At 59.4% G+C, this 115343-nt stretch carries 104 protein-coding genes and 1 tRNA gene (1 of these 105 running past the window's edge); 70 read left to right on the forward strand and 35 right to left on the reverse strand.

Annotation, left to right across the window (positions count from 1 at the left end):
• From dnaA to gyrB, 5 genes are all read left to right on the forward strand, one after another.
• A complete protein-coding gene (dnaA, locus tag FXO11_RS00005; RefSeq protein ID WP_148860971.1) occupies positions 1-1467 on the forward strand; it encodes a chromosomal replication initiator protein DnaA in 1467 nt (488 codons plus the stop codon).
• Between the two features lie 78 nt (positions 1468-1545).
• A complete protein-coding gene (dnaN, locus tag FXO11_RS00010; RefSeq protein ID WP_148860972.1) occupies positions 1546-2649 on the forward strand; it encodes a DNA polymerase III subunit beta in 1104 nt (367 codons plus the stop codon).
• 110 nt (positions 2650-2759) lie between these two features.
• Positions 2760-4022 (forward strand): ABC1 kinase family protein, encoded by a 1263-nt coding sequence (locus FXO11_RS00015; protein WP_148860973.1) that lies wholly within the window; start codon positions 2760-2762, stop codon positions 4020-4022.
• A 412-nt stretch (positions 4023-4434) separates the two neighbouring features.
• Positions 4435-5550, forward strand: coding sequence for a DNA replication/repair protein RecF (recF, locus tag FXO11_RS00020; protein ID WP_148860974.1), 1116 nt, complete (start codon positions 4435-4437; stop codon positions 5548-5550).
• A 102-nt stretch (positions 5551-5652) separates the two neighbouring features.
• Positions 5653-8070, forward strand: a complete 2418-nt coding sequence (gene gyrB, locus FXO11_RS00025; protein ID WP_148860975.1) for a DNA topoisomerase (ATP-hydrolyzing) subunit B — start codon at positions 5653-5655, stop codon at positions 8068-8070.
• A gap of 109 nt (positions 8071-8179) precedes the next feature.
• Here the strand turns inward: gyrB and FXO11_RS00030 are convergent, their stop codons facing one another.
• From FXO11_RS00030 to def, 10 genes are all read right to left on the reverse strand, one after another.
• Positions 8180-8932, reverse strand: coding sequence for a VC0807 family protein (locus FXO11_RS00030; RefSeq protein WP_148860976.1), 753 nt, complete (start codon positions 8930-8932; stop codon positions 8180-8182).
• A 187-nt stretch (positions 8933-9119) separates the two neighbouring features.
• Positions 9120-9196: transfer RNA gene (locus FXO11_RS00035), tRNA-Pro, on the reverse strand.
• 67 nt (positions 9197-9263) lie between these two features.
• Complete coding sequence (gmhB, locus tag FXO11_RS00040; protein ID WP_148860977.1) at positions 9264-9809, reverse strand: D-glycero-beta-D-manno-heptose 1,7-bisphosphate 7-phosphatase; 546 nt, start codon at positions 9807-9809, stop codon at positions 9264-9266.
• 4 nt (positions 9810-9813) lie between these two features.
• Positions 9814-11892: a glycine--tRNA ligase subunit beta gene (gene glyS, locus FXO11_RS00045; RefSeq protein WP_148860978.1), complete on the reverse strand. Its 2079-nt coding sequence runs from the start codon at positions 11890-11892 to the stop codon at positions 9814-9816.
• Positions 11893-11894: 2 nt separating this feature from the next.
• Positions 11895-12839, reverse strand: coding sequence for a glycine--tRNA ligase subunit alpha (gene glyQ / locus FXO11_RS00050; RefSeq protein WP_148864730.1), 945 nt, complete (start codon positions 12837-12839; stop codon positions 11895-11897).
• Between the two features lie 213 nt (positions 12840-13052).
• Positions 13053-14501: a TrkH family potassium uptake protein gene (locus FXO11_RS00055; protein ID WP_148860979.1), complete on the reverse strand. Its 1449-nt coding sequence runs from the start codon at positions 14499-14501 to the stop codon at positions 13053-13055.
• Positions 14502-14528: 27 nt separating this feature from the next.
• Entirely contained in the window at positions 14529-15902 is a 1374-nt protein-coding gene (trkA, locus tag FXO11_RS00060) for a Trk system potassium transporter TrkA (RefSeq protein ID WP_148860980.1), read from the reverse strand.
• Positions 15899-17224, reverse strand: coding sequence for a 16S rRNA (cytosine(967)-C(5))-methyltransferase RsmB (rsmB, locus tag FXO11_RS00065; RefSeq protein ID WP_148860981.1), 1326 nt, complete (start codon positions 17222-17224; stop codon positions 15899-15901). Before rsmB ends, trkA begins: the two co-directional genes overlap by 4 nt.
• Entirely contained in the window at positions 17225-18160 is a 936-nt protein-coding gene (gene fmt, locus FXO11_RS00070; RefSeq protein ID WP_148860982.1) for a methionyl-tRNA formyltransferase, read from the reverse strand.
• 219 nt (positions 18161-18379) lie between these two features.
• Complete coding sequence (gene def, locus FXO11_RS00075; RefSeq protein ID WP_148860983.1) at positions 18380-18883, reverse strand: peptide deformylase; 504 nt, start codon at positions 18881-18883, stop codon at positions 18380-18382.
• A 412-nt stretch (positions 18884-19295) separates the two neighbouring features.
• On the opposite strand from def, the gene FXO11_RS00080 reads away from it, so the two are divergent.
• From FXO11_RS00080 to FXO11_RS00115, 8 genes are all read left to right on the forward strand, one after another.
• Complete coding sequence (locus FXO11_RS00080; protein ID WP_148860984.1) at positions 19296-20321, forward strand: LysM peptidoglycan-binding domain-containing protein; 1026 nt, start codon at positions 19296-19298, stop codon at positions 20319-20321.
• Between the two features lie 135 nt (positions 20322-20456).
• Positions 20457-21641: a DNA-processing protein DprA gene (gene dprA / locus FXO11_RS00085; RefSeq protein WP_148860985.1), complete on the forward strand. Its 1185-nt coding sequence runs from the start codon at positions 20457-20459 to the stop codon at positions 21639-21641.
• Positions 21642-21715: 74 nt separating this feature from the next.
• Complete coding sequence (locus FXO11_RS00090) at positions 21716-22303, forward strand: L-threonylcarbamoyladenylate synthase (protein ID WP_148860986.1); 588 nt, start codon at positions 21716-21718, stop codon at positions 22301-22303.
• A 51-nt stretch (positions 22304-22354) separates the two neighbouring features.
• On the forward strand, positions 22355-23284 hold the full coding sequence (gene hemF, locus FXO11_RS00095) for an oxygen-dependent coproporphyrinogen oxidase (protein ID WP_148860987.1): 930 nt from the start codon (positions 22355-22357) through the stop codon (positions 23282-23284).
• Positions 23285-23363: 79 nt separating this feature from the next.
• Entirely contained in the window at positions 23364-24188 is an 825-nt protein-coding gene (gene aroE, locus FXO11_RS00100; protein ID WP_148860988.1) for a shikimate dehydrogenase, read from the forward strand.
• 197 nt (positions 24189-24385) lie between these two features.
• The gene (locus FXO11_RS00105; protein ID WP_148860989.1) at positions 24386-25159 is read left to right on the forward strand and encodes a motility protein A; all 774 of its coding nucleotides are present in this window, start codon (positions 24386-24388) and stop codon (positions 25157-25159) included.
• A gap of 5 nt (positions 25160-25164) precedes the next feature.
• On the forward strand, positions 25165-25995 hold the full coding sequence (locus FXO11_RS00110; protein ID WP_148860990.1) for a flagellar motor protein MotB: 831 nt from the start codon (positions 25165-25167) through the stop codon (positions 25993-25995).
• A 201-nt stretch (positions 25996-26196) separates the two neighbouring features.
• Entirely contained in the window at positions 26197-26508 is a 312-nt protein-coding gene (locus FXO11_RS00115) for a PA4642 family protein (RefSeq protein ID WP_148860991.1), read from the forward strand.
• A gap of 52 nt (positions 26509-26560) precedes the next feature.
• Here FXO11_RS00115 and FXO11_RS00120 read toward each other — a convergent pair whose 3' ends face one another.
• Positions 26561-27112 carry a gamma carbonic anhydrase family protein gene (locus FXO11_RS00120; RefSeq protein WP_148860992.1) on the reverse strand — a complete coding sequence of 184 codons (552 nt, stop codon included), beginning with the start codon at positions 27110-27112 and terminating at the stop codon, positions 26561-26563.
• 188 nt (positions 27113-27300) lie between these two features.
• Between FXO11_RS00120 and prlC the strand changes: the two genes are divergently transcribed.
• Both prlC and FXO11_RS00130 read left to right on the forward strand, forming a co-directional pair.
• Positions 27301-29346, forward strand: a complete 2046-nt coding sequence (gene prlC, locus FXO11_RS00125) for an oligopeptidase A (protein WP_148860993.1) — start codon at positions 27301-27303, stop codon at positions 29344-29346.
• Positions 29347-29410: 64 nt separating this feature from the next.
• A complete protein-coding gene (locus tag FXO11_RS00130) occupies positions 29411-29662 on the forward strand; it encodes a YheV family putative zinc ribbon protein (RefSeq protein WP_148860994.1) in 252 nt (83 codons plus the stop codon).
• Between the two features lie 282 nt (positions 29663-29944).
• Here FXO11_RS00130 and FXO11_RS00140 read toward each other — a convergent pair whose 3' ends face one another.
• Complete coding sequence (locus tag FXO11_RS00140; RefSeq protein ID WP_148860996.1) at positions 29945-31270, reverse strand: Na+/H+ antiporter family protein; 1326 nt, start codon at positions 31268-31270, stop codon at positions 29945-29947.
• 129 nt (positions 31271-31399) lie between these two features.
• Complete coding sequence (locus FXO11_RS00145; RefSeq protein ID WP_148860997.1) at positions 31400-31615, reverse strand: DUF1653 domain-containing protein; 216 nt, start codon at positions 31613-31615, stop codon at positions 31400-31402.
• A gap of 218 nt (positions 31616-31833) precedes the next feature.
• Between FXO11_RS00145 and FXO11_RS00150 the strand changes: the two genes are divergently transcribed.
• Positions 31834-33672 (forward strand): sensor domain-containing diguanylate cyclase, encoded by a 1839-nt coding sequence (locus FXO11_RS00150; protein ID WP_227545988.1) that lies wholly within the window; start codon positions 31834-31836, stop codon positions 33670-33672.
• A 33-nt stretch (positions 33673-33705) separates the two neighbouring features.
• On the opposite strand, the gene FXO11_RS00155 is transcribed toward FXO11_RS00150, so the two are convergent.
• The 7 genes from FXO11_RS00155 to FXO11_RS00185 form a co-directional block, all read right to left on the reverse strand.
• Positions 33706-34092 carry a DoxX family protein gene (locus tag FXO11_RS00155; RefSeq protein WP_148860998.1) on the reverse strand — a complete coding sequence of 129 codons (387 nt, stop codon included), beginning with the start codon at positions 34090-34092 and terminating at the stop codon, positions 33706-33708.
• Positions 34093-34163: 71 nt separating this feature from the next.
• The gene (locus FXO11_RS00160; protein WP_148860999.1) at positions 34164-34634 is read right to left on the reverse strand and encodes a group I truncated hemoglobin; all 471 of its coding nucleotides are present in this window, start codon (positions 34632-34634) and stop codon (positions 34164-34166) included.
• A 15-nt stretch (positions 34635-34649) separates the two neighbouring features.
• Positions 34650-35501 (reverse strand): DUF3034 family protein, encoded by an 852-nt coding sequence (locus tag FXO11_RS00165; RefSeq protein ID WP_148861000.1) that lies wholly within the window; start codon positions 35499-35501, stop codon positions 34650-34652.
• On the reverse strand, positions 35498-37897 hold the full coding sequence (locus FXO11_RS00170) for a putative bifunctional diguanylate cyclase/phosphodiesterase (RefSeq protein ID WP_148861001.1): 2400 nt from the start codon (positions 37895-37897) through the stop codon (positions 35498-35500). The genes FXO11_RS00165 and FXO11_RS00170 overlap by 4 nt, the downstream gene beginning before the upstream one ends.
• Positions 37894-38550, reverse strand: a complete 657-nt coding sequence (locus FXO11_RS00175) for a methylamine utilization protein (protein WP_148861002.1) — start codon at positions 38548-38550, stop codon at positions 37894-37896. Before FXO11_RS00175 ends, FXO11_RS00170 begins: the two co-directional genes overlap by 4 nt.
• 191 nt (positions 38551-38741) lie before the next feature.
• Positions 38742-39407 (reverse strand): hypothetical protein, encoded by a 666-nt coding sequence (locus FXO11_RS00180; protein WP_148861003.1) that lies wholly within the window; start codon positions 39405-39407, stop codon positions 38742-38744.
• 251 nt (positions 39408-39658) lie between these two features.
• On the reverse strand, positions 39659-40954 hold the full coding sequence (locus FXO11_RS00185; protein WP_148864732.1) for an MATE family efflux transporter: 1296 nt from the start codon (positions 40952-40954) through the stop codon (positions 39659-39661).
• A 544-nt stretch (positions 40955-41498) separates the two neighbouring features.
• Between FXO11_RS00185 and coxB the strand changes: the two genes are divergently transcribed.
• The 4 genes from coxB to FXO11_RS00205 all read left to right on the forward strand — a co-directional run bounded on the left by coxB (position 41499) and on the right by FXO11_RS00205 (position 45842).
• Positions 41499-42623 carry a cytochrome c oxidase subunit II gene (gene coxB / locus FXO11_RS00190; protein WP_148861004.1) on the forward strand — a complete coding sequence of 375 codons (1125 nt, stop codon included), beginning with the start codon at positions 41499-41501 and terminating at the stop codon, positions 42621-42623.
• An 87-nt stretch (positions 42624-42710) separates the two neighbouring features.
• Complete coding sequence (gene ctaD, locus FXO11_RS00195) at positions 42711-44300, forward strand: cytochrome c oxidase subunit I (RefSeq protein ID WP_148861005.1); 1590 nt, start codon at positions 42711-42713, stop codon at positions 44298-44300.
• 31 nt (positions 44301-44331) lie between these two features.
• A complete protein-coding gene (locus FXO11_RS00200) occupies positions 44332-44937 on the forward strand; it encodes a cytochrome c oxidase assembly protein (RefSeq protein WP_148861006.1) in 606 nt (201 codons plus the stop codon).
• A 17-nt stretch (positions 44938-44954) separates the two neighbouring features.
• Positions 44955-45842: a cytochrome c oxidase subunit 3 gene (locus FXO11_RS00205; protein ID WP_148861007.1), complete on the forward strand. Its 888-nt coding sequence runs from the start codon at positions 44955-44957 to the stop codon at positions 45840-45842.
• Positions 45843-45848: 6 nt separating this feature from the next.
• On the opposite strand, the gene FXO11_RS00210 is transcribed toward FXO11_RS00205, so the two are convergent.
• On the reverse strand, positions 45849-46052 hold the full coding sequence (locus FXO11_RS00210; RefSeq protein WP_148861008.1) for a twin transmembrane helix small protein: 204 nt from the start codon (positions 46050-46052) through the stop codon (positions 45849-45851).
• Positions 46053-46102: 50 nt separating this feature from the next.
• Between FXO11_RS00210 and FXO11_RS00215 the strand changes: the two genes are divergently transcribed.
• The 6 genes from FXO11_RS00215 to FXO11_RS00240 all read left to right on the forward strand — a co-directional run bounded on the left by FXO11_RS00215 (position 46103) and on the right by FXO11_RS00240 (position 51493).
• A complete protein-coding gene (locus FXO11_RS00215) occupies positions 46103-46840 on the forward strand; it encodes an SURF1 family protein (RefSeq protein WP_148861009.1) in 738 nt (245 codons plus the stop codon).
• Entirely contained in the window at positions 46833-47450 is a 618-nt protein-coding gene (locus FXO11_RS00220) for a hypothetical protein (protein ID WP_227545990.1), read from the forward strand. The genes FXO11_RS00215 and FXO11_RS00220 overlap by 8 nt, the downstream gene beginning before the upstream one ends.
• Before the next feature lie 37 nt (positions 47451-47487).
• Entirely contained in the window at positions 47488-48573 is a 1086-nt protein-coding gene (locus tag FXO11_RS00225) for a COX15/CtaA family protein (protein WP_168203209.1), read from the forward strand.
• Positions 48570-49472 carry a heme o synthase gene (gene cyoE / locus FXO11_RS00230; protein ID WP_148861011.1) on the forward strand — a complete coding sequence of 301 codons (903 nt, stop codon included), beginning with the start codon at positions 48570-48572 and terminating at the stop codon, positions 49470-49472. Before FXO11_RS00225 ends, cyoE (FXO11_RS00230) begins: the two co-directional genes overlap by 4 nt.
• Before the next feature lie 32 nt (positions 49473-49504).
• Complete coding sequence (locus FXO11_RS00235; RefSeq protein ID WP_148861012.1) at positions 49505-50191, forward strand: SCO family protein; 687 nt, start codon at positions 49505-49507, stop codon at positions 50189-50191.
• Between the two features lie 81 nt (positions 50192-50272).
• Positions 50273-51493 carry a YbfB/YjiJ family MFS transporter gene (locus FXO11_RS00240; protein WP_148861013.1) on the forward strand — a complete coding sequence of 407 codons (1221 nt, stop codon included), beginning with the start codon at positions 50273-50275 and terminating at the stop codon, positions 51491-51493.
• Here FXO11_RS00240 and FXO11_RS00245 read toward each other — a convergent pair.
• Complete coding sequence (locus FXO11_RS00245) at positions 51484-52125, reverse strand: TetR family transcriptional regulator (RefSeq protein ID WP_148861014.1); 642 nt, start codon at positions 52123-52125, stop codon at positions 51484-51486. The two genes, FXO11_RS00240 and FXO11_RS00245, sit on opposite strands and share 10 nt — an antisense overlap.
• A 161-nt stretch (positions 52126-52286) precedes the next feature.
• Here FXO11_RS00245 and FXO11_RS00250 point away from each other — a divergent pair, with 161 nt between their 5' ends.
• From FXO11_RS00250 to FXO11_RS00270, 5 genes are all read left to right on the forward strand, one after another.
• Positions 52287-53513, forward strand: a complete 1227-nt coding sequence (locus FXO11_RS00250; RefSeq protein WP_148861015.1) for an efflux RND transporter periplasmic adaptor subunit — start codon at positions 52287-52289, stop codon at positions 53511-53513.
• A 4-nt stretch (positions 53514-53517) separates the two neighbouring features.
• Complete coding sequence (locus FXO11_RS00255) at positions 53518-56685, forward strand: efflux RND transporter permease subunit (RefSeq protein WP_148861016.1); 3168 nt, start codon at positions 53518-53520, stop codon at positions 56683-56685.
• Positions 56682-58118 (forward strand): efflux transporter outer membrane subunit, encoded by a 1437-nt coding sequence (locus tag FXO11_RS00260; protein ID WP_148861017.1) that lies wholly within the window; start codon positions 56682-56684, stop codon positions 58116-58118. The genes FXO11_RS00255 and FXO11_RS00260 overlap by 4 nt, the downstream gene beginning before the upstream one ends.
• A gap of 117 nt (positions 58119-58235) precedes the next feature.
• Positions 58236-60719 carry an ATP-dependent helicase HrpB gene (gene hrpB / locus FXO11_RS00265; RefSeq protein ID WP_148861018.1) on the forward strand — a complete coding sequence of 828 codons (2484 nt, stop codon included), beginning with the start codon at positions 58236-58238 and terminating at the stop codon, positions 60717-60719.
• Positions 60720-60910: 191 nt separating this feature from the next.
• Positions 60911-62110 carry a Fic family protein gene (locus tag FXO11_RS00270; RefSeq protein ID WP_148861019.1) on the forward strand — a complete coding sequence of 400 codons (1200 nt, stop codon included), beginning with the start codon at positions 60911-60913 and terminating at the stop codon, positions 62108-62110.
• A 152-nt stretch (positions 62111-62262) separates the two neighbouring features.
• Here FXO11_RS00270 and FXO11_RS00275 read toward each other — a convergent pair whose 3' ends face one another.
• Positions 62263-63888, reverse strand: coding sequence for an acyl-CoA synthetase (locus tag FXO11_RS00275; protein WP_148861020.1), 1626 nt, complete (start codon positions 63886-63888; stop codon positions 62263-62265).
• Positions 63889-64195: 307 nt separating this feature from the next.
• On the opposite strand from FXO11_RS00275, the gene FXO11_RS00280 reads away from it, so the two are divergent.
• The 4 genes from FXO11_RS00280 to FXO11_RS00295 all read left to right on the forward strand — a co-directional run bounded on the left by FXO11_RS00280 (position 64196) and on the right by FXO11_RS00295 (position 67613).
• Complete coding sequence (locus FXO11_RS00280) at positions 64196-64816, forward strand: LysE family translocator (protein WP_148861021.1); 621 nt, start codon at positions 64196-64198, stop codon at positions 64814-64816.
• Positions 64817-65073: 257 nt separating this feature from the next.
• On the forward strand, positions 65074-65703 hold the full coding sequence (locus tag FXO11_RS00285; protein ID WP_148861022.1) for a PEP-CTERM sorting domain-containing protein: 630 nt from the start codon (positions 65074-65076) through the stop codon (positions 65701-65703).
• A gap of 293 nt (positions 65704-65996) precedes the next feature.
• Entirely contained in the window at positions 65997-66179 is a 183-nt protein-coding gene (locus FXO11_RS00290; RefSeq protein WP_148861023.1) for a hypothetical protein, read from the forward strand.
• A 306-nt stretch (positions 66180-66485) separates the two neighbouring features.
• A complete protein-coding gene (locus FXO11_RS00295; RefSeq protein WP_148864734.1) occupies positions 66486-67613 on the forward strand; it encodes a glutathione S-transferase family protein in 1128 nt (375 codons plus the stop codon).
• Positions 67614-67618: 5 nt separating this feature from the next.
• On the opposite strand, the gene FXO11_RS00300 is transcribed toward FXO11_RS00295, so the two are convergent.
• Positions 67619-68260, reverse strand: a complete 642-nt coding sequence (locus FXO11_RS00300; RefSeq protein ID WP_148861024.1) for a TetR/AcrR family transcriptional regulator — start codon at positions 68258-68260, stop codon at positions 67619-67621.
• A gap of 81 nt (positions 68261-68341) precedes the next feature.
• Between FXO11_RS00300 and FXO11_RS00305 the strand changes: the two genes are divergently transcribed.
• Positions 68342-69451 carry a DUF2855 family protein gene (locus FXO11_RS00305; RefSeq protein WP_148861025.1) on the forward strand — a complete coding sequence of 370 codons (1110 nt, stop codon included), beginning with the start codon at positions 68342-68344 and terminating at the stop codon, positions 69449-69451.
• A 19-nt stretch (positions 69452-69470) separates the two neighbouring features.
• On the opposite strand, the gene FXO11_RS00310 is transcribed toward FXO11_RS00305, so the two are convergent.
• Positions 69471-70079, reverse strand: a complete 609-nt coding sequence (locus FXO11_RS00310) for a phosphoribosyltransferase (protein WP_148861026.1) — start codon at positions 70077-70079, stop codon at positions 69471-69473.
• Positions 70080-70166: 87 nt separating this feature from the next.
• Here FXO11_RS00310 and FXO11_RS00315 point away from each other — a divergent pair, with 87 nt between their 5' ends.
• Complete coding sequence (locus FXO11_RS00315; RefSeq protein WP_148861027.1) at positions 70167-70739, forward strand: phosphoribosyltransferase; 573 nt, start codon at positions 70167-70169, stop codon at positions 70737-70739.
• A 91-nt stretch (positions 70740-70830) separates the two neighbouring features.
• On the opposite strand, the gene FXO11_RS00320 is transcribed toward FXO11_RS00315, so the two are convergent.
• Both FXO11_RS00320 and FXO11_RS00325 read right to left on the reverse strand, forming a co-directional pair.
• Positions 70831-71037, reverse strand: coding sequence for a cold-shock protein (locus tag FXO11_RS00320; protein ID WP_148861028.1), 207 nt, complete (start codon positions 71035-71037; stop codon positions 70831-70833).
• Positions 71038-71412: 375 nt separating this feature from the next.
• Positions 71413-71601: a hypothetical protein gene (locus tag FXO11_RS00325; protein ID WP_148861029.1), complete on the reverse strand. Its 189-nt coding sequence runs from the start codon at positions 71599-71601 to the stop codon at positions 71413-71415.
• 311 nt (positions 71602-71912) lie between these two features.
• Here FXO11_RS00325 and FXO11_RS00330 point away from each other — a divergent pair, with 311 nt between their 5' ends.
• Positions 71913-73022 (forward strand): sensor domain-containing diguanylate cyclase, encoded by a 1110-nt coding sequence (locus FXO11_RS00330; protein WP_148861030.1) that lies wholly within the window; start codon positions 71913-71915, stop codon positions 73020-73022.
• 13 nt (positions 73023-73035) lie between these two features.
• Here FXO11_RS00330 and FXO11_RS00335 read toward each other — a convergent pair whose 3' ends face one another.
• Entirely contained in the window at positions 73036-73599 is a 564-nt protein-coding gene (locus FXO11_RS00335; RefSeq protein WP_148861031.1) for a DUF2459 domain-containing protein, read from the reverse strand.
• Positions 73600-73724: 125 nt separating this feature from the next.
• Between FXO11_RS00335 and FXO11_RS20215 the strand changes: the two genes are divergently transcribed.
• Positions 73725-73901 (forward strand): hypothetical protein, encoded by a 177-nt coding sequence (locus tag FXO11_RS20215; RefSeq protein WP_168203100.1) that lies wholly within the window; start codon positions 73725-73727, stop codon positions 73899-73901.
• 288 nt (positions 73902-74189) lie between these two features.
• Positions 74190-75233: a M23 family metallopeptidase gene (locus FXO11_RS00340; RefSeq protein WP_227545991.1), complete on the forward strand. Its 1044-nt coding sequence runs from the start codon at positions 74190-74192 to the stop codon at positions 75231-75233.
• A 58-nt stretch (positions 75234-75291) separates the two neighbouring features.
• On the opposite strand, the gene FXO11_RS00345 is transcribed toward FXO11_RS00340, so the two are convergent.
• Positions 75292-78120 carry an AMP-binding protein gene (locus FXO11_RS00345; RefSeq protein WP_148861032.1) on the reverse strand — a complete coding sequence of 943 codons (2829 nt, stop codon included), beginning with the start codon at positions 78118-78120 and terminating at the stop codon, positions 75292-75294.
• Positions 78121-78492: 372 nt separating this feature from the next.
• Here FXO11_RS00345 and cyoA point away from each other — a divergent pair, with 372 nt between their 5' ends.
• From cyoA to FXO11_RS00445, 20 genes are all read left to right on the forward strand, one after another.
• The gene (cyoA, locus tag FXO11_RS00350) at positions 78493-79422 is read left to right on the forward strand and encodes a ubiquinol oxidase subunit II (protein WP_148861033.1); all 930 of its coding nucleotides are present in this window, start codon (positions 78493-78495) and stop codon (positions 79420-79422) included.
• Positions 79423-79426: 4 nt separating this feature from the next.
• Entirely contained in the window at positions 79427-81424 is a 1998-nt protein-coding gene (gene cyoB / locus FXO11_RS00355) for a cytochrome o ubiquinol oxidase subunit I (protein WP_148861034.1), read from the forward strand.
• A complete protein-coding gene (locus FXO11_RS00360) occupies positions 81424-82047 on the forward strand; it encodes a cytochrome o ubiquinol oxidase subunit III (RefSeq protein ID WP_148861035.1) in 624 nt (207 codons plus the stop codon). Before cyoB ends, FXO11_RS00360 begins: the two co-directional genes overlap by 1 nt.
• The gene (cyoD, locus tag FXO11_RS00365; RefSeq protein WP_148861036.1) at positions 82048-82374 is read left to right on the forward strand and encodes a cytochrome o ubiquinol oxidase subunit IV; all 327 of its coding nucleotides are present in this window, start codon (positions 82048-82050) and stop codon (positions 82372-82374) included.
• 23 nt (positions 82375-82397) lie between these two features.
• Positions 82398-83267, forward strand: coding sequence for a heme o synthase (gene cyoE / locus FXO11_RS00370; protein ID WP_148864736.1), 870 nt, complete (start codon positions 82398-82400; stop codon positions 83265-83267).
• Positions 83268-83495: 228 nt separating this feature from the next.
• Positions 83496-84107: a Yip1 family protein gene (locus tag FXO11_RS00375; RefSeq protein ID WP_148861037.1), complete on the forward strand. Its 612-nt coding sequence runs from the start codon at positions 83496-83498 to the stop codon at positions 84105-84107.
• A 407-nt stretch (positions 84108-84514) separates the two neighbouring features.
• Positions 84515-87859 carry a sensor domain-containing protein gene (locus FXO11_RS00380; protein WP_148861038.1) on the forward strand — a complete coding sequence of 1115 codons (3345 nt, stop codon included), beginning with the start codon at positions 84515-84517 and terminating at the stop codon, positions 87857-87859.
• Between the two features lie 56 nt (positions 87860-87915).
• Positions 87916-89484 (forward strand): bifunctional GNAT family N-acetyltransferase/carbon-nitrogen hydrolase family protein, encoded by a 1569-nt coding sequence (locus tag FXO11_RS00385; RefSeq protein ID WP_148861039.1) that lies wholly within the window; start codon positions 87916-87918, stop codon positions 89482-89484.
• 194 nt (positions 89485-89678) lie between these two features.
• Positions 89679-90839 (forward strand): methyl-accepting chemotaxis protein, encoded by a 1161-nt coding sequence (locus FXO11_RS00390; RefSeq protein ID WP_148861040.1) that lies wholly within the window; start codon positions 89679-89681, stop codon positions 90837-90839.
• Between the two features lie 76 nt (positions 90840-90915).
• The gene (locus tag FXO11_RS00395; RefSeq protein WP_148861041.1) at positions 90916-91284 is read left to right on the forward strand and encodes a response regulator; all 369 of its coding nucleotides are present in this window, start codon (positions 90916-90918) and stop codon (positions 91282-91284) included.
• A complete protein-coding gene (locus tag FXO11_RS00400) occupies positions 91281-91604 on the forward strand; it encodes an STAS domain-containing protein (protein ID WP_148861042.1) in 324 nt (107 codons plus the stop codon). Before FXO11_RS00395 ends, FXO11_RS00400 begins: the two co-directional genes overlap by 4 nt.
• Positions 91601-93814, forward strand: coding sequence for a chemotaxis protein CheA (locus FXO11_RS00405; RefSeq protein ID WP_148861043.1), 2214 nt, complete (start codon positions 91601-91603; stop codon positions 93812-93814). Before FXO11_RS00400 ends, FXO11_RS00405 begins: the two co-directional genes overlap by 4 nt.
• A gap of 70 nt (positions 93815-93884) precedes the next feature.
• The gene (locus FXO11_RS00410; RefSeq protein WP_148861044.1) at positions 93885-95516 is read left to right on the forward strand and encodes a methyl-accepting chemotaxis protein; all 1632 of its coding nucleotides are present in this window, start codon (positions 93885-93887) and stop codon (positions 95514-95516) included.
• 9 nt (positions 95517-95525) lie between these two features.
• Positions 95526-96080, forward strand: a complete 555-nt coding sequence (locus tag FXO11_RS00415) for a chemotaxis protein CheW (RefSeq protein ID WP_148861045.1) — start codon at positions 95526-95528, stop codon at positions 96078-96080.
• Positions 96070-96906, forward strand: coding sequence for a CheR family methyltransferase (locus tag FXO11_RS00420; RefSeq protein ID WP_148861046.1), 837 nt, complete (start codon positions 96070-96072; stop codon positions 96904-96906). The genes FXO11_RS00415 and FXO11_RS00420 overlap by 11 nt, the downstream gene beginning before the upstream one ends.
• Positions 96903-97472: a chemotaxis protein CheD gene (locus FXO11_RS00425; protein ID WP_148861047.1), complete on the forward strand. Its 570-nt coding sequence runs from the start codon at positions 96903-96905 to the stop codon at positions 97470-97472. The genes FXO11_RS00420 and FXO11_RS00425 overlap by 4 nt, the downstream gene beginning before the upstream one ends.
• Complete coding sequence (locus tag FXO11_RS00430) at positions 97469-98533, forward strand: protein-glutamate methylesterase/protein-glutamine glutaminase (protein WP_148861048.1); 1065 nt, start codon at positions 97469-97471, stop codon at positions 98531-98533. The genes FXO11_RS00425 and FXO11_RS00430 overlap by 4 nt, the downstream gene beginning before the upstream one ends.
• Before the next feature lie 94 nt (positions 98534-98627).
• On the forward strand, positions 98628-100004 hold the full coding sequence (locus FXO11_RS00435; RefSeq protein WP_168203101.1) for a PAS domain-containing sensor histidine kinase: 1377 nt from the start codon (positions 98628-98630) through the stop codon (positions 100002-100004).
• Positions 99997-100632 carry a response regulator gene (locus FXO11_RS00440; protein ID WP_148861050.1) on the forward strand — a complete coding sequence of 212 codons (636 nt, stop codon included), beginning with the start codon at positions 99997-99999 and terminating at the stop codon, positions 100630-100632. Before FXO11_RS00435 ends, FXO11_RS00440 begins: the two co-directional genes overlap by 8 nt.
• Before the next feature lie 126 nt (positions 100633-100758).
• The gene (locus FXO11_RS00445) at positions 100759-101145 is read left to right on the forward strand and encodes a response regulator (protein WP_148861051.1); all 387 of its coding nucleotides are present in this window, start codon (positions 100759-100761) and stop codon (positions 101143-101145) included.
• A 27-nt stretch (positions 101146-101172) separates the two neighbouring features.
• Here the strand turns inward: FXO11_RS00445 and FXO11_RS00450 are convergent, their stop codons facing one another.
• Positions 101173-101613 (reverse strand): hemerythrin domain-containing protein, encoded by a 441-nt coding sequence (locus FXO11_RS00450; protein WP_148861052.1) that lies wholly within the window; start codon positions 101611-101613, stop codon positions 101173-101175.
• A 366-nt stretch (positions 101614-101979) separates the two neighbouring features.
• Between FXO11_RS00450 and FXO11_RS00455 the strand changes: the two genes are divergently transcribed.
• The 4 genes from FXO11_RS00455 to FXO11_RS00470 all read left to right on the forward strand — a co-directional run bounded on the left by FXO11_RS00455 (position 101980) and on the right by FXO11_RS00470 (position 105428).
• Positions 101980-102240 (forward strand): hypothetical protein, encoded by a 261-nt coding sequence (locus tag FXO11_RS00455; protein WP_148861053.1) that lies wholly within the window; start codon positions 101980-101982, stop codon positions 102238-102240.
• 322 nt (positions 102241-102562) lie between these two features.
• On the forward strand, positions 102563-103111 hold the full coding sequence (locus FXO11_RS00460) for a C40 family peptidase (protein ID WP_227545992.1): 549 nt from the start codon (positions 102563-102565) through the stop codon (positions 103109-103111).
• A 71-nt stretch (positions 103112-103182) separates the two neighbouring features.
• Complete coding sequence (locus FXO11_RS00465) at positions 103183-104295, forward strand: diguanylate cyclase (protein WP_148861054.1); 1113 nt, start codon at positions 103183-103185, stop codon at positions 104293-104295.
• Positions 104296-104402: 107 nt separating this feature from the next.
• Positions 104403-105428, forward strand: coding sequence for a branched-chain amino acid aminotransferase (locus FXO11_RS00470; protein ID WP_148861055.1), 1026 nt, complete (start codon positions 104403-104405; stop codon positions 105426-105428).
• A 108-nt stretch (positions 105429-105536) separates the two neighbouring features.
• On the opposite strand, the gene FXO11_RS00475 is transcribed toward FXO11_RS00470, so the two are convergent.
• The 4 genes from FXO11_RS00475 to FXO11_RS00490 form a co-directional block, all read right to left on the reverse strand.
• Complete coding sequence (locus FXO11_RS00475; protein ID WP_148861056.1) at positions 105537-107789, reverse strand: xanthine dehydrogenase family protein molybdopterin-binding subunit; 2253 nt, start codon at positions 107787-107789, stop codon at positions 105537-105539.
• A 27-nt stretch (positions 107790-107816) separates the two neighbouring features.
• Positions 107817-108797 carry an FAD binding domain-containing protein gene (locus FXO11_RS00480; RefSeq protein ID WP_148861057.1) on the reverse strand — a complete coding sequence of 327 codons (981 nt, stop codon included), beginning with the start codon at positions 108795-108797 and terminating at the stop codon, positions 107817-107819.
• Positions 108797-109480, reverse strand: coding sequence for a (2Fe-2S)-binding protein (locus FXO11_RS00485; protein ID WP_148861058.1), 684 nt, complete (start codon positions 109478-109480; stop codon positions 108797-108799). Before FXO11_RS00485 ends, FXO11_RS00480 begins: the two co-directional genes overlap by 1 nt.
• 184 nt (positions 109481-109664) lie before the next feature.
• On the reverse strand, positions 109665-110459 hold the full coding sequence (locus tag FXO11_RS00490; RefSeq protein ID WP_148861059.1) for a DUF1206 domain-containing protein: 795 nt from the start codon (positions 110457-110459) through the stop codon (positions 109665-109667).
• 275 nt (positions 110460-110734) lie between these two features.
• Between FXO11_RS00490 and FXO11_RS00495 the strand changes: the two genes are divergently transcribed.
• Positions 110735-111424: an SDR family oxidoreductase gene (locus FXO11_RS00495; protein ID WP_148861060.1), complete on the forward strand. Its 690-nt coding sequence runs from the start codon at positions 110735-110737 to the stop codon at positions 111422-111424.
• Between the two features lie 56 nt (positions 111425-111480).
• On the opposite strand, the gene FXO11_RS00500 is transcribed toward FXO11_RS00495, so the two are convergent.
• A complete protein-coding gene (locus FXO11_RS00500) occupies positions 111481-112377 on the reverse strand; it encodes a complex I NDUFA9 subunit family protein (protein ID WP_148861061.1) in 897 nt (298 codons plus the stop codon).
• Between the two features lie 218 nt (positions 112378-112595).
• On the opposite strand from FXO11_RS00500, the gene FXO11_RS00505 reads away from it, so the two are divergent.
• From FXO11_RS00505 to gltB, 5 genes are all read left to right on the forward strand, one after another.
• Positions 112596-113090: a hypothetical protein gene (locus tag FXO11_RS00505; RefSeq protein WP_148861062.1), complete on the forward strand. Its 495-nt coding sequence runs from the start codon at positions 112596-112598 to the stop codon at positions 113088-113090.
• 39 nt (positions 113091-113129) lie between these two features.
• Entirely contained in the window at positions 113130-113528 is a 399-nt protein-coding gene (locus tag FXO11_RS00510) for a GFA family protein (RefSeq protein ID WP_148861063.1), read from the forward strand.
• A 139-nt stretch (positions 113529-113667) separates the two neighbouring features.
• The gene (locus FXO11_RS00515; protein WP_148861064.1) at positions 113668-114045 is read left to right on the forward strand and encodes a SpoIIAA family protein; all 378 of its coding nucleotides are present in this window, start codon (positions 113668-113670) and stop codon (positions 114043-114045) included.
• Positions 114046-114062: 17 nt separating this feature from the next.
• Positions 114063-114773, forward strand: coding sequence for a DUF4336 domain-containing protein (locus FXO11_RS00520; protein WP_227545993.1), 711 nt, complete (start codon positions 114063-114065; stop codon positions 114771-114773).
• Between the two features lie 246 nt (positions 114774-115019).
• Positions 115020-115343: the start of a glutamate synthase large subunit gene (gene gltB / locus FXO11_RS00525; protein ID WP_148861065.1), read on the forward strand. The gene runs 4251 nt beyond the window's last position; only the first 324 of its 4575 coding nucleotides appear in the window; the start codon lies at positions 115020-115022; its stop codon lies off the right edge, out of view.

Consider the following 115343-nt stretch of genomic DNA (forward strand, 5'->3'; position numbering starts at 1 on the left):
GTGCCGCACACCATTTGGCATCAATGTCTTGAAGTACTTCGGGATGAATTTCCCGCTCAACAGTTCAACACCTGGCTTCGTCCGCTACAGTCCGATCACCGGGACGACCAGTTGATGCTGTTCGCTCCGAACCGGTTCGTTATGGACTGGGTCAACGAGAAGTATTTGCGGCGAATCGAAGAAGTCCTCAAGGATCTCCACGGCGGGCAGGCGCCGCGGATTAATATGCGGGTCGGCTCAGCACCGCAAGAAGCGGCACCGGTTCGTCGGTCGTCTGTTGCCCCAGCGGCCAATACCCGTCAAGAAGACAGCGCTGAAACGGTCAACGACGAAGAGAGAGGCGTGGCCGCGACTCTGGTGGACCGGTCCAGACCGACGGCGGCCCCTGCCGCCCGGAGTTCGGCGCCGGAACGACGCAGTGTCCAGGTAGAAGGCGATATCAAGCATCAAAGCTTTCTCAACGAAAGCTTTACCTTCGAGACGTTCGTGGAAGGCAAATCCAACCAGCTGGCTCGCGCAGCGTCGATGCAGGTGGCTGAAAATCCCGGCGGCGCCTATAACCCACTGTTTCTTTATGGCGGTGTGGGTTTAGGTAAGACGCACCTGATGCATGCAGTGGGCAACGAGATTGTGCGCCGCAACCCCCGCGCCAAAGTGGCTTACCTGCGTTCGGAGCGTTTTGTAGCCGATATGGTCAAGGCGCTGCAGCTCAATGCGATTAATGAGTTCAAGCGCTATTACCGCTCAGTGGATGCGCTGCTGATCGACGATATTCAGTTTTTTGCCCGCAAAGAACGCTCCCAAGAAGAGTTTTTCCACACCTTCAACGCCCTGCTTGAGGGTGGCCAGCAAGTGATCGTCACCTGTGACCGTTTCCCCAAGGAAATCTCGGACATGGAGGAGCGCCTCAAATCCCGTTTTGGTTGGGGTCTGACGGTGATGGTCGAACCACCGGAGCTGGAAACCCGCGTGGCAATTCTGATGAAGAAGGCGGAACAGGCGGGTGTCCGGCTTAGCAGCGAAGCAGCCTTCTTTATTGCTCAGAAAATTCGTTCTAACGTGCGTGAGCTCGAGGGTGCACTGCGTCTGGTGATAGCGAATGCTCACTTCACAGGACAGGAAATTACGCCTCCTTTTATTCGCGAGAGTCTCAAGGATCTGTTGGCGCTACACGAAAAGCAGGTGAGCATCGACAATATTCAGCGGACCGTGGCAGAGTACTACAAGATTAAAGTGGCGGATCTTCTTTCCAAGCGCCGGACTCGCACCGTCACACGGCCACGGCAGATGGCCATGTCCCTCGCGAAGGAACTGACCAATCACAGCTTGCCGGAAATCGGCGACGCCTTCGGCGGTCGTGACCACACCACGGTTCTCCATGCCTGTAAAAAAATCATCGAGCTGCAGGAGCTGGATAGCAACATCCGTGAGGATCACCAGAATTTTATGCGTTTGCTGACCACGTAGTCCCCGAAGCGGGAGTCCACAAACCAAGGAAGCGGCCTTACAGATTCCCAAACAACCCACGAGCAGAATTCGAGTGCCATGAAACTGACGATCAGCCGAGAATCCCTCCTGACCCCACTGCAGTCGATTGCCGGTGTAGTGGAACGTAAACAAACGATGCCGGTGCTGTCTAACGTCCTTTTAGTGGCGGAAGACAATACGTTGACGCTGACCGGTACCAATATGGAAGTTGAACTGGTGGGCCGGATTACCCCGGTACATGTGGATCAGCCGGGAAGGATCACCGTTCCGGCCCGAAAGCTATCCGACATCTGCCGTGCCTTGGGTGGCGAGGCGCCGATCGAGCTGAACCTGGAAGGCGACCGCCTTCATCTGCGTTGCGGAGCGAGTCATTTTACGCTGTCAACGCTGCCGGCCGAGCACTTTCCTAATGTCGAAGACGATGCAGAGAGCTTTCGTCTCGAACTGCCTCAGGCAGATCTGCGCAACATGCTCGATGCCACCGCCTTCGCTATGGCTCAACAGGATGTTCGTTATTACTTGAACGGGCTACTATTTGAAGTGGATACCGAGCACCTGCGCGCGGTCGCGACTGACGGCCACCGGCTGGCGATGTCCCATCTGGGGCTGGCAACCGGCATCAGCGACTCACGTCAGGTGATCGTACCGCGCAAAGGCGTGCTGGAACTGGCGCGGCTGCTCGACGACGTGCAGACGCCGCTCACGCTGGTATTCGGGGACAACCACCTACGGGCAACCGTCGGTGCGTACACCTTTACCTCGAAGCTGATCGAGGGCAAGTTCCCGGACTACAACCGGGTCATTCCGCGGGGCGGCGATAAAACCATGCTGGCGGATCGTTCGACCCTTAAGAATACGCTACAGCGGGCGGGGATCCTGTCCCACGAAAACATCCGCGGTGTGCGCCTGAATCTGGTACCGGGTGAGCTGCAGATCTTCGCCAATAATCCCGATCAGGAACAGGCGGAAGACGCCTTGCCAGTGGATTATCAGGGCGAGTCCCTGCAGATCGGCTTTAACGTGGGCTACTTGGTGGATGTGTTGAATGCGCTGGACGACGACCAGGTCAAAATCACTCTATCCAACCCGAACAGCAGTGCGCTGATCGAGGCCCAAAATGACGCCAGCTGTTTGTATGTCGTCATGCCGATGAGACTGTAAAGTAAAAAGGAAGTCGCCAGGGCGACCGACGTTAATGTCGTCCTGGAGAGGCCTCGCATGGCGGTGATAGCGCGTTGGGCTTTAAACTTCGGTTACAGGGAGAGACGGTAATGATAGTGAATGGCATCAAGGGTGCCTTCAGGGTCGGGCAGACTTTGAGCGTACTCGGCAAAACGGGTGTTAACTGGTTACGCGGCGACCGGCCGCCTACGCCGCGGCTGTTACGTCGAACTTTTGAGGATCTGGGCGCTACCTATATTAAGCTGGGACAATTCATCGCCAGTTCACCTACCTTTTTTCCGCCCAGCTATGTGGAAGAATTTCAAAACTGTCTCGATCGCACGCCTGCCCTTCCCTTCAGTGTGATGCGCCGTATCCTGCGTGAGGAATTGCGCCAACCGTTGGATAAAATCTACTCGGAGATCGATCCGGTTCCGCTCGCTTCGGCATCCATTGCACAGGTACACGCCGCGAAGTTGGTCACCGGTGAGGAGGTCGTGCTTAAGATCCAGAAACCGGGTGTGGAAAACATTCTGCTCACGGATCTGAATTTTCTCTACGCCTCCGCCCGTATTCTTGAAACCATCGCGCCCAAGCTCTCCTGGACCTCCTTGTCCGGCATAGTCGAGGAGATACAGAGCACAATGATGGAAGAGTGCGACTTCATTAAGGAAGCCAATAACCTGAAAACGTTCAGGCAGTTCTTGATGGACTCGCATAACGAGGACGCAACGGTTCCGGTCGTGTACGAGAAGTGGAGTACCCGCCGCGTGCTAACGATGGAACGGTTCTATGGCGTACCGTTAACGGACCTGGAGAGCATTCGAGCGGTCACCAACGATCCCGAGCGGACGTTGATTACAGCAATGAATACCTGGTTTTCCAGTTTGACCCAATGCCAGTTTTTCCATGCAGATGTTCACGCCGGTAATCTGATGGTATTGCGTGACGGGCGGGTTGGATTTATCGATTTCGGCATTGTTGGTCGCATCAAGCCGGATACCTGGCAAGCTGTATCTGATTTCATTTCTGCGGTGATGGTCGGTAATTTCGAAGGTATGGCGGCCGCCATGGTTCGAATTGGCGTCACCCATGAAACCATAGACGTTAAACAACTGGCCGATGATCTACGCCGTCTCTACAACCAGATGGACAGGATGGTGCCGGATACGCCTTATGGAGCCGAAGAAGCTGAAGATGAAGTGAACGGTATGCTGATGGATATGGTCAAAATCGGCGAGCAGCACGGCCTGCATTTCCCGCGAGAGTTTGCCCTGTTGATCAAGCAATTTCTTTACTTCGATCGATACGTTCACATCCTGGCACCGGAAATGGATATGTTTATGGATGAACGTCTGACGCTGTTGCATTAGGCGAGCTTTGGAGCCCTACGACGTCTAAGCGTTGAAATACTCCTGACGGACATTCGAGGCGGCCTGAGAGGGCCGCTTTTTATTTGTTGGATTGAACCTTAAGCGCTTGTCGGAAACCCAGCCCCACGATCTACGTTGTTTGCCTGTCCTTCTTACGCTGCACGCGAAGAGAAAGAAGTGATTTCACTTCCGTTACAGATACGAGGGGTATGTTCGACCCCGCCCGCTGCATCCCATACGTTGATCTCGACAAGGCGCAGTAAACCGATCGATAAGACCAACCTGTTTGCCCGGGTTACCCTATGACTAAGCCGCTGTTTAATCGCGACTGAGGAGCCTTAAACCTGCACCCAGCGCGCGCTAACCTGTAGACTAGGACTTCGCCTTTTCCCCAAACGGATCCCATTGGTGCATGGCACTTCTTAGACTTCAGACCCAGCATTTCCGAAATCTCGCGCCCACCGATCTCACTTTTTCGCCCTCCGTCAATCTGATCTACGGCGAGAACGGTAGTGGCAAAAGCAGTTTACTCGAAGCCATAGGTTATCTGGGGTTGGGGCGGTCATTTCGTGTTAACCGGCATGAAGCCGTGGTTTGTCATGGTACGCAGCGTCTTACGGTGTTTGGCGAGATCGGTAATGACGACGGTGCGCATAAAGGGTCTGGCCATCGCATTGGATTGTCCCGAGACCTGAGCTTGGGTGAAACCCGGCTTAAGGTTGACGGAGAACGGGTGCGCAGCTTGTCCGCGGTCGCGCGGCACTTGCCTGTTTCCGTGATCGATCCGGGTACCTTCGATATCGTGGCTGGTGGCCCAGGCAAGCGCCGTCAGTTTTTAGATTGGTCTGTGTTCCACGTGGAACATGGCTTCTCGGCGCTCTGGCAGCAGTTCCAGAGAAGTGTTTCTCAGCGGAATAAAATTCTCAGAAATGGTAGAATTGACGAGTCGTTACGCCGGATATGGGACCGGCAGTACGTCGCGTTAGCGGAACAGGTCACCGAAGCGCGCCGTGCGGTTTTCGAACGGTTCCATCCCCTACTCGTCGCCGTGTTGGAGGATGTCGGGGTGGTATGGAGTAACGACCTCAAAATTGAGTTTTTTCCCGGTTGGGATCGTAAGCTAGGCTTGGCCGATGTGCTCGAGAGTCATCGAGATCAGGAAGCCAAGATGGGGCATACCCTCTACGGTCCGAACCGGGCAGATATGCGAGTGAAGTATCAGGGGCGTCCGGTTGCGGAAACCTTGTCGCGAGGTCAGCAGAAAACCCTGGTTATCTTGATGAAGATTGCGCAGGGCCAGCTTCTCAAAGCGAGTGGCCGGCAATGTACATTTTTGTTAGATGATATAAATGCGGAGCTTGATGAGCCTCATCGTGAGATGTTGGCAGGCAAGCTTCGCGATCTCGGTAGTCAGGTGTTCATCACCTCCATTGAGCCGCCTCGTCCTGAAAAGCTGTGGCGGGAATCCATGCCCGATTTCAAAGTGTTCCACGTGGAACATGGCGAGTTTACGTTGAGGAACCTCTAATTGGGTCCATTGGCGATTCTGGGCCGGCCCTGAAAGCCGGAATCGCCAATGGACTCAATTAGAGGTTCTTGAGAACAAGATCTTCGCTTTAGGAGCGTCCGAATGACTACGTCGAATTCTTATAATTCCTCCAGCATCAAGGTCCTGAAAGGTCTGGATGCTGTTCGCAAGCGTCCCGGGATGTACATCGGGGACACCGACGATGGTACCGGTCTGCACCACATGGTGTTTGAAATTGTCGATAACTCTATCGATGAGGCCTTGGCCGGTTTCTGCTCCGAGATCGGTATCGTTATCCACCCTGACGAATCTGTGACCGTGCGGGACAACGGTCGTGGTATCCCGGTAGACCTGCATGAAGAGGAAGGGGTTTCCGCTGCTGAAGTCATCATGACGGTGCTTCACGCAGGCGGTAAATTCGACGACAACACCTACAAGGTCTCCGGCGGTCTGCACGGGGTTGGCGTTTCGGTGGTAAACGCTCTCTCGTCGCAATTACGGCTGACGATTCGTCGCGACGGCAGAGTCTGGGAACAGATCTACCGTGACGGTGTCCCGGATGCGCCTCTTGAGGCCAAGGGCGAGACGGACAAGAGCGGAACGGAAGTGCACTTTGTGCCCTCTCCCGAGACTTTCACCAACATCGCTTTTCACTTCGACATCCTGGCTAAGCGGTTGCGGGAGCTGGCGTTCCTAAATAGCGGGGTGCGTATCCGCCTGCAGGACGAGCGTACCGGCAAGGAAGACTACTTCCAGTATAACGGTGGTCTGCGTGCGTTCGTCGAGCATCTCAACAACAATAAGACACCGATCAATCGGGTATTCCACTTCAACCGTGAGCGTGAAGACGGCATCGCTGTGGAAGTCGCCATGCAGTGGAACGACGCATTCCAAGAGAATATTTTCTGCTTCACCAACAATATCCCCCAGCGTGACGGCGGCACCCACTTGGCCGGTTTCCGTGCTGCGCTGACCCGCTCGTTGAACAGCTATATCGAGCATGAAGGTCTGGGCAAGAAATCCAAGGTGGCGACGTCTGGCGACGATGCCCGTGAAGGCCTCACCGCCATCATCAGTGTCAAGGTACCGGACCCCAAATTCTCGTCTCAGACCAAGGACAAGCTGGTCTCATCGGAAGTTAAAACAGCGGTTGAACAAGAGCTGTACCAGAGCTTCTCCGATTACCTGCGAGAGCAGCCCAACGAAGCCAAACTGATCGTGAACAAGATGATCGAAGCGGCGCGAGCCCGGGAAGCAGCGCGTAAAGCGCGGGAAATGACCCGTCGCAAGGGGGCGCTGGATATCGCGGGCCTGCCAGGCAAACTGGCGGACTGCCAGGAAAAGGACCCCGCCCTTTCCGAAATCTACATTGTGGAGGGTGATTCCGCGGGAGGAAGCGCCAAACAGGGTCGAGATCGTAAGACGCAGGCCATTCTGCCGTTGAAGGGCAAGATCCTCAATGTGGAAAAGGCGCGGTTCGATAAAATGCTGTCCTCTGCCGAAGTCGGCACGTTGATTACCGCACTGGGGTGCGGTATCGGTCGCGAGGAATTCGATCCGGACAAGCTGCGCTACCACTCTATTATCATCATGACTGACGCCGACGTGGACGGCTCTCACATTCGGACGCTGCTCCTAACGTTCCTGTTCCGTCAGATGCGCGAAATTATAGAGCGGGGCCACGTCTTCATCGCGATGCCGCCGCTGTATAAGGTCAAGCGTGGTAAGCAGGAGCAGTACCTGAAGGACGAGAAAGCCAAAGAAGCCTACTTGACCCAGACCGCGCTGGAAGGCGCACAGTTTTACGTTAACCCGTCTGCGCCGCCCATAGCCGATTCTGCGCTCGAGTCTTTGGTTAAGGAGTACCAATCCGTACAAACCATGATCGAGCGTTTGTCCCGCGCCTACCCGGCAAAAGTGCTGGAGCAGATGTTGCACAACACGACACTAAAGGCCGAAGACCTAGTCACTCAGGAGGCGGTAACCCAGTGGGTCTCCCGCTTGGGTGCGCGTCTTGACGTGGACACGCGTACCGGCACCAAGTACGTCTTTTCAGTGCATGAGGACACGGAGCGAAACCTGTTCTTGCCCAAGGTGGATATCTACGTACACGGCATTCCCCATACCCATGTTTTCAATCACGAGTTCTTTGAGTCTGGCTCCTATACGGCTATATCCCGTCTGGGTGAAAAGCTCGATGGGCTGGTTGAGGACGGTGCCTACATTCAGCGCGGCGAACGTAAGCAGGCGGTGCTGAGTTTTGAGGGAGGCCTGGCCTGGCTGATGAAAGAAGCTCAGCGTGGTTTGAACATTTCCCGATACAAGGGGCTGGGCGAGATGAACCCGGAGCAGTTATGGGAAACCACAATGGATCCGGAAACCCGTCGCATGATGAAGGTTACCATCGAAGATGCTATTGCGGCCGACCAGATCTTCACCACGCTTATGGGCGATGAAGTGGAGCCGCGTCGAGACTTTATCCAGACCAACGCGTTGAACGTCACCAATCTGGATGTCTAGTTGTCCGTCCTGCTTTTGGAGTGACAACGAAAAATAGAGCAACAAAGAAAAAGCCCGGTCCTGAAAAGGTGCCGGGCTTTTTCTTTGTATGGGAGAACTGAGAGAGCGACTAGTTCGACGAGTTATTTTTTGACTCGTTTTGTTCATGAAGCGCTGGGGAAAGCACCTCCTCGAACTTAAAACCGGTGAGCGTGCGGATCGCTCGCCAGAGGTAATAGAAGATGGCGAACATCATCAGCATGGAGGGAATCGCGATCACCGGATAGCTCACCAATGTCATCTGGCCTAGCTCTTCGTTAAACGCCGCGGTGCCCGAGGGGCTGGTCACGATCCATTTGGCCAGCACGTAATTCATCACCGAACTGAACAGGAATGTGGCGGCGAAGTAGTAGCTGGCGCGCATAAGGCGGGCTTCGAAAATTCCTTCGTTGCCATTGGCGACCAGCGTATCGTGGATCTTGTCCACGTCCAGCACCGTGCGATTGTAGAGCAACGTACGCACCAACGGATATTTGGTACGGGTAGACACCAGCACCGCCAGTCCGATCACCAGAGGCACTGCAGCCTCTTTAATGGCCAGCCATTCGGCATCCAGTTCGAGTAGACCGATACCGCCGGTGAGCAGAATACTGATCAGGCCGAGCATCGCAATAAAGTTGCGCTTACCGAAGCGAACCAGCTCGTACAGGCCCCAGCCTAACGGGAAGGCAAGCGCAACGATTAGGGCCTTCGCCGAGCCCAGATCCTGTTCGCCACTGAATTTCATCAGGATGACTGAAGGAATAATGATACTGATCAGCAAATCGACCCAGGGGCGTTGTTGCTGGGTGTTAGCCGTTACTGTGTTGTTGCCAGAAGTCATAGAATCCAACCCGAACGGAGAAAATAGACACGCTGGTTGTAAGCACCGAAGTGTAAGAAACTAGAGTGTGTAAGAAAAACCAGAAGCAGTATACCGAAGAATGGCGTTGGAAATCCGGCTTTCATGCCGAAATGCCACCCACGAGAGTGTGGGCTATAAAAGGTAAGTGTTTGAAAAGGCGGGAAAATGGTCGGCGTGGCAGGACTTGAACCTGCGACCCCTTCGTCCCGAACGAAGTGCGCTACCAGACTGCGCCACACGCCGAATTTGCGCCGTATTATACTGATCATTCTATGGATTGCCAGCCCTATCGGCGCGGTTTTCCAGGGACTTATTGGCTGAGCAAATGATCTACAAACGCCGCCAGATTATTCCAGACAGAGACCCGGGCCAGCGGGTGCTGTCGCAGGTAGCGTTCGGTTTCCTTGCCATTACCGGTGCGGACCAGCGCTGCCGATTTGCAGCCGGCCGCCAGGCCTGCTTCGAGGTCTTTCAGGCTGTCCCCCACCATCACTGCTTCGCTAAGGTCCTTTAGACCCAGCTGTTGGCGTATATCCTCCAACAGACCGGTACGCGGCTTGCGGCACTGACAGTCCTCATCGGGGTGATGCGGGCAATAGGCGATACAATCGACCTTGCCCCCGAGAGCCTGCACCAGGCGATGCAGCTGAGCGTGCATCTGCTCGAGGATCAGATGGTCGTAGTAGCCTCGGGCGATGCCGGACTGATTGGTGGCCACCGCCACGGTATGCCCGGCCTGGGTCAGTCTGGCTATGGCCTCGATGCTGCTGGCTATGGGTAGCCATTCCTCGACCGAACAGATGTACTCACCGCTGTAGCGGTTGATAACTCCGTCACGGTCGAGGATAACCAGCATGACGCTAACCTGCAGGCAATAGCGAGATGTCTGCCACCTGGAGGAACAGGTTGCGCAGACGATTAAGTAAGGCGAGCCGGTTGGCGCGAATAGCGGCATCGTCAGCCATCACCATCACTTCATCGAAGAAACGGTCTACGGGCTCGCGCAGGTCGGCCAGGGAGGCCAGGGCCGACGCGTAATCGCCGCTCTGGAACAGCGGCGTCACTTTGCCGCTCTGGGCCTCCACGGCCTCGGCCAGCGCGATTTCCGCGTCATCCTTGAGCAGGCTGCGATCCACTTTGTCGCTTAAGCTATCGCCCCCCTGCTTGACCAGAATATTGGAGACGCGCTTGTTGGCCGCCGCCAGCGCTTCGGCCGCAGGGAGACGCCGGAATGCCTCAACGGCCCGGATACGCTGTTCGAAGTCGAGCGGCCGGGTCGGACGGCGCGCGTGTACCGCGAGATAGATTTCAGCGCTAATCCCCTGCTCTTCGTAATGGGCACGAAAGCGCTCAAGCATATAATCCACCACCGGCGTCGCCGGATCGTCCAGCTCGAGTCCGCTGAAGTTTGCCGATGCCCAGTCGCAGCAGGTTTGCAGGTCCAGCGGCAACTCACGTTCAAGGATAATACGCAGCACACCCAGAGCCGAGCGCCGCAGGCCAAACGGATCCCGCGTACCGGACGGTGGCTGGTTAATACCGAACAGACCCACCAGAGAGTCCAGTCGATCGGCCAAAGCAACGGCGCAGCCGGTCAGATGCCGGGGCAGATCGTCGCCGGCGAAACGAGGCATGTATTGCTCGTTTAAAGCCTGGGCCACGTCATCCGGCTCGTTGTCGTTGCGGGCGTAATATTCGCCCATAATGCCCTGCAGGTCGGTGAACTCGAGTACCATCTCACTGACCAGGTCGGTCTTGGCCAGCATCGCGGCGCGCTCGGCATGCTGCGGCTTGCCACCGATAGCTTCGGCGATCTTCTTCGCCAGCGCAGCGACACGGACCGACTTATCGTAAAGGCTGCCTAACTTCTCTTGGAACACAATGGGCTTGAGTGCGTCGATCCGGCTTTCCAGTGTGTGCTTGCGGTCGGTGTCGTAGAAAAAAGCCGCGTCCGCCAAGCGGGGCCGAATCACCTTCTCGTTGCCCGACACCACCTGGGCCGGGTCCTTGCTCTCAAGGTTAGCCACGGTAATGAACAGAGGCAGCATCGTTCCGTCGTCGTCGACAACATGGAAATACTTCTGGTGTTCCTTCATGGAGGAGATCAGCGCTTCGGCGGGCACATCCAGGAAGCGGGGCTCAAAGCGCCCCAGCAGCGGCACAGGCCACTCGTTCAAGGCCGTAACCTCATCCAGCAATGCGTCGTCGATCACCGCATGACCCTGGCCCTGCGACTTGGCGATTGCGGTGACCCCGGAGCGAATGGTTTCCCGCCGCTCCTCGAAGTCCGCCAGCACGTGGCCTTCCTCCCGCAGGACAACCTCGTAGGCATCCGGCGTGGGAATGATAAGTTCCTTGGGGCAGTGGAAGCGATGGCCGCGGGTCTCGTTGCCGGCCACCAGCCCCATAATGGACGCATCGATAATCTTGTTGCCGAATAACAGTACGATCCAGTGTACCGGGCGTACGAATTCGGTCCTGTGGGCGCCCCAGCGCATGCGTTTGGGGATAGGTAGGGCGTCCAGGGACTGCTCCACCAGCTCCGGTATCAGATCGGTCGTTGCGCGGCCCTGCTCGACGGTGCGATAAACCACCCAGGCACCCTTGTCGGTTTCCATGGTATCCAACTGGTCAGGCGTGACGCCCAGGGAAGTGGCGAAGCCGGTCAGCGCGCGGGTCGGGTTACCGGCATCGTCGAAGGCCGCCTTGACCGCCGGGCCGCGCTTTTCCACGGCCTTGTCTGGCTGGGCATTGGCGAGATTACGGATACGCAGCGCGAGGCGACGTGGTGCGGCGAACGGCTCGCAGGCACCGTAATTGATACCCGCAGCGTCCAGGCCCTTGCACAGGCCCGCGGTAAAGGCATCGGAAAGTGTCTTGAGAGCCTTGGGCGGCAATTCTTCGGTGCCGATCTCGACCAGAAAATCCTGTGTTGCCATGATCATGCGTCCCCTTTATCCGCGTCAGCCAGCATCTCTTCCCGCAGGGCCTCGGGCGCCATGGGGAAACCCAGGGCCCTGCGGCTGTCGAAGTAGGCCTTGGCCACGGCACGGGCCAGGGTTCTGACACGGAGGATATAGCGCTGCCGTTCCGTCACTGAAATCGCGTGACGGGCATCCAGCAGGTTAAACGTGTGAGAGGCCTTGAGTACCTGCTCATAGGCCGGCAGGGCAAGTCCCACTTCGATCAGGCGCTGGCTTTCGCGCTCGTGGACATCGAAGCAATGAAAGAGGAAGGTGGTGTCGGCCTGTTCGAAGTTGTAGGCCGACATTTCCACTTCGTTCTGGTGGAAGACGTCGCCGTAGGTGACGACCCCATCGGGGCCTTCCGTCCAGATCAGGTCGTAGACGCTGTCCACGCCCTGCAGGTACATGGCGATACGCTCCAGCCCGTAGGTCAGTTCGCCGGTGACCGGATAGCATTCCAGGCCGCCCACCTGCTGGAAATAGGTGAACTGGGTGACTTCCATGCCGTTAAGCCAGATCTCCCAGCCCAAACCCCAGGCCCCGAGTGTGGGCGATTCCCAGTTGTCCTCGACGAAACGAATGTCATGCACCAGCGGGTCCAGGCCAAGGGCCCGTAAAGAATCCAGATAGAGTTCCTGAATGTTGTCCGGCGAAGGTTTGAGCACGACCTGAAACTGGTAGTAATGCTGCAGACGGTTGGGGTTCTCACCGTAGCGGCCGTCCGTCGGGCGGCGGCTGGGCTGCACGTAGGCGGCATTCCAGGTTTCCGGGCCGATGGCACGCAGGAACGTGGAGGGGTGGAAGGTACCGGCCCCGACTTCCATATCCAGCGGTTGCTGGATGACACAGCCGCGCCGTGCCCAGAATTGCTGCAGGGCCAGGATCAGGCCCTGGAAAGTTTTACTGTCCGTGTTTGCCATCTCAGTCACGACGATTGCCTGTTGATCTCAATAAGTGTGGCGCCGGGCCGGTTTTAGCCTCGAATCGCGCTGGACCACCGGTTGGCGGAGCACCCTGCGGCGCGGAAATTCGGCATTATACGCTTCTCCGGACGCTATTTCGAAACCTGATCCCTTTATAAAGTCTGCCGCCCGGCGCGCCTAGGCCAAAAGCCCGACCAGCATGCAAGTGCACTAGCGCCGCCAGAACGCCGGTGTCAGCAGCAGTAATAGGGTGAAGACTTCAAGCCGGCCCAGCAGCATGGAGAAGCAGAGCACCCACTTCGCCACGTCGTTGATGGTGCCGTAGTGGTAGGTCACCTCGCCCAGACCAGGGCCCAGGTTGTTGATGGTCGCGCCTACGGCCGTCCAAGCGGTGATCTGGTCCAGCCCGGTGGCCTGCAGAATCACCAGCATCACCAGGAACATGAACATGTAGACCGAAAAGAACCCCCAGACGGCCTGAAGCACCCGGTCCGAGACCGGCCGATTGCCCAGCTTGACCGGCATCACGGCGTTGGGATGCAACAGACGTTTCATTTCCCGGGAGCCCTGGCGGAAGATCAGGAGGATACGCACCACCTTGATGCCACCACCCGTGGAGGCTGCACACCCCCCCATGAACGACATTACGAACAGCAGAAACGGCAGCATCATGGGCCACACCGAGAAATCGGCCGTGGCGAAGCCGGTGGTGGTCGCAAGAGATACCACCTGAAAGATACCCTCGGTGACCGCCTCGAACGGACTCAGCGTGTTGGTCAGGATCAGCACCAGAATGGTGATCAGGCTGACCCCGCCGAGGGCGCCGATATACAGCTTGAACTCTGAATCTGTCCAGTAGAGCAGTGGATTGCGCGAGCGCCAGGCCATGAAATGCAGGGCGAAATTGGCCCCGCTCAGGACCATGAACACCACGGCGATCATTTCTATAACGGGACTGTTGAAGTAGCCGATGCTGGCATCGTGGGTGGAAAAACCACCAATGGCGATCGTGGAAAAACTGTGACCGATGGCGTCGAACCAACTCATGCCGGCGATCCAGTAGGCAATAGCGCAGGCTGCGGTAAGCGATACGTAGATATACCAGAGGGCCTTGGCGGTCTCGGCAATCCGCGGCGTCAGCTTGTTGTCCTTGACTGGACCCGGGACTTCGGCGCGATAGAGCTGCATCCCCCCGATACCCAGCATGGGCAGAATGGCCACCGCCAGTACGATGATCCCCATCCCACCGAGCCATTGCAGCTGTTGGCGGTACCAGAGGATGGATTCGGGCAATTGATCGATCCCGGTAATGACGGTGGCGCCGGTGGTGGTCAAACCGGAAACGGCTTCAAACAGGGAATCGACGTAGGTATAGGGCTGATTATCGCTAAGGTAAAAGGGGATGGAGCCGGCCACGCTCAGCACCACCCAGAACAGAGTCGTCACCAGGAAGCCGTCCCGTACCCGTAGATCGCCGGACACCGAGTGGAACGGCGCCCAAACCAGCAAACCGCCAATAAAGACAATGGCGAGCGCATCGGCGAACCGCATCCATTGGCCGTCGTCGTATAGCAGCGAAACGCCGAGCGGCGGCAGCATGGTGAAGCTGAACAGCATCATCAGGATGCCGAGGATCTTGAATATAACCGATAGTCGCATTGGTTCGGCTAGGTTCCCACGTCCGAATCAGAAGAATGTCAGACCAACCTGGAACAGACGCTCCACTTCCCGAATACGGGTTTTATCCACAAGGAACAGGATAACGTGGTCGTCCGGCTGGACGCGCAGGTGGTCGTGAGCGATCAGCACTTCATTGTGGCGCACGATGGCTCCGATGGTTGTGCCTTGTGGCAGAGTGATTTCATCGAGCCGCTTACCCACCACCTTGGACGAACGATGATCGCCATGGGCAATGGCTTCGATGGCCTCCGCGGCGCCCCGGCGCAGTGAGTGAACGTTGACGACGTCCCCTCGTCTTACGTGTGTCAGCAGGCTGCCGATCGTCGTTTGTTGGGGCGAAATAGCCACATCGATCTCGCCTCCCTGGATCAGGTCCACGTAGTCGGGATTGTTGATCAGCGTCAGCACCTTGCGCACCCCCAGCCGCTTGGCCAGCAGCGAAGCCATAATGTTGGCCTCGTCGTCGTTGGTGACGGCACAGAACACATCGGTGTTCTCGATATTCTCTTCCAGCAGCAGGTCTTTGTTAGCGGCGTTACCCTGCAGCACGATGGTCTTGCGCAGGTTTTCCGACAGCATTATGCAGCGGTCCCGGTTGCGCTCGATCAGCTTGACCTGATAGCGGTTTTCCAGATTGTGAGCCAGACGCTGGCCAATGTTGCCGCCGCCGCAGATGAAGATGCGCTTGTATGGCTTTTCCAGCGGCTGGAGTTCGCTCATCACCGAGCGGATATGATCGGTGCCGGCGATGAAGAAGACCTCGTCGCCTTCCTCAATGATCGTATCCCCCTGGGGGATAATCGGCCGGTCCTTACGGAAGATGGCGGCGACCCGGGTATCGATCTTGGGCATGTGGGTGCGCAGGTAGGATAGCTCGTGGCCGACGAGTGGCCCGCCTTTTGTCGCCTGGATGGCTACCAGCCGGGCCAGCCCTTTGGAGAACTCCAGAACCTGAAGCGCGCCCGGGTATTCGATCAGCCGGGTAATGTGGCGTGTGACCACCTGCTCCGGACTGATCAGCACGTCCACCGGAAAACCATCGGCACCGAACAGCTCTTTGCGGGCAAGATAGGCATTGGCGCGCACACGGCTGATTTTGGTGGGCGTTTTGAATAGCGTGTAGGCGACCTGGCAGGCCACCATATTGGTTTCATCGCTGTTGGTGACGGCGATCAGCATGTCAGCATCTTCGGCCCCCGCCTGACGCAGTACGCTGGGATAGGAGCCGCGGCCCTGCACCGTGCGGATATCCAGTCGATCCTGAAGTTCCCGGAGCCGTGTACCATCGCTGTCGATAATCGTAATGTCGTTGGCTTCGTTGGCCAGATTTTCGGCGAGGGTTCCACCGACCTGGCCGGCACCCAGGATGATGATCTTCATGGCAATGTGGCCTGATTCGCTGACGGGTGTTCGTTTCGGGACAAGCACGCGTAGAAGAAGCCATCGTGGGACCCGGGTTCGGGGAATAACTGCCGTCCGGCGCCGGTGTCCAGCCCCCAGGCCAGTTCCGGCATGGTCAGGGCGGCGTCTTCGTGAGCCTTGATAAACCGCTGGATTATACGGTGATTTTCCTGCGGGAACACGGAACAGGTGGCGTATACCAGACGCCCGCCTGGCTTCAGGGTGGTCCAGAGGCGCTCAAGGAGATTGAGCTGGATCTCCGCCAGAGCGGGGATATCCTTTTCCCGGCGCAACAGCTTGATATCCGGGTGACGGCGAATGACGCCGCTGGCGCTACAGGGTACATCCAACAGGATACGGTCGAAAGGCCGCCCATCCCACCACTGGTCCAGGTCCGCCGCGTCTGCCGTTGCCAGTCTGGCCTGAAGTTGCAGGCGGTCCAGGTTCTCCTGTACCCGTTGCATGCGCTCGGCAGACTGGTCAAGGGCAACAACATCCAGGTTGTCGCTGCTCTCGAGGATCGCGCAGGTCTTTCCGCCTGGGGCGGCGCAGGCATCCAGGACGCGCTGCCCCGGCGCCAGATCCAGCAGCTGGGTGCATAATTGGGCCGCTTCGTCCTGAACGCTTACGGCGCCGGTGTCGAAGCCGGGCAGTTGCTCCACGCCACAGGGACGATCCAACTGGATGCCCTGCTTGGCAAACGCTGTGGCGGCGGCGGCAATATCGTTCTGGCGCAGCTGTGCCAGATAAGCGTCCCGGGAATGCTGACGGGCGTTGACCCGCAGCGTCATCGGTCCCTGGGCGTTGTTGCCGTCGAGTATGGCTTGCCAGCGCTCGGGCCAGTTATGCCGGAGTTTCTCGGTCATCCATTGCGGGTGGCTGAGTTCATCGGCGTCGGATGCCGGTTCAGGCTCGCCCTCACGCAATGCGGCGCGCAGGATCGCATTGATCAGACCGGACAGGTGCGGTTTGCCCAGCGAACGGCAGGCTTCGACTGTTTCGTTGACCACCGCGTAGTCCGCCTGTTGGCTATGGCGGATCTGGAACAGGGCCACCAGCATCAGCGGTATGGCGATACGGTCGCCTTTCTTGAGCGGCTTGTGCAGACGGATCGTGAGCTCGCTGTACAGGCGGTGGTACCAGCGGCAGCTACCATAACACAGGGCTTGTAACTGGCTACGGTCGGACTCGCTCACCTGAGCCAAACCATGGGGTAGCGCCTGGCTCAGGGACTGCCCGTCGTTGACCGCTTGCAGCACCTGGGCGGCGACCGCCCGCACGGGAAGACGTTGACGGGCCATTCAGCGCAGGACCTCGCCTTGCTGCAATACGGCGCGCCCACCGTTGATCAGATCGGAGATGCTTTGGCCCCGGGCGCCGGGTAGCTGCACCTGGTGCAGTCGCAGGACGCCGGACGCACAGGCGACATCGATGCCGTCTCGATCGCGCTTGAGGATCGCGCCGGGTTCGGCAGCGCTTGGATGATCGATGGCCTCGGCGGCGTGGATGCGGATTTTTTCGTCACCGCTCCGGGCGAAAGTACCCGGCCAGGGATTGAAGGCCCGCACCCGGCGGGCCAGATCCGTTGCCGTGCTCCCCCAGTCCAGGTGGCCCTCTTCCTTGTTGAGTTTGTGAGCGTAGCTGGCCAGGGCATCGTTCTGAGGTTCGGGTTTCAGGCCGCCCTTTTCCAGCTCGTCGAGCGCCGTGAGGATGGCTTGCCCACCCAAATCCGCCAGCCGGTCGTGCAGGTTGCCGCCGGTATCGGCGTCATGGATAGGTGTCGTCAGCTTCAGCAGCATGGCGCCGGTATCCAGGCCTGCTTCCATCTGCATGATGGTGATGCCTGTTTCCTCGTCACCCGCGGCGATAGCCCGCTGGATCGGTGCGGCACCACGCCAGCGCGGTAGCAAAGACGCATGAATGTTGAGGCAGCCCCGGACCGGCATGTCCAAAACGGCTTGGGGCAGGATAAGGCCGTAGGCGGCGACAATCATGACGTCGGCGTTGAACGCGGCAATTTCGGCCTGGGCGTCGGCGGATTTAAGGGTCTCGGGCTGGCAGACCGGAAGCCCTGCAGCCTGTGCCACCTGCTTTACCGGGCTGGGGGTCAACTTTCGGCCGCGTCCGGAGGGACGGTCGGGCTGGGTATAGACAGCCACGACTTCGTGGCCCTGCGTTAAGAGGGCGTTCAGTGCGACGGCGGCAAAATCCGGGGTCCCGGCAAAAACGATGCGCACGCAGCGTCTCCTATCTATTCATGAGCGGACTAATTATCAACGATCCAGTTGTCAACGACCGAGTTATCGGTGATCTTTCCGACGCTATTGATGAGGAACCGTCTGGCGAGCTAACCGCATACTATCAGGAAGCTCTGGCCTCTCCGGTAGACGATACAAACGAAAAGACCGGGCCATTGCCCGGTCTCATGTGACCAATTGTAAACCAGATTGAAGCGATTAGGCCCGAATCTTATGCTGCTTTTCCAGCTTCTTGCGGATACGCGTGCGTTTAAGCGGACTCAGGTAGTCCACAAAAAGCTTGCCTTTCAGGTGGTCCATCTCATGCTGGATACAGACCGCTAGCAGCCCGCTGGCTTCTTCCTCGAAGGCTTTGCCATCGCGTCCAACCGCACGAATCATCACGTGATCGGGACGGCAGACCTCTTCATAGAAGCCCGGCACCGACAGGCAGCCTTCCTGCATGTCCTGGAGATCGCCCTTGAGCACTTCGACTTCCGGGTTGATGAAGACGCGCGGCTCGCTCTTATCTTCGGACAAATCCATCACGATGATCTGTTCGTGCACGTTGACCTGAGTGGCCGCCAGGCCGATACCCGGCGCGTCGTACATGGTTTCGAACATGTCTTCGATCAGCTGCCGCGTCTGGTCCGTCACCTCTTTTACGGGTTTGGCAACCGTTCTCAGGCGCGGATCGGGGAATTCCAGAATCTCAAGTATCATGGGTCTCTAATATCGCTCGTTGCACTGCGGGTTAAACAAAAACGTGTTGTAGGAAATGCGACGATAGTCAGCGCATTTCGATCTCTATACCTACTATGATCGTGGCGCGGCCGGAAGTTTCAAGCCAACTTTGGCAATGGCGCCGATAGCTTATTATCTATCAATGTCCGGGCTGATTACAAACTGACCAACTCGACCCTGAAGCAATCCTGTTACGGACTGAATCCAGAATTTACTGGAAGAACAAAAGATAACATCACAAACAGCCACTCATCTTCTATAGTAGGCAATATTGTGGGCGATGGACCCCTTTGCCGTAGTTGGTTACCCCTCATAAAGGGTGGTTGACCTCTATATAAGAAGAGGTGCCCGAGCTCCCTCGGTTAATAGAAAGCGATCAAGGACCCAGACAATGAGGAAACTGCTGTATGTTCTGGCGGCTGTTATGCTGCTGATGGCGCAATGGGCCTATGCGGCCGGCCCCGAATTCCGGTCGGACCACCCGGAGCGCTACACAGTCGTCAAGGGCGATACCCTCTGGGACATTTCTTCCCGTTTCCTGGATAACCCGTGGTACTGGCCGGAAATCTGGCATGTTAACCCACAGGTAGCCAACCCCCATCTGATCTATCCGGGCGATGAACTGGCTCTGGTCTACATCGATGGCGAGCGCAAGATCACCAAGGTTGCCCGCTCTTCCGGCGGCGTGACCAAATTGTCGCCGCAGGTTCGGTCCACCCCGATCGATACCCCGGTGCCCGCGATTCCGCTGGATGCCATCAGTAGCTTCCTGTCGAAGACGCGTATTGTGACGCCGGAAGAATTGGAAGGTGCGCCGTATATCCTCGAAGGTGAAGATTCGCGCATCATCACCGGCGCCGGCGATCAGGTATACGCACGTGGTAAGGCCCAATCGGACAAGCTTGGTGTGTTCCGTCGCGGCCAGCGCTACGTCGATCCTGACACCCAGGAATTTTTGGGTCTGGAAGCAAAGTCTATCGGGACCGGCCAAGTCAAAGACACCAAGGGTGACGTGATGACCCTGGAGCTGAAAGACACCCAGGAAGAAGTTCGTATCGGTGATCGTCTGCTGGAAATCGAAGATCGCAAGATCAACACCACGTTCAACCCGAGCTCACCTGACACCGAGATCGACGGCACCATGATTGCCGTGGATGATGGCGTGACCCAGATTGGTCAGTACAACGTGGTGACGGTTAACCGCGGAACCCGCGAAGGCCTGAAAGTTGGCGATGTACTGGCGGTTTTCCAGGCCGGCAATCAGGTACGTGACCCCTATACCAAGGAAGTCATTCAGCTGCCGGACGAGCGCGCCGGGTTGATGATGATCTTCCAGACCTACGAAAAGGTCAGCTACGGTCTGATCCTGAAAGCCCAACGGACCCTGGCCGTGGGTGATCGCGTCGGCAATCCGTGACGCCGTTGGTGTAGAATAAAAACGGGAGCCGGCTGAGCCGCCTCCCGTTTTTTGTCGCTTGTTTTTAACGCTTGGCGTCAGGACGACGCTAGCCCTGTTTGTATTGGAACAGGTCACTGATTCATGGAACGAAGCATGCTCGAAACCCGATCCCTTGCGCCCGCCACCTCTTCTTTTGCCGACAATTTAGATAGCGGCTGGTTGTTGCTCTCCCATCTGCCCGGTCTGGGCGCAAACCGCTGGCAGGCGGTGCTCGACCACTTACCGGACCCGGCAGAACTGCTGACCTTGAACGAGGCTACCCTCAAGTCTTTAGGCTTGCCGCCACCGGCCCGACGGGCTGTACTGGCTTGGCAGCAGCGGGACCTGGCGGAAGCGACCGTTGCCGAGGCTGCGGCCACTTGGCAAAAAGTACGAGAGCAGGGCATCAGCGTCGTGCATTGGGGGCACGTCGATTATCCGCCGCTGTTGCGCGAGATCCACGCCGCGCCCCCTTTGCTCTATCTGCGCGGTCAGCGGGATGTGCTCGCCCGGCCGCAACTGGCCATTGTCGGCAGCCGCAATGCGACACGTGCCGGGTTGGACCACGCCCGACAGTTTGCCCGGGCGCTTGCTGAACGTGGTTTCGTGATTACCAGCGGCCTGGCGCTCGGTGTGGATGGCGCCGCCCACCGTGGGGCCTTGGATGCCAACGCGGCTACCCTGGCTGTGCTGGGCACCGGGGTGGATGTGCCTTATCCAGCCGCCCATCAGGCAATGGTTGGGGAGATCACCGCCAAAGGCGCGCTGCTGTCGGAGTTTCCACCCGGCATGCCGCCCCGTGCGGGGCATTTTCCCCGGCGCAATCGTATTATCAGTGGAATGAGCCGCGGCACTCTGGTCGTCGAAGCGGGCTTGCGCAGTGGTTCGCTGATCACGGCGCGCCTGGCGCTGGAACAAGGCCGCGAGGTGTTCGCCATTCCCGGTTCCATTCACAATCCGTTGGCCCGTGGCTGCCACCAGCTGATCCGCCAGGGCGCTGCGCTGGTGGAATCCGTGGCCGACATCGAAGAGGAGTTATCGGCCTGGTGGCATAACGGCACCGAAACCGCCGTGCCGACGATCACCGCAGGGCCCGTCGCGTCTGCGAAGACCTCTGTTCCCGACCACCTGGACGATCGCGAAAGGCGGGTGCTGGCGGCGCTGGAGTTCGACACCTGCTCGACGGACGATCTCTGTAACCGGAGCGGCTTTTCCGCCGATGCGCTGATGCAATCCTTGCTTATGCTGGAAATGGAGGGGCTGGTGTCAGCGGTGCCCGGGGGCTACCAGCGCAGCTAGCGGACTGTTCAGCGTCGGATGCAGACGCCATAATGCGAGGCCAATGCGATGCCAATAGGTTATCAGGTAACAGGATGCTCGATCCGGAATTGATACGCTCTGTACGACCAGGCTGGTGGCACGTTCATCAGGCCACTCAATGCCTCAAATCGGGAGGTGTGATCGCTTATCCCACAGAGGCCGTCTGGGGCCTGGGATGCGATCCCTGGGATGCCGAAGCGGTGGACCGGATCCTGACACTGAAGCAGCGCCCCGAGCATAAGGGGGTGATTCTGGTGGCTGCCTCGATCGCTCAGGTGGCCCCTCTGTTCGATCCGCTGGAACCGAGTTTACGGCGAAAGGCCGAACAATACTGGCCCGGACCGGTGACCTGTCTGGTGCCGGATCCGCAACGGCAAATCCCTGAATGGATTCGTGGCCAGCATGCCGCAGTTGCGGTGCGGGTCAGCGCACACCCTCTGGTACAGCGCTTATGCCTGGCTTTTGGTGGGCCGATCGTATCGACCTCCTGTAACCCGGCCGGCCGCTCGCCAGCCCGCCGAGCCTGGCAAGTGGCCCGTTATTTTGGTGCTGAGCTAGACTTCACTCTGCCCGGTCAACTGGGCCGCCAGCGCCAGCCCAGCCGCATCATTGACCTGGTGACCGACCGCCAATTGCGATAGCCACCCCGTTTTCTCGAGCGAGTCGCAGAGAGTCACAAACCGGAGTAAGGTATGACGCCGAACAGTGCAGAGGTTAAGACGTACTTACTATCGTTGCAGGATACGATTTGTGAGTCACTTTCCGAGATTGACGGTCAGGCGGACTTCGTCGAGGACGCCTGGGACCGTCCCGAAGGCGGCGGTGGCATCAGCCGGGTGATTACCGATGGCCACGTTTTCGAAAAAGGCGGCGTGAACTTTTCACACGTGATGGGCAACCAGATGCCGCCTTCTGCGACCGCCCACCGTCCAGAGTTGGCCGGTGCGCCTTGGGAAGCCATGGGTGTTTCGCTGGTTATGCATCCCAACAACCCTTACGTGCCCACCTCCCACGCCAACGTCCGGTTCTTTATTGCACGCCCGGAAAAGGCCGGCCCGGTGTGGTGGTTTGGCGGCGGTTACGATCTCACGCCCTACTACGGCTTCGAGGACGACTGTGTCCATTGGCATCGTACCGCCCAGCAAGCCTGCGCACCGTTCGGGACCGAGGTGTATCCGCGCTATAAACGCTGGTGTGACGAGTACTTCCACATCAAGCACCGGCATGAGCCTCGCGGTATCGGCGGCCTGTTCTACGATGATTTGAATACGGGCGATTTCGATCAGGACTTCGCCTTCATGCGGGCGGTGGGCGACAGCTATCTGGCAGCTTACCGGCCCATCGTCCAACGGCGTCAGGCCATGCCTTATAGCGAACGGGAACGCCGCTTCCAGCTCTATCGCCGCGGTCGCTACGTTGAGTTCAATCTGGTTTATGACCGTGGCACCCTGTTTGGCCTGCAGTCCGGCGGGCGCACCGAATCCATCTTGATGTCGATGCCACCACTGGCCCGTTGGGACTATGACCACCGCCCCGAGCCGGGTACGCCGGAGCACGAGCTGACGGCCTACTATCTGACCGATCGCGACTGGCTGAAAGAAGCCGGCCGGGACGGTGACTGACTTGATCCTAAAGGCCTTCAGGTCGAGTGCGGAGGCGTCCCTAATACGCACATCGAAGATCAGCGAGGATTGAAACCCTATGGAGCAGGACCTCTACGCCGTTATCGGGCACCCCATCAGTCACAGTAAGTCGCCGCGCATCCATAGTCTGTTCGCCGAGCAGACGGGCCAGCCCGTGGAGTACACCGCCATCCAGGCCCCGCTGGATGGTTTTGCCGATACGGTCAACACGTTCTTCGAGCGCGGTGGCAAGGGACTTAACGTCACGGTGCCTTTCAAGGAACAAGCATGGACCCTGGTGGAGGAACGCACACCGGCGGCCGAAGTGGCCGGTGCGGTGAATACCCTCTACCTCGATGGGCAGCAACGTCTTTGTGGCGATAACACCGATGGCCCGGGCCTGGTCCGGGACCTGACCGTTAACCATGGCATCGACCTCTATCAGGCGCGCATTCTGATCTTGGGGGCGGGCGGTGCTGTGCGTGGCATTCTGGCGCCGTTAATCACCCAGCAACCGTTGCGCATCGTGATCGCCAATCGCACCCCCGGTAAGGCTGAAAATCTGGCACACCTGATAGCTGGCGTCATCCCCGTCCGAGGCTGCGGGTTCGGGGAGGTGACTGAACCCTTCGACTTGATCGTCAACGGTACCAGCGCCAGCCTCCACGGTGACTTGCCGCCCCTGGCGCCCAGCGTGCTCGGCCCGAAAACCGTCAGTTATGACATGATGTACGGACCCGAACTGACGCCGTTCAACCAGTGGGCCAGCGATCACGGCGCCTCCCGCGTCATTGACGGTCTGGGGATGCTGGTCGAGCAGGCGGCGGAAGCCTTTGCCCTCTGGCGCGGTATTCGCCCGGATACGGCGCCGGTGATAGCGGCCTTGCGGGACCGGGTTGGGTAATTGCCGGCCCTATTCCCGCCCGGCAGTTGCGTCTCGGCTGCGTTTTTACAACAGCTTCTTAACGCTTGGTTACAGGGTTGGACCCCCGACTTGGGCTATTCTCTTGGCATGTGAGAAAGCAGCCCCCGGAATTCCCGAAGTGCTGCTTTAGATAGAGCCCTGCATGCGCTCGGTGCTTTGACGGTATAAGGCCTTCCATGGATATCCTGACCCTCGTCGGATTGATCGCCGGTATTGCGATCGTTACGGTGGCGATGCTCGCCGATGCTACTTTGGCCACGTTTTTCAATATTCCCGGATTGATGATCGTGCTGGGTGGCACCATTGCCGTTACCCTGGTTAAGTTTCGGTTGTCGTCGGTGTCCGGTTCCTTCCGCCTGGCGTTGAGCACCGTCTTTCGTGAGAAGACCGATCGCCCGCTGGCGCTGATTCGCAACGTTGCCGAACTGGCGCGGGTTGTGCGCAAGGAGGGCATCCTGGGACTGGAAGCCCATGAAACCGACAATGATTTTCTGCGCAAATCCATCACGCTATGCGTCGATGGCCACCCTCCCGAGTTCATCGAAGAAGCCCTGCTGGAAGATATGCATCAACGGATGGAGCGCTATGACGTGGCCGAGCGAATTTTTCGCGGCATCGGCGAGTCCGCGCCGGCCATTGGCATGCTGGGAACACTGGTCGGTTTGGTACAGATGCTTAACACCTTGGACGACCCCTCCTCTATCGGCCCGGCCATGGCCATTGCCCTGCTGACGACGCTCTACGGCGCCTTTATTGCTCAGCTGATTGCCCTGCCTCTGGCGGACAAGATTCAGCTCAAGGCGGAAGATGAGCAGCGCAACATGACGCTGATTATCACCAGCATTCAGAACATCATGAAAGGCCAGAATCCACGGGTGATCACCGAGCTGCTCTCGGCCTACGTCACGCCGGAGCAGCACCAGGCCTTGACGCAGGAGCGAGAGGCCTGAACCGGATGCCTGTTGCACGGCCCCAACGTTCACGCAGAAAAGCCGGGGGTGCGCCCAACTGGATCGTCACCTTTGCCGATCTCGCCACCCTGCTGCTGACGTTTTTTATCCTGCTGCTCTCCTACTCGGAGATGGACGTGGCGAAGTACAAGTCTATGGCGGCGTCTCTCGCCGGGGCTTTTGGCAGCAGCGTGATTCAGGACAATGCTGCCGGCGGCAGTCCGTTGACTCTGATCGAGAGCAATACCGCGCCTCCGGCCGCGACCGTGCCACCGGACGAGCCCGAGCTGATCGATGATCGCCGGCAGCCGGGTCCATCGGTCACGGGAATCCCCGCCGGTATCACCGAGCTGGCGCGTCAGTTGATGCGGGAGCTGGAGAGTGAAGTCGCGAGCGGCGCGTTAAACGTGCGCTACGACACCGAGCGGGTGGTTATCCGTTTTGCCGAAGACGCGACCTTCCAGTCCGGCAGCGCCGAGCTCAAGCCGGACATGCGGCCCATCATCGAGCGTGTCGTGGACGTATTGGCCGAGTGCAGCGGCGATGTGGTGGTTGCAGGCTATACGGACGATCGGCCTATAGTAAGTACCCGCTATCGATCCAACTGGGATCTTTCGGCGGCGCGAGCGGTTTCAGTCGTACACGAGTTGGTGATGAACCAGAAGGTTTCGGCCGAGCGCGTGGTCGCCGCCGGTCGGGCGGAGACCAATCCAATGCTGCCCAACACGACGGCGGAAAACCGCGCCCGTAACCGCCGGGTCGAAATTACCGTACGCGATCCGCAATGTACCGGCACCGCGGCCAGTGCCGGCAGGCCGGTTGAGATCTTTCCCTAGTGTTGCTTGACACCGGTGGCCCCAATTAGCAGTCCAAGCCGCCCGCCTTATGACCGCCCGCTAGGGCGTCATGCGCTATTCATATAACGCTGATGCAGCAAGATCGTTATACTTATGCCCTTTTGCGGGCACGGGTCGTCACTTTGGTCGTCACTTTGTCCCGGCAATAACCAACGTAAAAACGCGATTGATGAGGTAGCTATGAGTGGACCGGACAAGCCAAAGGTCATCGGGGAAGAATGGAGCGATGAGCGGGTCAAGAGTTTCCTGTTCATTACCCCCTACGACACCAAACTGAACCCGGACTATCAGGTGCTCATCAAGGCCTATCAGGCCATGCGAGCCAGTGATTTCGAGCGTTTTCTGGGCTTCTTTACCGAGGCCGGGCGGGATCTGAATGCAAAGAATGAACTGGGGCAAACCATTCTCGACCATATCGCCGAGCACCGCCGGAGTGTCGATTACGTCGCGGCATTGAAAAAGTTCGACGCAAAGAAATCAGCGGAAGCCTGAGACAGGGCCCCAGCGCCTCCGCCGGTATGACGAAGACTGCTGGGCGCGGGCACTAACCCTCTGCATCGGTGGCTTCGACTCGATAGTCGTCCTTGAGCTTGACGTAGTTGGCTGCCGTGTAGGTAAAGAACGAAAGCTCGTTCTCGGTTAGCGCCCGGGCCTGCTTGCACGGACTGCCCACATAGAGAAAACCGGATTCCAGCGTCTTGCCCGGGGGCACCAGGCAGCCGGCGGCGACGATGACGTCGTCCTCCACCACCGCGCCGTCCATAATGATTGAGCCCATGCCTACCAGTACCCGGCTACCCACCGTGCAGCCGTGCAGCAGGGCCTTATGGCCGATGGTGACGTCATCGCCGATGGTCAGCGGCCAGCCGCCGGGGTTGTAGTCGCTGGCGTGGGTAATATGCAGTACCGAGCCATCCTGAACCGAGCAGCGCGCGCCAATGCGGATCCGATGCATATCGCCGCGAATCACCGTCAGCGGCCAGACCGAACAGTCATCCCCCAATATCACATCGCCGATGACCTGCGCACTGGGGTCGATCCACACCCGATCGCCGGTTTTTGGGGTATGGCCCTTGTGAGATCGTAAACGCGCCATTACATACTCCTTAATTGATAAGCTTTTCCAGAACTGTGGCGTAAGATAGGAATGAGTATGGCATAGGCGTCGCCGGCCTTGTTGACCACACGCCTGGGTTCGTTAATCCAAGCCTGACACGTATCCTTCGACCAAGCCGATCTTTGTGAAAGGAAGGCCGATCTTTTTGAAAGGAAGAAAGGAGCCCCATGAACAATCCGCTGCTGACTGATGACTTGTTGCCCCGGTTCGACCATATCCGGATCGAACACATGGAGCCGGCCATCGATCAAATCCTTAGTGACAACCGGATGCAGATCCAGAACCTGGCGACCCAGGAACAGCCGACGTGGGATACCCTGGCGCAGCCGATGCAGGGCCTGGACGATCGCCTGAGCCGCGCTTGGTCGGTCATCTCCCATTTCAATGCCGTGACGAACAGCGACGAGCTGCGCCAAGTCTACAAGCGTTGCCTGGACAAGCTCACCGAATACGGTTCCGAAATCAGTCAGAATACCCAACTGTGCAACGCCTATAAAGCGATCCGCGAGGATGAGAGCTTCGAGTCGCTCACCGAAGAGCAGCAGAAGGCGATCAACAACACATTGCGCGACTTCCATCTGGGCGGCGTCGACCTGCCTCAGGACGAGAAAAAGCAGTACGCGGCGTTGTCCATGGAACTTGCCGAATTGACCAACCGCTTCAGCGACAACGTATTGGACGCCACCGACCACTGGTACAAGCACATTACCGACGCTTCCGAGCTGGAAGGGGTACCGGAAAGTGCGCTGGACGGCGCGCGCCAGGCCGCAGAGCAGCGGGACCTTGAGGGCTATGTCATCACCCTGCAGTTCCCCAGTTTTCACCCGGTCATGACCTACTGCGAAAACCGCGAGCTGCGCCGGGAAGTCTACGAAGCGTTCGTGACCCGTGCGTCGGATGTGGGGCCCAGCGGTGGAGAGTGGGACAATACGCCGGTAATGGCTGAGATCCTCAAGCGCCGGCACCAGCAGTCGCAAATGCTCGGCTTCGATAACTACGCTGAGCGTTCGCTGGCGACCAAGATGGCACGCAATGTCGATGAGGTGATGAGCTTTCTCGACGAGCTAGCCGCCAAATCCCGTCCGGTCGCCCAGAAGGAATACCGCGAACTCCAGCAGTTCGCCAAGGACGAGTTTGGCGTTGATTCGTTGGACGCCTGGGACCTGGGCTTCTACAGCGAGAAAATGCGCCACGCCAAATACGATATCTCACCGGAAACCCTGCGCCCGTGGTTTCCAGCGAATACGGTAGTGGATGGGCTTTTCCGCGTTGCCGAGCGCCTGTTCAACCTGACCATCGAAGCGGATACCAGCGTGGAAACCTGGCATCCGGATGCCACCGCCTACTGCATCAGCCGCGATGGCGAGACCATCGCCTGGTTCTATCTCGATCTATATGCCCGTCAGGGCAAGCGCGGGGGCGCTTGGATGGCCGACTGCCGGGTACGCTGGCGTAATTTGCGCGGCGGCTTGCAGCTCCCCGTTGCCTTCCTGACCTGCAACTTCACTCCCCCGGTTGGCGACAAGCCGGCCCTACTGACCCACGACGAAGTGACGACCTTGTTCCACGAGTTCGGCCATGGCCTGCACCACATGCTGACCAAGGTCGAGGTGGCGGATGTGTCCGGTATCAACGGCGTGGCCTGGGATGCGGTGGAGCTGCCCAGCCAGTTCCTGGAGAACTGGTGCTGGAATCCGGAATCACTGAACCTGATCGCCCGCCATTACGAGACCGGCGAACCGCTGCCCCAGGACTTGCTGGACAAGCTGCTGGCGGCGAAGAACTTCCAGTCCGGCATGCAAATGATCCGGCAGCTGGAGTTCTCGATCTTCGATTTCCGTCTGCACTCCGAATTCCAGCCGGTCTCACCGGTCAACCCGCTGGATATGTTCCGCAAGGTACACCAGCAAATCGCGGTCACCGAGACGCCGGACTTCAACCGCTTTCCCAATAGCTTCTCCCACGTTTTTGCCGGCGGCTACGCCGCGGGCTACTACAGCTATAAGTGGGCGGAAGTCCTGGCGGCGGATGCGTTTTCTTTATTCGAAGAGAAAGGCATCTTCGACGAAGCGGCTGGCAAGGCGTTCCTGGAACATATCCTCGAGCGCGGCGGTTCGCGCGAGCCAATGGAGCTTTTCAAGGCTTTCCGCGGCCGTGAGCCTGAGGTCGACGCCCTGCTACGCCAGACCGGCATAACCGCCGACGCCGCCTGAGCTGACGCGCTATAAAAAAGCCGGGCAGGCAACGACCTGCCCGGCACACTGATGTGGAGAGCCGATGGCAACACCGAAACGATTCATCGCCGGTGCGGTCTGCCCCCGCTGCGGCGAGATGGACAAACTGATGATGCAGCAGACCGAGGAAGGACAGTTCAGGGAGTGCGTAGCCTGCGGCTTTGAAGATGCGCAGACCCATGAAGGCGAACCCATCGGCGAGCTTGAGACCCGTGTGAATACGCGCAGTAATAAGGACGATCACACGGTGAAGCAGGTGGTGTTCTTCAAGTCCGCGGCGGATGAGGATGAGTAAACGGATTATCGTGAAAATGTAGCCGATGCTTCAGAGAGTGTTGCAAAACTACTGCGCTCGGCCATGCGGCGTTGGAAATCCGCTCAAAATGCTCATTTACTATCAGTAAACTGCGCTTTTTCGCGAATTTCCGCCTTGCCTGGCCTTCGCTCGCTACGTTTTGCAACACCCTCTTCAGCTTCGGAGGACCCGCAAGGGTCCCGGGATACCGATCCGCAGGCCCCCGACCTGCTCGGAAGCTGAAACGTCCGCTAGAATAAAAACTGCATGTTCGTATGTCTTTTACAGCGTCATCGCCGCAATCCAACCGAACACCAGCAACGGCAAGTTATAGTGCAGGAATGTCGGCACCACCGTATCCCAGATATGGTTGTGCTGTCCGTCCGCATTCAAACCGGCGGTTGGCCCCAGGGTGGAATCGGAAGCCGGTGAGCCGGCATCTCCCAGAGCGCCAGCCGTCCCCACCAGCGCCATGATGGCCAGCGGGCTGAAGCCCAGCTGCAGCGCCAGAGGCACATAGATCGCCGCAATAATGGGAATCGTGGAGAAGGACGAACCGATGCCCATGGTGATCAGCAGTCCCACCACCAGCATCAGTAGCGCTGCCAGTGCCCGGTTGTCGCCGATGGCGCCAACGGAGCTTTCCACCAGCGTCTTGATCTCGCCGGTCTCGCGCATCACTTCGGCGAAGCCCGAAGCGGCAATCATGATAAAGCCGATCATCGCCAGCATCTTCATGCCTTCGGTGAACAGGTCGTCGGCTTCCTTCCACTTCACCACGCCGGAGACAGTAAACAGCACGAAGCCCGCCAGCGCGCCGAGGATCATGGAATCCAGCGCAAGTTGCACCACGAAGGCGACGACAATGGCCACCAGGGCCATGATCAATGTCCACCGGCTGTACTGGATATCCACTCGCTCGGTGCGCTCGATGGCCGCCAGGTCATAGTCGCGGCCACCGCGATAGCTGAAGAACACGGCAACCAGCAGTCCGACCAGCATACCCAGCGCGGGCAGCGCCATGGCGGACATCACGTTCAGTCCGTCGACAGCGACGCCATTGGTTTCCACTTTGGCCAGAAGAATTTCGTTCAGGTAAATCCCGCCGAAACCCACCGGCAGGAACATGTATGGCGTAATCAGGCCGAACGTAAGGACACAGGCGATCAGCCGGCGATCCAGTCTGAGCCTGGCCATCACATACAGCAGCGGCGGAACCACGAGGGGAATAAAGGCAATGTGGATCGGTAGGATGTTCTGCGAGGAGATGGCGATGGCTAGCAACAAGCCAATCATCAAGAACTTGATGGCACCACCACCGGTACCGGTATTGTCCTGCCGGCCCACCATGGCCAGTGCTTTGTCCGCCAGCGCGTGGGCCAGGCCGGACTTGCCGATGGCTACGGCAAAGGCGCCCAAGGTTGCGTAGGATAGCGCCACCGTTGCCCCGCCACCCAATCCGTTATTGAATGCCGCGATAGTCGCGTCCAGCGAAAGCCCGCTGATCAGGCCGCCCGCAACAGCGCCGATAATCAAGGCAACGACAACGTGGATGCGGCATAGGCTCAGGATGAGCATGATGCCAACGGCGGCAACAACTGCGTTCATGGGAACTTCCCTCAGGGCGTTTCAGAAAAGCGCGCTAATGTGCAGCAAACGACCAGAGGAGTCAAAATGAATTCAGGACCGGCTGACGCCGTGCATCCGGGCGCTGCCGAGGGGCGTATACCGTTGGTTTCAACCCAAGTAGCTGAACCGGGGAACGCTCTCGCCAGCCACCTCCACGGATTCGCGGAACATATTGAGGGGCCGGACCCATAGGCCCTGGTCGCCGTAGAGAGGGCGATACACCACCAGTTCCTCCTCGGTTTCACTGTGGCGCGCGACGCCGATCACCTCATAGTCCTTGCCCTTGTAGTGGCGATAACGGCCGGGTTTGAGGGTTTGGGTCATAGCTTTATCCCAGTCACATCAATGGTGGTTTAGTAAACGCTCACATATGAGCATAGCGGGCTACCGACCGACTGCACAGGTCGGCGTCGTGTAAAACGAGCCTGGCGGGTCACAGTTTACCCCGACAAGCTCTATACTCTACAGGACAGCGGATAGCGCGCGCACCCCGGTCGCGCTGGACTGGTATACCGTTAAGTCAATGTCAGTTGGAGTTGCTTTTGCACGATTGCCCGCACGCCAGCTCATCCCGATTCGTCGACGCCTGTTTGCGGGTGTGCGTTGGACTCTGGCTCCTGATCCCGGGTTTGCTGCCTTCGTACGTCTGTGCGGCAACCGGGGACGGCCGGGTCGACGCGGCTTGGCTGGTCGATTCCACGGGAGAAACGACGCTGGAGAGCCTCAGGCGCGGTTACGCTGGCGCAGAATGGCGCCCGCTGCCGCGCGACCACATCGTTAACCTGGGGTTCACCGAGTCTGTGGTCTGGTTGCGGCTTCGTATCGAACCGGCCGAGGCCAACCGCGTGCTTGAAATCGGCTATCCGCTGATGGACCAGCTAACCATCCACTGGTTCGCCGGCGACCGTTACCTTCAGACCTATGAGACCGGTGATGAGCGTCCGTTCAGCAACCGGCCCATATACCACCGTAATTTCGTCTTTTCTGTCCCGCGTGCCGATACCGCCGTGACGGCCTATATCCGCGCCCAAAGCGACGGTGCTCTGCAGCTGCCGTTTGCCGTACGCACCAGCGAGCGTTTTCTCGCGCACGATCAGGCAACGTACGGAATACAGCTCCTGTTCGCCGGTTTCATGATTGCCCTGGCGCTCTACAATACGCTGGTTCTGATGGCGGTGCGGCACATCGCCTACTTCTGGTATGTGATGGGTGTCGTCTGCATTCTCCTGACCCAGATGAGCCTGCACGGCTTGACCTTTCAATGGCTTTGGCCCGGGTGGCCCCAAATCAACAATCTGGCGGTTATCAGCTTGACCTCGTTGAGCGTCATGTTCACCGCGCTGTTTTCGGATAGCTTCCTCAATGCGCGGCGCTTCAGCCGTGGGGCCTCCACCTATATCCGGCTGGTTGCGCTGATGGGCTTCCTGTCCCTAGTCGGCGGATTCTTCCTGCCTTATGCTTTCAGTATCAAGGCAGTGGCGGTCCTGGTGTTTGTTCTCACACCGCCCATGCTGTTTGCCGGGTTCTGGTTGTGGCGTCGCGGCCAGGTGTTGGCCAAGTTCTATTTGCTGGCTTGGACGCCTTTGCTGGTCGGCCATTTCCTGTTTGCTCTGAGTAAGCTGGCAGTATTGCCGCGTACCGTATGGCTGGAATACGCCCCGGAGTTCGGCGCCGCGCTCGAAGGCCTGCTACTCTCCTTTGCCCTGGCTTATCGCATCAACCTGGAACGCCAGCGCCGTATTCGCGCCCAGAACGACGCGCTGAACATCCAGCAGGCCGCCAATCAGTCGTTGGAAAAGCGGGTGGCGGACCGCACCGCCGCGCTGAAAATAGCGAACGACCGTTTACGGACACTGAGTGTCACCGACGGCCTTACCGGCGTCTCCAACCGCCGCCGCTTCGACGAGGCGCTGCTGGCCGAGTGGCGCCGGTCGTGGCGGCAAAGCCAGCCGCTGGCGCTGATTATTCTGGATATCGACTACTTCAAGCGGGTCAACGACACCTATGGCCATCCCTGCGGCGACACCTGTTTGATCCAGGTGGCGGAGATCTGTCGCACCCGATTCCGCCGGGAGGGCGATGTAGTGGCGCGCTATGGTGGCGAGGAGTTTGCTATGTTGTTGCCCAATACAGACGAGGCGGGCGCCGTGCAGGTGGCTGAAGACCTCCGTCTGGCGATTGGCGAGCACCGCGTCAATTGCGAAGGTGTGGCGGGGCCGGTTAGCCTAACGGCCAGCCTGGGTGTGGCGATCCGCTTCCCGGATGGCGATAGCGACCCGGACCTGCTGGTCCGGATCGCCGACGAAGCGCTTTACGAGGCCAAGGCGGCCGGCCGAAACCGGACAATGGTCTACCGGCTGGAAGGCGTGCATCCCGTCTAGCACTAGCTAGCACTGGGGGACACTAGGGGGTCACTAGGAGTGCAGCTTGTAGCGTCCGGGGCCCAGGAACACCAGCGCCAGCGCGATAAACAGGAAGAATCCCTGAAGCTCCAGCGCCCAGCCGCCGGACTGGCTCAATTGCATCAGTTCATGGGTATGAACCAGAACGATAGCAACGATCATGTTGATCACCACGATCAACGCCCCGATCCGGGTCTGATAGCCCAAAACGATCATCAGGGGCGCCAGCAGCTCGCCGATGAACACACCATAGGCCAGCACGGCAGGCAGGCCATGGCTGACCAGTTGCGATTCGATAAAGCCAACGCCATGGAACAGTTTGGCGATTCCGTGAAACAGCAACAGGCCGCCCAGAGTGAGGCGAACGATCAGTTTGCCGAGGTCTGCATTTTCCAGCATCGAAGCCTTCCTTTTATGAATGGACGCGAGAGCTTAGCGTCTTTGTCGTTGCGGTCAATGCCATAAACGTATCAAGGCGCGTTGTTGCGGGAGGCATCTCCACGCGGGGCCGCCGGCTGGTAAACAATGTCGTCGTGCAGGGGCACCAACTCGGCCAGCAGGCGATTTTGGGCCGATACCGGGACACCGTTGCGCTCCATCGCCAGAATCAAATCCTCGGCCAAGGCGTTAAAGTGGGCCTCGGTAATCCCCAAGCCGGCGTGGGAGGCCGGCATGCTGCGGCCACTGTAAGCGCAGGGACCATCGGCCAGAGCGCAGATCTGGTCGGTCAGGTTGCGGTGTAGGCTGGCGATATCCACACCCTTGAATTTATCGGCGATCCGCTCGTCTTCGACCACGATGTACAGCAGATCCCGGACGATCGCCGCGATACCTTTGCGTTCGCCCAGGGCATCGTAGAGTGAGGACGACGGTTCGGTCGGTGCGGTTTGACAGGCCGTCAGCAGGAGCAGACAGAAAAGGGGTAAAACGCGTTTGAGCATGGTGATAAACCTCGACTAGAAAGCGCCCTGGAGGGACAGGTAGGCACCCTGCTGATCGTCCAGACCGGCAATGCTGCCCAGATTCACCCAGGCCGCCGTGACGGCCAGACGACGATCCGGCACCCAGGCCACAAACAGGTCATACCATTCCTCCTCCTCGGCAAAACTAAGATTATCCGGTTTCTGCCGGTATTCCGCGCCCACCAGCCATTGGCGGTTGACGAAGAGGCCGGCGCTGCCCTCAAAAACGGCCCGGTAGCTATCGTTCTTATCGCCGCCGAAGCCAAGCAACCCGCCCTGGTTGGCTTTAGTGCCCCGAATGACACCGTTGACCAGCACGTTGCGGCCCAGAAAGCCGGCGAAAAACACCTTGCTGCCGGCTAAATAGGCATCCGTACCCTTGTCGTTCTTGGCGCCCACGGCTTGCGGCACGGCGAAGGTGCGGTTGCGTTTGTGCTGGATGCCAAGGGACCATTGACCGTAAGGAGAATAGAGCACGTCGCCGGTGAGCCGTACCTTGGCGCCGACGATAGTCTGCTGCAAGTCGTCCTGGTTGAGCGCGGCGCCCAGGGTATCCAGGTCCAGGGTTTGGCGCGCCACGCTCAGTTCGATACGGTTGTGCCAATTGATCGCAGCTGCGGCGACGTCCACGGTGTAGTCGTCCAGCGGTGCATGGGACAACGCCACCGTGCCGCCCCACTCGGTATCGCTGGCATAGCCGGTGAGTACCGCCATGGGCACCAGGCCGCCGCCCGCGCTGCCCTCGATGGTGGTGACACCACCCGTGGCCCATAGACGGCTGCCAGGCTGAGCTTGCGCGACCGCCGAGGCCAGCGCGAGGATCAGTAGCAGAAGACGGTGCTTCAAGTCATGCCTCCATTTCCAGTCGAGTGAATAGTGTCCGGTGGCCGTGGAATGGCGAGGGTTTCAGCGCGCTGGCCGAAGGTGCCGTACCATTCCGCCAGTTGTTCAGGTGCCATGGGCCTTCCCAAGAAGAAGCCCTGGGCCAGTTCGCAACCCCAACTCTGCAGAAGGCGCCAGCTTTCCTCGTTCTCGACGCCTTCGGCGACCACGCTCAGACCCAGGCCGTGGGCCATATCCACGGTGGATTTGACGATCAGCTGATCCTGCGGCGTAGAATCCAGCCGCAACACAAACGATTTGTCGATTTTCAGCTCCTGCACCGGCAATTGCCGCATTTGCGACAGCGAGCTGTAGCCGGTGCCGAAATCGTCTACGGACAGCTTGACCCCCAGATCGCGCAGGTTGCCCAGGGTGCGGGCCGCAGCTTGGGCGTCGGTCATGGCGGCGCCTTCGGTGATTTCGAAGGTGAGCATGTCCAGGGGCTGGGGCCAGTCGGCGAAGATCATGCTGATCAGCGTGGGCAGCGCCTGATTGGTCAGATCCAGGGCCGATAGGTTGATGGCAACGCCGATCTTGGGCATGCCGGCCGCCCGCCAGTCGCGGCCGTCCCGCTCCACCTGCCTGAGAATATATTCGGTAAGCGTGTGGATCTGGCCGGAGCGTTCGGCCAGATGGATGAACTCGTCGGGGTTGACGAAGCCCAGCTCCGGATGCTGCCAGCGGATTAGAGCTTCAACCTGAATCATTTCCGCCGTATCAAACCGGACCTTGGGCTGGTAGACCATAGTGAGCTGTTGGTCGGAGATAGCTCGATGCAGATCCTGGATAATCCGCAGCTCCCGCAAGTGTTGTTCCTCGCCGCCTTCGGCATAAAAGGCGGTACGCGTCTCATCCCAGAGGGCCTTTTCACGGGTCAGGCTGACGCGCCGGCGCATGTCATCCAGCGTACGTGCGTGGTCGGGCAGTTTGAGAATCGTCGCCGACAGCTCCACGGCCAGCGGTGTCTGGTCGATCTGCATGTTGCCCTCGGTGCGCGCCTTGAGAACGATCAAGGCATCTTGTAAGCGGTCCTCGTCGGCACCGGGCAGGAAGGTTACGAACTCGTTGCCCCCGGTTCGGGCCAGCATATTGTCGGCCCCGAGGATACCGCGCAGACGCAGACCCGTGACAATCAGCGCCTGGTCGCCGATGTCGTAGCCGAGGGTTTCGCTAAGCTCTTTCAAACCAATCACGGTGAGGCTGATCAGGAACCCGACGGTCTGTTGCTCCAACACTTGCCGTAGATAGCTGTCCATGGCCGAGCGGTTGGGTAAGCCGGTGAGGGCGTCGTGGGTGGCTTCGTGCTGGATACGGTGTTCCCGGTGGCGTATCTGCCGGGTGGCGTTGATCAGCACCGTCTCCAGTCTGCCCAGCTCGTCCCGGGACTTGAGCCCCGGTGGCTGTGCCTGCTCGCCGTGGCCGATGCGCTCGGCAAATTGGGTCAGTTGCAGCACGGGCCGGCCCAGTGCGCGCGCCATGGCGAGGGCGATCAGGCCAGCCAGAACCAAGCAGGCGGCTACCAGCAGCGATAAGTCGAACGCAAGCTGGTAGTAGTTGGCTAGCGCTTTTTGGCGGTCAAGCAGCAATAGCGCCCGCACCGGTCCTTTCTGTTCGCGTGACAGAGCCGTGGCTCGGGCGAAATAACGGCGGTTGCCGGTCATGTCAGCGATCGTGGCCAGCATCGGATCCTGCTCAGTAATATCGGCCAGCTCCTCCTCGCTCAGACTGCGACCATACAGCGTAGGCACACTGTCGCTGCTCTGCCTCTCCTGAAACACCACCTCTACCCCGGCCAACTGACTGATGACTCCGGCGATAGTGTCGTTCAGGCTGAAACCCATGACGAGCCAGGCGCGTACGCCCGGCGCCTGGACGGGCACCATCAGCGCCTGATAGGCCTGCGCCTCCCAAGTCACCAGGCCAGCGGCTATACCGCGCTGGCTGGCTTCCTGCAGCAGTTCGGTAAAAGGCAATGGGCTCTGGTTTTCCATGCCCTGCAGGTTGGCCAGTAGGGTACCGCTGCGATCGGTAATAAGGGCCATCTCGGCACTGAATCGGGCGCTATGGTTTACCAGCACGCTGGTCATGGTGGCGGGATCCCGGGTGGCGACCGCCGATTTGAATCCGAAATCCTCCACCAGCACGCTCAGGGTGTTGGCCAGCAGCCGGGTACGGCGGTCGAGAATTTCCTGCACCACATCGCTGGCGACGGCCAAACGTTCCCGCGCCCGTTCCTTTTCTTCCTGAAACGTGGAAAACATAAAAGCGCCGGTGATGGCGACGCTGGTCACCAGTGCCACGGTCAGCATGGCCGCTAACAACCGGCCGCGAAATCCGATAGAGCGCACCCGTGCTGTCACAACGAGTCGAATCGACGTTGCAGGTCTGAGAAAGGATCGCTGCCGCTGTCGGCGGGGTCCAGCTCAAGTGAGACGATCACGGGGCTGGCGGCACCGGCTTCAATCCTGACCGTGATGGGCTGCGCGTTGTTGATCAGCCGTTCATGCCACACCTCGATCTCGAAGGCGCCTGTATTCGGGGGAGTGACCCGGGCGATCCCGGCTGCGCCGGTTCTGGCTGTCTGGCTCGATCCGCTCACGTAGATAAAACCCCGCATCCGATCGTGAATGTTGCAGCCCACCTCGACCACGCCGGGCGTGTCGAAAACGATCGGCGCCTCCGGCTGGCCAGCGTAGAGTTCGATAGTGAAGGTCTTCGCCGGAGAAAAGGAATACACATGGTGCTGGGTGTTGTCCCGATTGGGAAAGTCCACTGCAGAGCCTGCCGGCACCACTAATAGATGCGGGTTAAACGCCAGGTCTTGCTGGGCCATGGTCGCGGGCGAGTCCAGCGGATCTGCACCTGGAGTCGCGGGCACGCTGACTACGGCATCGGCCACGGGCTCGCCACTGGCCCGGTCGCGCACACTCAGTTCAAGCGCCCACAGCGGACAAGCGCTCAGAAGCAGCCCGGCCAGCAAGGCGGCTCGGACGGGGATCGAAAATTCAGTCATGGGAAAACGCCAGCATTCTGGTTTTTGTCGGCATCCATGCGCTGTTTGGTATTGAGACGCCAAATATCGGATTCCGCTCGGTTCATCCGTCTGATATCGATGGCGATCCAGGAGTTATTCAGAAGCTCCTTGTGTGCAATCATTCCGAAAAAAGCATACAACCCACTATACGCGATTGTCACCGCCCGGGATCAGCTCGATTCGCCAGAGTCTAATCCCGGATTGAGAGAGAAGCGGATCTGGTTGCGAGTCAGTAGTTTTTCCCAGTACTCGCGCATCCAGTCCCAGGCGGCGTCCCGGGCTTTTTCGACGAATGGGTTCAGGTTCAGGTCGTAGTAGTCCGGCGTGCCGGCAATCTGGGCAACGGTGAGGAAAATGGACTGGTCCAACTCATTGGCGAAAGGTTCGCCGATGAGGTGATGGGCCAGCAAATTTGCCTGGGTTGCTTCCAGCTCCACCAACCGGCTCGTACGGATGGAATGGTTGTTCTCGTTCATTTCTTCCATCAGGCGGTGGCACAGATACGCTTTGATCAGCAGGCCGTCGAGGCCGTCGTACTGCGTCAGCAGGGGTGATGGACGCGTAAAGTAGCGGGTGGCCGCTTCGATGAAGGGGCGGAACAGCGCGACATGGCCGGAATCCCGGGCACAGGTTTCCACGCAATCGATCAGGCGCGGGGCCATTTCGATGTATTCCACGGCGAATTGGAACAGGCAGGTGGCCGGATTCGGACCGGTGACCACGATGCTGTCCGGTAGACTGGCGGCGCGCTCGCCCATCTGGTCCAGAAAGGTCCCCGACCGGGCCTCCTGGCGTCGCGCTTGATCGATAATGTGAAGTACTGCCGACGGTGTCATCACAGGGACTGCTCGTGTCGTTCCAGGATCGGGTTGCAAAGACGCCTCCCAGCTGCAATCAGGCGGGATCTGCTGACGTCGCCTGCGCCTGTCATTGGAGTCTCCCGATCGTTCCTCGCTCTTCCTCCCTGATCGTTGTCGCGCCGCTTCCTTGGCGCTGGGGATGCGTAACAGAGGCTCCCAAATGAAATTCAATTTCAGTGTAGTTGAGAAATTCGCTGGCCGCGGCAACCGTAATGTGGGTTTTTGTGTCAATCCGCTGAAGTTTTGTTTATGGCTGTTTCTCCGAACCAGGCGTCGTGGCGGGTATGGCGCAGGAACAGCCAGCCCATACTACCGGCGCGGGCCAGCATCAAGCTGGTGATGGCAAACCAGAGACCGTGGTTGCCCCAGCCCTGGGTCAGCCACCACACCGGCAAATAAACCGCGACGACCGACACGATCATGGTGTTCTGCATGTCCCGGGTACGGGTAGCGCCGATAAAAATGCCATCCAGCAGGAAGCCCCAGACGGCGGCGAACGGCATGATCCAGATCCATGGCAGGTAATCCTGCGCGGTGCCAGCGACATCGGGAATGCTCGTCAATAGTCCGATGATGAGGTTGCCACCGGCCCAAAAGAGCGCCGTAAACAGCCCAGCGCCCCATATCGACCAGCGCAGTGCGGTGCGGCAAACGGCCTTGAACTGATCGCGCTGGTTTCGGCCCACGGCTTCGCCCACTAACGCTTCGGCCCCGTTGGCAAAACCATCCAGACCATTGGAAATCAGCATCAGGAAGGTCAGCAGAACGGCATTGGCCGCGAGAACGGTGTCGCCCTGCTGGGCGCTCTGGGCGGTAAAGAACGCCAGGGACAGGAGCAGCAGAATGGTGCGCACCATGATGTAGCGGTTGACCTGCAGAATCGCCAGGTAATCGCCGAGAGCGCCCAACAGGCGCCGGTCGAACGCGATAGCCGTCGGCCGGCGGCGCCAGACCAGCCACAGTCCGAGGCCGGCGGCGGCATATTCCGCAATGACCGTGGCCGCGGCGACACCCTGGCTGTTCCAGCCCATAACGGTGACGAATAGCACGTCCAGGAGAATGTTCAGACCGTTGGCCAGAATCAGCATCAGCATCGGCCCGCGGGGATATTGGGTGCCGATTAGCCAGCCCACCAGGGTGTATTGGCAGAGTACCGCGGGTGCGCTCCAAATACGGATGTCGGTGTATTCCCGCGCGAGCGCGGTAACGTCGGGACTCGCATCCATCAGGTAAAGCCCGGTGGACACCAGCGGCCCGCGAAACAGGATCAGCAACAGCCCGATGCCCACCGCCAGGAGCAGTGAGCGCACCAGCAGGGCGCTTTGGCCAAAGTCATCGCGCCGGCCGTACGCCTGGGCCGCCAGGCCGGTGGTGCCCATGCGCATAAAGCCGAAGGTCCAGTAGAGGATGCTGAACAAGTTACCCCCGATAGCTACGGCCCCAAGGTATTCCGGGTGTTCCAGGTGGCCGAGCACGGCGGTGTCCACCAGGCCCAGGAGGGGCACGGTAATATTGGTCAGCATCAGTGGCCAGGCCAAGTGCCAGAGCCTGCGGTCGAGGGGGTTGAGTTTCACGTGAGCCCTTGTTGTCGGTGCCTGTGCATAAATACCGCAAGTATCTGTTTATAAAAACCGAAAGTACTGCTTATAAACACCGTAAGTACCTGCTCATAAAAACCGTAAGTAACTGTTTATAAATACATATTCATAAATACTGAAAGTCCCTATTCGTAAGCATCTTAAGTACTGATTTTATTAAAAGTAATAAGAATGGTGTTTTTAGATTTCTAAATTTTAAGTAGAGTTTTGAGAGTTTTCCCAACCTCTGTCTATACTCAATGACGTTATCCGCGAAATGACTTCCATCCCGGCGCCGGTTTGTCTGTGCGAGGGCAAGCCGAGTCCAAGGGGCGAGGAGGCAAGCATGCTTCCCGCAGGAAGTGTCACGCAGAAGATATCGATCAGCCCCGGGCAGTTGAAAAACTGACCGACGTTCTCTAGGAACGTGTATTTCGTTCCGCTGGCTGGGCTGTGTCAACGACAAGAACAAACTCTGTGGAGACACGGTATGCGCACGAAGGCAATGCGAGTCGGCTTGTTTACGGCCGCACTCTCGCTGTCGCAGTCGGCTCTTGCCGACTGGACGGTCAATATGGCTCCCGGCGTAACGAACGTGAGTCGTGACATCTACGGTCTTCACATGACCATCCTCTGGATCTGCGTTGCCATTGGCGTCGTGGTATTCGGGGTGATGTTCTGGTCGATTCTTGCCCACCGAAAATCCAAGGGTTACAAACCCGCCAACTTTCACGAGCACACCTGGGTCGAGATCACCTGGACGATTATTCCGTTCGCCATCCTTGTGGCCATGGCTATCCCCGCCACCGCAACCTTGCTGGATATGTACGATACCGGCGAAGCCGAAATCGACGTCAAGGTGACCGGTTATCAGTGGAAGTGGAAGTACGATTACATCAACGAGGAATTCGGTTACTTCTCCAACCTCTCCACACCCAAGGACGAGATCTATAACCGCCTGGAGAAAAACGAAAATTACCTACTCGAAGTGGACAATCCCCTGGTGTTGCCGGTGGGCAAGAAAGTGCGCTTCCTGATGACCGCCAACGATGTTATCCATTCCTGGTGGGTACCGGCGCTCGGGGTCAAGAAAGATGCCATCCCGGGTTTCATCAATGAAACCTGGGCCAAGATCGAGGAGCCGGGTATCTACCGCGGCCAGTGTACCGAGCTGTGTGGCAAGGATCACGGCTTTATGCCGGTTGTGGTCAAGGCCGTGCCCCAGGAAGAGTACGACGCCTGGGTGCAGGAACAGATTGCGATGGCTGAGAAAGAGCGTGAGCTGGCCAGCAAGGACTGGAGCCTGGACGAGCTGATGGAACGGGGCGAGCAGGTTTACAACACGGCCTGCGCCGCCTGTCACCAGGCGGATGGTTCCGGTACGCCGCCGGCCTTCCCCGCGCTGGCGGGCAGCCCGATCGTCACCGAGGAGATAAATGCGCACCTGGATGTGGTGGTCAACGGCGTCTCCGGTACCGCGATGCAAGCCTTTGGTCAGCAGCTCAGCGAAGTGGACCTGGCGGCCGTCATCACCTATGAGCGCAATGCCTGGGGTAATGACACCGGCGACATGGTGACACCCAAAGAAGTTCTCGACTACAAGAACGCGCAGTAACGGTTCAGGGGCCTCGTCGCCCGGTGCGACGGGGCCAATAGACAATAGTTACGCCAACGATAAAAAGAGGCGGTTACGGGGGTTCTCATGAGTGCGGTCATCGACACCCACGATCACGAACACGACCACCATCACGGGCCCGCCAAGGGTTTCAGCCGGTGGCTGTTCACGACCAATCATAAAGATATCGGGACCATGTACCTGATATTCAGTTTCACCATGTTCCTGCTGGGCGGGGCCATGGCAATGGTAATCCGGTCGGAGCTTTTCCAGCCCGGGCTGCAGATCGTCGAACCTGAGTTCTTCAACCAGATGACCACCATGCACGGCCTGATCATGGTGTTCGGCGCGGTGATGCCGGCCTTCGTCGGCCTGGCCAACTGGATGATCCCGTTGATGATCGGTGCGCCCGACATGGCACTGCCGCGAATGAATAACTGGAGCTTCTGGATTCTGCCGGCGGCGTTCGCCATGCTGGTGTCGACACTGTTCATGTCCGGTGGCGCCCCCAACTTCGGCTGGACCTTCTACGCGCCCCTATCGACCACCTACGGCCCGCCGAGCACGACCTTCTTTATCTTCGCCGTCCACATGATGGGTATTTCGTCGATCATGGGGGCGATCAACGTCATCGCCACCATCCTCAACCTGCGGGCGCCGGGCATGACTTTCATGAAAATGCCCCTGTTCGTGTGGACCTGGCTGATCACCGCCTTTCTGCTGATTGCTGTCATGCCGGTGCTGGCCGGCGTGGTCACGATGATGCTGATGGATATCCACTTCGGCACCAGTTTCTTCAACGCCGGCGGCGGCGGCGATCCGGTCCTGTTCCAGCATGTGTTCTGGTTCTTCGGCCATCCCGAGGTGTATATCATGATCCTGCCGGCTTTCGGCGCCGTGTCGGAGATTATTCCCGCCTTCTCGCGCAAGCGCCTGTTCGGCTATGCCTCCATGGTCTATGCGGTGGGCGCCATTGCGCTGCTGTCCTTCGTGGTTTGGGCCCACCACATGTTCACCGTGGGCATGCCGGTGGCCGGGCAGCTGTTCTTCATGTACTGCACCATGCTTATCGCCGTGCCCACCGGGGTGAAGGTCTTTAACTGGGTCGCCACCATGTTCCGCGGCGCCTTGTCGTTCGAAGCGCCGATGCTGTTTGCCGTGGCCTTCGTCATCCTGTTCACCATTGGCGGTTTCTCCGGACTGATGCTGGCCATTGCCCCGGCGGATTTCCAATACCACGACACCTACTTCGTCGTCGCCCACTTCCACTATGTGCTGGTGCCGGGCGCGATCTTCGGCATCTTCGCGTCGGCCTACTACTGGCTGCCTAAATGGACCGGCCACATGTATGACGAGACGCTGGGCAAGACGCATTTTTGGATGTCGTTTATCGGCATGAACCTAGCGTTCTTCCCCATGCACTTCCTGGGTTTGGCGGGTATGCCGCGGCGAATCCCCGATTACGCCCTGCAGTTTGCCGACTTCAACATGATTTCCAGCATCGGCGCCTTCATGTTCGGGGCCACCCAGTTGTTGTTCGTGTACATCGTCATCAAGTGCGTGCGCGGCGGCGAGAAAGCGGCCGCCAAGCCCTGGGACGGCGCCGAAGGCCTGGAGTGGACGATTCCATCGCCGGCGCCTTACCACACCTTCGCCACACCGCCGGAAGTGAAATAGGCAGAAGTAAAAATAGCCACAGGAGGCACACATGGCCACGGCACAACGCCCGCAAACCAAGTCCAACGCCCGCGTCATCGGCTGGTGCCTGGCGGGCGTTGTCGGCATGTTTGCTTTCGGGTTCGCGCTGGTGCCGCTGTACGAGGTGTTCTGTGATATCACCGGGATCAATGGCAAAACCGGGGGACGTTACGAAGGCCCGGTGGCGACCGAAGTGGACGAGAAGCGGACGGTGAAGGTGCAGTTCATCGCCCAGAACGGGCCGGGTATGCCCTGGACCTTCCGTCCGCGGCAAACCAGCATCACCGTGCACCCGGGCGAGCCCACGCGCGTCAATTTCTACGCGGAGAACGGCACAGCAGCACCGATGACGGCCCAGGCCATTCCCAGCCTATCGCCGTCCCAGGGCACGCTGTTCTTCCATAAGACCGAATGCTTCTGCTTTAACCAGCAGACCCTGGCGGCCGGTCAGTCTATAGACATGCCGCTGGTGTTCATCGTGGACCGGGAGCTGCCGGACGACATCAGGACGCTGACACTGTCATACACACTGTATGACCAGAGCCAAATGGGGCAGAGCGAGTCTGCGCCGGCCGTCAGCCAACAAAAAAAGACAATAACGACGAATAACGGATAATGCCGTCGGAGGCCGCCATGGCAACAGAGCAGACGTACTACGTTCCGGAACAGAGCAAGTGGCCAATCATTGCGACCGTCGGGCTTCTATTTACCATGGCGGGTACCGGCTCGATCATGGTCAACGGCTCGGCGGGCGAGTCCACGACCACGTCCTGGGTGATCTTCTTCATCGGGGCGCTGATTATGGCCTATATGCTGTTCGGCTGGTTCGGCAGCGTGATCAAGGAAAGCCGGGCGGGACTCTACAGTGCCCAGATGGACCGCTCCTTCCGCTGGGGAATGAGCTGGTTCATTTTTTCCGAAGTGATGTTCTTCGCCGCCTTCTTCGGCGCCCTGCTCTACGCCCGCATCTTTGCCGTGCCCTGGCTGGGCGGTGAGGGCGATAAGGGCTCGAGCAGCATGCTCTGGGAGGGATTCAACGCCACCTGGCCGTTGCTGCAGAATCCGGACCAGGAAGCCTTCCCCGGGCCCAAGGAAATCATTGGCCCCTGGGGGCTGCCGCTGATAAACACCATCTTGCTGGTGACCTCATCGTTAACCGTGACCGTCGCGCACCATGCGATGAAAAAAGACAACCGCACCCGGGTCAAGATCTGGCTGGCAGCCACGGTGGTTCTGGCCCTTGCCTTCCTCGCGTTTCAGGTGGAGGAATACGTCCACGCCTATACCGAGCTGGACCTGACCCTGCAGTCGGGCATCTACGGCAGCACCTTCTTCATGCTCACCGGCTTCCACGGCGCGCATGTGCTGCTGGGGACGCTCATGCTGACGATCATGCTGATTCGTATTACCAAGGGGCACTTTTCCGCCGAGAAACACTTCGGGTTCGAGGCGGCCAGCTGGTACTGGCACTTTGTGGATGTGGTCTGGCTGGGGCTATTCGTCTTTGTTTACATCATCTAGCGCGGGTCAGGGCGTGGGGTTGAGCGACAGGTCACCTTGCCATAAGGCAAGCAGGATGATCGCGACCAGCAACGCGCTCAGGGTCACGCGGACGATAAGGGAGTTGAGCACCCGCTGGGTCTTGCCTTCGTCCTTGAGCAGAAAGAACAGGCCGCTGAACAGGCTCACAACGACGGCAAACATGAGTATGACAATCAGCACTTTAAGCATATTCGCGGCTCCCGCCAGGCGGACAATGAATGGGTCAACTATAGCAAAGCATGTCTGAACGAGGGCGAAGCCGTTGGCGCTGGCAGCCGGATTGGCGTTTGTGGGTGTTCGCGGCGGTACTGTTTCCGTTGTTGCTGGGTCTGGGAATCTGGCAGGTGCAGCGGGCCGGGGAAAAGGAAGCGATGCTGGCGCAATGGGACCAGCAGCTCAAAGAAGGCGACTGGCGGGAGGTCCTCGATAGCGGTTTGACCACGGGCCAGCCGGTTCAGGTGAATGGCCATTACGATCCGCGCGCCGTCTGGCTGCTGGATAACCGCACCCGCGACGGTCGCAGTGGCTACGAGGTGCTCACCCTGTTCCATCCGCTGGCCGGTCCGCCGGTACTTGTGAATCGGGGCTGGTTGCCGGGGCCGCGACGGCGCAGCCAGTTGCCGGCGGTAGACACCCCGCCGGGACGGCTGTTGATCCGGGCCCGGGTGGCGGATTACCCAACCCCGCCGGTTTTGGCCGACACCCCGGCGGAAAGCGGCTGGCCGAGGCGGGTGCAGGCACTACAACCGGACGCCGTGCGCGAGTGGGCGCCGCAGGCGATCGAACAGGTGCTGCGGTTGGAAAATCCGGCCCAGCCGGGGGCCTTTCGCGCCGACTGGGCGCCGGACTTGATGGGCTCACAGACCCATTACGGCTACGCGCTGCAATGGTTCTCGCTGGCCGCGGCACTGGCGATTTTGACGATAGTGGCAAGTTTCAGACGAGGGAAAGCGCAGGATGAGCATGGCAATGGCTGAAACCGAACAGCACAAGCCCGAACCTACCGCGGCACAAATCCGTCGGGGGCGGCGTATCGCCATACTGCTGTTCGCCATCGGCTTCGGTCCGATGATTGTTGCCACGGTCATGTTCTATACCGGGTGGTTGAATCCGGCCGGTCAGTCGAATCATGGCACGTTGGTTCAGCCGCCGGTGGCGGTGTCGCAACTCAATCTGATGACGGCCGATGGCGAGCCCCTGGGGGATCGATTCGGCCCGCAACAGGCAGAGGCCACCTGGATGATGCTGGTAGCGGCCGGGGGGGAGTGCGCGGCGGCATGTCAGGAGCAGGTATACCTCGCGCGCCAGGTCAACACCGCCTTGGGTAAAAACCAGGACCGGATGCAGCGGGCCGCCTATCTGGAGCAGCCGCCGGCGGACCTATCGGGCTATCCGGAGATGCCTCTACTGGAGCTGCGCAACGGCGAATTGCCACAATGGCCGGGCAACGTGGACATTGAGAGCACGCCGCAGATTTACGTCATCGATCCGTTCGGCAACGTCATGATGCGCTACGGGCCGGGGCATACCGGTAAGGCCATGCTTGAGGACCTCAAGCACCTGATGAAGATCTCCCATATCGGTTGAACCGGCCACCGGCCTGATCCTGTTTCGGGGGTTGATGATGACCACAGCAGCGGATAGCACGACCCATTATCGCCGTGTCATGGCGCGTCTGGCGCTGGCTGCCACGGTGCTAACGCTGGTGGTGGTCATGCTCGGCGCCTGGACCCGGCTGGTGCATGCCGGGCTGGGCTGCCCCGACTGGCCCGGCTGTTACGGTTTCCTCAGCGTGCCGCAAAGTGCCGAACACATTGCCATTGCCGAGGCGCGCTTCCCCGAGACGCCGGTGGACGTCAGCAAGGGCTGGCCGGAAATGATCCACCGTTACGCGGCCGGGACTCTGGGGTTGCTGGTGTTTTCGCTGGCGGGCTATGCCTTCCGTCACCGCCGCCAGGGCCTACCCTGGAAACACGCGCTGTTCGTCGCGGGTTTCGTGGTATTGCAGGCCGCTTTCGGCATGTGGACGGTGACGCTCAAACTCTGGCCCCAGGTTGTGGCCTTGCATCTGTTGGGCGGATTTACCACCCTGAGTCTGTTGTTCTTGCTAACCCTGCGCCTGCGCGGTCAGCGAGCCAAGACCGGTGCCGGGCTGGCCCACGCCCTGGCGCGGATGAAGCCCTGGGTTGTCGGCGCCCTACTGCTGGTGATCGTCCAGATCGCCCTGGGGGCCTGGACGGCCGCCAACTACGCTGCGGTGGCCTGCACCGATCTGCCCACCTGCCAGGGCGAATGGTGGCCGCAGATGGATTTTCGGCATGGGTTCGACGTGACCCAGGCGATGGGCCCCAATTATCTGGGCGGCCAACTCACCAACGATGGCCGGGTGGCGATCCACGTGACGCACCGGATCGGTGCTCTGGTATTAACGGTTTACCTCGGCCTGCTGCTGATCCGGCTCTGGCCGTCGGCACGGCAGGCGGCCTTGGACCGCTGGGTGACTTTGGCCGGGGGTGTCCTGTTGGCCCAGGTGGCCTTGGGTGTGGCGAACGTGCTGCTGCATATTCCGCTGTCCATCGCCGTGGCCCATAACGCACTTGGCGCCGGCCTGCTGCTGGCGCTGGTGAATCTGCTCTGGCGTTTGCAGCCGTTCCATGCGGTCCGGACAGCGCCTAAACCCGCAACCCTAGAACAGGAGGTGCCTGCATGAGCCAGTCAACCAATGCAGCCGTTGCTCAGACCAAACCGGCCACCTGGCAGGACTTCCTGGAACTGACCAAGCCCCGTGTGGTCGCGCTGATGATGCTGACTACGGTCATCGGCATGTTATTGGCCCGGCCGGGCGTGCCCGACTGGACCGTGTTCGTGTTCGGTAATATGGGGATCGCCTTTCTGGCGGCCGCGGCTGCGGTGGTCAATCATGTGGTGGACTACAAGATCGATACGGTGATGGCCCGTACCCGCAAACGGCCGGTGGCCACTGGCAGGGTAACCACCGTGGATGCGCTGATCTTCGCCCTGACCCTGGCGCTGGCGGGCATGCTGGTGCTGGTGTGGCAGGTCAACGCCCTGACCGCCTGGCTGACCCTGGCCTCGCTGGTCGGCTACGCCGGCGTTTATACCCTGTTCCTCAAACGCGCCACGCCGCAGAACATCGTCATCGGCGGCATTGCCGGTGCCATGCCGCCGCTGCTAGGCTGGACCGCGGTTACCGGTCAGGTCGACGGTCATGCCCTGCTGCTGGTGCTGATCATCTTCGCCTGGACGCCGCCCCACTTCTGGGCGCTGGCCATCCACCGCAAGGAGGAATACGCCAAGGCCGGTATCCCCATGCTGCCGGTCACTCATGGCAACCGCTACACCGAGTTGCATATTCTGCTCTACACGCTGATCCTGATCGCAGTCAGCATGTTGCCTTTCGTGACGGGCATGTCCGGAGGCATCTACCTGTTTGGCGCACTGGCGCTGGGGCTGCGATTCCTGCAATATGCCATTCGACTGTTGCGGGGCGACGACCGCCGGGTAGCGCTGGATACCTTCAAGTATTCCATCACCTATCTCATGGCGCTGTTCGTGGTCCTGCTGGTCGACCATTTTGTCTTCTTCTGACCTTGTAGCCTCTGACCAAGCCCCGTGAACGCATGAGCCAACGGAACGCCTACAAACGGATACGCCTGACCCTCACCGCCTTGCTCCTGCTGGTGGCGTTGGTGGTCGGTATCGTGGTCTCGCGCCAGGTGTTCCTGGTGCCCGATGCCGCAGACGCCCCGCCGCCGCCCGAACTGAGCGCGATCAATACCTACGTTTACGACGAGGGGCGCCCGCTGGTGGATTACACGCTCACCAACGAGCAGGGCGAGACCGTAACCAACGAGGCCCTGAAGGGGCGCTGGACCTTTGCTTTCATCGGCTACACCTATTGCCCCGACGTGTGCCCCGCGACCCTGGCCATGCTGCGCCAGACCGGTAAGGCTATCCCCGCCGATCTGCCGGAGCCGAGCTATCTGCTGATCTCCGCCGATCCGGAGCGGGACACGCCGCAGCGCATGGAAGAGTATCTCGATTTCTTCGGCGAGGATTTTCATGGCCTCACCGGCGATCTGGAGACCTTGCGCGAGCTGGCCAAGAGCATGAACGCCGTTTTCGCCCACCGCGAAGACGGGCAGGGCAACACGCTGGTGGATCATAGCGCTCACCTGGCGCTCCTTAATCCCGAGGGGGAAATGATTGCCGTCATCCAACCGCCGCTCAAGCCGGACAACGTAGCTAAGGCCTTCGGCAAGATCTACCAATGGGCCAAGGCCAAGCGGGACCTGGACGCCTCTTGATTTTCACGTTCTTTTAGCCCCTTTTCAGGGCAGTGCCTCTTCTCTAAACTCAGCCTCCTTTGTTGCTGTTCAGGTAAGCCCATGGCTCCGTCATCCCTCCAATCCGGTGTTCCCAATCGCGACGTGCTGATGGCGATAACCGCGGGCGCCGTCATCCTGCTGGTGGTGCACACGCTGGGCCGTTTCTATTACACGCCACTGCTGCCTTATCTGGTGGACGATGGCCTGCTCGATCCACAGCAGGCGGCGTCTCTGGCGACCTGGAACTACCTCGGTTATCTGATGGGTGCGATGCTGGCAATCCGCTGGCACCGTATCGACCACATCCGCTTCCTGCTGCCCTTGTCGCTGGCGGTGCACGTGCTGACCACGCTGCTGCAAACGCAGGTAGAGCAGGTTGCGGTGCTGGATGCGGTGCGCTGGCTCAATGGCGTCGCCAACGGGGTGGTCTTCGTGCAGGCTCCGGCGCTGATTCTGGAATGGTTGGTGCTGCGTAACCGCGCCTCGATGAGTGGCCTAGTCTATCTGGGTGTGGGCATCGGGTTGCTGGTTTCGAGCGGTCTGGTCACGTTTTCCGCCGACTGGCTGGCCGGACCGGATCGCTGGTGGCCCGCGTTGATCCTGTCGGTTCCGCTATGCTGGTGGGGCTGGCGGCGTCTGAGCCAGCTGGATGTGCCGGTCCGGGGTGAGAAGGACGGCAATAGCGCAATCGCCGAGGGTAAGTCGCCGCTATTCGATCGCGCCAGCATCCCGCTGTTCCTGGCCTATACCGGCGCCGGGCTTGGCTATATCTTACCGATGACGTTCCTGCCGCTGCTGGCAAAGATGCAGTTGACCGAAGGCGCCTGGCTGATCGACGGTTCCTGGTTGATCGTTGCGTTGGCAACCATTCCGTCGGCTTATATCTGGAACCACCTGGGGGCGCGAATCGGCGACCTGCCGGCCATTCGCATCAACTTCGTCATTCAACTGCTCGGAGTACTGGCAGCGGTGATCTGGCCTGGGGCTGTGGGTATTGTACTCTGCGGCATGCTCGTGGGCGGCACCTTCCTCGGCACCGTGCTACTGACCCAGCGTATCGCCCGGGCGCTGCATCCGCACCAGGGACCGCGACTGTCCGCCGCAATGGTGGCGCTGTACGCCTTCTCGCAAATGGCTGGTCCCTGGCTGGTCAAGCAATGGCTGGCTTTCGGCGGCACCCTGGAAAGCGCCTTCTGGATTGGCGTGGGTGCGCTGATCTGGGGGCTGGTGTTTGCCTGCCTGGTACCGCAGCCGGAGGCCTGGCACCGTCGTCAGGACTGATCCTCACCCTTTCCGAAACAGTGCTGCAATGAGTAAAAATAGGCATCGATGACACGCTGGGCTTCGGGCTCGAAGTCGAAGGTATCTGGCAGCAGGAGCCAGAGGTAGATCAGCCCGGTCAACTGCACGTGAAGCTGGATGATGGCCTGTTCAATATCGAGATTCGCTGGCACCTGGGCTCGCCGCTGGGCATTTTTGAGCGCGGCGCGAATGCGTACCGAGCCATCGAGGAAGTTCTCCCGGTGGCGGGTGCCCAGAGGTTCATTGTCCTCCGTCAGTTCACATTTGAGGAAGACGACTTCATAAGCTCGCCTACGCCGGGGGTCGCGGGCAATTTCCCGGGTGAGGTAAAGCAGGAGTTCGCGAAAGCGCCCAAGAGGATCGGGCTCGTCCGGGTGCTCGATAGCCTCGTGCAGCATTTCCAAAGGCGTCTTCAGGCGCTGGATAATAGCCTCGAATACATCGTGCTTGTTCTTGAAGTGCCAGTAGATCGCGCCCCGTGTTACGCCCGCCTCCGCCGCAATGTCGTTCAGCGACGTCTTTGATACGCCTTTTCTGTGGAACACCGTCTCGGCAGCCTCGATCAGCTGCTCCCGGGTCTTCTGGGCGTCTTCTTTAGTGCGGCGGGCCATGGGGGCTCCTCTGTAAAGATCGTGCAAGCGCAGTACTTGCCACTATACATACATTCGTGGATGTATGTATGATCGTGTTTACCGTAATGTGCTGTTATTCATGCGCGTCGAGGGGCTGCCAGACCCCGCGGCGCGTTTTTGACTCGACCGAGGTTTTATCCATGCGCCATTCTACGCAATCCCTGCTTTTGTTGTTGATTGCATCCGTTCTGCTGACGGCCTGCGGGCCGCAACAGGAGCCGGCCCAGGCGGCCGGTCAGCAGCCGAAGCCGCAGGCCGGCTTTATCCACGTCCAGGAAAAGCCGTTCACGTTGGTGAACGAGCTGCCCGGGCGCACCACGCCCTTCCAGGTTGCCGAAGTGCGTCCTCAGGTGACCGGCATCATCGAGAAACGTCTGTTTGAGGAAGGGGAGACCGTGGAAGCCGGCCAAGCCCTGTATCAGATCGACGACAAGCTTTATCAAGCCTCTCTGGCGAGCGCCAAGGCGGATCTGGCCAATGCCAAGGCGAGTCGCGAATCGGCGCAACTTACCGCCAATCGTTATGAAAAGCTGATCAAGACCGGCGCGGTGAGCCAGCAGGAGCTGGACGAAGCCCGCGCCACACGGAATGCGGGCCAGGCGCAGGTCGCCGCTGCCGAGGCAGCGGTCGATACCGCCCGTATCAATCTGGAATACACCACGATCGAAGCGCCGATCAGCGGTCGCATCGGTCGTTCGTCCATCACTGCCGGCGCTCTGGTGACCGCGAACCAGACCAGCTCTTTGGTCACGATCCGCCAACTGGATCCGATCTACGTCGACCTCACCCAGTCCTACGATGAACTCCAGACGCTGCGCGCGGCTATGGCCAGTGGCAAGCTGGAAACCGTGGGCGAGGACAAGGCGTCGGTGAAGCTGGCCCAGCAAAACGGCAACGTATACCCGCACAAGGGGGCATTGCAGTTCTCCGAGTACGCCGTGGATGAAGCCACCGGCTCCGTTACCCTGCGCGCCCTGTTCCCCAATCCGGATGGCGCCCTGCTACCGGGCATGTTCGTCCGTGCCCGCTTACCGCAAGCCGCACGCGAGAACGCGATTCTGGTGCCGCAGAAAGGCATCTCCCGCGAGCCCAACGGGCAGGCGACAGCGCTGGTTATCGGCGACAACGACACCGTCGAAAAGCGCAACGTGAGCACTGAAAAAGCTGTTGGCAGTCAGTGGCTGATCAGCGATGGCCTTCAGGCCGGCGACCGCCTGATCGTCGACGGGTTGCAGAAAATCCGCGTGGGCGTCCCGGTGGCGCCGGTAGATGTTACCGGCGACCAGAGCACCGCGACGTCCCAAAACGCAGAAGTCCCCGCTGCCGACGCCCCGAACGCCAACGCCGCTAACCCAGAGCAGGGCTGATTTCATGGCACGTTTCTTTATCGATCGACCTATTTTTGCCTGGGTTATCGCCATCGTCATGATGATGGCCGGTAGTCTGGCGATCTACAGTCTGCCCGTTGAGCAATATCCCACCGTGGCACCGCCGGAAGTCAGTATTTCGGCGACCTATCCCGGCGCATCTTCCGAAGCGGTGGAAGATTCGGTCACCCAGGTGATCGAGCAGGAAATGAACGGCATCGACAACCTGTTGTACATGTCCTCCACCAGTGACTCGTCCGGCAACGTGCAAATCAGCCTGACGTTCGCTGCCGGGACCGATCCCGACATCGCTCAGGTCCAGGTACAGAACAAGCTTCAGCTTGCGACACCGCGCTTGCCCCAAGTGGTCCAGCAGCAAGGCGTACAAGTGACCAAGTCGTCCGATACCTTCCTGATGGTCGTTGCCTTCACCTCCAGCGACGGCAGCATGAGCCGGGCCGATATTGCCGATTACGTGGGCGCCAATATCCAGGACCCGATTGCCCGCACCCAGGGCGTGGGCCAAACCCAGCTGTTCGGCTCCCAGTACGCGATGCGGGTGTGGCTCGATCCGAACAAGCTTAATGAGTACAACCTGACGCCGGCGGACGTGACCGCCGCCATCGGGGTGCAGAACAACCAAGTGGCTGGCGGCCAGCTCGGGGGCACCCCGTCGGTGGACGAGCAGCAGATGAATGCATCCATCGTGGTGCAGACCTTGCTGGAAACACCGGAAGCGTTCGGCCAGATTCTGCTCAAGGTGACGTCCGAGGGGGCCAAGGTGCGTCTGAGCGATGTGGCGCGCGTCGAGCTGGGCTCAGAGAACTACGCCACCCAGGGACGCTTTAATGGCAAGGCGGCGGCGGGCCTGGGTATTAACCTCGCCTCCGGCGCCAACGCGCTGGATACGGCCGACCGCGTACGCGCACGCATCGACGAGCTGAGCGCCTATTTCCCGGACAGCCTGGACGTCGCCTATCCGTACGACACCACGCCGTTCGTGGAAATTTCCATCATGGAGGTGGTGAAAACCCTGTTTGAAGGCATCGCCCTGGTCTTCCTGGTGATGTACCTGTTTCTGCAGAACTTCCGCGCTACGCTGATCCCGACAATCGCGGTGCCGGTAGTCTTGCTGGGTACGTTCGGCGTATTGTTCGCCTTTGGCTTCACGGTCAATACCCTGACCATGTTCGGTATGGTGCTGGCCATCGGCCTGCTGGTGGACGATGCCATTGTGGTGGTGGAAAACGTCGAACGGGTGATGGCCGAGGAAGGGCTCGGGCCGGTGGAAGCCACGCGCAAGTCCATGGGTCAGATCACCGGCGCGCTGGTGGGTATCGCCCTGGTGCTGTCTGCGGTTTTCATTCCCATGGCCTTTTTCCCCGGCTCCACGGGCGCCATCTATCGCCAGTTTTCGATCACCATCGTTTCCGCCATGACCCTGTCGGTGCTGGTGGCGCTGATCCTGACGCCAGCCCTGTGTGCCACCATGCTCAAGCCCCACAAGGGAGATCATCAGACCAAGGGCGGCTTCTTCGGCTGGTTTAACCGCAGCTTCGAAAAGGCGACCGGCCGCTATGAGAGCCGGATCGACAAAATTATCGGCCGTTGGGGGCGCTACGTCCTCATTTACGTCGTGATTGTCGGTGTGCTGGCGTTCAGCTTTATGCGCCTGCCGTCTGCGTTCCTGCCTGAAGAAGACCAGGGCATCCTGCTGGCTCAGGTTCAGCTTCCGGTTGGTTCGACCCAGGAGCAAACCATCGACGTCCTCCAGAAGATGGAGCATCACTTCCTGGAGAACGAGTCCGAGGCGGTGGAATCGATCTTTACCGTGGCCGGCTTCAGCTTTGCCGGCCGTGGCCAGAACTCCGGTCTCGCCTTTGTGCGCCTCAAGGATTGGAGTGAACGGGACCTGGAAAAGAATGGTGTAGGCGCCATTATCGGTCGCGCCATGGGGGCATTCTCCCAGGTGCGCGAAGCCGTGATCTTCGCCCTCAATCCGCCAGCCATTCCGGCTCTGGGCACATCCAGCGGTTTCAACTTCCAGCTGCAGGATCGTGGGGGTCAAGGACATGACGCTCTGGTGGAGGCCACCAACACGTTGCTGGGCCAGGCCAACCAGAACCCCGCGCTGAGCCAAGTGCGTTTCAGCGGCCTGCCGGATGCACCGCAATACCGGCTGGACGTGGATCGTCAGAAGGCCAAGGCGATGGGCGTGTCTCTGACGGACATCAACACCACCTTATCCGTGGCCTGGGGGTCCAGTTACGTCAATGACTTTGCCGATCGCGGCCGCATCAAGCGGGTCTATGTTCAGGCGGATGCGCCCTACCGGATGCTACCCAACGATATCGACAACTGGTATGTGCGCAATGGCGATGGCGAGATGGTGCCGTTCTCCAGCTTTTCCAGCGGCGAGTGGACGTACGGTCCGCAGCAGTTGCAGCGCTACAATGGTGTGTCGTCAGCGAATATCCAGGGTAGCGCGGCGGCCGGCTTCAGTACGGGTGACGCCATGGCGGCCATGGAACAGCTGGCGGCCGACCTGCCCGGTGGCTTTGGCTTCGAGTGGACCGGCCTCTCCTATCAGGAGAAGCAGGCGGGTAATCAGGCGCCGGCGCTCTATGCCCTGTCCCTGATCGTGGTGTTCCTGTGTCTGGCGGCGTTGTATGAGAGCTGGTCGATTCCATTTGCGGTCATGCTGGTAGTGCCCCTGGGGATTATCGGGGCCGTGCTGGCCGCCAATTTCCGTGGCCTGTCCAACGACGTGTTTTTCCAGGTGGGACTGCTAACGACCATCGGCCTGTCCTCCAAGAACGCGATTCTGATTGCCGAATTCGCTCTGGAGTTGGAGAAGCAGGGGCGTGGTTTGCTCAAGGCGACCCTCGAAGCGACCCGCATGCGGCTACGTCCGATCCTGATGACGTCCCTGGCCTTCGGCTTGGGCGTCACCCCGCTGATGCTCAGCACCGGCGCAGGCTCCGGTGCCCGTAACGCGATCGGTACCGGTGTGTTTGGCGGTGTGGTTGCGGCTACGGTCCTGGCGATCTTCTTTATTCCGCTGTTCTACGTGCTGGTGCGCCGACTCTCCGGCGTGCCGTTGACCGGTAGCAAGGAAGACAAGGACCGCGACACCAACCGGGCCCTGGAGCAACAGGAGAATCCGTCATGAAGTCGATTGTCCCCGCACTGGCAGCCGTAGTGCTCGGCGGATGCAGCATGATTCCCGACTACCAGGCACCGGAATCCCCGGTGCCTATCGAAGTCGGCAACTGGAACCAGAGCGCCGATCAGGTGGTGTTGCCGGGATGGGAATCCCTGTTCCCGGATCCCCAGTTGCGCGCGCTGATCCATACGGCGCTTGCCAATAACCGGGACTTGCGTCTGGCCATGCTCGACGTGGCCGAAGCCCGGGCCCAGTATGGGATTGAGAAATCTGCCCTGTTCCCGGAAATCGACGCCAATGCCGATGGTACCCGTCAAAGACTACCTGGAGATCTGAGCAATACCGGCAGTAGTACGATCACCAGTCAGTACAGCGTTGGGTTGGGTGTGGCGTCCTACGAACTGGACCTGTTCGGTCGCGTGCGCAGCCTGGAACAGTCGGCCCTGCAAAGCTTCCTGGCTACCGAGGAAGCTCGCCGCAGCGCGCAGATTACCCTCGTGTCGGAAGTGGCCAACGCCTACCTGACCCTGCTGGCGGATCAGCAGAAACTGCGCATCAGTGAAGACACCGTGGAATCTCAGCAGGAATCCGTGGATCTGGTCCGGCGCCGCCACGACGCCGGGCTTGGCTCCGAACTGGACGTGCGCCAGGCCCAGATCGCCCTGGAAACGGCCCGCGCCAACCGCGCCCGGTTCCGTCGCTTGGTGGTCGAGGACCGCAATGCCCTATCGGTGCTGGTCAGCGGCCCGGTGCCGGAGATTCCCGAAGAGGACGTCATCGATCCGGCGGTTTCGTTGCTGGCCAGTGTGCCGAAGGGCCTGGATTCATCCGTGCTGCTTAAGCGCCCGGATATCCAGCAGGCGGAATACAGCCTCAAGGCGGCCAACGCCAACATCGGTGCCGCCCGAGCTGCCTTCTATCCCAGCATTACCCTGACGGGCTCAGCGGGCACCGCCAGTGCCGACCTGTCCGGTCTGTTCGAAAGTGGTTCAGGCAGCTGGTCCTTCTCGCCCAGTATCAACCTGCCGATCTTTACCGCCGGCCGGCTGCAGTCCAATCTGGATGTGGCCGAGATCCGTAAGGAACAATCGGTCGTGCAATACGAGCAGGCGATCCAGACCGCCTTCCAGGAAGTATCCGATTCACTGGCGGCACGGGATTTCCTCAGCGAGCAGGAAGAGGCTCAGGCCGCTTTGGTCGAAGCGACCCAGCGTTCCCTCGATCTGGCGGAAGCCCGTTACGAAGGTGGTGCCGACGACTACCTGGCCGTACTGGATGCCCGCCGCGAGTTGCTTAGCGCCCGCCAAAATCTGGTGGACGTGAAACTCGGCAAACTGACAAACCGGATCACGCTCTACCGTGCTCTAGGCGGTGGGGAACGTGCCAATCAACACACCGTGATAGGTATGTCCCCGAGAGCTGAGGTGCCCCAGCCTTAAATCCTCTCCTCACTCGCCTTCCAACCCCGTCCGTCTTCCAACCCCGCTCGCTTTCCAACCCATAGGAAGGCGGGCTTTTCTGCTTGAGTTTTGCATCATTCCCGGCATGATCACCCCATGCTGCCCATCGACACCCTGATTCCCGAACTCCGCTCCACCTTGGAGACCGAAACCACTGTCCTGCTGCAGGCGCCGCCCGGTGCCGGCAAGACCACCCGCGTGCCCCTGGCACTGCTCGACTGCGCCTGGCGCGGAAACGGCAAGATACTGATGCTCGAGCCCCGCCGTATCGCCGCCCGGGCCGCCGCCCGATTCATGGCGCGGCAATTGGGCGAGAACCCCGGTGAAACCGTGGGTTATCGGATGCGGCTGGATACCAAAGTGTCGGCTCGAACCCGCATTGAAGTGGTCACCGAAGGCATCCTAACCCGGCTGATCCAGCAGGACCCGGCGCTGGAAGATTACGCCGCTATTCTCTTTGACGAATTCCATGAGCGATCCCTTCAGGCGGATCTCGGCCTGGCACTGGTACGGGAAACCCAACAGGCGCTGCGGGACGACCTGCGGGTCGTCGTCATGTCTGCCACGCTGGACACCGCGCCGCTGGCCAAGCTACTGAATAGCGCGCCGGTACTGACCAGCGAGGGCCGGGCGTTCCCGGTGGACGTGAAGTACCGGCCTTTGCCGCCCTCCTGCGGGCGTCCGCCTCGCCTGCTCGACCACGTTGTGGCCGTGATCCGTGACGCGCTGGATACGGAAACCGGCTCGATTCTCACTTTTCTTCCCGGCGCCGGTGAAATCCGCCAGGTGGAGCGCCTGATCCGTCCGCATTTGCCACCCGGCATTCACCTAACCCCGCTTTATGGCAACTTGAAGGGCGACGAGCAGGATCGAGCGATCCAGCCTGCACCCGATGGCCAGCGCAAGATCGTGCTGGCCACCGCCATCGCCGAAACCAGTTTGACCATCGAAGGCGTACGGGTGGTGATCGATGCCGGCCAGGAACGGCGCGCCGTGTTCGACCCCAACAGCGGCATGACTCGGCTGACAACCGGCCGAGTCTCCCGCGCCGCCGCCGAACAGCGTAAGGGCCGTGCCGGCCGGCTGGCATCGGGCGTGTGCTACCGCCTGTGGAGCGAGTCCGAACAGCAGGGGCTGTCCGCTTTCACGCCGCCGGAAATCCTGCACGCCGACCTCGCTCCGCTGGCCCTCGAACTGGCCCAATGGGGAGCCCGGCAACCGGGCGACCTGGAGTGGCTCGACCCGCCGCCGAAGGCTCACTGGGACCAGGCTGTGGACCTGTTGCGGTGGCTGGATCTGCTGGATGCCGACGGCGCCATCACCGATCACGGCCGTAAGGCGCGGGAACTGGGTATCCATCCCCGGCTTGCCCATATGGTCCTGCTGGGTCGTGACATGGGTTATCCAAAAACCGCAGCGCGTCTTGCGGCTTTGCTGGGCGAACGTGACCTGCTCGGATCGAATGCCGGAGCGGATATCACGCATCGACTGCAAGCGCTGACTGGCGACTATCGCGCACCCAACCTCGACCGCGCCCGTCTGGATACGCTGAAGCGTGCCGCCGACCGCCTGCTGCCGGAGAAAGGAGCAACCGATGCTGATAGCAGTCTTCCCGCAGGACGTTTGTTGGCACTTGCTTACCCGGACCGCATTGGATTGCGAAGATCGGGCGATAGCAACCGCTACCAGCTCAGCAATGGCCGGGGCGCTCGCCTGCGGGAGGACGATGCCTTGGGGCGGGACGGTTGGATCGTCGCCGCTGAACTGGACGGCCAGGCGCGTGAAGCCCAGATCTACCTCGCAGCTAAAACCGACCGCGCCACACTGGAAACCGACCTGGCCGCCCATATCGAAAGCGTCGAGGAAGCCCGCTGGGACGATGCCAAAGGCACCGTCGTCGCCCGCCGGGTCAAACGGCTTGGCGCACTGCTCCTCGAACAGAAGCCGCTCCCCGATCCCAGTCCGGAACAGATCCAGCTCGGCCTGCTTACCGCCGTTAAGGAAAAAGGCATCGACAGCCTCCCGTGGACCGAGGCCGCTCGCCAGTGGAGCGCCCGCGTCCAGCACATGACAGCCCTGGAGCCGGACACGTGGCCAGACGGTTCAGATGAAGCCCTGCTCGCCTCTCTCGACCAGTGGCTCGCGCCCTTTCTTGCCGGCGTACGCAACTGGAAGGGTCTGCAACAGATCAACCTCCTCGACGCTCTGCGTACCCTGCTGGACTACCCTCAGCAGCACTATCTCGACCGTGAACTCCCCGGCAGCCTGGAAATCCCCACCGGTCAGCGGATCCGGCTGGACTACACCGCAGAGAACGGCCCGGTATTGGCCACCAAACTCCAGACCCTCTTTGGCTGGACCGAAACGCCAAAGCTGGCAGGTGGGCGGCTGCCGGTGGTGATTCACCTGCTGTCACCGGCCCAACGCCCGCTGGCGGTGACGGGGGATCTGGCGAATTTCTGGAAGCAGGTCTATCCGGAAGTGAGAAAGGAAATGCGGGGGCGGTATCCCAAGCATCCGTGGCCGGAGGATCCTGTTTCGGCCGAGGCTAAGGTTGGGACTAAGAAGTCGGGGCGGTGAAGAGACGCTACGCATTGTAGTTCTGGAGGGCCCTAAGTCACCAAGCGCAAGACGACAGGCCTTAAAAGGTGGCCAAATTAGCGGCCAAACTTTATACTTCAGGTATAAGATACTGTTTCAACTATTTAATAAAAACAAAGGCTTAAGTAATTTTTGTTTCGGCCAAATATCCGGCCAAAATTGAGGTCAGAATGACAACCGTATTCGATATTGCTCCCTTCATTCCCTCAGAAGCAGCCCTCGAAAAATCCTTGCTCCCGGACAAGGTTATGGCGCTGAGTACGCGTTCGGCCGAATTGGCGGGAGGGCTCGCGCCCGAATCCTTTGAGGTTATTCGTCGGCATATGGCCGTCATCAACTCTTATTACTCCAACCTGATTGAGGGCAACAGTACGCGCCCGCACGATATCCGAAGGGCGCAAGCGGGCGACTATAGTGATGATCCGTTCAGGCGCGACCTTCAGAAAGAGTCTGTTGCCCACATCGAGGTCCAAGAATGGCTCTTTAATGAATCACCAAATCTGGACAGAATATTCTCACATGATTTTTTGCTGGAGCTACATCGTCAGTTCTATGGCGCCTTGCCAGACAGTTTGAAGCTTGTTCACGATGAAACGAATAACGCGCAGGAGAGGGTTATTCCGGGCACGTGGCGGTCAAGAGATGTTTCCATAGGGAGCCATGTTCCACCGTCTTCGAAGGATCTCTGCCAACTCGTTAAGCGCTTCTGTGAGACTTATCATCCGAATCGCTACCATGGGACACAGAAAGTGATCGCGGTGCTAAGTGCGCATCATCGATTTTTGTGGATCCATCCATTTCTTGACGGCAATGGCCGGGTTGCTCGACTTTGGACTGATGCCGCGTTGAGGGCTATCGGGTTAACAAGCTATGGACTTTGGAGTATTAGCCGGGGATTGGCTCGTACGTCAGATCAATATAAAAAGGCCCTCGCGCAAGCGGATTTTCCCCGCCAGGGAAATATAGACGGACGGGGGGCTCTCTCTGAAAGCGGCCTAATGAACTTCTGCGACTACATGCTGGAAACGGCGTTGGACCAAGTCAACTACATGTCTGAAATGCTGGATCTCAAGGCGCTCAAGAAACGGGTCCAGGCGTATGTAACAGCGCGCAACCATGGGCTCATCAGCGGATTTGACGCGCCGCTGAAACACACAGCCACGACGGTCATTTTCAACGCCTTCATTTCCGGCGAGCTCGACCGAAAGGAGGCGTTGGAGCTCACCGCCATGCCCGAACGAAGTGGGCGGCGCATACTGAGTCAGCTTCGGGAGGACGGGCTGCTGACGGAGACGGGGCCACGCTCACCCCTGCGGTGGGCGATTCCGGAGCATGCGGAGCCGTGGTACTTTCCGGAGCTTGTTAAGTAAAGCCTTTCGGAACACAGGATGGCATCGCTCACCATAGCCTGCGAGGCTTCCATTGGGCCTCTGCGATGCCTTGATCCACCAAAGCAGAAAGGGCGAACGAGTCGCCCTTTCTTGTCGGCTGCCGCTGGCTGTAGAACAGCAGACAACTCGACTCAGAGATCCCGGGCCTGCTCCCGCAACACGAATTTCTGGATTTTGCCCGTTGAGGTTTTCGGGAGATCGCAGAACACCACGGTTTTGGGGGCTTTGAATTTTGCCAGTCGTTCCCGGCAAAAGTTGATGATGTCGTCTTCGGTGGGTTTCGACGCGCCCGGTTTCAGGCATATGAAGGCGCAAGGCGTTTCTCCCCACTTCTCATCCGGGCGCGCAACGACGGCGGCTTCTAGCACCGCCGGATGGCCGTAGAGCACACTTTCGACTTCGATGGTGGAGATGTTCTCACCACCGGAAATAATGATGTCTTTTAGACGGTCTTTTATCTCGGCGTAGCCATCCGGATGCCAGACGGCCAGATCACCGGTGTGGAACCAGCCGCCCCGAAGGGCTTCCGCAGTGGCCTCCGGATTTTTCAGGTAGCCCTTCATTACGGTGTTGCCACGGAGGAAAATCTCGCCGATGGTTTCGCCATCTTTCGGTACCGGTTCCAGGGTTTCCGAGTTGCCGATCATCATCCCGGCCAGTGTGTGGTAGCGAACGCCCTGGCGGGCCTTGAGTGCAGCGCGCTCTTCTACGGGCAAAGCGTCCCATTCCGCTTTCCAGGCGCATACGGTGACCGGGCCATAGGTTTCCGTCAGCCCATACACATGGGTCACATTGATGCCCATCGCCTCGATCGCTTCGATCACCTTCGCTGGCGGTGCCGCTCCGGCGGTCATTGCCGCTACCGGATGCGTTATGCCCGCCTTGGCCGAATCGGAAGCGCCCAACAGGGTATTCAGGACGATTGGGGCACCACACAAATGAGTAACGCCGTGGTCACGAATCAGCTGCAGGATCTTCTCCGGCTCTACCTTGCGCAGGCAGACGTGAGTGCCGGCAAAGGCGGTCACCGTCCACGGAAAGCACCACCCGTTGCAGTGGAACATCGGCAAGGTCCACAGATAGACCGGATGCTCGCCCATTCCCCAAGCCGCTTGATTGCCCAGCGCGTTCTCGTAAGCACCGCGATGGTGATAAACCACGCCTTTCGGGTTGCCTGTGGTGCCGGAGGTATAACAGAGGGAGATCGCCTGCCATTCATCGCTCGGCATGAGCCAGCTGAACGCCGGGTCGCCCTCGTTCACAAAAGCCTCGTAGTCCAACTCGCTGACGGCGGTATCGGCGCCAAGCTCGGGATCGTTTACGTCGATAATCAGCGGCGGCGTATCGAGTAGATTGACGGCCTCTTGGACCACCGCAGCATACTCGCGATCGGCGATTAGAACCTTGGCCTCGCCGTGTTCCAGCATGAAGGCAATGGTTTTGGCATCGAGCCGGGTATTCAGCGTGTTTAGCACCGCGCCCAGCATGGGCACGCCAAAATGACACTCCAGCATCTCGGGGATATTGGGCAGCATGGCAGCGACCGTGTCGCCTTCGCCCACGCCCCGGTTGGCAAGCGCCGAAGCCAGACGGCAGCAGCGCTGGTAGGTTTCCCGCCAATTGCGACGAATAGCGCCATGAATGACCGCAGGATACTCCGGATAGACGCTGGCCGTACGAACAATGAAATCAAGCGGTGACAATGGCGCGTGGTTGGCTGCCACAGGCTCAAGGCCCTCATCGAAGATTGAAGTCACGCTAAACCCCTCCTGATGGTTTTTTTCAGTTTGGCACAGGATGAGCGCAGGCGATAAGGTTGTGGCCTTCAGTTGGCGAACGAAACGGCATTCCGACTTACGGATAGATCACGTTCCAAGGGGTAGTGGAGAGTGGTCATTTAAACGGAGAGGAGGCAAACACTGTATCGAGGAAATGCAGTTATACTCGAAAGGCCGGGCAGCCATTGTTAACGAGCGTGAAAAATGGCTACCTAAGTCGCTTTCAGTACGCGAAGATAGCCAAGGAATGCCGTGGAAATAGCCAGGGTGGCAGGAGTCTCAGGATATGGACAGCTACACAGCTTTGTTCTCGGTCGCCACAATATGGCTTGTCGCGGCCTTAACCCCCGGTCCTAATTTTCTGGTGACGGTCCGCATGGCGATAACCGGCTCTCGGAGTTCCAGCCTGCAGACCGTTGCGGGCATTGTCGTGGCAACGCTGATTTGGGCAACGGCCGGTTTTCTTGGCATCCACTCGCTGTTTAAAGCGTCACCGTGGATGTATGTCTTATTAAAAGCACTCGGCGGCGCTTACCTGATCTGGTTGGGGTTAAAGCTTTTCTGGACGAGCACCGATAGCACGGAAGAGCTGGTGACCTCAACGTCTTCCCCTGCAAGGGGATGGCGCGCCTTTCGCCTGGGCTTTGTCACCAACATGGCCAACCCCAAGACTGCCCTATTCGTGTCCGGCCTGTTTGCGGTGGCCATGCCCGTAGGAGCGCCTATTGGCCTGGGGCTATCGGCTATAGCGATCATGGTAGCTATTTCGCTGGCCTGGTATTCAACCGTCGCATGGTTGTTTGCCAGTAAACGGGTAGCCGCCTGTTATGTCTTGTTGCGGAAGTGGATCGACAGGTTAGCCGGCACCTGCTTTGTCGTCTTTGGAATCGGGCTCGTTCGGGAATAGTGCCCGTACCCTATCTCTGCCAAATCAGCGAGTCGCTGCAACAGCGACGATGGAGCTAGCCAGATCTTGGGCGCCCTTCGGTAGGCTCCGCACTGCGGCAACCGCTGCTAGTTGTCGGCGTAATTTACAGGTGGAGTCCAGTTCAGGCGATGATGGGCAAAATTAACAAAGATGAATCTGTGAATTCATAGACTTGTAAGTTAGGCGCAGTTCTTGCTAAATCAGGCGACTATACCAATAAACCTGGAGTGCCTAGCGTGCGTAAGTGGATACTTGCCCTGATCGTTTGCCTGCCTGTTTTCGGCCAAGCCTCGCCTATTTGGAATTATGAAATTCAAGGCGTTATCGATAATAAGTCTACCGATGTAGAGGCTTCCAGTCGGCTCAAGGATATTGAATCAGGCCACTTATTTGCTATGAAAATGAGCGCTCAGCTCAACGGTGACGGAGAGCTGGATATAGTCATCGCGGGTACCATTGGCGCTTGGGGTTTCTATCCCGAGCGCGCACTGGGCTATTACTACCTTGGCGATTACAGCCCGGAAAGGCTTGGCGTAAATCTCAATGGTGCAGGTAGCCCGCAGGGCACCTCTGGAGCTGTGTCGCTTAGCGATGTGCAAATGATATTGTTTGGCTTCGACACCTATACGGACACCAATACACCTTATGCAGAGTGGTTGTTGAAGGACGATGGTTTTATTGACCCTCAGTGGTTTCTGCATGGCTCCCTTAGCTTGTTCTTTGCTGCCGAGCATCCTTCAGGCGAATGGCGTGAGCATAATCTCGACGGCACCATTACCTCGTTTCGTCGCGTCCCTGAGCCCAGCGCTCTCGCTCTCTTGGCTTTAGGCATCGCCGCCATTGGTTATAGGTGTCATCGCCGATAGGCTATCGAATGGCTAGAGTTGATGGGATGGGTGTCAGCTTAATTTACACCAACTTCATCTCTATAAAATGCTCCAGCCCCCGGCCACTCTTTCAGGTCGGGGGGATCCCTTCCAGTGTATGTGGTGTTCTAACCTTGCTTTGCCCATCTTAAACTTCGTTCACCTGCCATCTTTTAATTCAAGCGAAAACAACCGGTTAGAAAGGATGCGGCCGGAGATAAACCGATAAGCGCTTGACTTGGCTTTTTGCTATTTCTACAAACGAAGGTGAATTCATAAAAAGGAAGACACTTATGTTTAGATGGATCGTTGTTGCGCTGCTTGGTGTTGTCGTCGGCAACTGGCTGTTCCGGAGCAATCTCCAGCCGGTTCCGCAGTATGGAGCTACCCGGCCGGGCGAACAGCCGAACGCGCCGGCCAGCCAAGCCGGTGTTCAGCCTGGAACGCCGCATCCCGGCGTTAACAAGCCGGTGTAGCGAACGCCTGCCTGCTTCAGCCAGATCGAGTACGCTCAGTAGTTCTGGCTGCACTTCATCCTTGTCCTACCTATTCCTAACTATCAAACACCGCGAGCAAGTACGCACCTCAGTTTGCCCCAATTGAAGGCCAGCCTCCGGCCTGAATGCTCCGGTTCGCGATGACTAGTCGTTGTCCACGCTCCCAATACCTTTTAAGCTAATTCCTTCGACAATAATGGAACGTAGTTCCGCATAACGGTCAATTTTATCTCCTATGGACCTGTTCTGAAGCGCTCTAGCATAAAGGATTATCTCGTGACACCTATGGCTCATCCTTATCGCCTGTACGGCGTACCTCACTCGCTATTTACTGGCATTGCCCGTTCTTACCTTCGCACCCAGAGCCTCCCCTATATTGAGGTCCCCACCCGTGATCCGGCTTACGCGGCGCGAATCATGCCGGTGACGCAGCGCGCAATCATTCCGGTGCTGGAAGCGCCAGACGGTGAGATCGTTCAGGACAGCCTGGACATCATCGATCACTTCGAAAGTCAGGGCGTGGCCTACTCCGCTTATCCGGAGAGTCCCCTACAGCGGATTCTGGCGATCATCATTCAGTATTATGGCTGCCAGGCCATGTTGCCTCACGCCATGCATTACCGCTGGAGCTACCGGGATCGACAGGAGGCTTTTCTAGGCGATGCCTTTGCCTCCGGCTCCGGCGCTGACATGGCCGGGAAAATCATGGGACGGATGAATTCTTACCTGCCGCAACTGGGTGTGACGGAGCAAACCATCCCGGCTATCGAGCGCTCTTTTGAGGATCTGCTGGACGCCCTGAACACCCACTTCGCCGACCATCCTTATTTGTTCGGCGGACGACCCTCAATCGGGGATTTCGGGCTGATTGGCCCGATGTTCGCCCATCTGGGGCGTGACCCGGTGCCGGCAGGAATCATGAAAACGCGGGCGCCCAAGGTCTTCCGCTGGGTTGAGCGCATGATGGCGCCGGGGTTGGATACGCCGGAATTTCCGGGCTACGGCACTGATTTTCTGCCGGACGACCAGATTCCGGAAACCTTGGAGCCGCTTTTTCAGCACATCGCATCCGACATCTTCCCCATGCTGACCGACAAGCTGGCGGCCTTGGATGCGTTGATTGCCGAACATAATCCACCTGATGGCCAGCCGGTTGCCCCGAAGCCGCACCAGCGCTATGTCGGGCTGGCGAAAACCCAATTCCGTGGCATACCGGTTCAGGTGGGTATTCAGCCGTACATGCTTTACATCCTGCGTCGTGCAGACGAGGCGTTAGCTGAAAGTAGCGAGGAGCAGCAGGCCAGGGTGCGATCCGAACTTTCCGCCCGTGGGCTGGACGCCGCCCTGCCGGGAAATCGCGGTTACAGCGTGGATCGGCGTAACCAGATCGAAGTCTGGTCCCGGTCGTCCTGAACCGGTTATGAGCGATGCGGCGGGTCGTGCTCCATTAAAGCGATGCACAGGCGTTCCATTTCTGCCGCCCAGCGCGCCATGCGCTTCGCATCGAGTCGTACCAGCAATCCGTACCGGCGTCCGCCCCAGACCGCCAAGTGCAGGGCCTCCACGGTTTCCGGCGCGACCGGTGCCAGGTCATCGCAGGCGTCGATAACCCGTTGCCACAGCCCGAGCAGCTCATCATAGGCGCGCTGCTGGAGTCTGGAGTCGGCAATACGCGGCTCCAGATCCATCATATCGGGGTGGAACCAGGCGGGAGACTCCTGCCCGCAGAGCAACCGGATCAGGCGCTGGATGCGTGCCCGCCAAGGCATGTCGTCCGGCGCCACCACCTGCTCGTCGACACGAGCAATCAGTTGCTCGATGCAGTGGCGTACATAGCCCGAGTGCAGCGCTTCCTTGCTGGGAAAGTAGTCATAGAGCGTGCCGACGGCAACACCGGTCTCCAGGGCCACCTTGCGGGTTGTCAATTTATTCCAGCCGTCGCGCTGCCAAATCCGAACATAGGCATCGAAAATGGCCTGTACGGTGAAGCGTGCACGGGCCTGCCGGGGGCGTTTGAGCGGCTTGACCCGCGGCGCCGGGGAGGATGCTTGCTTGGCCACTGTTTTCCGAACCCTTTGGTATCGGCCTGCCGCTAGAATGTTCGGGTAACGAAAATCCGCCGCACCCACGAGGAACAGGCCATGACTGAAGTAACACGATTGTATACCGACCGGAATGACCTGGGCGCGACCCGCGAGGTGATCGAGCCCCTGCCTGCGATTGAGGATGGCCAGGTGCTGGTGCGGATCGACCGTTTGGCGGTGACCACGAACAATATCACCTACGCCGCCTTTGGTGACACGCCGCACTTGCGCTATTGGGACTTTTTTCCTACCGGCGAGCCGGGTTGGGGCCAAATGCCGGCGTGGGGTTTTGCCGATGTGGTCGCCTCGACCGTTGAAGGTGTGAACGAAGGCGAGCGATTTTATGGCTTCTGGCCGCTGGCATCCCACTGGGTGGTAACGCCCGTGCGGGTGACCGAACGCGGGTTCTACGACGGTACGCCGCACCGCCTCGAGCTGACCTCGGCCTACAATCAATACCAGCGCGTCACCACCGATGCGGCGTACCGGCCGGAAGATGAGGACTATCAGATGTTGGTCCGTCCTTTGTTCATTACCTCGTTTATGCTGGCGGATTTTCTGACGGACAACGCCTTTTTCGGTGCGCGTCGCGTATTGTTTTCCAGCGCTTCCAGCAAGACGGCTTATGGCACGGCATTTTGCCTTCAGGATCGGCAGGAGATCGAGATCGTCGGGCTGACGTCGGCGGGCAACCGCAACTTTGTCGAGGGCCTCGGCTGTTATGACCGAACGTTGGATTACGATGCCGTCGAAACCCTGGATGTGGATGTACCGACTGTTTATGTCGACTTCTCCGGCAACGACGATCTTCGTGCCCGCATCCACCATCATTTACCGCAGACACTCATGCACGATTGTTACGCCGGATCGGCTCATAGCCACGACCATATCGGTGCGCGGGGCTCCCAGGTCTTGCCGGGGCCGGAGCCCAAGACGTATTTCGCGCCCACCCAAATCAAGAAGCGCAACGCGGACTGGGGGCCGGCAGAGGTCACGCGGCGGTTCAACGAGGCCCAGTTGGCGTTCATTCGTTGTATCGGCCATCCGGAGCGACCTTGGCTTCTGGTGGAGCCCCACCAGGGAGTTCGGTCGGCACAGCCATTGATCCGCGCGCTGGTGGATGGCCAGGTCGATCCGCGTATCGGCCATGTGGTGATCCTGGGCTGAGTGCCAGCCTCGTCGTTCGTTAGCGCCCGCTGTCCAGGATGTCCCCAAGATAGGGTTTGTGAGTATCGATTTCCTCGCGACTCAACCCGTTCAGCTCATAGGGGAACACCAGCCAGTCCTCGGAGCTGTGCTGGCAGAAATCGGGCTTACGGCCGGTCTTGTTGGCGCTGGGGCGCTGGTAAAGGGTGGCGATGCGAGTATCGGCGGGCATATTGCGTTTGAGTTGGCCGTTAAGACGCTGGAGAACCGCAGCGACGCTATAGCCAGTGCCATAAACGTCGTCGACGATCAGCAGGCGGTCGTCGTGATTCACGTTATCCAGCAGATAGTGGGTACCATGAACCCGGATCTTTTCTTCTGGCGAGGCGACCATTTTGTCGTAGTCCTGCATACCGCGATAAGACGTGCGCAAGGCGATGTGGTCGGTGGTGACGCCCAAGGTTTGCAGGCATTCCTGGACGTAAATGCCGATGGTGCTGCCTCCCCGCCAGAGTCCGACGATAAAATTAGGGCGAAAACCACTCTCGTAAATCTGGGCACCGAGGCGGAAGGCATCCACGATCAGGTCCTGTTCCTGCAGGAAGCGGCGTGGTCGTGGGGTTTTGGGTACGGAAGCGGTGTCTGTCATGACGGTTCAGGGACTTTTGGCATCTGGGTTTGAAGGAATGCGGCGTTGATGGGATTATGGCCCAATCATTCAAACAGTAGTGATGTCATGGCAGAGAAACAATACCTCAGTGCGCAAAGCCTGCTGGAAGACTCTTTTCGACTGGGGGCTCAGATCCTCAATTCCGGCTTCCGTCCCACGTTCATGATTGCGGTGTGGCGCGGCGGTGCGCCTATCGGGATCGCCGTGCAGGAGTTCCTCGATTACCACGGCCTACACACGGATCACATCGCCATCCGTACCTCGTCCTACCATGGCATCGACCAGCAGAGTAAGACGGTACGCGTTCACGGGCTCAATTACCTGGTCAAACACGTGACTCACGGCGATACGTTGCTGATTGTCGACGACGTTTTCGACACCGGGCGCTCAGTGGAGGCGATTATCGACGAATTGAAACAGCGTGCGCGACTGAACACCCCACATGATATTCGCGTTGCGGTGCCCTACTACAAGCCGGATCGTAACGAGGTAGGTTGGGGGCCGGACTTCTACCTGCACGAGACTGCCGAGTGGCTGAAGTATCCTCATTCTCTGGAGGGGCTGTCCGTCGAGGAAATAGCGACCCATCGGCCGGAACTTTACGCCATCCTGGCGCCGCATTTGGGGGATGCGCCGTGAGTCTCTTTAGGCGCAAAGGTTGAAGTTCATAAAATTAATGGCAATAAAAAAGGCAGCCGAGGCTGCCTTTTTGGGTGCTGCTAAACGTTAGTTAGACAGCAACAACGTTTTCAGCTTGCGGGCCTTTCTGGCCCTGGGTCACGGTGAACTCGACCTGCTGGCCTTCAGCCAGAGTCTTGAAACCGCCGCCCTGAATGGCGCTGTAGTGAACGAAAACGTCCGGGCCGCTTTCGCGAGTGATGAAGCCGAAGCCCTTGGTTTCGTTGAAGAACTTGACGGTGCCGGTAGTAGTAGACATGTATACGTATCCTGAATTCAATCTTTTAAAGTGCCGCAATGACATCGAAATGATGGCAATCGGCGTTGTGCGGATAAAAAGCCCGGAATCAAAAACAGGACGAAACTACTAACATACGGCAGGCAAACGTCTTATTTGTGAAATGCTCGGTTCGATCTTTCCAACGAGATTCACTTTACTCCCTCTCTCAGGCTTTGCCAAGCTTATTTCATAAGCACAAACCGGGGGGTTGATCGCCTCTCGCTTTAGTCGTCAAAGGGATACCTGGTGTCCTGGGCGGGACATTAGATCAAAACAAAAAAATGGGCCGTCGCCACGAGTGACGACGGCCCATTGTTGCATCTAGGCTGCGGTATGCGGAGGGATGCGAAAAGATTAGTCGCTCTTATTCTCTGTGTGCTGCGGCTCAGGGGAGCTGACTTCAAGCACAAAGGAGTTCCGGCTGCCCGCGACGATCAGTTGGTCGCCTTGGCGCAGGGACTTGCGGCGCTCCGTAATGTCCGGTTTCGGCGTTGGACGACATACTACCGCTGGCCGATGCTGCTTCGCGTTCTTCTCTGTCATATGACCTCCTTTCTAACCCGCGCCGTTATACGGCAAAAAGGGGTGTTCGGTGCAATTAAATCATCTTCATTTACCGGAAATGCGGCAATCGTAAGCGAAGGCGTAAGCTAGAGCGAATTTTTGACGTGTATGTTCTGGCGAAGTCGGCGAATAAGCGCTGTGCCATAGAAATGGTTCGAAATGCGACATGGTATCGGCGGTTAAGGTTGTGCTAGGTTGGTTAGCGTAGCTTGGCTTTCTCCATGAAACCGACGTTTTTAAAAAGGCTACGCCAGTGAATACCCTAAGTGGCTTCGGCCAAGGACAGGGTTATGAGCGATTCGCTCGATGATTCGCACAATCAGCACGACCTCACCGCGGACATGCTCAATCTTGTGGACGCGGTGCAGCAGCTTTCCCTTGCCCGTGACCTCTCGCGTATTACCGAAATTGTCCGTCATGCCGCCCGTACCATCAGCAGAGCCGATGGAGCGACCTTCGTGCTGAATGAGGGCAGCCAGTGCTTTTACGCCGATGAGGAGGCCATTAGCCCGCTATGGAAAGGCGCGCGCTTCCCTTGCGATGCGTGTATCAGCGGTTGGGTGATGTCTCACAGCGAGACGGTGGGGATCGAGGACATCTATCAGGACGATCGTATTCCAGTGGATCTCTACAAGACCACGTTCGTCAAGAGCATGCTGATGGTACCGATCCGGCGGAAGGACCCTGTGGGCGCCATCGGCCTCTACTGGGCCCGGCGGCACAAGCCCTCTGCCAACGAGATATTCCTGATGGAAACCCTGGCCAACTCGACCGCAGTGGCTATGGAGAATGTCAGAATGCACGCCGAGTTCGAGGAGCGTGTGAAGCAAAGGACCAAGGCCCTGGTGCGCGAAATCCGGGAGCGTAAGAGGGCCGAGGAGGCGGTGCGTCAGATGGCCATCAGCGATTCACTGACGGGGCTGCTCAACCGGCGCGGTTTTTTTCTGCAAGCGCAGAAACAGTACGAGCTGGCTTGTCGCAATGCCAGCCCCAGCATATTGATATTCGCGGACCTCGACGGCCTGAAGGTGGTCAACGACAGCCATGGACACCGCGATGGGGATCAAATGCTTGTCGATGCGGGTGCGGTGCTGAAGGCGGTTTTGCGCCAATCCGATGTCGTTGCCCGGGTCGGGGGTGACGAGTTTGTCGTGTTCTCGATGGAGTGCGAGCAGCCGGAAATTATAGTCAAGCGTATTCAGGATGCTGTCGAACGTTTCAATACCGACAACCGCCGGCGTTACGAGCTTGCGCTCAGCGTGGGTGTGGTGGTGTGCGATCCGGACGAGACGGTCTCCCTGGAGAAATTGATGGAGCTGGCTGACGAGGCCATGTACCAGGACAAGCAACGCCGGCGCAACGGCCAATCTGTCAGCCACGGCAAGTTGCGCTCGGTCTGAGACCGGGGCGAAACTACTCTTCCAACTGCCAGTGAGAAAATAGCCCGGACCCATGCACTTCGACGCCCAACGCCTGGAGCCATCGCGCCATAACCTGGTTGGACTGGTGGAACATCCAATACCTCTCCGGGTACTTCACGAAGTATAGGTTGTAGCGTGGCTGATAGCGGCGTTGCTCCGGGTTTTCGAAATAGCGATTCAAGCGATTGCGCAGGGCGTTGACGTCCTGCGTACTGACCTCGATCGAGTAAAGTGTGAGAAAGCCCTCGGGAATAGCCTGGGTGCGCCCGGACCGTGGCAGCGTATCCAGCGACTGGCGGCCCACCGCAGCCTGGGTAGGCCAGAGCAGCGCCTGAACGCCTCGCCAGAGACCGGTGTCATCTTCGGCGTACCATCGCCACTCCCCATATACATAGCGCGTCCACCCGTCGCCATCGGGCAGAATCAGGCTGGGGTGGCGTCCGTGGTCCATAAGGTGGATCTGGACGGGATCGACAGGCGCGGTAGGTGGCGCCAACCGGTTGCCGCACCCGGCCAGCAGACCGGCACAGAGCAGAGTCACAACCGTTTTGAGCATGGACTTTTGTCCCTTTGATGGACGGCTGTTAAGTTGACGGTAAGGCCCGCCAGCCGCTAGAACAATAATAAGGCCTGATGACGTTTCGTCCGCATGCCCTCAAATTTCATGAAAGAGGGGACACCATGAAATGGATCGTACTGCTAATCATCGTCGCCGTCGTTGGCTTTTGGCTCTACCGCGGCCGGCAGAAGAACGCCCTGGAAAATCCCGAGATGAAAGCCATCGACAAGCGGGATTATTACGTGGCGCCGGAAGAGAATGATGAGAGCCCATCCCGGGACAGTGAGCGACCGCGATAGGGATTTTCGACAGGTTTTTCGATAATAGGTGCTTGCGGTAAGTGCTTTCGATAAGAGCCCTCGACAAGGACTAGAGCCGCGCTTATCAACCTTAAGCTGCGAGCACAGGAAAACGCCACTCGCCAAACCCGGGCGAGCGAGGACTTTATGCCATCCGATGCGGCCTGTTTGACTGCGAATCATCGCGCATCGATCACGTAAGCATCACGATAACGACTGAAACACGGTAAATCGATGACCGAGTCTTCAGCCACTGAACCTCCGACAGAGAGAACCGAGACTCAACAGATGCCTGAATCGGAGCAACCGGACCGCACCGGAGCACCGAGGCGCCGCCGTTGGCGTCCGTGGCTACTGTTTCTGGTTCTGGTTGCGCTGGTGGTGCTGTTGGTTTTGCGCGAGGACTTGCGCCGCCAAGCGGAGACCAGTGCCGTTAGAGCGGTGCGCGTGATCGCTATCGATGGTCTTGGCTTCTCGCCCAGAGACATCTTCCTCTGGCGTTTACGCATAGCGGGGTTGGCGGACAGTCCGCTTGGCCAGCAGTGGAAGAATGCAGTATCGCAAGCGGGCACCGAGCCGGTCACGTTCGATCGCCAGTATCAGGCTCAGCGTCAATTTTCCGCGGATGCGGTTGAGGCCCATATTTATCAGGTGACCCTACAACAGGGAGCCGAGCTGAACTGGCGCCTGGAGCGGTCCAGCTTGGTGGGTGGAGACCTGTTCGCCAGTCTTGAGCGGCGGGACAGCGACGGCGAGTTCGGTACGGATGACTGGTCCACCGTGACCGAGCTGGAGGCCACCGGACAGCGAGAGCATCTGGTTGTCGAGGTCGACGGGACCTATCGTATCGTGCTGCAACCGGAGTTGTTTGCGTCGGTGGATTACGCCCTGGCTCTGGCCAGTGGCGGTTCCCTGGCTTTTCCGGTATCCGGCGCCTCCCAGCGTGATATCGGCAGCCCGTTTGGCGCTCCGCGGGACGGTGGCGCCCGCTCCCATCATGGTGTGGATATCTTTGCCTCGCGTGGCACCCCGGTCACGGCGGTCACCGATGGGCGGGCTCGAACCGGAACCAGTAACCTGGGCGGTAAGCATGTCTGGCTGTCGGGTAGCCTATTGGGGTTCGGCACGCCTCGCTATTATTATGCCCATCTCGATGCTTTCGAGGTGGCGTCGGGCGCCGACGTGAAACAAGGCGATATTCTCGGCTATGTGGGCAACACCGGTAACGCCCGCACGACGCCGCCCCACTTACATTTCGGTATTTATACCGTCGGTGGGCCGGTCGATCCCGATCCCTTCCTGCGACCGCGGCCTGACCTGCCCACGCAGTAACACCCGCACCGCTTTGAGCCTTTTTTGTCACTCATGTTCGTGATCAAAGCGCTGTCCGTCAGCCCAACCGGTCCGGCTCGCCGGTCATATCCAGCATGGCGTTGCGCGCCTCGTCCCGCAGTTTCACCGCTGATACCCAGTCGTCGCTTTCAGGGACGATGGGGTCCCCCACAATGGCTTCGATCCGGCCCGGGCGAGGGTTCCAGCGGTCGGCGGGCAGCTTCTGCCGGGTGCCTTTGAGCGCAATGGGAACGACGGGCTCCCCGAGTACCGCAGCGGTCATGAATGCCCCCATGTGGAACGGTCGTAGGCCAGGGGCCGCGTCAAAGCCGCCTTCCGGGAAGAACAGCAGCCGGCTGTCGCGGGCGCGTTCGGCAATGCGACGGGAGGCACGCACGCTGGTTTCGTCGCTGGTGCGGTCCACCGGTTCCACGTTCATCCGCTTGAGGTAGCGGCCTAGGGGCCAAAAGCGCATCAACTCCACTTTGGCCACATAGCTGACAGGGACCGGCAGCAAAGCGGTGGTTACCAGGGCGTCGATGTAGCTGGCGTGATTGACGACCACGACGCAGCCTTCCGGCAGTTTACGCAGCTTTTCTTCGCCTATAACGGACAACCCGGTGCCGGTCAGCAGACCCAGCAGCCGCGCGCCATAACGGGAGACCTGCCAGCGGCCTTCACGACTGGGCACCAGATTGACCAGCAGCCACACCGGCATACCGATCAGGGCCAGAGCCGTCCAGGCCCAGCCGGCGTAGAGCCAGCGTTTGACGTTGCGCGCGGCCAGGCTGGCCTGCTGGCGCCAGCTGCTGCGCGCCAGATGGATCAATTGCCGCCACACCGGGCGCGCTTTCTGCTCCAGTTCGCCACGCTCGTAGCGCAGCCGGCAGTCGTTGCGGCGTAGCTTGCCGCTAGAGGTCTTGGGGATACTGTGGGGCTTGACGATAACCACCTCGTCCACATCGATGCCCAAGGTATCCATCGCGATTCGGGCGATGTCGTCGCGCAATTGCCGGCGCACGTTTTCGCCGGTTGCCCGGGTTTCGGCGACCACCACCAACCGCTCGCCTTCCCGGCCGCCGATGCCAGCGGCGAAAGCGGCAACGCAACCGCTACGCACAGTGTCCAGCCGGCCCGCGGCTTCCTCGATCTCACCGGGATAGATATTGCGCCCGGCGCGGACGATCAGGTCTTTGTTGCGCCCGCTCAGGTAGAGCTCGCCCCCGGCGATGTAACCCCGGTCGCCGGTGTTGAGCCAGTCGCCGTCGAACAGTTCTTCGGTTTTTTCCGGGTTGCGGTGGTAGCCGCGGGTCGCGGAGGGGCCGCGGAACTGTAACGAACCTTCGCGGCGCTCCGGCAGTACGTTGCCTTCTTGGTCGACTATGCGGATTTCGTGGTTGGGTACCGCCTTGCCGCAGCAGACAAAACGCAGCGCCTTTGTCTGATCGGGATCGACGGGCACCGCATGACCCTGTTCCTGAAAACGGTCGCGGTCGACGGTGTCGATCACCGGCTCCCGGGGCTTTTCGGGAAATGTCAGGGCGACGCAGTTTTCCGCCAGGCCGTAGACCGGCGACATGGTTTCGGGGCGGAAGCCCTGTGGTCCAAAACGCTCGCTGAAACGCTGAATCGTTTCGGGGCTGACCGCTTCCGCGCCGTTGAAGGCGACGCGCCACGTGCTCAGGTCGAGCCCTTCCATATCGCTTTCTTCAAGACGTGCCAGGCACAGCTCATAGCCGAAATTCGGCGCCGGCGAGAGGGTGCCGCCAAACTGGTGGATGGCCCATAACCAGTAGCGTGGCCGGGTCAGGAACAGTTGCGGTGCAATAATGACCAAGTGCATGCCATACCAAAGGCTGGATAGGCAGGTGCCGATCAAGCCCATGTCGTGGTAGAGCGGCAGCCAGCTGACGAACACGTCGTCCTGGCTGACGTCGACCACGGCGTTGGCAGCGCCGATGTTGGCGAACAGGTTGGCGTGGGACAATTCGACACCCTTGGGATTGCCGGTGCTGCCGGAGGTATACTGCAGGAAGGCGACATCCTCGCCATCGATACCCGTGACCGGCCGGTCCATAGGCTGCGCCCATACTTCGTCAGGCGTGACCACGTGCTTCAGGCTCGGCACCAGTCCCTTGATCAGCGTCGCCAAGCGTTTGGCTTCCGGGACGGTGATCATTACTTTGGCCTGGGCATTGTTGAGCACGGCAGCCTGGCGGCGCAAATGTTCTTCCAGCTGGGAGGCGCGCATGGGGGGATACAGCGGCACCGGGATGGCATTGGCGTAGAGGGCGCCGAAAAAGCCGTAGAAGTAGTCGTGGCCGGTGGGCAGCATCAGCGCTACGGTATCGCGTTGCTCGATGTCGTGCTGGAACAGGCCGTTCGCCACCCGCAAGGCGCCTTTATGCAGGTCGCCGAAGGTGAGCGGGCGAACGTCCTCATAGCTCTTGACCCAGTGCAAGTAGGTGCGTCGTGGATGTTCACGGGTGTGCCACTGCAACGCTTCCTGTAAAGTACGGAACGCCGGGACGGTGAAGTGTTCTCGGTCCGAATGCTTGGCGTCGGCGCCGGTCGGGCTATTGGCCGTGCCGCGTGAGCGTTCCTGGGGCTCTTCCCCGCGCAGCCGCGCGATGGCATCCAGGATATCCCGGGGCGTATCGGCGTCATTCAGCAATTCCTCGGGTAGCTGGACGCCGAACGCCCGCTCGACGTTCACCAGGAGTTCGGCGCGCGTCAGGCTATCCAGACCCAGGTCGGCATCGAGCTGGCTGTCGAGACTGACGTTCCGCCCATGGGGCATACTCTCGGCAGCGTCGTGCTGCAGGGTCTCGCTGACCGCCCGTAGTAGGGTATTTTCAAAGGTGTCCTGGCTCGCTGACTCTGTCATGGTGGTTCGCTCCGTGCATGGCCGGGCAGCGTGAGTGGTTGTTATAAGATCAGTCTAGTGCACTGTCGGGTCCGTCAGAGGCTTAAACCTGATCTAGTGATGCGTACTTCACCGTATTTGTACGGTGTCGAAGGAAGGCAAGATGACTTGGCTCAAGCGTCGGCTGGAATCCGGTCTTGTGCTGCTCCACCATTGGCCGCGATTTTTGCACAGAGTCAGGCGTCTCTACCCTCCCCGAGACCTTGACTGGTCCGCGTTGTTCCTCACTGGATTGTTCAGAGGCTTCCGAGGAAAATTCCACTACTTGAGTTAGCCGGCTGGAGATGTGCTTGGTTACGGGGTGTAGCCGCCCTGCTCTAATGAGGTCGAGAAATGAGAAAGAAGAGCTACTTGCGTGCCTTAGGGATCTTGCTGACGCTGGCCTTGCCGCTCTTGCTGGCGGGCTGCAGTTCGGCACTGATGGATCCCAAGGGTCAGGTCGGGGAAGAGCAGCGCACGCTGATTATTACTGCTTTTGCCTTGATGCTGATCGTCGTCGTGCCGGTTATCGTGATGACACTCCTGTTCGCCTACCGGTATCGCCGGGGTAACGACGAGGCGGAATACAAGCCGAACTGGGCCCATTCCACCGCCATCGAGGTGGTGGTCTGGTTCATTCCTTGTGTGATCATCGTCGTGCTGGCCATCCTGACGTACTACACCTCGCATAGCCTGGACCCGATGAAGCCCATCGAGGCCGACGCCGACGCCATGGAAATTCAGGCCGTATCGCTCGACTGGAAGTGGCTGTTCATCTATCCCGAGCAAGGGATCGCCACGGTGAACGAAGTGGCGATGCCCGAAGACACCCCGATCCGGTTCCGCATTTCGTCCGGTTCGGTGATGAATTCGTTCTTTATCCCCGCCCTGGGCACCCAGATCTATGCCATGGCCGGTATGGACAGCAATCTGCACCTGATTGCCAACGAGCAGGGAGTCTACGACGGCCGCTCCACCAATTACAGCGGCGCCGGCTTCTCGGGCATGACTTTCAAGGCCCATGCGCTCTCCAGCGAAGACTTTCAGGCGTGGGTGGGTAAGGTTAAGGCCTCGCCGGACTCGCTCAGCTTCGATCAGGGGTATCCGGCGTTGGCGGAACCCAGCCGGAATGCGCCGGTGCAGTATTTCTCGGATGTCCCAAGCGTGCTTTACGACAACATTCTGAACAGCTTCCGCAAAGGTATGCCGGAAAAGCATGGAAATGACGGGATGGAACAGAGTGCGCAGAGTAAAGAATCAGTGAACGCGGAGGCGGCGGAGTAAAATTATGTTTGGAAAACTGAGCCTTGAAGCGATTCCCTATCACGAACCGATTCTTGTTGCTGTCTTCGTGGCAATGGCGCTGGGTGGCGCCGCACTTGCGGGCTGGATCACTTTCAACAAGAAGTGGATGTACCTTTGGAACGAGTGGATCACCTCGGTCGATCACAAGAAGCTGGGCATCATGTACTTTCTGGTGGCCCTGATCATGCTGATCCGCGGTTTCTCCGACGCCATCATGATGCGGACCCAGCAGGCGATGGCCGCCGGTGGTGCGGAGGGTTACCTGCCGCCCGAGCACTATGACCAGATCTTCACCGCCCACGGCGTGATCATGATCTTCTTCGTCGCCATGCCGATGATTATTGGCCTGATGAACCTGGTGGTGCCGCTACAAATTGGCGCCCGCGACGTCGCCTTCCCTTTCCTCAATAACCTGAGCTTCTGGCTATTTGCCGCTGGCGTCGTGCTGGTGAACATTTCCCTGTTCGTCGGCGAGTTCGCCAAGACCGGCTGGCTGGCCTACGCACCCTTGTCGGAGACGAGCTACAGTCCCGGCGTCGGCGTGGATTACTGGATATGGTCGCTGCAGATATCGGGGCTAGGCACGACGCTGACCGGGATCAACTTCTTCGTCACCATCATGAAGATGCGCACCAAGGGCATGACCCTGTTCCGTATGCCGATCTTTACCTGGACGTCACTGATCGCCAACGTGCTGATCGTTGCCGCATTCCCGATCCTGACCGCGACCATCGCCATGCTGACCCTCGATCGTTACCTGGACTTCCATTTCTTTACCAACGATATGGGCGGCAACATGATGATGTACGTCAACCTCATCTGGGCCTGGGGCCATCCTGAGGTGTACATCCTGATCCTGCCGGCGTTCGGTGTTTTCTCCGAGGTGATCTCCACGTTCGCCAAGAAACGGCTGTTTGGCTACGGCACCATGGTCTGGGCCACACTGGCCATCGGCGTGCTGTCCTTCGTGGTCTGGCTGCACCACTTCTTCACCATGGGGGCGGGGGCCAACGTCAACGCCTTCTTTGGCATCATGACGATGATCATCGCCGTGCCCACCGGGGTGAAGATCTTCAACTGGCTGTTCACCATGTACCGCGGCAGCCTGGAATTCACCTCGCCGGTGCTATGGACCCTGGGCTTTATCATCACCTTTACCCTGGGCGGCATGACGGGTGTGATGCTGGCGGTACCGGCGGCGAACTTCGTGCTGCACAACAGTCTGTTCGTCATCGCCCACTTCCACAACGTCATCATCGGCGGTGTCGTGTTTGGCATGATGGCCGGGCTGACGTTCTATTTCCCCAAGGCGTTCGGCTTCAAGCTGGACGAAAAGTGGGGTAAGCGCTCCTTCTGGTGCTGGATGGTCGGCTTCTATCTGGCGTTCATGCCGCTCTACGTGCTGGCCTTCTTTGGCGCGGTGCGCCGCATGCAGGCTTACGAACCCATGGAATGGCAGATCTGGTTCCAGGTGGCCTGGGTGGGTGCCTTCATCATCATGCTGGGCATCATCTGCACCTGTATCCAGTTCTACGTCAGTATCCGCAATCGCAATAAGCCGGAATACGCGGATGTCACCGGCGATCCGTGGGACGGCCGCACCCTGGAGTGGGCAGCCTCTTCACCGCCACCGTTCTACAACTTCGCGCACCTGCCGGAAGTGCATGCCATCGATACCTTCTGGGAGCAAAAGCAGAAAGACGAAGGCCGCGCCCAGAATCCTGCGCCCGCTAAAACCGAATACCAGGATATCCATATGCCGCGCAACACCGTGGCGGGCCCGGTCATCGGTGCCTTCAGTATTCTGCTGGGCTTTGGCCTGGTGTGGCATATCTGGTGGTTAGCCGGCATCGGCGCCCTGGGCATCTTCGCTGCCGTTATCGGCCGCGTGTTCAATGACGATATCGATTATTACGTGCCCGCTGCTGAGGTCGAGCGTATCGAAAGCGAGCACCATAAACGGGTGGAGATGCAGGCGTAATGGCTACCGACGTGCTACATAATCAACATGAGGCGGCCGGGGACGGCCACGAGCATGAGCATCACGATACCAGCGGCATGACGATGTACGGCTTCTGGATCTACCTGATGTCGGACCTGATCATCTTCGGTTCACTGTTCGCGACCTACGGTGTGCTGCATAACGGCACTGCCGGTGGGCCGGGGCCGAAGGATATCTTCCAGCTGGACTTCATTCTGGTCGAAACCTTCCTGCTGCTGTTTTCCAGTTTCACCTATGGCATGGCCGTGCTGGCCATGCACAAGGACAACCTAAAGCAGCTTAAGGGTTGGCTGGTGGTCACTCTCCTGCTGGGTATCGGCTTCGTCTCGATGGAAGTCTATGAGTTCCATCATCTGATCAACGAGGGTTACGGGCCTGACCGGAGCGGTTTCCTGTCGGCGTTCTTCGCCCTGGTGGGCACCCACGGGCTGCACGTCACCTTCGGGCTGATCTGGTTGGCGATCATGTTGGTGCAGCTATCGACCAAGGGCCTGAACGACATGACCCGGCCACGCATCATGTGCCTGAGTCTGTTCTGGCACTTCCTGGATATCGTGTGGATCTGCGTTTTCACCTTCGTCTATCTGATGGGAGCCTTATAAATGAGTACCTCCACATCCCATGACAATCACAGCCATGGCAGCGTCAAATCCTATATCTGGGGCCTGGTCTTCTCCATCGTCCTGACGGTGATTCCGTTCGGCATGGTGATGACCGGTGGCTTCCCCGAGACGACGGTGATCATCGCGATCTCCGTCATGGCGGTGGTGCAGGTCCTGCTCCAGCTGGTGCTGTTCATGCACCTCAACCTGAAGACCGAGGAAGGCCGCGACTCCGGCTCTTTCGTGTTCTTCACTGCCGTGATCCTGACCCTCGTCGTTGGTGGCTCGCTGTGGATTATGTATCACCTGCACATCAACCTGATGTGAAGCCGGGCGCGTCCGTTCGCGACATGCTGGGCCAGTTCCTGGCCCTCACCAAGCCCGGGATCATCTTCGGCAATTCGATCTCGGTGATGGGCGGCTTCTTCCTGGCTGCCCAAGGCGCATTCGATCCGGCCTTGTTCCTGGCGACGTTGCTAGGGCTGGGGCTGGTGATAGCCTCCGGGTGCGCGTTCAACAATGTCATCGATCGCGATATCGATGCCCTGATGGAGCGCACCCGCAACCGGCCTCTGGTCCGGGGCACCATCACGCCGGCCACCACGTTGGGTTTTGCATCGGTACTGGGGCTGGCGGGTTTCGCCCTGCTGCTGATCGGCACCAACCTGCTGACCACCGGCCTGGCGGCTTTTGGCTTCTTTGTTTATGTCGTGCTTTATAGCCTTTGGACCAAGCGCACGTCGGTTTATGGCACGCTGGTGGGCAGCTTGTCGGGCGCCGTGCCGCCGGTCGTGGGGTACTGTGCGGTAACCGGACATTTCGATACCGGCGCGCTGACCCTGCTGATCATCTTCTGCCTGTGGCAGATGCCCCACTCCTACGCGATCGCCATCTTCCGTTTTCAGGATTACCAGGCTGCAGGGATCCCGGTGCTACCCGTGGTGAAAGGCGTGAAAACAGCGAAGCACCATATTATCGGCTATACCCTGGCCTTTATCGCCGCTGCCCTATCCCTGAGCCTGGCGGGCTACGCCGGGGCGGGTTACTTCATGGTGGCATTGGGGATGGGTTTCTACTGGCTCTATTTGGGGTTCAAGGGCTATCGCACCCAGAACGACATCCGTTGGGCCAAACGTAACTTCGGCTTTTCGATTCTCACTATCACCGTGCTCAGCGTGACAATGGCGCTGACGGCGTATCTACCAGCCGCGTTAGCCTGAGCAGCAGCGTCGCTGTCAAAGATGTAACCTGCAAAATGATCTCGGCAAATCGCCATTTCTCGCCGGTGTGCTAATTTTATTCTTGTACAAAGACAGATTTTAGAGGCTTTTTAAAGTAACAATAACGAAAGCAACGGAGATGAATCGTTCCACGCGGAGCCGCCTCGCTGCATAACTCGAAGCGGTCTGGGTGTTGAAAGCCATCATCGCCGGTGAGAGGGTGTTTGCATGCTGACACATGTCTGGGGACTTCTGGCCCATCCAAGTACGGAATGGACGCAAATCAGCAAGGAAGAGGAAACGGTCACGCATCTTTATGCGCACCATGTCCTCCTGCTGGCTGCGCTTCCCGTCATCTGCGCCTATATCGGCACGACGCAGGTTGGTTGGAGTTTCGGTGACAACGCTATCAAACTGGGTTATCTGGAAGCGTTGTACGCTGGCGTCGCGTTCTACGTCACCATTCTGGCGGCCGTGTTCGCGGTTGGCAGCGTTATTCGCTGGATGGCCAAGCGCTATGCGAACCCGCCGCCCAGCCGCCGCCGCTGCGTGATTTTTGCCGGCTACATCGCCACGCCGATGTTTTTGAGCGGTCTGGTGGCGCTCTATCCGCTGATTTGGCTATGTCTCTTGGCCGGTATCATCGGTTTATGTCTGACAGGCTTCGTGCTTTACCAGGGTATCCCCCACTTCCTGGGTATCAGTAGCGAGCAGGGCTTTATCGTTTCCAGCGCTACCTTGGCTGTCGGTGTGCTGGTACTGGAAGCCTTGCTGGCGATTACAGTGATGCTGTGGGGATATGGCGAGATCCTGTTGCCCTGGCTGTTCCGATTCGGCTAAGGCAGCTTCTGAATAACTCCTGGACCGCCTCTGCGTGCTCTGAAGGCTCCCTAACGGCCACTTCTGTTTCCAGAATTTATTCTTTTCGTTGTTGCCGGCCCTCTCGACGATAGAGGGTCCGTCGCGCTCGTTGTTTTTATACTTTATTTTCCGCCTTCTTGGCGTATCCCCGGGGCATCCCTCCTTTTGCCACCCAGGCTCGCCCGCGCAACTGCAGACGATAGAAACCCCCAATCACTGACGTTGCCCTTTCTTAAGACTCTTCCTGAACCTTTTTGTGTTTACATTCGTTATAGGTGGTTTGAGCTGGATTTCGATAAGCTCACGTTGAGTAGGCACTGTGCTGTCTCGTTTAGTTGTCGGTGACATTCACCCATGAGGCCCCAGCGTGGGCCAAGGCCTGCAAAGTGAAAATAGTAAAAGAAACCGGGGAATGGGCTGCCGTAGGCCAACCCCATACCCCGGACCAGCCATTTTCCGAAACCACGGCGCCTCGGCATGAATTCGAGCACGCCCTGATGATTGGAGAAATGGGGTATTGGGAGCTGGTTCTGGACGACAGACAGCTCATAGCGTCTGCGGCCCTCGATCGACTCTGGGGCTTCGAGTCTTCTGGCCCGCGGCCTCTGGCCACCTATCTTGAACAGATTCTTCCCGCGGATTTGCCGGTTGTGAGCGCTATTTTTCACGATCCGCCGCCCCAGTTCCGCTTTGAGATGAGGATTCGTCCCCGTAATGCTCCTAACGAGAGCGGAACCGTATGGCTGGCTGTTCAAGGTGAAAAGCGTCAGCTCAATGCGGACGGGCCGACCCGCCTTGTCGGGACCGTATGCGACATCTCCAATCTCAAGCATTCCGAAGCGCTTTTGCATAACCAGGCGCTTGAGCTGGAGGCCCGTGTCCGGGAGCTGAATTGTCTGTACTCGGTGTCCCGCCTCGTTCAGCGTTACGACGACCTGGAAACGCTGCTCCGGCAAGCGATCGACATCGTTCCCCAAGGTTTCAGGCAGCCGAAGGCTGTCGGCGTACGGCTCGTTTGGCAGCAGACGGTTATCGAGTCTCCCGGCTTCAGGGCAAGCCGGCACTGTCTCTCCCATGAGCTTTTAGCTCAAGGCAAGGTGGTGGGTCGTCTGGAAGTCCACCGCCAACCGATACCTCATCCAAGACGCTTCACCTCGGCTGAAAAAGCGCTGATGCAGGCGCTGCGGAAACCTATTGGCCGGGCTATCGAACGTGAAGAGGTCCTGGCGGCGCTGAGCGACAGCGAAAACCGATGGCGCACCCTGGCAGAAGCGTTGGCCGAAGGGCTGGTGCTGTACGATCAGCATGGCCAGATCTCGGCCTGGAACCGCAGCGCCGAGCAGCTGCTCGGCATCCCCCTGGCGAAAGGTATCTTTTCCCATTACTTCGCCGGGACGCTGCTGCGGGAGGATACCCGTGTCTTTCCGGTGGCGGCGTATCCCTCCACGATCACGCGCGCCACCGGCCATCCTTGCAATGGCGTCGTCATGGGCATGCCCCGGGACGACGGCAGCATCTCCTGGCTCTCCATCAATACCCGCGCGCTCAGGCAGCCCAAGGATACTGCGCCCTATCCTGTGGTGGTTTCCTTCACGGACATTACGGATCGCAAACGCTCGGAGGAGGCGATTCGCAGCGAGATAGCGGCAAAAGAGCTTGAACGCCGGCGTCTGAACACGGTTCTGGAGGCGCTCCCACTGGCTGTTGTTATTGCCGATGCCGAAGGGCATGTCACCCAGGTCAATGCCGCCGCCGAAACACTGTGGGGCGAAGCCTCGCTTTGTGCCGGGCGTTACTACGAGGACGAGCGAATCCATTGGGCGGATAGTGGCATGCCGGTCAAAGGCCATGAAGTGGGGCTGGCACGTGCCATCGGAAAAGGCGAGTCGGTGATGGGCGAAGAAATGGCTATCGAGCGTGCCGATGGTACCCGGCGAACCCTCCTCAACTATGCGCTGCCCCTGCGCGATGGCAATGAGAACATTGCCGGCGGCGTTGCCGTCAGCGTCGATATTAGTGACCGCAAGCGCAGCGAGAGCGAACGTGCGTTATTGGCGGCCATTGTCGAAGCCTCTCCCGATGCCATCGTCAGTACTGACATGGAAGGGAAAATTACGTCCTGGAATATTGGCGCCGAACACCTGTACGGCTATCGGGCGGACGAGATTGTCGGCAAAAGTATTTCCGTACTGATGCCGACGGAGTGCCAGGATGAGCTAACCACGATCCTGAGGGCGATTGCTAAAGGCGAGGGGGTCACCTACTTCGATTCAATTCGCCTGACCAAAGACGGCAAGCGGGTCGACGTCTCCGTTGCGGTAACGCCGATTACCGATGCCGAGGGCCGGGTGCGTGGTGCCGCCAAAATCGACCGGAATATTAGCGAACGCAAACGCATGGAAGAGCAGTTGCAGCACGACGCCTTCCATGACCGCTTGACCGGCGTCGCCAATCGGTCACTGTTTATGGACCGGTTGGAGCATGTTGTGGCCCGGGCCCAACGCTTTGGTGAACCCTATGCCGTATTCATTATGGATATGGACAACTTTAAGCTGATCAACGACAGCTTCGGCCACCAGGTCGGCGACCAGCTACTCTGCGCCTTTGCTGAACGGATACAGGCTCTGCTTCGACCGGTCGATACCTTGGCACGCTTCGGTGGCGACGAATTTACGCTCCTGTTGGAAGAGACGGAAAGCAAAGACGCGGTCAAACAGATCGCCAACCGCATCCTCAAAGCCCTAGAGCAACCCTTTCAACTGGGCCAGCATGAAATAAAGGTCAGCTCCAGCATCGGTGTCGTGCTTGACGAAACGGCCGGTCACAGTGCCGATCAGGCCGTACGAAATGCGGACGTAGCACTCTATGAAGCCAAGCGTCAGGGCAAGAACCAGTATGTGGTGTTCGACGCGCGCATGCGTGGGGAAGAAGTATCCCGTATGTACATGGAATCGGAGCTGCGCCTGGCCTTGCAGCAAGAGCATTTGACGGTCCAGTTCCAGCCCATTGTCGATTTGACGAACGATGAGCCCGTTGGCTGTGAAGCGCTGGTCCGGTGGCGGCATGACGTCATGGGCCGGGTGGATCCGTCGCGGTTCATCACCGTGGCGGAAGACACCGGGCTGATTACCCCGTTGGGCCGCTTCGTTCTGGAAAGAGCCTGTGCGACCGTCGGCGACTGGCTGAAGCAGCCTGAGGTACCGCAAGAGTTCTATGTTAGCGTCAATGTCTCGCCCAAGGAGTTCTACTCTGGCGACTTGGTGCCGTTTGTCGGCGCCATGCTGGATAAGTACGGCATACAGGGGGCCAACCTGCGGCTCGAGATTACCGAGAACGTGATTATTCAGCATGACCAAGAGGCCGCGGCTATCCTCGGCCAGATTCAGGCGCTAGGGGTCCAAACCTGCCTGGATGATTTTGGTACCGGCTATTCGTCCCTGAGTTATCTCCAGCAGTTGCCTTTTGACGTGATAAAAGTTGACCGTTCTTTCATTCAGGGCTTGGCTGAGAAACAGCAAAGTCGAGAAATCGTACGCGCCATTCTCGGGTTGGCCCAGGCGTTAGACATGGAAACGGTAGCGGAGGGCGCGGAATCGCCTGAGCAGCTGGCGGAAATTCGCGCCCTCGGTTTCCGTTGGGGCCAGGGGTTCGGTCTATTTCACCCCATGGACCGCAGTAAACTTTGGTTGCTGCTCTCTCAGCACTATACGGCCATGGAGTCGTCGCAGTAGACATCGTGCCGCTCGAGAACGCGCTCATTTGAAGCCATTGCCTATTTGAGGTGCCCATGAGTCCCCCGTTTTCAGATCCCGATGAACGTTTGCTCGTGCGTCAGGCGACGCTCCAGGATATTCCGGCGATCATTGCCCTCAGCCGAAGAGTCTACGAAGGCACCGGCATGTACGGGTACACAGAGGGCCCGCTCATCGGCCAGATGAACAATTTCCCCGAGGGCCAGTTCGTCGCCGTGGTGGGTGAGAGGGTCGTGGGCTATTGCGCCACGTTCCGCATTGCCGGAGAGATCGCGCTGGCGCCTCACGACTGGACGTCCATCACCGGCAACGGCTATGGCTCCAGGCATGATCCGGAAGGCGATTGGCTCTACGGTATGGAAGTCTGCGTGGACTCTGACTACCGGGGCTACCGCATCGGCCAGCGGCTGTATAACGAGCGCAAGGACCTGTGCCAGTCTCTCGAATTGCAGGGCGTGGTGTTCGCCGGGCGTCTGCCTTCCCTCAGCCGGCGCATCAAAAAGTTCGATACCGTCGAGGCCTACGTCGAGGCGATCAAGACCAAGAAGCAGAAGGACGGGGTACTCTCGTTCCAGTTACATAATGGGTTCGAGATCCACGGCATTATTCCTCACTACCTGGATGCCGATCATGCCTCCCTGGGTTATGGCATCCATTTGGTCTGGCGCAACCCGAAAGTCGAGCGCAATGGCTCGACCGGCAAGCCGAAGCGATACGGTAAGCGTGCGCCGGATACGATTCGGGTGGGTACCGTGCAGTACCAGCAGCGCCGGGTACACTCATTCGAGGAATTTGCCGGTATCGTCACCTATTTCGTCGATGTGGTGTCCACCTACAAGGGCGACTTTGTCGTCTTCCCCGAACTGTTCACCTTGCAACTGCTGTCCATCGAAAACCGTGACGGCTCGCCTGCCGAAGCCATCGAGGCTGTGACCGAGTACGCCGACGCCTACAAGGACTTGATGCGCGACCTCGCGCTACGTCACAACATCAACATTATCGGCGGGTCGACGCCGGTGAAAGACAGCGAAGGTGCGATCCGCAACACTGCCTTCGTGTTCCTCCGGGACGGCCAGGTGCACGCGCAAGACAAGATTCACCCCACGCCGAACGAAGCCTATTGGTGGAATATCTCCGGCGGCAGCCGCCTGAGCGCCATCGATACCGACTGCGGTCCTATCGGTGTCCTGATTTGCTATGACGCGGAATTCCCGGAGCTGACCCGTCATCTGGTGGATCAGGGCATCCACATGCTGTTTGTGCCTTTCTGCACCGACGAGCGTCAGAGCTATCTACGGGTGCGCTACTGCTGCCAGGCCCGGGCGGTGGAAAACCAGCTCTACGTCGTCATGTCCGGCAACGTCGGCAACCTGCCCAACGTGCCTAATATGGAACTGCAATACGGCCAGAGCTGCATCCTCACCCCCTGCGATTTCCCCTTCGCCCGGGACGGTATCGCGGCCGATACCACGCCCAATGTGGAAACGGTGGCCTTCGCCGACCTGCGGCCCCAGATACTGACCACCGCCCGCAATAGCGGCACGGTGAAGAACCTGCAGGATCGCCGGCATGAGCTTTATAGCGTGAATTGGCGGGGGGACTAAGCGTCTTTCTTTCACCCCGTTTCACCCTTTTCACCCCCTTTTAGACCCGTTCCTGCCTTCTGACCGACACCGGGGTAGTCCCAGGACTACCCCGGTCTTGCTTTCGCCCTAGTGAAAACTCGGCGGTGCCCGATTTAGCCCGGCCTTCTAAAAAGGAATCATGGCGGTCCAGACAGAAGGGACCATACCTGACCATGAAACCTGATTTTCCAACCGGATACCTTGGCGCTGCGATCCTGGCGCCCGGCCTGGCGGGCGCACTGGCAGCGCTGGCGGTTATACCCGCCCTGGCCACGGGGTTGATCGTCGCGGCGGTGTTGCTGCTGATCGGCGGTGTCGCTGCGACGGTCTGCCGTGGCCGTGTTTCGCGACAGGCAGCCGCATTTATCCAGCAGGCCGAGGCCCACTCAGCGCAAGACCCACACCAGGGCGTGTTGCACGACAACGTGATCGCCGCGGGCGAACAGCTCCTGCCGCTTTGGTCCCGACACATCGAAACCGCCCGTGCTCAAACCGAATCCGCCATTGTCGGGCTCACCGGCCGTTTCAGCAGCCTGGCCGGCGACCTGAGTCGTTCCACCGATATGGCGGCGGATGTGGCCGGTTCTCTTGAGGGCGGTATGGATACGACCTTTGGCAAAGCGGGGCAAGACCTCAATGCCGTGGTCGACAGCCTGCGCCAATCCCTGGGGGAGCGGGACCAGCTACTAGGTCAGATCAACGGACTGGACGCCTTTGTCGACGAACTCGATGACATGGCAAAAGACGTTGCCACCATCGCCGGCCAAACCAACCTACTGGCCTTGAATGCGGCTATCGAAGCCGCCCGCGCCGGCGAACACGGCCGTGGATTTGCGGTGGTGGCGGACGAGGTGCGCAAGTTGTCACGCCTGTCCGCCGAAACCGGCGAGCGCATCGGCACCAAGGTTCATTACATCGGCGACGCCATCCGTGGGGCGGTGAGCGCCGCCCAGGACGCCCGTGGCCGTGACAGCGAGGCGGTAAAAACATCGCAGACGACAATCGAGCGGGTCTTGGCCGATTTCCAGAGCCTGGCCCAGCGTCTGGTGGAGTCCGCCGAATCCCTGCGCCAGAGCAATGCCGGTATCCAATCCGACGTGGAAGGTTCCCTGGTGGAGCTGCAATTCCAGGACCGTATCAGCCAGATGCTTAGCCATGTTCGGGACAGCATCGACGGTGTGGCCGAACGCATGGGCAGCGGCGGGGAAAGCCTCGACGTCAGGTCCGCGCTACGCGAGATGGAAGCGACCTACGCCATGGCCGAAGAACGCGACACCCATGGCCGCCGGCCATCGAGTTCTACCGCATCGGCGGGCGAGATTACTTTCTTCTGAGCCGGTACGGCCAGTCAACGTTAACGATCTCCGGCTACGGGCCGGATCAACACCCCATAAAACGAGTCCAGCGGTTATGAGCAAAAACATTCTGATCGTCGATGATTCCGCCTCCATCCGGCAGGTGGTGTCGCTCACACTGAAAGGTGCCGGCTTCAACGTCATTGAGGCCTGCGATGGGCGTGATGCCCTGAGCAAGCTCACCGGTCAGCGGGTTCACCTGATGATCTCCGATGTAAACATGCCGAATATGGATGGGCTGAGCTTCCTCAAGGCAGTGAAGTCCCGTCCGGAATACAAGTTCACGCCGGTGATCATGCTCACCACCGAGTCCGCCGAGGACAAGAAACTGCAAGGCCAGGCGGCCGGTGCCAAGGCGTGGATGGTCAAACCGTTTCAGCCCCAGCAGATGCTGGCAGCGGTCAATAAGCTGGTGGGGCCATGAACGAAGCAGCACGTTTCGATGCGGAAAGCGGCTGCCTGGTGATCGAGGGCGAGCTGACCATCTATCAGGCCAGTGAAGCCTGCGAGGCCCTTCGCACCGCTTTCGATACCGGCAAATTGCGGTGTATCGATTTGTCCGGCGTTACCGAACTGGATACCGCCGGGCTGCAGCTTTTGTTATTGGCCAAGCGCCTGCGCACGCCCCGTGACGAAGCCATCGAAGTTCTCAACTACAGCCAGCCGGTGTGGGACATGCTGACCCTCGCGGGCGTGGCGCCCATGGCCGCCGACGAGAGCCCGGTGATGGAGGCCAGCTCATGAACATGGAACAGGCTCTGCAGACCTTTCTGGACGAAAGCCGTGAACTGCTCTCGGACATGGAGCGGATTCTGCTGGAGCTGGAGTCGACCCCCGGCGATGCCGAGGAATTGCGCAACGCCCTGTTTCGCTGTGTGCATACGGTCAAGGGCTCGGCCGGCATGTTTGGCCTCGATCATGTGGTGGATTTTACCCATGTGGTCGAGAACGTGCTGGACCGGCTGCGGGCCGAGGAAATCGCGCTCAGCCGTGAACTGGCCAATTTGTTGCTGCGTTGCCGCGACCATATCAGTCAGCTGGTGGAGGTGCTTGAGCCGCTGGAAGCCATCGAGCTGCAACCCGCAGGCGATACGTTGCTGGCCGAGCTTGAGCCCTATCAGTCGCTATCGGCCGGCGCGCCTGCCGTCGTGTCCGTGGGAGAGTCTGCGACAGTGTCTATGGAAGCGCCGATGACAGCGCCGGCGTCCGACAACGCCCCAGGCACGTGGCACATCTCCATTCGCGCCAACGAAGATGCGCTGCGTCACGGCATGGACCCGCTGGGCTTCGTCCGCTTTCTCGGGACTTTGGGGGAGCTGGTGTCGGTCACGACGTTGATAGATAACCTGCCGTCGCTGGAGACCTTCGACGCGGAAAGCTGTTACCTGGGTTTCGAGATCGACCTGAAGACCGATGCCGGCCGGGCGGCAATCGAGGACGTGTTCGAGTTTGCCGGCGATCTTTACGAGCTTCACCTGATCCCGCCGGGCAGTTCGCTAAACGAGTTCATGACGCTGCTGGAAGCCCTGCCGGAAGGGCCCGAACGACTGGGAGAAATACTCGTCGCTACCGGCGTGCTGAGCGAGTCTGCGTTGGCTCAGTGCCTGCAATTCCAGGACTTCAGCAACGTCATGCATGAGAGCCGGCCCATCGGCGAAATCCTGGTGGAACAGGGCGCCGTGGATCAGGGCCAGGTGGATGCCGCTCTGGCCAAGCAGGCGCAGGTCAAGGCACGACGCGGTAAGAAGCCGGTGCAGCATTTTCGCATCCAGGCCGACAAGCTGGACCGTCTGATCAATCTGGTCGGCGAACTGGTCATCTCGTCCGCTGCGGTCAACCTCGATGCGCACCGTAGCGGCGATGCGTCATCCCGGGAAACGGCGGCCAACCTCAACCTGTTGGTGGAGGATATCCGCGACAGCGCTCTGGACCTGCGCATGGTCCCTATCGGCGAGACCTTCCAGCGTTTCCAGCGCACGGTGCGCGACGTGGCTGAAGAACTGGGCAAGGACATCGAACTAAAGATCACCGGCGCCGAAACCGAATTGGACAAGACCGTGGTGGAGAAAATCGGCGACCCGCTGACTCATCTGGTGCGCAATGCCTGCGACCACGGCATTGAGTCACCTTCGGTGCGCCAGCAGAAGGGCAAACCGGCCCAAGGTTCGGTGCATCTGAACGCGTACCACGAGTCCGGCGCGGTGGTTGTCGAGGTCAGCGACGACGGCAGCGGCCTGAACCGCGACCGCATTCTGAAAAAGGCGGTTGAGCGCGAGCTGGTCAGAGCCGATGCCGAACTGTCCGACCGCGACATTTTCGGGCTGATCTTCGAGCCGGGGTTTTCCACCGTGGAGCAGGTGACCAACCTGTCTGGCCGCGGTGTGGGCATGGACGTGGTGCGGCGCAACATCGAGTCGCTGCGCGGCATGGTGGAGGTGATTTCCCCCGGCGTGGCCGGCGGTACCACCTTCCGCATTCGTCTACCGCTCACCCTGGCGATTATCGACGGCTTTCTCGCCCGCGTCGGCGAAGCCACCTATGTCGTGCCGCTGGAGCTGGTGGTGGAGTGCACCGAACTGAACGCCGTGGAACTGCAGCAGGACGAAGACCGGCACTACGTCAACCTGCGCCAGGAAGTGCTGCCGCTGATTCGCCTGCGCGAGCACTTCGGGATTTCAGGCTCGGCTTCGCGGCGTCAGAACATCATCGTGGTGCGCCACAGCGGCCAAAAAGTGGGGCTGGTGGTGGATGAGTTGCTGGGAGAACAGCAGACCGTGATTAAACCCTTGAGCGGCATTTTCGCTCACCTCAAGGGCGTTTCCGGCTCCACCATCCTGGGCAGCGGCCATGTGGCCTTGATACTGGATGTGCCGGCATTGATTCCGCAGATCAGCCAGCGCGAGCAGCGGATGCTGCAACCGCGGCGAACAATGAAACAGGGCCAGAGGGTTTAGCCCCGCAGGATGTCAGGCAGTCGCCAAAAAACCCGTAACCAAACGAGCAGATGTTAGAGGGACCAACCCGATGAGTGTGTTTAGCAACATGAAGATCTTCAATAAGCTGGTGGGCGCCTTCGGCGTTGTCCTGCTGCTGTTCCTGGGCACGGGGATCTACGCCCTGATGCAGATGTCCACCATGAACGACTCGGCTAACGATCTGGCGGGCAACTGGATGGCCGGCGTCGAGTCGGCACAGACCATGGACGCACTCGTCAGCGATTTCCGCCGTGCGGAGCTTGAGCACATCATTTCCGATTCGAATCAGGAACGTGCCCAGGTCGAGCAGAAAATGGATGAAATCCTGGCGCGGCTGGCTGCCGTCCGTGGGGTTTTTGAAGGCCTTCTGGATCTGCCGGAAGAAAAAGCCAACTACGAACGCTTCACCAGCGCCTGGAACAACTACCAGAGCGAGCACAAGCGGCTGCTGGACATCTCGCGCCAAAACCTCGTGGATAGCGCCTTGTCGTTTTATCGCGGCCCGTCGCGCGAGACCTTTAACGAGATCAGCAATGTCATCAAGGGCATCGTCCAGTACAACGTCGACGCGGGGAAAGCGGCCAGCGCCGAGGCCAGTGCGGCCTACTCTGCGGCCCAGGTCGCGGTTATCACGCTGCTGGTGGTCAGCATCCTGATCGGTATCGTCCTGGCGGTGCTGATTGCCCGCGCTATTACCAGCGCCGTGAGGGAAGCCATGGAGGCCACCGTAAAGCTGGCCGAAGGGGACCTCACCGTGTCGATCAACCCGCGCAGCCGAGACGAAGTGGGCCAGATGATGGTAGCCATGCAGCGCATGGTGGAGCGGCTGTCCCAAGTGATTTCCGAAGTGCGTGCAGGCGCCGACAACCTGGCCTCGGCGTCGGAAGAAGTCAGCGCCACCAGCCAATCCCTGTCTCAGGCGTCCAGCGAACAGGCGGCCAGCGTGGAAGAAACCAGCGCCTCCATGGAGCAGATGACCGCGTCCATTGGCCAGAACACCGAGAACGCCCGTGTCACCGACGGCATGTCCAGCAAGGCGTCGAGAGAAGCCGTGGAAGGGGGCGAGGCCGTCAGCCAGACCGTAACTGCCATGAAGAGCATCGCCGAGAAGATTTCCATCATCGACGATATTGCCTATCAGACCAACCTGCTGGCCTTGAACGCGGCCATTGAAGCGGCCCGAGCCGGCGAGCACGGTAAGGGCTTCGCCGTGGTTGCCGCTGAGGTACGCAAACTGGCGGAACGCAGCCAGGTGGCGGCCCAGGAAATCGGCGAGGTGGCGGGCTCATCCGTTGAGCTGGCGGAACGCGCCGGTCAGTTGCTAGCGGAAATGGTGCCGTCGATCCAAAAGACGTCCGACCTGGTGCAGGAAATCGCGGCGGCGTCCACTGAGCAGTCCTCCGGAGTGGACCAGATCAACACGGCCATGGAGCAGTTGAACCAGATCACTCAGCAGAACGCGTCGGCATCCGAAGAGCTGGCCGCCACCTCCGAGGAAATGTCTTCGCAGGCGGAACAGCTTCAGCAGGCCATGGCGTTCTTCCGGGTCAACGACGACCAGGGTAGCCAGCCGGCGATCAAGGCGAAGCAGCCGAAAGTGGCCGCCAAACCGAAGGACAAGGTGAAAGCTGCCCACAACGGTAACGACTGGGTCGACGAGTCCGCCTACGTGCGGTTCTAGGAGGCAGGCATGAAACAGGCGAGCACTGTGGAGGCGTCTCCCATCGGAGAGACCTCCGAAGATCAGCATCAGTACCTGACCTTCCAGATCGGCAAGGAAATGTTCGCGGTAGGCATCCTGCGTATCCGGGAAATCATTGAGTACGGCAATCTGACCACGGTGCCGATGATGCCGGAGTTCGTGCGCGGGGTGATCAACCTGCGCGGCAGTGTGGTGCCGGTGATCGACCTGTCGTCCCGCTTTGGGCGCGGTGAAAGCACCATTAACCGGCGCAGCTGTATCGTTATCCTGGAAATTGACGCGCCGCGGGCGGCGAACGACGACGATACCCTGCAGCAGATCGGTGTGATTGTCGATGCGGTCTCCGAGGTATTGGAGATTGCCCCGGCGGAGATCGAGCCGGCGCCCGGTTTCGGCGCACGCATCCGCCCTGACTTTATTGCCGGTATGGGCAAGGTTCAGGGGCGTTTCGTGATTTTGCTGGACGTGCAGCATGTGCTCGACATCGGCGAAATGGCCGAGCTGGCCAGTGTGGTGGACGGGTGGGACGACGATGACCGCTGAAGCACGTGTTTCTACGTTGGCAGCCCCCGTCTCGGCGATGAGTGACGCCGAGTTCCGGGAGTTCCAGCGCATGATCTTCGCCGTGGCCGGTATCCACATGCCGGCCAGTAAGCGAGTCATGGTAGCGGGGCGCCTGTCCAAGCGGCTTAAGGCGCTTGGGCTGGGCAGCTATAGCGCGTACGGGCAGCACTTGCGCCGCGATCCGGCAGAAAAGCAGATTGCGGTGGACTTGCTGACCACCAACGAGACCTATTTTTTCCGCGAACCCAAGCATTTCGACCTCCTCCGGGAGCATATTCTGCCGGCCCATACCCGGCGCACGCCGTTCCGGTTCTGGAGCGCCGCCTGCTCCAGCGGCGAGGAGCCCTTCACCGCCGCAATGGTGCTGGCGGATACGCTGGGCGGATCGGGCTGGGAGATCCTCGCTTCGGATATCAGTACCCAGGTGCTGGACCGGGCCCGGACGGGGCGCTACCCCATGGCCCGGGCGGAGAAAATACCCCGGGACTGCCTGCGCCGCCATTGCTTGAAAGGTATCGGCGAGGCCGAGGGCACTTTCATGGTCGACCCGGCGCTGCGTTCACGGGTGAACTTCCGGCAGATCAACCTGAATGCCAAGCTGCCCGAGATCGGCCTGTTCGACGTGATTTTCCTGCGTAACGTGATGATCTACTTCAACGCCGACACCAAGCGGCAGATCGTTGCCCGGCTCCAGGCGCAGCTCAAGCCGGGTGGCTATTTCATCGTCGGCCATTCGGAAACGCTTAACGGCTTGCAGGCGGGGTTGCAGGCCGTTATGCCCTCGGTTTACAGGATGAGCACATGATTGTGGCGCTGAACAGCGGTGTCGGTCCTGGTCCTGACAAGGGTGGCGACAAGAGTGCGGACAGGGGGCCTGACAAGGGACCTGACAAGGGCGCCGACATCTTCCTGCAACCGGGAGACTGGTATTTCGGTGAGGCGGGCACACAGATTCGCACCCTCCTGGGCTCCTGTGTCGCTGTCACCCTGTGGCATCCTCGCCAAAAGCGCGGTGGCATGTGCCACTACATGCTGCCGGGGACTCATCCCGACCGGAATGCCCTCAACGGTCGTTACGGCGAAGACGCCTTGCAGCTGCTAATGCAGGCTGTCGCCCGCCATGGCGATAGGCCGGGCGAGTACGAAACCAAGCTGTTCGGTGGCGCCGACATGTTTGGTGTTCACGCCGGGAACGAAACCGTGGCGGAAAGAAACGTAAAGGCGGCCAGGGTCTTCGCCGCCCGTTACGGTTTGAAGGTGAAGTCCCACAGCCTGGGTGGCACCTGCTATCGGCAACTGGTCTTTAACTTGGCGGATGGCAACGTCTGGGTCCGCCAGGGTACGGGTGCGAACTGCGAGGATGTGGCATGAACCGGCCCATCAAGGCCTTTATCGTGGACGATTCCGCCGTGGTGCGTCAGGTGCTGGCGCAAGTTCTGGCGTCCGATCCGGCGATTGAAATTTCGGGCTCGGCCCCCGACCCGCTCTTTGCGTTGCAGAAAATGCAAAAGAACTGGCCGGACGTCATCGTGCTGGATGTGGAGATGCCGCGCATGGATGGCATCACCTTCCTGCGCAAGCTGATGCAGGAGCGGCCCACGCCGGTGGTGATCTGCTCCACGCTCACCGAAAAAGGGGCGGATACCACGCTGCAGGCTTTGTCCGCGGGCGCGGTGGATATCATCACCAAACCCAAGGTGGGTCTGAAGGATTTTTTGGAGTCCGGCCGCCAGCAGATGATCCAGGTGGTTAAGGCCGCCGCACGGGCCCGGCTCGCTCCGGTCACTGCGCGTACGCCGGTACGACGGCCTGCCGCGGCTGCACCGACGCCCAAACCGTCCGGTATGCCATTGAGCCGCACGACCGACCAAGTGGTGGCGCTGGGCACCTCCACCGGCGGCACCCACGCATTAGAAGCCATACTGGCCCAACTGCCGGCGGATTGCCCGGGTATTGTGGTGGTCCAGCACATGCCGGAGAAATTTACCGCCGCCTTTGCTCAGCGGCTCGACCAACTGTGCCGCTGCGAAGTCCGCGAGGCGGTCGACGGCGATCGCGTACTGCCGGGACTGGTGCTGATCGCACCAGGTGGTTTGCATATGCAACTGCGCCGTAGCGGCGCACAGTACCGGGTCGGGGTTTCCGACGGGCCGCGAGTGAACCGGCATAAGCCGTCCGTCGATGTACTGTTTCGGTCGGTTGCCACCGTGGCGGGCCGCAACGCTTTGGGCATCATCATGACGGGCATGGGCGATGACGGCGCCCGGGGCTTGCTCGCCATGCGTCACGCTGGTGCCCACACCATCGCCCAGGATAAGGAAACCTCCGTTGTTTTCGGTATGCCCCGTGAGGCGATTGAGTGTGGCGCGGCGGTCGACGTGCTGCCGTTGCCCTCGATGGCGGAAGCCATTATTCGCGGCGGCCGGCGATAGGGGGGCCGGCTAGTTGCAGTCCCATAAACCCTGTACCAAGCTTCTAAAGACAATATTCGGATGCATGTTGGGACGGGCGACGTTTCAGGGGACGATGATGGGTGCATTGGATGCAATGCCAGGGGCTATGGTTCGGGTGGATAGGGAGGGCAACATCTACGACCTGAACCAGGCGGCCCATCGCCTCGTCGATCGTTTGCACGTCGGCGCCTCGCTTCCGGATGAGTTGGACGAGGGAGCGGCCCGACTCCTGATGCATGTTTTACGCGAGGGCGAGGGACGTCCAGTCGACACACGCGAACTGGAGGCCCTGATCGGTAAGCGGCGTTTCCGGCTGTCGGTGGCGGGCCAAGCGTGTGCCGAAGACAGACTTGTTATCAAACTCACCGATATCACCGAGTTTCGCGAACTTTCCGAACGGGTTGCCTTAAGCGAGCAGCGCTTTCGTTCTTTGTTCTACGAGAATCCGGACTCGGTCTTTAGCCTTGACGTTAAGGGCCGGTTTACCGACGCCAATCGCAGCACCCTCGACATGATTGGCATGCCCCAAATCGAGTTAATGTCCCGTCACTGGGTGGATTTTGTCGACCCGCAGGATTTGGACCGGGTTCGCACCAGTTTTCAGGCGGTCCTGGCCGGCGATGCCTTCAGTTTTCGCTGCCGGGTGAAAAGCTGCGATGGACGGATTGTTCTCGCTCACGTGACCCAGGTACCGATGGTGGTGGACAGTGAGGTGGTCGGCGTTTTCGGCGTCGCCCGGGACATCACCGAAGCCAAGCAGCGACAACTCGAACTGCACCGCTCGCGGGAGGAACTACGTCGCTTGTACAGCGCCCAGGACGGCATGCTGGAACGGGAGCGGCTACGTATTGCCCGGGATCTGCATGACGAACTGGGTCAAACCCTGACAGCCCTGAAACTTGACCTCGGGGTGGCGATTTCCGATAAACCCGACCTGCCGGTCAACCATGTAAAACGCCTGCAGGAATTGGTGCGCTTTATCGACGGCACCATCGGCCAGGTGCGCGAAATCGCCTCGAATCTGCGCCCGGCCATGCTCGATGATTTGGGGTTCGAAGCCGCGGCCGAGTGGTTTCTGGACAAGCGCGCCGCTCGGGACGGTCTGGATATCCGCTGGCGTGCGCATTTGGCGGATGGAGGACGCACCACCGGTGAGACGGCCACGGCGCTCTACCGCATCCTGCAGGAGTGCATGACCAATATCAGTCGCCACGCCCAGGCGACCACCGTTACCATCGACTATGAGGAAACGCTTGAACGAGCGAAGCTGGAAGTTGCCGATAACGGTATCGGCTTCGATGCGTCCCGCCGCCAGGCGGCCGGCTTTGGGCTTGTCGGCATGCGCGAGCGGGTGGCCATGCTCGACGGTGAGCTGTCTGTCGATTCCAGTATCGGCAGCGGGACCCGTATCGTAGTCACGCTGCCCTTGACGGGGAACCGCTATGATTAGTGTCTATATCGCCGACGACCACAGCATCGTGCGTGAAGGGATGCGTTCTCTGATTGCCTCGGCCCCGGATATGACTGTCGTGGGCGAAGCGCCGGACGGCGACCAGGCGCTGAAGGAGATTCCGGACTGCCAGCCCACGGTATTTCTGATGGACATGACCATGCCGGGTTGCTCCGGCCTGCAGCTCATCGAGACCATTTTGCGCCGGATGCCGAACCTGCGGGTGCTGGTGCTGAGCATGCACCAGGAAGAACTCTACGCCACCCGGACGATCCGCGCCGGAGCCCACGGTTTTATCACCAAGACCCGCCCGCCAGGCGAGCTGCTCGACGCACTGCGCCAGGTTGCCCGTGGCCAGATCTACATACCCCTGGAATTGGCCCACAAGCTGGCTCGGGACGCGCTTGTCGGACGTTCGGAAGACACGCCCCATAACCGTCTGACCCGTCGCGAATACGCCATTTTTATCGATTTGGTACAAGGCATGACGGTCAGCGATATCGCCGAGAAACTGCACGTTAGCTCCAAGACCGTCAGCACTCACAAGGCGCGGCTCATGGATAAGATGGACGCCAAGGGCATTTCCGATCTGGTCCGTTATGCCATGAATCACGGCCTTTTGTCGTGAAAAACGGTCATGACAATTGTTGACAGTAATCCTGAGGCATAACGGTAAAATGGGTAGTCTGGAACCCGGTCCCACGTATCGGCACCCACATTTATCAAACGCGGTTCAAACAGGTAACGGCGCAAAATGCTGACGGTATTCTTTGTCGAAGATTCGACCGTAATGGGACGTCGGCTACGGCAACTGTTGAGTCGCATCCCCGGCGTGGTCGTCGTCGGTGAAGCTTGTCGTCTGCGGGACCTGGTTCAGTCTGTGGATCACGCTAAGCCGGATGTTGTGTTGCTGGATATTCGCTTGCCTGACGGTATTGGCTTCGATGCCATAGCGCCGCTCCAGCAACTGGAATTTGCGCCGAAAATCTTCATGGTCACTGCTCACGGCGATGCCCAATACCGGGCCAGAGCCACCCGCCTTAACGTGGATGGTTTCTTCGATAAGGCGGCGGAGCTAGAGGCTTTGGCCGCCCAGTTAGCCGGTTTGTGTAAAACCAAACTGAAACCTGGAAACGTCTAACCGGTGACGAAGCCCCATTGACGGCGGCTACTTTGCAGCCTGTTCTTCCATGTGCTTGCGGTACTGGTTTGCCAATGAGGCTTTCTGTTCCTCCGGTAGCACTTTGCCAGCCTGCTGAAATACTTCCTGTTCTTCTTCATCTAGATGATGGTGGAGCTGATCCTGCAACTGCTTTGCAACGGCGAGCCAATGGGGTGAACTCATGTCCGTGGATTCGAGTTCTTCGATCATCTCATCCATTTCGTGGTGTTCGGCGATGCTGTGGCGGGCCTTTTCCTGGGTGTGGTCATCTTTCATCAAGGGCACATAGAAGTGGCGCTCCTCGGCCGCGGCGTGGCGGGCTAGCTCGGCTTTCACTTTGCCAAAAAGTTCCTCGCGTCCCTCGCTGTCTCCCTCGGTTTTGCATAGTAGGTCGATCAGGGTACGTTGCTTGTCGTGATCCTCTCTCAGGGCTTCAAAGATGTTCATTACGACTCCGTCCGTTTCAATGGGTCTTTCTCATGTTTTGATCAGTCTGTCTCAAGTGTGTACGCATAAACCTGTCGAACGTCTCTAAAAGGCGCCTTAACTCAGGTTGACTGTTCAGGATAAGTTAAATAACAGATTGAAAATAAGCATAAATTTACAGATTATCTTTTCTTAATCTGCATATGGCTTTTTCGTAACCTGGTTCGCTTGAAAGACGCTTCCTGTCTCCGCTATTGATAGAGCGTGTTGTCAGCGGTAATGGATGTTGTAAGCGCCCATAGGGTCTGTAAACATCCCATAGGTCCCGTAAACACAGTCACTGTAAAGAACCTAGTACCGTACATAGGTACACGGAAGGAGACGAAAATGGCCAGCAAGAGCAATTGGCAAGACGACAGGGAAAACTACGAAGCTGCTTGGACCAAGTATCAAGAGGTGGCGGACAGAGTCTATGCAGCCTATGAGGATCTGGATAGCGGTACTCAGGATCAGACGCCGGCCAACGAAGATGTGGCCGAACTTCAGGAAGCCTGGAAGGAACTTGAAAACGCTCGCCAGCGTCTCGACGAACGCATGAACGAATTCCACGAGCGTCATATGAATCAGGGTAAGGCGGGTTCGAACTAGCTTAAAACGCCTTATACCCGTAAAGGCGTCGATAGAGCCCTCTCAGACGCCGTTTCCGGGATGGTCCGCTGAGGCGCGGCCATCCTTGTCCCGCCATTGCGTCATTTTGACCGAACCCGCTACCGTGCTGAAACAAGCCCTCTAATTTAAGTTGAAATTAAGTGAAGTTGACGGATGCCGGCAGCCCCGCGAACTATCTTAATCGTTTAAACGTCCTCCGCAGGCGAACGTTCTGCCCTTGAACCCGACAATCGTAACCTGACAACTGACGGAATCGCTTATAAAGTAATCAGCTATCGCTGGTTCTTCATGGATTGCTTGCATGCACGCGCTGACACTTCCCTTTTCAATGCCGCTGGCCGCTGTTTATCGGATGCCGGTCCGTGGACGCTGGCTGGGTGTATGGCTCCTCATCTGCCTGACCCTCGGCGGCTGCGCCAGTACGCCGGGTCTCGATCCCTATACGCCCGCACCGTCCGCCAAGCCCATGGATGCGGACAGCGCCGTGACGGCTGCCCAGCTCTGGCAGGTGTTCGAGCGTTACGAAGGCGTGCCTTATCACTACGGCGGTACCTCGGCCCAGGGGTTCGACTGCTCCGGCTTTATCATGACAGCCTACCGGGAAGCCTTTGGGCGCCAATTGCCGAGAACCACAACCCAACTGCTGGCGCACGGCGAGGTGGTGCCCCGAAATAACGTGCAACCCGGGGATTTGGTGTTTTTCCGTATCAGTGGAAAGGATCAGCATGCCGGGATCTATATGGGGAATAATCGCTTTATCCACGCCTCAACATCGGTTGGCGTGACCGAATCCGCGCTGGACGGCTATTACTGGCGAGACCGGTACAGCCAGGCGCGGCGGTTCGAGTAGCGCTCCTCGGTATCTGACCTATAGTTTCCCTAAAGCCCAGACCCCCTAAGCCCAGCATAAATACAACGCCTATGTACTCAGCTATCGAACGGCTCTGGCTGCAGGGCACGCGGGGCAAGTCCGCCCGGCTGACCCGGCAGATTGCTCTGAGTAACCAGATCGGCCTGTTTGGGGCTTTGGCGACCCTACCGTACCAAGTGTTCTATCTGGTTTACGATATCGGTCTCTACTGGCCGGTGTTCACCTGTAATCTGCTGTTCATCGCCGTTTATCTGAGCGTGCTCCTTGTTAACCGGCAGGGTTACCACAATCAGGCCCGCAACCTGGCACTGGTCAACGCGTCCGCGCAGATTCTCATCGTGACCTATTTCATCAGCGCCGATGCCGGCGTGCATTTGTTCTACTTCTCGATTGGCGGTATCCAGGCGCTTATGTTCCGGCGCCATCGCACAGCGATGCTCATCCTCGTGCTGGCTATTATCGGCGCCTTTTTCCTCATCTGCGAGTTCCTGTTCGCGGTGGGCGCGACGCCGTTGCCGGAGCCCTTCATTGACTACGTTTACATTGTCAGCGTGACAAGCGCCATTGCACTCAGTGGGGCGTTCTCGCATCTGTTTCGCAGGGATATTGACGAGGCTGAGGACCGGCTGATCAGCAGCAATCGCGACCTGGAAAAGCTCAGTACCACCGATCAGCTCACCGGCTTGGCGAATCGACGCAGTTTGGACCGGTTTCTGGATCAGACTTCCCAGAATGGATTGGCCGGGAGCCAAATGCTTTCGGTGCTGATGTGCGATGTCGATTGCTTCAAGCTCTATAACGATGTCTACGGCCACCAGGCGGGTGACGAGTGTCTGCGCCGGATTGCGGCCACGCTGACCGACGTGGTACGCCGACCGACTGATCTCATCGTGCGCTATGGGGGCGAGGAGTTTGCCGTCGTACTGCCGGGTACCAGCGAAAGTGACGCCTTGGTGATCGCAGAAAGAATCAGGGCGGCTGTCGACGGACTTCGTATGCCGCATGAAACATCGACCGTTGACGATCATGTCACGCTGAGCATCGGGCTGAGCACACTGGGCCCTGAGAATACCCGTCGCGCAAGACAATTATTTTCCCAGGCTGACGAGGCGCTCTACAAAGCCAAGAGCCAGGGCCGGAACCGGGTGGTGATTGGCGACTGAGCCCGATCATTTCTCGGCAACCAAACCGCTACAATCCCTGATATATCGGATAGACTGATTGCCCCATTATGTCGGGCAATACCCGCAAACGTTCGAAGGACAATGCAATGGAAGAGGCAACGCTAGACCACTCGCAATCATCCGCAAAACCCGCGCCATTCGGCACGGTGTTCGCCGATACCATGACCGTCACCCGTTATCTGGACGGTAACTGGTCGGACGTGGAGTCGATTCCGGTCGCGCCTCTTTCCATTCATCCCGGTGCTCACGTCCTGCATTACGCCAGCACCTGCTTTGAAGGCCTGAAGGCTTTTCGCATGCCGGACGGCGACGTACGGATCTTCCGTCTGGACCGCCACCTGGCGCGTCTGCAACAAAGCGCCGGCCTGGTATGCCTGCCGGCTCCGCCCACGGATGTGGTCGAACAGATGGTGCGTTGGACGGTATCGGAAAGTCGCAATATCCTGCCCAAGCCACCCGGGGCTCTTTACCTGCGACCCACGCTGATCGGCACCGAAACCAATATCGGCGCGGCGGGCGCGTCCTCTGCCGAGGCGATGTTCTACGTGCTGGCCTCCCCGGTGGGCGACTACTTCTCCGGTGGCGGGCGACCGCTGTCGATCCTGGTCGAAGACCAGCAGATGCGCAGCGCTCCCGGTTTCGGCCAGGCCAAGACCGGCGGTAACTACGCCTCTGCCCTGCGCCACGTGATCCGTGGCCGCGAAGAGCAGGGTGTGGATCAAGTGCTGTTCTGCCCCAACGGCGACGTGCAGGAAACCGGCGCGTCCAACTTCTTCCTGGTTAACGACCGGCAGTTACTGACCAAGCCGCTGGACAGCACTTTTCTCCACGGTGTCACCCGGGATTCGGTGGTCGCCCTGGCCAAACATCTGGGCTACGAGGTGATCGAGCAGGACTTCACCGTCGACGATATCAAGGACTGGATCAAGACCGGCGAAGCCATGCTGTCCGGCACGGCGGCGGTGCTGGCGGGCGTGGGCACGTTCGTCCACGATGGCCGCGAATACGTGGTCAATGGCGGCAAGATCGGCTCGAACACCCAGCGCCTGCGCGAAGCGTTGGTCGGCATTCAGACCGGCACCGAAGAGGACGTGTTCGGCTGGTTGTCCTGATAGTGACGGATAGTGCTCTAAATAGTGATCTAGATAGTGATCTAACGGTGGGACGATGGAAAAGGTGCGGCCACCGAGGCGCGCTGCACCTTTTCAACTTCAACGCCTTCAGGCCGTCGCGGCCGGCACATCGTCCATAAGCATTTCCTTACGGATCGGGATCTCCCGGATACGTTTGCCCGTGGCGTGGTAAACAGCGTTGGCGATGGCTGCGCTGATGCCGGTAATGCCGATCTCGCCGATCCCCCGGGCGCCGAATTCGTTGAAGGCGTAGTCCGGGTAGTCCAGCAGGATCACTTCCATCTCCGGCGGTTGGTCCGCATGGGTAGGCACCAGGTATTCCGCGTAGTTGTTGTTGACGGGTATGCCGTTGCGCGAGTCGTAATTCGTGCCCTCGAACAAGGCGCTGCCGATGCCCATCACCACCGACCCCTCGATCTGGTTGCGCGAGGTTTTCGCGTTCACGATCTGACCTACATCGATGGCGCTGGCCACGCGGCTGACCCGCAAATTGGAGATGCCCGGGTCCCAGCGGATCTCCACGAAGTGGGCGCCGAAGGAGCGGAACGAGTACTCGCTGGTATCCGCGCCTCCGGTGTGGCCTTCGCCATCGGCGCTGGCCAGGCGTAGGCTTTCCAGCACCTCCGTATAGTCCACCGACCGCCCATCGCTGTGATGCAGCTTGCCGTTGGCGAACGAGAGATCGTCACCCTTGGCGCCCTCAAACGGACTTTTCTTGCTGGTGGCGTGCTCTTTGAGCTGGTCGATGGCCAGCCGCGTGGCTTTGGCCACCGCCGGCAATGTTGTCGCCGTCGCCCAGGAACCACCGGAGACCGGGCCGTTGGGGTAAGACGAATCACCCAGCTTGACGGTGATTTTCTCCAGCGGCAGTCCGGTCACGCTGCTGACGGCCTGAGCCACCACCGTGTAGGTACCGGTGCCAATGTCCTGGGTGGCACAAGTTACATAGGCGGTGCCGTCCGCACGCAGGGACACCCGGGCGTCGCATTCCCGGCGCAAGGCCTCCCAGTTGCAGGCGGCCATGCCCCAGCCAATGATTTCGTTGCCGTCGCGCATGGCGCCGATCTCGGGGTTACGTTTCGACCAGCCGAACGCCTCTGCCGCTTGCTGGGTCGCCTCCCGGATCTTATTGCTCGACCAGGGCAGATCCTTGGATTGGTCCCGGTCGGCGTAGTTGTCCATGCGGAACTCCAGCGGATCCACACCGGCAGCGATAGCCATTTCATCGATTGCCGATTCCAGGGCAAACAAACCCGGCGTAGCACCCGGCGCCCGCATGGAGGTGGGCGTGCCGCGATTTACCTGGGTGGTTTCGTGGGTCACGGTGACGTCTTCGCAACCGTAGAGCGCCTTGGTCATGCCGCCGCAGGCTTCCACGTACTGGTCGGTGAAGGACGTGGTGCTGATCGTCTCATGGCTGATGGCCACCAGCTTGCCGTTGTTGTCGGTCCCCAGGCGAATGCGCTGGCGCGTCTCCGGGCGGTGACCGGTGGTGGTGAACATCTGGTTGCGCGGCACCACGACCTGTACCGGGCGGTCAAGCATTTGCGCCGCCGCCGCCGCCGTCACGGCATGGGGCCACATCCACAACTTGCTGCCGAAGCCGGAGCCGATGAAGGTGGAAATCACCTCCACCTGGTTCGGCGCGATACCGAAGATCTTGGCCAGCGCGCCTTTCTGCTGGACTACCGCCTGGGAAGCCTCGTAGACCTTGAGCTGGTCGCCCCGCCATTCCGCCACTGTCGCGTGCAGCTCCATGGGGTTGTGGGTCTCTACCAACGTGGTGTAGGTGGCATCGATACGGTGGGCGGCTTGGCCGAAAGCGGCGTCGGCGTCGCCCCGGCGATGATTGTTCTCGCTGCCGGTGGATTGCGTGCCGTTGTCCTTGAGCCCCTGCTCCAGGTTGGCCACCGCTTCGTGCTCCTCATACTCCACCTTCACCTTGTAGGCGGCGGCGCGCGCGTTCTCGAAAGTATCCGCGACCACAAGGGCGACGAACTGGCCGGCGTAGTAGATCGTGTTGTCCTCGAACGGCAGCCGGGTTTCTTCCACTTTGTTGTTCTGTTCCATCGAAGACGGCGTGTGATACAGCTCGGGAAAGTGACCGTGGTGGAAAATGTCGATGACCCCGGGAGACGCTTTCGCTTCGCTCAAATCGAGGTTCTTCACCGTGCCGCTGGCAATGGTGCTGAACACACCGTGGCCATAGGCCATGTTTTCCGGCTGGTGGTCGGAGGCGTAAGGCGCGCTGCCGGTCACTTTCAAACGGCCGTCAATGCGTTTGGGTCCGGCGCCAATGATGCCGGCGGATTTCGGGCTTGTGCCTGCGTTTTCGCTCATGGCAATCTCCTTTGCTCGCTCTGGCCCTCAGGCAGTAAGGATGTTGAGGTTACGGACAATAGCCTGCTGGCCCAGCGGAATCTTGAAGGCGTTATGCTCGAAGGCCCTGGCGTTCTGGAACACCTTTTTGGCAGCGCTCTGGAAAGCAGCCTCCGACAGGTTCTGGCCGATCAGGGCCTGCTCCGCCTCCTTGGCGCGCCAGGGTTTGGTGCCCACGCCGCCCAGGGCAATACGCGCATCGCGTACGGTGCCCCCATCGGTGGAGACGATGACCGCGCTCGAAGCCAGGGCAAACTGGTAGGACGAACGGTCACGCAGCTTGAGGTAGCCTGAGCGGCTGCCGGACATGGGCGCATCCAGCGTGACATGGGTGATCAACTCGTCGGCTTTGAGCGCATGCTCCTCCTGCGGGGTATCGCCGGGCAGCAAGTGAAAGTCGAGGAAATCGATCTCGCGCTGGCCCTGCGGGCCTTCCACGGTGACTGTCGCGCCAATTGCCGCCATCGCCACGCACATATCCGAGGGGTGTGTGGCGATGCACTGATCGCTGGTGCCGAGCACCGCATGCACGCTGCGATTATGCCCGCCGATGGCGGCGCAACCGGTGCCGGGTTCGCGCTTGTTACACGGCGAGTAGCCATCGCGGAAATAGGGACAGCGGACCCGTTGCATCACATTGCCGGCTGTCGTCGCCTTGTTGCGTAGCTGGCGGCTGGCGCCGGACAACAGCGCCTCGCTGAGCACGGCGTACTCCTGCCGCACCCGGTCGTCGTAAGCGAGTGCGGTATTGCTCACCAGGGCGCCGACGCGCAGACGGCCGTCGGACAACGGTTCGATCTGATCCAGGCCCAGACCGTTGATGTCCACTACCTGCTCCGGGCGCATGATGTCGATCTTCATCATATCCAGCAGATTGGTGCCGCCGCCGAGATAGGCGGATGTCCGGTTTGCATGGGTAGTAACGGCCTGGCCGGTTTGTGACGGGCGGGCATAGTCGAAATGTCGCATTAGCTGATCCCCCCGAGTTTGCGGTGGGCGGACTGGATCGCCGCGAGGATGTTGCTGTAGGCCCCGCAGCGGCAAATATTGCCGCTCATAGCCTCGCGGATGGCGGCGTTATCGTCCTTGGGAATACGCTCGTCTTCCAGGACGTTCAGGGCGCTCATGATCTGGCCGGACGTACAGTAGCCGCACTGGTAGGCGTCTTCCTCCCAGAAGGCTTCTTGCAGCGCATGCAGTTGGTCGTTCTCAGCTACGCCTTCGATGGTGGTAATCTCGTCGCCGTCGTGAGCGACGGCCAACGAAAGGCAGGAATTGACCGCGGTGCCGTTGACGTGAAGGGTGCAAGCGCCGCACTGGCCCAGGTCGCAGCCTTTTTTGGTGCCGGTGAGTGCCAGCCGCTCACGCATTACGTCGAGCAGGATCGCGTTGGGCGCCACGTTGAGGGTGTGGGTCTGGCCGTTTACCGTAAGTTTGATCTGGCGTTCGCCCTCGGCAGGCGCGCCATCCTGCTGGGCCTCAATCTGATCGGCGCCATCCTGCGCCATGGATGCCCATGTGGGGGTGGTAGCCGCGACGCCCGTGGCACCAATGGATTTCAAAAACGTTCTGCGGGACGAAAGAAAAGCGTCATACGTCCTGACGCCGTTTCCCTGCTCTTCGCCGGGGGGATTGCTGTCCTTGCCTGACATGACGGGAACCTCCTGGTTCGGGCACGTCATCCTTGTACAGCGCGATGCGTACCTTGTGTGACGGTCTGTATTTTTGGGGTCGCTCTCTCAGTCACGCTTAGCTTTATCGTTATTGGGTCTGTTTGTCATTGTCATATGATGATGTAACGCGTTGCGGCGATTTTCAATACGCTTGAAGCCGCCTTCAAACCCGGATGCGGCGGAAGGCCGCCTCGAGAAAGTTATATAGACCGAAGGCTATCAAGCCTGCCGCAACGATGCCCAACAGCCATTCGCCAAACGGGGAATTGCGCAGTACGTCCATTGCCTCGCCCATGCCCTTAATATCGCTGCTGTTGGCTTTCTGAGCCGAGTCGATCAAAAACCAGCCGACCATGCACCAGACTACGCCCCGGGCAATCAGACCGAAGCGGCATAGGGGTTTTATCCAGATACGGTGGTTTTCGGGAATTTCCATATAGCGGTCAAACCGGGCGGTGAAGCCTTTAAACAGATGGGCCAGGCCCACCACGACGAAGAGTATTCCCGCCGCGCCGAGGACCACCTGGCCCGTGCCCGTAGCCAGAAAAGCGCGGCCCTGCTCTCCACCACCACTACCGCCACCGCCACTGAAGTCGAACAGCAGCTTTCCCGTCCAGTAAGCCAGCACGCCGTGAGTAATGGCGCTGATAAGTAAAGCTGCCCGAATCGCGAGGCCCTTAGGGGCCAAGCCGTGCCGGTCCGCGTCGAACACGGCTTGGGTCAGACGCCAGGCCGTATAACCGACGAGACCGACAATCAGCAGCAAAAGCAGCGTGTTGCCCAACGGCTGAGACAGGATTTTGATGATGGCGCCCTTCGTATCCGTCGTGCCGCCGCCTTCGCCCGCCACCGAAGCGGCTGCTAGGGACCCCACCACGAGATAGATGAGCCCGCGGGCGCAGTAGCCCATGCGAGCGAGAATTTTGAACGGTTTTCTTGCCAGGGCGGTATCCATCATGGTGTGTCGGTGTCCCGTTGATGCCCCTGATGTATCAGGGCCGAAGTGCATAGGTAGTGCATAAGTAGTGCATAGGTAGTGTATAGGTCGTTCTCACGCTACAGGTAAACGGTAGCGAACACACATTTCGGTTTGCTCATTTTCCGGCCGCAGCTCCCATCGGCGAAGGCTGCAATCCGACGATGACGCAGGTATGGTGTGAGCAGGCGTTATTCAGAGTCTTCGCCTAAGCCGTTTGTTTGATGACCGATGACCTTCCAGACAGGAGATGGACAATGGCACGCGCTCATCCTTCACTGCAGAACAAGCGCATTCTCGTAACCCAGGCCGAGGACTTCATGGGGCCGGCGCTGTGCCAGGCGTTGGCGGACCATGGCGCCGACGTGGTGGAAGACACTCTGCCCCTCATGCCGACCGGTGCGGCCATTGAAGTGATTAGAAACGCGGGGAATGTGGATGTGCTGGTTGCCAATCTGGCCATCGAGGCGCCGAGCACGCAGGCCGTGGATGTCACTGAAGACGAATGGCGCAGTGTCTTCTCGGCGCTGGTCGATCCGCTGCCGCGGCTGGTCAAAGCGGTCCTGCCCGGCATGGTCGAGCGTGGCAAGGGCAAGATACTGGTTATCGGCAGCGCTGCAGCCCTGCGCGGCATGAAGCGAGCATCGACCTACAGCGCCGCCCGCGGAGCCCAGCTGGCCTACGTCCAAGCCATCGGTGTGGAATTGGCCAAGTACAATATTCAAGTCAATGCGATTGCCCAAAACTTCGTGGACAATCCAACTTACTTCCCCCAAGACGTCCAGGCCAATCCGCGTTTTCAGGAGCGCTTGAAGCGTGAGGTGCCCCTCGGTCGGCTGGTTTCGCCGGAAGAAGACGCGGAGTTTGCCGCCTATCTGTGTAGCGATGCGGCGGATTGCTTTGTCGGGCAGGTCTTTCCGATTTCCGGAGGTTGGGCGACGCGGTAGATCGACGATGTGCAGGCGGATAAGCGCCTGCTTTCTTATGGTCTAATTTCGGTTCGCTAGTCAGCCTCGATAATCGTCTCCGTCACACTGACGGGCGCGATATTCAGCATCTTGAAGGTCCGCGCGCCAGGCCCCACCCGATTGTCCGATTCCATCAGGATCAGCTGATCCCGTGTCAGAGGCGGGTTGGGCAGCCACGACAGCACACGGGCCCCGAGGTGCCAGAGCGGGAAAGGCACCGAAATCAGCCGGTGATGGCGATGGACCTGGCCCATCACCACCTTCACCAGCTCGCGATAGCTGAACACTTGGGGGCCGCCAAGCTCATAGATCTGGCCAGGGGCTTCGGCGTCTTCAAGCACTTGCACCGCGGCTTTGGCAACGTCGTTAACATGCACCGGCTGCAACCGGGTCTCGCCCTTGCCGAAAAGAGGGACCAACGGCAGCCGGGTCAGCGCCTTGAGGGTCACTACCAAACCCTGACCACCGCCAAACAGGGCGCTAGGACGCAGAACGATAGCGTTGGGGAAGGTCTCGCGGACCTGGTTTTCGCCGCGCCCTCGGGCGCTGATATAAGGCGAACGGGATTGCGGATCGGCATTGAGGCCAGAAATCTGGACCAGCGTGCGAATGCCCGCCTCTTTGCAGCACCGGGCCAGTTGAACGGCTCCTTTCACATGCACCGCGTCGAAGGTCAATTCCGGCGGTTGTTCAACGTAGAGGCTCACGGCGTTGATCACTGCGGTGGCGCCCTCGATCGCATTTGCGATGGATGCTTCGTCCAGAATATCGGCTTCACAGCCTTCTATTTGAAACTCCGGATCGCCGGGCACGCGGGCCTGGGGCGAACGCGAAGCAATACGCACACGGTAGCCTGCCTCTTGAAGCTGGCGCACGATGTGCGTGCCCAAATAGCCTGTTCCGCCGAAAACCACTGCCAGTGACTTATCCATGCCTCTAGCCTAATGAGTTTCGACCGTTCCCTTCTACCCTAATCGGATTACAGAACGAACAGCTTTCGCAGGCCTGGGCTGCAGAGACCCGTGGAGCTGTGAACCACGCCAGCCGTCTCAATGTGGCAATGGTTACCATAGCGTGTAAGCTATAGTCGTAGTCCGGCGTTTTCCCGTTGCCCGGACAACGCCCCAGACGGTTCAAGGACGGAACCCTTATGCTCAAGCATGCCCTCATCGCGCTTATTGTTCTTCAGGGATGGATGCATCCCTTCGTCATTGCCGAGGCTGCCCCGCCGCTACCGGACAACGCACTGCTCGAGGAGCTGAAGGCCGGTAAGGGTTATATCCTCGACATCCGTTACGGTGACACGCAAGCGCCCTTCGGCGAATCGGCCGAATTAATGGACGTCACGCCAACTCAGGCTTTTCTCGACAACGCGGCGGCGATCCGGATCGGTGTGGATATCGACCAAACCGGCACCTTTAACACAGCCGGTATCGGCGTTGGCTATGCCCTGATTCCTGAAAAGGATGCACCGCCCATACTGAAATTCGCTTTCCTGAATGCCGATCCGGACAACTTCACCTCTGTGCATACACGCATACCGATCCAACCCGGCGAATGGACGGCCGTCTGCGGCACGGCTTTCAATACGCTCGATGGCGATACGCTTTATTCGTACATTGTGGTGCGACTGACGAAGCAATAGATGCCGTTAACTGAAACCCATGACATAGGATGTAGAAACATGCATCACCAGGGAAGCTGCCTCTGCGGCGGCGTGCAATACGAGATTAACGGCGAGCTGACCGATGTGCTGAACTGCCATTGCTCCATGTGCCGCAAACTCCACGCCTCGGCCTTCCGTACCCGTGCGAAGGTGAGTGCTGAGCACTGGAAGACCCTCAAAGGTGACGATCTGATCCGTTTTTACGAGTCCTCACCGGGCGAGCACAAGAGCTTCTGCTCGGTCTGCGGATCGAGCCTGTACACCCGCTTCGATGCCGCGCCGGAGGTACTCGGTTTTCCACTGGGAACCCTGGATACCGACCCCCAGGTCAAAGCCGGGCGTCACGTCTATGTGGGCAGTAAGGCGCCGTGGCACGAGATTACCGATGCTCTGCCTCAGCACGAGGCATTCGATTGAAGCGCAGTATGTCGTCTCTGTCCCCCTACCCGCACCGGGTCCATCGGGACTAGACTGCGAACTAAGCACGCGTAGAGAGTCCGTGTTCCACCGTTTTGTCTTCGACCAAGCCAAAGTCTCGACCCAGGGAGGATTATTCATGCTGAACGTGAAGCTTGATCGCGAGGAGGGCATCGCCATTCTGGAGCCCGAAGGCACGCTGACCGAAGACGATTTCGCCTCTGCCGTGGGGGTGATTGATCCCCACATCGAACGAATCGGTCCACTGCAGGGCATCATCATCCATGTGGGAACCTTTCCGGGATGGGCTTCGTTCGCCTCGATGCTGACCCATCTCAAGTTCGTGCGTGAACACCACCGGCAGGTTCGCAAGGTAGCGCTGGTGACCGATTCCGCCGTGGTCAACGCCGCCGAGACCATCGGCAGCCACATGGTGGAAGCTGAGGTGCGCACCTACCCGTTTGACCAGCTCGAGCAGGCCCGGCAATGGATTCTGGGGCCGGAAACCGACGCGTAACGGAGCGCCGTATGGGAATGGACGAGCTACCCGATTCGCCGCAAAGCCTGCATGAACTCGCGGAAAACGTCTGGATCGTCGATGGCGAGACCGTGCCGTTTCATGGTTTCCCCTACACGACGCGGATGACCTGCATACGGCTTGCCGACGGGTCGCTTTGGGTTCACAGCCCGGTGCGCCTGACCCCGCACCTGCACTCGCGGGTGAGCACGCTGGGTACGGTACGCTACCTGATCGCACCGAATCATCTGCATCACCTGTTTATCGGCGAGTGGCAGCAGGCTTTCCCCGAGGCCAGCCTCTACGGTACCGCCCAGGTGATCGGTAAGCGCAAGGACCTGACGTTCGACGCCGTGCTCGATAGCCAGCGGCATTGGCCCTGGTCGGCGGAAATCGATCAAATCATCTTCTCGGGGTCGCGGATGATGGAGGAAGCGGTCTTTTTCCATCGCCCGTCGGCGACGCTGATCGTAGCGGATCTGATCGAGAACTTCCCCGCAGGCCATTTCAACTGGTGGCAGCAGCCTATCGCCCGTCTGGCCGGGATCGTCGCGCCCCACGGCAAAACGCCATTGGATTGGCGGCTGACCTTTAATCGGCGCCACGCTCAGGACAGCCTGACCCATATCAAGGCCTGGGTGCCGAAATTCATCGTCATGGCCCACGGCGAAATCGTCGAAGAGAAAGACAACGCGTTCCTGAACGATTCTTTCGACTGGTTGGAGTAGCCCGCGGCAACGGTGTCGGGTTCTGCCGTGGGTGTTGAACGCCGGTCGACACGTGGCTGTCCAAAAATTAACGCTGCGCCAATCGGGAAATTATCGTCAATTTTGCGCACGTTAGCGGATTTTATTGAGTGTTCCTGAAAATCACTGGGGCAGGCGGCTTGACGGCCCGTGTTGGGGTCGGTCAAAGTCAAAACAGCTTGCCTATGGACGACTGCGGTTCGCGCCGCACGGGAGGTGTCTTCAGCAATGAGTGACCGATATCCCGCCAAGCAACCCCGGCGCCCACATAACGGCCTGTACGATCCCGCCGCGAGCTATGCCAATTGCGGTGTCGGCGCCCTGATGGATCTCAAGGGCCGTCGCTCCCATGCCCTCGTCGCCGACGCGCTGCGTCTTCTGGATAACCTCGACCACCGCGGTGCGCGTGGGGCCGAGGAAAAGACCGGCGACGGTGCGGGCATCCTGTTGCAAAAACCGCACGATTTCCTGTGCCGGCACGTCCCCGAACTGGAGGAGTGGCACGAGGACGACTACGGTGTCGGCCAGATCTTCTTTCCCGCTGACCCGCAA

It is taken from the genome of Marinobacter fonticola, from assembly GCF_008122265.1.
GTDB classification, from domain to species: domain Bacteria; phylum Pseudomonadota; class Gammaproteobacteria; order Pseudomonadales; family Oleiphilaceae; genus Marinobacter_A; species Marinobacter_A fonticola.

Excerpts from the sequence above, each read along its gene's own strand:
- glyS (WP_148860978.1), bottom strand. The coding sequence starts at position 11,892 with ATGGCAACACAGGATTTTCTGGTCGAGATCGGCACCGAAGAATTGCCG.
- FXO11_RS00290 (WP_148861023.1), top strand. The coding sequence starts at position 65,997 with ATGTTTAGATGGATCGTTGTTGCGCTGCTTGGTGTTGTCGTCGGCAAC.
- gyrB (WP_148860975.1), top strand. The coding sequence starts at position 5,653 with ATGACTACGTCGAATTCTTATAATTCCTCCAGCATCAAGGTCCTGAAA.
- FXO11_RS00240 (WP_148861013.1), top strand. The coding sequence starts at position 50,273 with ATGGCTCCGTCATCCCTCCAATCCGGTGTTCCCAATCGCGACGTGCTG.
- FXO11_RS00030 (WP_148860976.1), bottom strand. The coding sequence starts at position 8,932 with ATGACTTCTGGCAACAACACAGTAACGGCTAACACCCAGCAACAACGC.
- FXO11_RS00470 (WP_148861055.1), top strand. The coding sequence starts at position 104,403 with ATGGAAGAGGCAACGCTAGACCACTCGCAATCATCCGCAAAACCCGCG.
- FXO11_RS20215 (WP_168203100.1), top strand. The coding sequence starts at position 73,725 with ATGAAATGGATCGTACTGCTAATCATCGTCGCCGTCGTTGGCTTTTGG.
- FXO11_RS00225 (WP_168203209.1), top strand. The coding sequence starts at position 47,488 with ATGACCACAGCAGCGGATAGCACGACCCATTATCGCCGTGTCATGGCG.
- FXO11_RS00090 (WP_148860986.1), top strand. The coding sequence starts at position 21,716 with ATGCTCGATCCGGAATTGATACGCTCTGTACGACCAGGCTGGTGGCAC.
- FXO11_RS00445 (WP_148861051.1), top strand. The coding sequence starts at position 100,759 with ATGCTGACGGTATTCTTTGTCGAAGATTCGACCGTAATGGGACGTCGG.
- rsmB (WP_148860981.1), bottom strand. The coding sequence starts at position 17,224 with ATGGCCCGTCAACGTCTTCCCGTGCGGGCGGTCGCCGCCCAGGTGCTG.
- FXO11_RS00015 (WP_148860973.1), top strand. The coding sequence starts at position 2,760 with ATGATAGTGAATGGCATCAAGGGTGCCTTCAGGGTCGGGCAGACTTTG.
- FXO11_RS00180 (WP_148861003.1), bottom strand. The coding sequence starts at position 39,407 with ATGACACCGTCGGCAGTACTTCACATTATCGATCAAGCGCGACGCCAG.
- trkA (WP_148860980.1), bottom strand. The coding sequence starts at position 15,902 with ATGAAGATCATCATCCTGGGTGCCGGCCAGGTCGGTGGAACCCTCGCC.
- cyoE (WP_148864736.1), top strand. The coding sequence starts at position 82,398 with ATGCTGGGCCAGTTCCTGGCCCTCACCAAGCCCGGGATCATCTTCGGC.
- FXO11_RS00460 (WP_227545992.1), top strand. The coding sequence starts at position 102,563 with ATGCACGCGCTGACACTTCCCTTTTCAATGCCGCTGGCCGCTGTTTAT.
- FXO11_RS00185 (WP_148864732.1), bottom strand. The coding sequence starts at position 40,954 with ATGCTGACCAATATTACCGTGCCCCTCCTGGGCCTGGTGGACACCGCC.
- FXO11_RS00200 (WP_148861006.1), top strand. The coding sequence starts at position 44,332 with ATGGCCACGGCACAACGCCCGCAAACCAAGTCCAACGCCCGCGTCATC.
- FXO11_RS00505 (WP_148861062.1), top strand. The coding sequence starts at position 112,596 with ATGCTCAAGCATGCCCTCATCGCGCTTATTGTTCTTCAGGGATGGATG.
- FXO11_RS00120 (WP_148860992.1), bottom strand. The coding sequence starts at position 27,112 with ATGGCGCGTTTACGATCTCACAAGGGCCATACCCCAAAAACCGGCGAT.
- FXO11_RS00260 (WP_148861017.1), top strand. The coding sequence starts at position 56,682 with ATGAAGTCGATTGTCCCCGCACTGGCAGCCGTAGTGCTCGGCGGATGC.
- FXO11_RS00310 (WP_148861026.1), bottom strand. The coding sequence starts at position 70,079 with ATGACAGACACCGCTTCCGTACCCAAAACCCCACGACCACGCCGCTTC.
- FXO11_RS00080 (WP_148860984.1), top strand. The coding sequence starts at position 19,296 with ATGAGGAAACTGCTGTATGTTCTGGCGGCTGTTATGCTGCTGATGGCG.
- FXO11_RS00395 (WP_148861041.1), top strand. The coding sequence starts at position 90,916 with ATGAGCAAAAACATTCTGATCGTCGATGATTCCGCCTCCATCCGGCAG.
- FXO11_RS00110 (WP_148860990.1), top strand. The coding sequence starts at position 25,165 with ATGCCTGTTGCACGGCCCCAACGTTCACGCAGAAAAGCCGGGGGTGCG.
- FXO11_RS00390 (WP_148861040.1), top strand. The coding sequence starts at position 89,679 with ATGAAACCTGATTTTCCAACCGGATACCTTGGCGCTGCGATCCTGGCG.
- FXO11_RS00475 (WP_148861056.1), bottom strand. The coding sequence starts at position 107,789 with ATGAGCGAAAACGCAGGCACAAGCCCGAAATCCGCCGGCATCATTGGC.
- FXO11_RS00250 (WP_148861015.1), top strand. The coding sequence starts at position 52,287 with ATGCGCCATTCTACGCAATCCCTGCTTTTGTTGTTGATTGCATCCGTT.
- glyQ (WP_148864730.1), bottom strand. The coding sequence starts at position 12,839 with ATGGCAAACACGGACAGTAAAACTTTCCAGGGCCTGATCCTGGCCCTG.
- FXO11_RS00315 (WP_148861027.1), top strand. The coding sequence starts at position 70,167 with ATGGCAGAGAAACAATACCTCAGTGCGCAAAGCCTGCTGGAAGACTCT.
- recF (WP_148860974.1), top strand. The coding sequence starts at position 4,435 with ATGGCACTTCTTAGACTTCAGACCCAGCATTTCCGAAATCTCGCGCCC.
- hemF (WP_148860987.1), top strand. The coding sequence starts at position 22,355 with ATGACGCCGAACAGTGCAGAGGTTAAGACGTACTTACTATCGTTGCAG.
- FXO11_RS00320 (WP_148861028.1), bottom strand. The coding sequence starts at position 71,037 with ATGTCTACTACTACCGGCACCGTCAAGTTCTTCAACGAAACCAAGGGC.
- ctaD (WP_148861005.1), top strand. The coding sequence starts at position 42,711 with ATGAGTGCGGTCATCGACACCCACGATCACGAACACGACCACCATCAC.
- FXO11_RS00425 (WP_148861047.1), top strand. The coding sequence starts at position 96,903 with ATGATTGTGGCGCTGAACAGCGGTGTCGGTCCTGGTCCTGACAAGGGT.
- FXO11_RS00385 (WP_148861039.1), top strand. The coding sequence starts at position 87,916 with ATGAGTCCCCCGTTTTCAGATCCCGATGAACGTTTGCTCGTGCGTCAG.
- FXO11_RS00055 (WP_148860979.1), bottom strand. The coding sequence starts at position 14,501 with ATGCGACTATCGGTTATATTCAAGATCCTCGGCATCCTGATGATGCTG.
- FXO11_RS00360 (WP_148861035.1), top strand. The coding sequence starts at position 81,424 with ATGGCTACCGACGTGCTACATAATCAACATGAGGCGGCCGGGGACGGC.
- FXO11_RS00210 (WP_148861008.1), bottom strand. The coding sequence starts at position 46,052 with ATGCTTAAAGTGCTGATTGTCATACTCATGTTTGCCGTCGTTGTGAGC.
- FXO11_RS00160 (WP_148860999.1), bottom strand. The coding sequence starts at position 34,634 with ATGCTCAAACGCGTTTTACCCCTTTTCTGTCTGCTCCTGCTGACGGCC.
- FXO11_RS00480 (WP_148861057.1), bottom strand. The coding sequence starts at position 108,797 with ATGCGACATTTCGACTATGCCCGCCCGTCACAAACCGGCCAGGCCGTT.
- FXO11_RS00335 (WP_148861031.1), bottom strand. The coding sequence starts at position 73,599 with ATGCTCAAAACGGTTGTGACTCTGCTCTGTGCCGGTCTGCTGGCCGGG.
- FXO11_RS00510 (WP_148861063.1), top strand. The coding sequence starts at position 113,130 with ATGCATCACCAGGGAAGCTGCCTCTGCGGCGGCGTGCAATACGAGATT.
- aroE (WP_148860988.1), top strand. The coding sequence starts at position 23,364 with ATGGAGCAGGACCTCTACGCCGTTATCGGGCACCCCATCAGTCACAGT.
- FXO11_RS00415 (WP_148861045.1), top strand. The coding sequence starts at position 95,526 with ATGAAACAGGCGAGCACTGTGGAGGCGTCTCCCATCGGAGAGACCTCC.
- FXO11_RS00205 (WP_148861007.1), top strand. The coding sequence starts at position 44,955 with ATGGCAACAGAGCAGACGTACTACGTTCCGGAACAGAGCAAGTGGCCA.
- FXO11_RS00455 (WP_148861053.1), top strand. The coding sequence starts at position 101,980 with ATGGCCAGCAAGAGCAATTGGCAAGACGACAGGGAAAACTACGAAGCT.
- FXO11_RS00245 (WP_148861014.1), bottom strand. The coding sequence starts at position 52,125 with ATGGCCCGCCGCACTAAAGAAGACGCCCAGAAGACCCGGGAGCAGCTG.
- prlC (WP_148860993.1), top strand. The coding sequence starts at position 27,301 with ATGAACAATCCGCTGCTGACTGATGACTTGTTGCCCCGGTTCGACCAT.
- dprA (WP_148860985.1), top strand. The coding sequence starts at position 20,457 with ATGCTCGAAACCCGATCCCTTGCGCCCGCCACCTCTTCTTTTGCCGAC.
- coxB (WP_148861004.1), top strand. The coding sequence starts at position 41,499 with ATGCGCACGAAGGCAATGCGAGTCGGCTTGTTTACGGCCGCACTCTCG.
- FXO11_RS00450 (WP_148861052.1), bottom strand. The coding sequence starts at position 101,613 with ATGAACATCTTTGAAGCCCTGAGAGAGGATCACGACAAGCAACGTACC.
- FXO11_RS00295 (WP_148864734.1), top strand. The coding sequence starts at position 66,486 with ATGGCTCATCCTTATCGCCTGTACGGCGTACCTCACTCGCTATTTACT.
- FXO11_RS00435 (WP_168203101.1), top strand. The coding sequence starts at position 98,628 with ATGATGGGTGCATTGGATGCAATGCCAGGGGCTATGGTTCGGGTGGAT.
- FXO11_RS00325 (WP_148861029.1), bottom strand. The coding sequence starts at position 71,601 with ATGACAGAGAAGAACGCGAAGCAGCATCGGCCAGCGGTAGTATGTCGT.
- FXO11_RS00430 (WP_148861048.1), top strand. The coding sequence starts at position 97,469 with ATGAACCGGCCCATCAAGGCCTTTATCGTGGACGATTCCGCCGTGGTG.
- FXO11_RS00130 (WP_148860994.1), top strand. The coding sequence starts at position 29,411 with ATGGCAACACCGAAACGATTCATCGCCGGTGCGGTCTGCCCCCGCTGC.
- FXO11_RS00465 (WP_148861054.1), top strand. The coding sequence starts at position 103,183 with ATGTACTCAGCTATCGAACGGCTCTGGCTGCAGGGCACGCGGGGCAAG.
- FXO11_RS00255 (WP_148861016.1), top strand. The coding sequence starts at position 53,518 with ATGGCACGTTTCTTTATCGATCGACCTATTTTTGCCTGGGTTATCGCC.
- FXO11_RS00340 (WP_227545991.1), top strand. The coding sequence starts at position 74,190 with ATGCCTGAATCGGAGCAACCGGACCGCACCGGAGCACCGAGGCGCCGC.
- FXO11_RS00440 (WP_148861050.1), top strand. The coding sequence starts at position 99,997 with ATGATTAGTGTCTATATCGCCGACGACCACAGCATCGTGCGTGAAGGG.
- FXO11_RS00420 (WP_148861046.1), top strand. The coding sequence starts at position 96,070 with ATGACCGCTGAAGCACGTGTTTCTACGTTGGCAGCCCCCGTCTCGGCG.
- FXO11_RS00140 (WP_148860996.1), bottom strand. The coding sequence starts at position 31,270 with ATGAACGCAGTTGTTGCCGCCGTTGGCATCATGCTCATCCTGAGCCTA.
- FXO11_RS00485 (WP_148861058.1), bottom strand. The coding sequence starts at position 109,480 with ATGTCAGGCAAGGACAGCAATCCCCCCGGCGAAGAGCAGGGAAACGGC.
- cyoD (WP_148861036.1), top strand. The coding sequence starts at position 82,048 with ATGAGTACCTCCACATCCCATGACAATCACAGCCATGGCAGCGTCAAA.
- FXO11_RS00500 (WP_148861061.1), bottom strand. The coding sequence starts at position 112,377 with ATGGATAAGTCACTGGCAGTGGTTTTCGGCGGAACAGGCTATTTGGGC.
- FXO11_RS00270 (WP_148861019.1), top strand. The coding sequence starts at position 60,911 with ATGACAACCGTATTCGATATTGCTCCCTTCATTCCCTCAGAAGCAGCC.
- hrpB (WP_148861018.1), top strand. The coding sequence starts at position 58,236 with ATGCTGCCCATCGACACCCTGATTCCCGAACTCCGCTCCACCTTGGAG.
- FXO11_RS00235 (WP_148861012.1), top strand. The coding sequence starts at position 49,505 with ATGAGCCAACGGAACGCCTACAAACGGATACGCCTGACCCTCACCGCC.
- FXO11_RS00115 (WP_148860991.1), top strand. The coding sequence starts at position 26,197 with ATGAGTGGACCGGACAAGCCAAAGGTCATCGGGGAAGAATGGAGCGAT.
- FXO11_RS00405 (WP_148861043.1), top strand. The coding sequence starts at position 91,601 with ATGAACATGGAACAGGCTCTGCAGACCTTTCTGGACGAAAGCCGTGAA.
- def (WP_148860983.1), bottom strand. The coding sequence starts at position 18,883 with ATGATACTTGAGATTCTGGAATTCCCCGATCCGCGCCTGAGAACGGTT.
- FXO11_RS00495 (WP_148861060.1), top strand. The coding sequence starts at position 110,735 with ATGGCACGCGCTCATCCTTCACTGCAGAACAAGCGCATTCTCGTAACC.
- gmhB (WP_148860977.1), bottom strand. The coding sequence starts at position 9,809 with ATGCTGGTTATCCTCGACCGTGACGGAGTTATCAACCGCTACAGCGGT.
- dnaN (WP_148860972.1), top strand. The coding sequence starts at position 1,546 with ATGAAACTGACGATCAGCCGAGAATCCCTCCTGACCCCACTGCAGTCG.
- FXO11_RS00175 (WP_148861002.1), bottom strand. The coding sequence starts at position 38,550 with ATGACTGAATTTTCGATCCCCGTCCGAGCCGCCTTGCTGGCCGGGCTG.
- FXO11_RS00345 (WP_148861032.1), bottom strand. The coding sequence starts at position 78,120 with ATGACAGAGTCAGCGAGCCAGGACACCTTTGAAAATACCCTACTACGG.
- FXO11_RS00215 (WP_148861009.1), top strand. The coding sequence starts at position 46,103 with ATGTCTGAACGAGGGCGAAGCCGTTGGCGCTGGCAGCCGGATTGGCGT.
- FXO11_RS00145 (WP_148860997.1), bottom strand. The coding sequence starts at position 31,615 with ATGACCCAAACCCTCAAACCCGGCCGTTATCGCCACTACAAGGGCAAG.
- cyoB (WP_148861034.1), top strand. The coding sequence starts at position 79,427 with ATGTTTGGAAAACTGAGCCTTGAAGCGATTCCCTATCACGAACCGATT.
- FXO11_RS00155 (WP_148860998.1), bottom strand. The coding sequence starts at position 34,092 with ATGCTGGAAAATGCAGACCTCGGCAAACTGATCGTTCGCCTCACTCTG.
- cyoA (WP_148861033.1), top strand. The coding sequence starts at position 78,493 with ATGAGAAAGAAGAGCTACTTGCGTGCCTTAGGGATCTTGCTGACGCTG.
- FXO11_RS00220 (WP_227545990.1), top strand. The coding sequence starts at position 46,833 with ATGGCTGAAACCGAACAGCACAAGCCCGAACCTACCGCGGCACAAATC.
- FXO11_RS00400 (WP_148861042.1), top strand. The coding sequence starts at position 91,281 with ATGAACGAAGCAGCACGTTTCGATGCGGAAAGCGGCTGCCTGGTGATC.
- FXO11_RS00410 (WP_148861044.1), top strand. The coding sequence starts at position 93,885 with ATGAGTGTGTTTAGCAACATGAAGATCTTCAATAAGCTGGTGGGCGCC.
- FXO11_RS00375 (WP_148861037.1), top strand. The coding sequence starts at position 83,496 with ATGCTGACACATGTCTGGGGACTTCTGGCCCATCCAAGTACGGAATGG.
- FXO11_RS00305 (WP_148861025.1), top strand. The coding sequence starts at position 68,342 with ATGACTGAAGTAACACGATTGTATACCGACCGGAATGACCTGGGCGCG.
- FXO11_RS00330 (WP_148861030.1), top strand. The coding sequence starts at position 71,913 with ATGAGCGATTCGCTCGATGATTCGCACAATCAGCACGACCTCACCGCG.
- FXO11_RS00490 (WP_148861059.1), bottom strand. The coding sequence starts at position 110,459 with ATGATGGATACCGCCCTGGCAAGAAAACCGTTCAAAATTCTCGCTCGC.
- FXO11_RS00280 (WP_148861021.1), top strand. The coding sequence starts at position 64,196 with ATGGACAGCTACACAGCTTTGTTCTCGGTCGCCACAATATGGCTTGTC.
- FXO11_RS00520 (WP_227545993.1), top strand. The coding sequence starts at position 114,063 with ATGGACGAGCTACCCGATTCGCCGCAAAGCCTGCATGAACTCGCGGAA.
- FXO11_RS00105 (WP_148860989.1), top strand. The coding sequence starts at position 24,386 with ATGGATATCCTGACCCTCGTCGGATTGATCGCCGGTATTGCGATCGTT.
- FXO11_RS00515 (WP_148861064.1), top strand. The coding sequence starts at position 113,668 with ATGCTGAACGTGAAGCTTGATCGCGAGGAGGGCATCGCCATTCTGGAG.
- cyoE (WP_148861011.1), top strand. The coding sequence starts at position 48,570 with ATGAGCCAGTCAACCAATGCAGCCGTTGCTCAGACCAAACCGGCCACC.